General features: G+C 57.3%; 71 protein-coding genes and 6 tRNA genes (1 of these 77 cut by a window edge). 28 read left to right on the forward strand and 49 right to left on the reverse strand.

The genetic code is table 11. From position 1 onward, the window contains the following. From DW123_RS06870 to DW123_RS06925, 12 genes are all read right to left on the reverse strand, one after another. Positions 1-47: the 5' end (the start) of a TIGR03960 family B12-binding radical SAM protein gene (locus tag DW123_RS06870; protein ID WP_117794417.1), read on the reverse strand. The gene continues 1,831 nt to the left of window position 1, outside the view; only the first 47 of its 1,878 coding nucleotides appear in the window; its start codon is at positions 45-47; its stop codon lies beyond the left edge, outside the window. A gap of 10 nt (positions 48-57) precedes the next feature. Continuing rightward, positions 58-987: a YcjF family protein gene (locus DW123_RS06875; RefSeq protein WP_118273325.1), complete on the reverse strand. Its 930-nt coding sequence runs from the start codon at positions 985-987 to the stop codon at positions 58-60. A gap of 18 nt (positions 988-1,005) precedes the next feature. Continuing rightward, the gene (locus tag DW123_RS06880; protein ID WP_117799077.1) at positions 1,006-2,232 is read right to left on the reverse strand and encodes an FtsW/RodA/SpoVE family cell cycle protein; all 1,227 of its coding nucleotides are present in this window, start codon (positions 2,230-2,232) and stop codon (positions 1,006-1,008) included. Positions 2,233-2,241: 9 nt separating this feature from the next. Continuing rightward, entirely contained in the window at positions 2,242-4,311 is a 2,070-nt protein-coding gene (gene mrdA / locus DW123_RS06885) for a penicillin-binding protein 2 (protein WP_117763032.1), read from the reverse strand. A 13-nt stretch (positions 4,312-4,324) separates the two neighbouring features. Next, positions 4,325-4,891, reverse strand: a complete 567-nt coding sequence (locus DW123_RS06890) for a hypothetical protein (RefSeq protein ID WP_117763033.1) — start codon at positions 4,889-4,891, stop codon at positions 4,325-4,327. Between the two features lie 11 nt (positions 4,892-4,902). After that, a complete protein-coding gene (gene mreC, locus DW123_RS06895) occupies positions 4,903-5,844 on the reverse strand; it encodes a rod shape-determining protein MreC (protein ID WP_117763034.1) in 942 nt (313 codons plus the stop codon). Between the two features lie 78 nt (positions 5,845-5,922). Next, positions 5,923-6,954: a rod shape-determining protein gene (locus tag DW123_RS06900; protein ID WP_006236061.1), complete on the reverse strand. Its 1,032-nt coding sequence runs from the start codon at positions 6,952-6,954 to the stop codon at positions 5,923-5,925. 127 nt (positions 6,955-7,081) lie between these two features. Then, on the reverse strand, positions 7,082-8,386 hold the full coding sequence (locus DW123_RS06905; protein ID WP_233540146.1) for a tetratricopeptide repeat protein: 1,305 nt from the start codon (positions 8,384-8,386) through the stop codon (positions 7,082-7,084). An 11-nt stretch (positions 8,387-8,397) separates the two neighbouring features. Beyond that, positions 8,398-8,940 (reverse strand): peptidylprolyl isomerase, encoded by a 543-nt coding sequence (locus tag DW123_RS06910; RefSeq protein WP_055249980.1) that lies wholly within the window; start codon positions 8,938-8,940, stop codon positions 8,398-8,400. Between the two features lie 107 nt (positions 8,941-9,047). Next, entirely contained in the window at positions 9,048-10,190 is a 1,143-nt protein-coding gene (locus tag DW123_RS06915; protein ID WP_158570727.1) for a zinc ribbon domain-containing protein, read from the reverse strand. Positions 10,191-10,422: 232 nt separating this feature from the next. Then, complete coding sequence (locus DW123_RS06920; RefSeq protein WP_118273323.1) at positions 10,423-13,146, reverse strand: HAD-IC family P-type ATPase; 2,724 nt, start codon at positions 13,144-13,146, stop codon at positions 10,423-10,425. A 76-nt stretch (positions 13,147-13,222) separates the two neighbouring features. Then, positions 13,223-13,299: transfer RNA gene (locus tag DW123_RS06925), tRNA-Arg, on the reverse strand. Between the two features lie 204 nt (positions 13,300-13,503). On the opposite strand from DW123_RS06925, the gene aroF reads away from it, so the two are divergent. The 9 genes from aroF (at position 13,504) to glf (ending at position 23,254) form a co-directional block, all read left to right on the forward strand. Then, the gene (aroF, locus tag DW123_RS06930; RefSeq protein ID WP_118273322.1) at positions 13,504-14,526 is read left to right on the forward strand and encodes a 3-deoxy-7-phosphoheptulonate synthase; all 1,023 of its coding nucleotides are present in this window, start codon (positions 13,504-13,506) and stop codon (positions 14,524-14,526) included. Positions 14,527-14,529: 3 nt separating this feature from the next. Continuing rightward, a complete protein-coding gene (locus DW123_RS06935) occupies positions 14,530-15,444 on the forward strand; it encodes a prephenate dehydrogenase/arogenate dehydrogenase family protein (RefSeq protein WP_118273321.1) in 915 nt (304 codons plus the stop codon). A 36-nt stretch (positions 15,445-15,480) separates the two neighbouring features. Beyond that, positions 15,481-16,587 carry a 3-dehydroquinate synthase gene (gene aroB / locus DW123_RS06940; protein WP_118273320.1) on the forward strand — a complete coding sequence of 369 codons (1,107 nt, stop codon included), beginning with the start codon at positions 15,481-15,483 and terminating at the stop codon, positions 16,585-16,587. Further along, positions 16,581-17,900 carry a 3-phosphoshikimate 1-carboxyvinyltransferase gene (gene aroA / locus DW123_RS06945; protein WP_118273319.1) on the forward strand — a complete coding sequence of 440 codons (1,320 nt, stop codon included), beginning with the start codon at positions 16,581-16,583 and terminating at the stop codon, positions 17,898-17,900. The genes aroB and aroA overlap by 7 nt, the downstream gene beginning before the upstream one ends. A gap of 1 nt (position 17,901) precedes the next feature. Continuing rightward, a complete protein-coding gene (gene aroC, locus DW123_RS06950) occupies positions 17,902-18,999 on the forward strand; it encodes a chorismate synthase (protein WP_118273318.1) in 1,098 nt (365 codons plus the stop codon). Positions 19,000-19,152: 153 nt separating this feature from the next. Then, the gene (pheA, locus tag DW123_RS06955) at positions 19,153-20,298 is read left to right on the forward strand and encodes a prephenate dehydratase (protein WP_118273317.1); all 1,146 of its coding nucleotides are present in this window, start codon (positions 19,153-19,155) and stop codon (positions 20,296-20,298) included. Next, the gene (locus DW123_RS06960; protein ID WP_118273316.1) at positions 20,299-21,549 is read left to right on the forward strand and encodes a shikimate kinase; all 1,251 of its coding nucleotides are present in this window, start codon (positions 20,299-20,301) and stop codon (positions 21,547-21,549) included. Between the two features lie 64 nt (positions 21,550-21,613). Then, positions 21,614-22,051 (forward strand): type II 3-dehydroquinate dehydratase, encoded by a 438-nt coding sequence (gene aroQ / locus DW123_RS06965; RefSeq protein ID WP_118273315.1) that lies wholly within the window; start codon positions 21,614-21,616, stop codon positions 22,049-22,051. 78 nt (positions 22,052-22,129) lie between these two features. After that, a complete protein-coding gene (gene glf / locus DW123_RS06970; protein ID WP_118273314.1) occupies positions 22,130-23,254 on the forward strand; it encodes a UDP-galactopyranose mutase in 1,125 nt (374 codons plus the stop codon). A gap of 152 nt (positions 23,255-23,406) precedes the next feature. On the opposite strand, the gene DW123_RS06975 is transcribed toward glf, so the two are convergent. The 3 genes from DW123_RS06975 to DW123_RS06985 form a co-directional block, all read right to left on the reverse strand. Further along, positions 23,407-23,483 (reverse strand) — tRNA-Arg (locus tag DW123_RS06975). A 53-nt stretch (positions 23,484-23,536) separates the two neighbouring features. Then, positions 23,537-24,316: an ABC transporter ATP-binding protein gene (locus tag DW123_RS06980; protein ID WP_118273313.1), complete on the reverse strand. Its 780-nt coding sequence runs from the start codon at positions 24,314-24,316 to the stop codon at positions 23,537-23,539. A gap of 9 nt (positions 24,317-24,325) precedes the next feature. Then, a complete protein-coding gene (locus DW123_RS06985; protein WP_118273382.1) occupies positions 24,326-25,135 on the reverse strand; it encodes an ABC transporter permease in 810 nt (269 codons plus the stop codon). Positions 25,136-25,327: 192 nt separating this feature from the next. Here DW123_RS06985 and DW123_RS06990 point away from each other — a divergent pair, with 192 nt between their 5' ends. Next, positions 25,328-26,272 carry a glycosyltransferase family 2 protein gene (locus DW123_RS06990; RefSeq protein ID WP_118273312.1) on the forward strand — a complete coding sequence of 315 codons (945 nt, stop codon included), beginning with the start codon at positions 25,328-25,330 and terminating at the stop codon, positions 26,270-26,272. Positions 26,273-26,409: 137 nt separating this feature from the next. Here the strand turns inward: DW123_RS06990 and DW123_RS06995 are convergent, their stop codons facing one another. From DW123_RS06995 to DW123_RS07035, 9 genes are read right to left on the reverse strand one after another with little or no spacing between them, the layout of a single operon-like run. Continuing rightward, positions 26,410-28,251, reverse strand: coding sequence for a glycosyltransferase (locus DW123_RS06995; protein WP_158570726.1), 1,842 nt, complete (start codon positions 28,249-28,251; stop codon positions 26,410-26,412). Between the two features lie 26 nt (positions 28,252-28,277). Beyond that, entirely contained in the window at positions 28,278-30,242 is a 1,965-nt protein-coding gene (locus DW123_RS07000) for a DUF4422 domain-containing protein (RefSeq protein ID WP_118273310.1), read from the reverse strand. A gap of 18 nt (positions 30,243-30,260) precedes the next feature. Further along, positions 30,261-32,297, reverse strand: coding sequence for a DUF6541 family protein (locus DW123_RS09490; RefSeq protein ID WP_147351598.1), 2,037 nt, complete (start codon positions 32,295-32,297; stop codon positions 30,261-30,263). A 24-nt stretch (positions 32,298-32,321) separates the two neighbouring features. Then, a complete protein-coding gene (locus DW123_RS07010; RefSeq protein ID WP_118273308.1) occupies positions 32,322-33,776 on the reverse strand; it encodes a sugar nucleotide-binding protein in 1,455 nt (484 codons plus the stop codon). Positions 33,777-33,791: 15 nt separating this feature from the next. Beyond that, entirely contained in the window at positions 33,792-34,814 is a 1,023-nt protein-coding gene (gene rfbB / locus DW123_RS07015; RefSeq protein WP_118297910.1) for a dTDP-glucose 4,6-dehydratase, read from the reverse strand. Positions 34,815-34,832: 18 nt separating this feature from the next. After that, positions 34,833-35,732 carry a glucose-1-phosphate thymidylyltransferase RfbA gene (gene rfbA, locus DW123_RS07020; protein ID WP_118291501.1) on the reverse strand — a complete coding sequence of 300 codons (900 nt, stop codon included), beginning with the start codon at positions 35,730-35,732 and terminating at the stop codon, positions 34,833-34,835. Positions 35,733-35,735: 3 nt separating this feature from the next. Then, the gene (locus tag DW123_RS07025) at positions 35,736-36,101 is read right to left on the reverse strand and encodes a DUF2304 domain-containing protein (RefSeq protein ID WP_118273658.1); all 366 of its coding nucleotides are present in this window, start codon (positions 36,099-36,101) and stop codon (positions 35,736-35,738) included. Further along, complete coding sequence (locus DW123_RS07030) at positions 36,098-36,799, reverse strand: glycosyltransferase family 2 protein (RefSeq protein WP_118273659.1); 702 nt, start codon at positions 36,797-36,799, stop codon at positions 36,098-36,100. The genes DW123_RS07025 and DW123_RS07030 overlap by 4 nt, the downstream gene beginning before the upstream one ends. Before the next feature lie 51 nt (positions 36,800-36,850). Beyond that, the gene (locus DW123_RS07035; protein WP_118273660.1) at positions 36,851-37,870 is read right to left on the reverse strand and encodes an acyltransferase family protein; all 1,020 of its coding nucleotides are present in this window, start codon (positions 37,868-37,870) and stop codon (positions 36,851-36,853) included. A gap of 158 nt (positions 37,871-38,028) precedes the next feature. On the opposite strand from DW123_RS07035, the gene DW123_RS07040 reads away from it, so the two are divergent. After that, positions 38,029-38,943 (forward strand): glycosyltransferase, encoded by a 915-nt coding sequence (locus DW123_RS07040; protein ID WP_118273661.1) that lies wholly within the window; start codon positions 38,029-38,031, stop codon positions 38,941-38,943. Positions 38,944-38,997: 54 nt separating this feature from the next. Then, positions 38,998-39,834 (forward strand): phosphorylcholine transferase LicD, encoded by an 837-nt coding sequence (locus DW123_RS07045; RefSeq protein WP_118273662.1) that lies wholly within the window; start codon positions 38,998-39,000, stop codon positions 39,832-39,834. Here the strand turns inward: DW123_RS07045 and DW123_RS07050 are convergent. Genes DW123_RS07050 through DW123_RS07060 form a run of 3 tightly spaced genes read right to left on the reverse strand, consistent with a single transcriptional unit; the run spans position 39,831 to position 42,548 of the window. After that, on the reverse strand, positions 39,831-40,784 hold the full coding sequence (locus DW123_RS07050) for a glycosyltransferase (RefSeq protein WP_118273663.1): 954 nt from the start codon (positions 40,782-40,784) through the stop codon (positions 39,831-39,833). The genes DW123_RS07045 and DW123_RS07050 overlap by 4 nt on opposite strands. Next, the gene (locus DW123_RS07055; RefSeq protein WP_118273664.1) at positions 40,777-41,820 is read right to left on the reverse strand and encodes an NAD(P)-dependent oxidoreductase; all 1,044 of its coding nucleotides are present in this window, start codon (positions 41,818-41,820) and stop codon (positions 40,777-40,779) included. The genes DW123_RS07050 and DW123_RS07055 overlap by 8 nt, the downstream gene beginning before the upstream one ends. Then, positions 41,808-42,548, reverse strand: coding sequence for a 2-C-methyl-D-erythritol 4-phosphate cytidylyltransferase (locus DW123_RS07060; RefSeq protein ID WP_118273665.1), 741 nt, complete (start codon positions 42,546-42,548; stop codon positions 41,808-41,810). The genes DW123_RS07055 and DW123_RS07060 overlap by 13 nt, the downstream gene beginning before the upstream one ends. 408 nt (positions 42,549-42,956) lie before the next feature. Here DW123_RS07060 and DW123_RS07065 point away from each other — a divergent pair, with 408 nt between their 5' ends. Both DW123_RS07065 and wecB read left to right on the forward strand, forming a co-directional pair. Beyond that, entirely contained in the window at positions 42,957-44,069 is a 1,113-nt protein-coding gene (locus DW123_RS07065; protein WP_118273666.1) for a glycosyltransferase family 4 protein, read from the forward strand. A 201-nt stretch (positions 44,070-44,270) separates the two neighbouring features. After that, positions 44,271-45,374, forward strand: a complete 1,104-nt coding sequence (gene wecB, locus DW123_RS07070) for a non-hydrolyzing UDP-N-acetylglucosamine 2-epimerase (RefSeq protein WP_199570201.1) — start codon at positions 44,271-44,273, stop codon at positions 45,372-45,374. A gap of 528 nt (positions 45,375-45,902) precedes the next feature. Here the strand turns inward: wecB and DW123_RS07075 are convergent. From DW123_RS07075 to DW123_RS07110, 8 genes are all read right to left on the reverse strand, one after another. Beyond that, positions 45,903-47,447, reverse strand: a complete 1,545-nt coding sequence (locus DW123_RS07075; protein ID WP_118273667.1) for a lipopolysaccharide biosynthesis protein — start codon at positions 47,445-47,447, stop codon at positions 45,903-45,905. Between the two features lie 10 nt (positions 47,448-47,457). Next, entirely contained in the window at positions 47,458-49,047 is a 1,590-nt protein-coding gene (locus DW123_RS09495; RefSeq protein ID WP_147351599.1) for a glycosyltransferase, read from the reverse strand. A gap of 22 nt (positions 49,048-49,069) precedes the next feature. Next, positions 49,070-51,937 carry an N-acetylmuramoyl-L-alanine amidase gene (locus DW123_RS07085; protein WP_118291503.1) on the reverse strand — a complete coding sequence of 956 codons (2,868 nt, stop codon included), beginning with the start codon at positions 51,935-51,937 and terminating at the stop codon, positions 49,070-49,072. 226 nt (positions 51,938-52,163) lie between these two features. Further along, entirely contained in the window at positions 52,164-53,387 is a 1,224-nt protein-coding gene (locus DW123_RS07090) for a glycosyltransferase family 4 protein (RefSeq protein WP_199570200.1), read from the reverse strand. A gap of 22 nt (positions 53,388-53,409) precedes the next feature. After that, positions 53,410-54,489, reverse strand: coding sequence for a glycosyltransferase (locus DW123_RS07095; RefSeq protein ID WP_118273669.1), 1,080 nt, complete (start codon positions 54,487-54,489; stop codon positions 53,410-53,412). Between the two features lie 151 nt (positions 54,490-54,640). Then, on the reverse strand, positions 54,641-56,437 hold the full coding sequence (locus DW123_RS07100; protein WP_118273670.1) for an AAA family ATPase: 1,797 nt from the start codon (positions 56,435-56,437) through the stop codon (positions 54,641-54,643). Positions 56,438-56,640: 203 nt separating this feature from the next. Beyond that, positions 56,641-58,404: a hypothetical protein gene (locus DW123_RS07105; protein ID WP_118273671.1), complete on the reverse strand. Its 1,764-nt coding sequence runs from the start codon at positions 58,402-58,404 to the stop codon at positions 56,641-56,643. A gap of 139 nt (positions 58,405-58,543) precedes the next feature. Then, the gene (locus DW123_RS07110; RefSeq protein WP_055310594.1) at positions 58,544-58,975 is read right to left on the reverse strand and encodes an Rrf2 family transcriptional regulator; all 432 of its coding nucleotides are present in this window, start codon (positions 58,973-58,975) and stop codon (positions 58,544-58,546) included. Between the two features lie 224 nt (positions 58,976-59,199). Between DW123_RS07110 and sufC the strand changes: the two genes are divergently transcribed. From sufC to sufU, 5 genes are read left to right on the forward strand one after another with little or no spacing between them, the layout of a single operon-like run. Further along, complete coding sequence (sufC, locus tag DW123_RS07115) at positions 59,200-60,000, forward strand: Fe-S cluster assembly ATPase SufC (RefSeq protein ID WP_118273672.1); 801 nt, start codon at positions 59,200-59,202, stop codon at positions 59,998-60,000. 12 nt (positions 60,001-60,012) lie between these two features. Continuing rightward, complete coding sequence (gene sufB, locus DW123_RS07120) at positions 60,013-61,425, forward strand: Fe-S cluster assembly protein SufB (protein WP_117794639.1); 1,413 nt, start codon at positions 60,013-60,015, stop codon at positions 61,423-61,425. Next, positions 61,425-62,696 carry a SufD family Fe-S cluster assembly protein gene (locus DW123_RS07125; RefSeq protein WP_118273673.1) on the forward strand — a complete coding sequence of 424 codons (1,272 nt, stop codon included), beginning with the start codon at positions 61,425-61,427 and terminating at the stop codon, positions 62,694-62,696. The genes sufB and DW123_RS07125 overlap by 1 nt, the downstream gene beginning before the upstream one ends. Next, complete coding sequence (locus DW123_RS07130) at positions 62,693-64,018, forward strand: aminotransferase class V-fold PLP-dependent enzyme (RefSeq protein WP_199570199.1); 1,326 nt, start codon at positions 62,693-62,695, stop codon at positions 64,016-64,018. Before DW123_RS07125 ends, DW123_RS07130 begins: the two co-directional genes overlap by 4 nt. Next, entirely contained in the window at positions 64,011-64,445 is a 435-nt protein-coding gene (gene sufU / locus DW123_RS07135; protein ID WP_117736728.1) for a Fe-S cluster assembly sulfur transfer protein SufU, read from the forward strand. The genes DW123_RS07130 and sufU overlap by 8 nt, the downstream gene beginning before the upstream one ends. Positions 64,446-64,510: 65 nt before the next feature. Here sufU and DW123_RS07140 read toward each other — a convergent pair whose 3' ends face one another. Beyond that, positions 64,511-65,311, reverse strand: coding sequence for a transposase (locus DW123_RS07140; protein WP_117743578.1), 801 nt, complete (start codon positions 65,309-65,311; stop codon positions 64,511-64,513). Between the two features lie 403 nt (positions 65,312-65,714). On the opposite strand from DW123_RS07140, the gene DW123_RS07145 reads away from it, so the two are divergent. From DW123_RS07145 to DW123_RS07160, 4 genes are all read left to right on the forward strand, one after another. Further along, complete coding sequence (locus DW123_RS07145; protein WP_006235554.1) at positions 65,715-66,449, forward strand: iron-sulfur cluster assembly scaffold protein; 735 nt, start codon at positions 65,715-65,717, stop codon at positions 66,447-66,449. 18 nt (positions 66,450-66,467) lie between these two features. Further along, positions 66,468-67,472, forward strand: coding sequence for a GGGtGRT protein (locus tag DW123_RS07150; RefSeq protein ID WP_117640944.1), 1,005 nt, complete (start codon positions 66,468-66,470; stop codon positions 67,470-67,472). 296 nt (positions 67,473-67,768) lie between these two features. After that, positions 67,769-69,295 (forward strand): FAD-dependent oxidoreductase, encoded by a 1,527-nt coding sequence (locus DW123_RS07155; RefSeq protein WP_118273674.1) that lies wholly within the window; start codon positions 67,769-67,771, stop codon positions 69,293-69,295. 160 nt (positions 69,296-69,455) lie between these two features. After that, entirely contained in the window at positions 69,456-69,830 is a 375-nt protein-coding gene (locus DW123_RS07160) for a BRO family protein (protein WP_117743576.1), read from the forward strand. Between the two features lie 97 nt (positions 69,831-69,927). Here the strand turns inward: DW123_RS07160 and DW123_RS07165 are convergent. The 3 genes from DW123_RS07165 to DW123_RS07175 all read right to left on the reverse strand — a co-directional run bounded on the left by DW123_RS07165 (position 69,928) and on the right by DW123_RS07175 (position 70,220). Further along, positions 69,928-70,003: transfer RNA gene (locus DW123_RS07165), tRNA-Lys, on the reverse strand. Between the two features lie 42 nt (positions 70,004-70,045). Further along, positions 70,046-70,121, reverse strand: a tRNA-Lys gene (locus DW123_RS07170). Positions 70,122-70,143: 22 nt separating this feature from the next. After that, positions 70,144-70,220 (reverse strand) — tRNA-His (locus DW123_RS07175). Positions 70,221-70,385: 165 nt separating this feature from the next. Here DW123_RS07175 and DW123_RS07180 point away from each other — a divergent pair. Both DW123_RS07180 and DW123_RS07185 read left to right on the forward strand, forming a co-directional pair. Further along, the gene (locus DW123_RS07180; protein ID WP_118273675.1) at positions 70,386-71,567 is read left to right on the forward strand and encodes a pyridoxal phosphate-dependent aminotransferase; all 1,182 of its coding nucleotides are present in this window, start codon (positions 70,386-70,388) and stop codon (positions 71,565-71,567) included. A 141-nt stretch (positions 71,568-71,708) separates the two neighbouring features. Next, entirely contained in the window at positions 71,709-72,599 is an 891-nt protein-coding gene (locus tag DW123_RS07185; RefSeq protein ID WP_118273676.1) for an ROK family protein, read from the forward strand. Positions 72,600-72,713: 114 nt separating this feature from the next. Here DW123_RS07185 and DW123_RS07190 read toward each other — a convergent pair whose 3' ends face one another. From DW123_RS07190 to argS, 4 genes are all read right to left on the reverse strand, one after another. Continuing rightward, a complete protein-coding gene (locus DW123_RS07190) occupies positions 72,714-73,163 on the reverse strand; it encodes a VanZ family protein (protein ID WP_117735610.1) in 450 nt (149 codons plus the stop codon). Between the two features lie 7 nt (positions 73,164-73,170). Beyond that, positions 73,171-74,571 (reverse strand): hypothetical protein, encoded by a 1,401-nt coding sequence (locus DW123_RS07195; protein WP_118273677.1) that lies wholly within the window; start codon positions 74,569-74,571, stop codon positions 73,171-73,173. A 313-nt stretch (positions 74,572-74,884) separates the two neighbouring features. After that, the gene (rho, locus tag DW123_RS07200; RefSeq protein WP_118273685.1) at positions 74,885-77,305 is read right to left on the reverse strand and encodes a transcription termination factor Rho; all 2,421 of its coding nucleotides are present in this window, start codon (positions 77,303-77,305) and stop codon (positions 74,885-74,887) included. Between the two features lie 1,069 nt (positions 77,306-78,374). Next, the gene (argS, locus tag DW123_RS07205) at positions 78,375-80,228 is read right to left on the reverse strand and encodes an arginine--tRNA ligase (protein ID WP_117655689.1); all 1,854 of its coding nucleotides are present in this window, start codon (positions 80,226-80,228) and stop codon (positions 78,375-78,377) included. 342 nt (positions 80,229-80,570) lie between these two features. On the opposite strand from argS, the gene DW123_RS07210 reads away from it, so the two are divergent. Continuing rightward, positions 80,571-81,056, forward strand: coding sequence for a CarD family transcriptional regulator (locus DW123_RS07210; protein ID WP_118273678.1), 486 nt, complete (start codon positions 80,571-80,573; stop codon positions 81,054-81,056). A gap of 107 nt (positions 81,057-81,163) precedes the next feature. After that, positions 81,164-81,763 (forward strand): HD domain-containing protein, encoded by a 600-nt coding sequence (locus DW123_RS07215; protein WP_117743969.1) that lies wholly within the window; start codon positions 81,164-81,166, stop codon positions 81,761-81,763. A 63-nt stretch (positions 81,764-81,826) separates the two neighbouring features. Here DW123_RS07215 and DW123_RS07220 read toward each other — a convergent pair whose 3' ends face one another. Together DW123_RS07220 and DW123_RS07225 are read right to left on the reverse strand one after the other, a co-directional pair. After that, positions 81,827-82,585: a transposase gene (locus DW123_RS07220; protein WP_158570746.1), complete on the reverse strand. Its 759-nt coding sequence runs from the start codon at positions 82,583-82,585 to the stop codon at positions 81,827-81,829. A gap of 216 nt (positions 82,586-82,801) precedes the next feature. Further along, positions 82,802-84,088 (reverse strand): glutamate-5-semialdehyde dehydrogenase, encoded by a 1,287-nt coding sequence (locus DW123_RS07225; protein ID WP_117798748.1) that lies wholly within the window; start codon positions 84,086-84,088, stop codon positions 82,802-82,804. A 113-nt stretch (positions 84,089-84,201) separates the two neighbouring features. Here DW123_RS07225 and DW123_RS07230 point away from each other — a divergent pair, with 113 nt between their 5' ends. Continuing rightward, complete coding sequence (locus DW123_RS07230; protein WP_118291505.1) at positions 84,202-85,620, forward strand: alpha/beta fold hydrolase; 1,419 nt, start codon at positions 84,202-84,204, stop codon at positions 85,618-85,620. A 99-nt stretch (positions 85,621-85,719) separates the two neighbouring features. Here DW123_RS07230 and proB read toward each other — a convergent pair whose 3' ends face one another. From proB to DW123_RS07250, 4 genes are all read right to left on the reverse strand, one after another. Beyond that, positions 85,720-86,847 carry a glutamate 5-kinase gene (gene proB, locus DW123_RS07235; RefSeq protein ID WP_117743972.1) on the reverse strand — a complete coding sequence of 376 codons (1,128 nt, stop codon included), beginning with the start codon at positions 86,845-86,847 and terminating at the stop codon, positions 85,720-85,722. An 80-nt stretch (positions 86,848-86,927) separates the two neighbouring features. After that, on the reverse strand, positions 86,928-88,433 hold the full coding sequence (locus DW123_RS07240) for a nicotinate phosphoribosyltransferase (RefSeq protein ID WP_118273681.1): 1,506 nt from the start codon (positions 88,431-88,433) through the stop codon (positions 86,928-86,930). Positions 88,434-88,517: 84 nt separating this feature from the next. Beyond that, positions 88,518-88,976: a hypothetical protein gene (locus DW123_RS07245; protein ID WP_117763105.1), complete on the reverse strand. Its 459-nt coding sequence runs from the start codon at positions 88,974-88,976 to the stop codon at positions 88,518-88,520. Positions 88,977-89,040: 64 nt separating this feature from the next. Beyond that, a tRNA-Ala gene (locus DW123_RS07250) sits at positions 89,041-89,113 on the reverse strand. Between the last annotated feature and the right edge of the window lie 170 nt (positions 89,114-89,283).

Consider the following 89,283-nt stretch of genomic DNA (forward strand, 5'->3'; position numbering starts at 1 on the left):
AGCAGCGGCTCAATTAAATGAAAACAATCTTGGTATGCAACGCGCAACGGAAAACCCCTAAGCAGCGAGATCGGATGCGTCCTGGTAGGACGCCATAGGACGGGTAGCGCCCGCGACCGTGGTCACCAGATCGCGAACGCGGGAGAACGTGGCAGTGACCACCTCGTTGGCACGGCTGTAGTCGACATCGCGCTCGTAAAGCGAAGCGAGCGCACGGCCCATACCATAGGTGCCCGCGGCGGCAGTGAGCGCCTTGACGGCAAACCCAATATGCGGCGTCTGCTTGACGAGCACGCGGGTGACCGCGCGGATCACAAGACCGCCGGCAAGCACGCCCGCGACCTCGTAGCCGCGCTCAGGCTTAATGCCGCGCCCAAAGACGGCAGCGAGCTCAAAGAGCATACCCACCTGCGCCAGCGCCATAACGGGATAATCGGCGCCCGGCAAAAACACCAACGCACCGGTCGCCATATTGGTAAGCGCGCACGAGGTGATAATACGATTGGCCGCCGCGATGCGCATGAAGGCAAAGTTCGCCGCAAAAGCCGTTTCCTTGTCGGTGCGATCGAGAATCCAGCGGGCAAGCGTCTCGAGCAGATACGTCTTATCGGTTGCCGCTACCACGCCGAGCATGGGCGTGGACTCCTCGATAAACGGCGCCTCCACAGCAGACTCGGCAAGCACGCATACGGGCGCGCCGGCGATCACGAGCTCCTGCACGGCACTCTCCAAGCGGTCAGAACCACACGAGAGCACCAGTGCCACATCAGTATCGGTCTTTGGAGCAATTCGCTCCTCCCCCAGACGCTCGACGCGCACAATGCCCGAGGTCGTCTGCGGCACAAAGGCGTCACGCACCGTCTCGGCCAGAAAGCGCGAGGCGGACGAATCCAGATAGACCGAGACGCGCACCGGCGTATCGGAATCCTTCTTAACGGACGCGCCCATCTTAAAAGCGCGGGTCAGCTTATCTACGGGAATTTTCATAGCAAACTCCTCCAGCGGTTACGCGGCGCCCGAACGATGCCGCCATATGGATTGTACGATACCCACCGTCAGCAGCTGAATCATCATCGAAGACGAACCAAAGCTAATAAACGGTAGCGGAATACCGGTAATCGGCATCATGCCGATGCACATGCCGATGTTTTCGAAGGTCTGGAACGCCCACATGCCAACGATGCCCACACACGAAAGACGCAAAAACAGCGACTCACACTTAAAGGCGACGCGAATCGTCGAAAAGATCAACAGCACGTAGAGGCACAGGAGCAAAAAGGAACCGCAAAAGCCAAAGGTCTCGGACAGGAAGGCGAAGACGAAGTCGGTGTGGAACTCAGGCAGAAAGCCGCCGGCCGACTGCGTCGCATGGCCCAAGCCCTTACCAAAGAAGCCGCCCGAGCCAACGGCGATAAGCGACTGCTGCAGGTTGTAGGCATCGTCCGAATCGGCATTATCGGGGTCGATAAAGACCGTCAGACGGTTCATCTGATACTGCTTGATGAGCACATCGTGGCCGAGCAACGAATCAAAGACCGAATCGAGCGCCAGGACGAGGGCCACCAGGCCCACGAGCAGGGCTAGGGTCGACAGCACCCATTCGCGGCGCGCACCGCTCATACAAATGACGATGGCGCCCGAAACCAGCACGACCAGGCCCGAGCCCAGGTCGCCCATGGCAACGACGGCCAAAAACGGAATGGACAGCATGCCGCAGAGCTTGACGTAGTCGCGAGCGGTATCGATACGACCGTTATACTGCGAGCCAAGCGTAGCAATAAAGAAGATGGTGATGAGCTTGGCAAGCTCAACCGGCTGGAATGTCAAGCCGATACCGGGAATCTTGATCCAGCCCGTCATGCCCAGACCGCCCGTATAGGACAGACCCGGAATCTTGGGCGAAAAGATCACGATCAGGTCGATGACGAGCAACGCCGTCGAGAAATTGGAAATACCGCGCAGGTCGATACGCCAGACCAGCACCGCCAGCACCGCACCGATGCCAATTCCCAGCAGATGGCGTGAGAACGAGGCATCGGCCTTAAACTGCGAAGCCGACCAGATAATGATGGCACCGTAGGCGACAAGCGCCACAGTAGCCACGAGCACACCGATATGCACCTTTTGGCGAAACGTGCCGCGCGAGGCCGAAAGTTGCTTGTTGACGCGGTCCAGGCTGCTGCGAGAGCCGGTCTTGGTTGAACGGAACAGATCCGCCGGAGAAAAATCCATCGCAACCTCCTATCGAACCGAAGAATCGCCCGAGGCCGAAGAGGTATCGGGCTCGTCATAAATCACGCCGAGCACGTCGCGCACGACATGCATCGCGGTATCTGAGCCACCGCCGCCCTGCTCCAGGACAGTAGCGATGACATACTTGGGATCATCGGCCGGTGCATAGGCGCAGAACCACGCGTATTCGTCCTCGCCGCTTTTCTCGCCCGTGCCCGACTTGCCGTATACCTGCGGCGTCAGGGTGCCAAAGTGAGCCGCCAGGGACGTCGATGCCGTGTAAATCACGTCGTGCATGCCGTTGCGAACAAGAGCCAAATCCGAATCGCTGTTGATCTTGGCCTCCAGACGCTTCTTCTTGCCCTTGCCGTTGTACTTATAGGCATCGCCGTCGCCATCGCGCGACACGGCAGACAAAAACACGTGAGGCACGTACTGTTTGCCGCCGTTGGCAAGACCCATATAGGCGCACGCCATCTGCAGGGGCGTCACCAGGATGTCGCCCTGGCCGATGGCAATGTTGGTCATATCGCCGGCATTCCACTTACGATCCTCGGCAGAGGCATCGGTGAAGTACGACTCTTTCCACTCGGCATCGGGAATACGGCCCGCGCCCTCACTCGGCAGATCGATACCACAGGTCTTGCCTAGGCCCCAGCGACGAAAGACCTCCTGCAGGCCCTCGGGATGTTGCTCGTCATAGAAGAACGCCTTGCCCATGTCGTAGAAGACGGGGTCGCACGAGTTGGCGATACCCGACTGCAGCGTCATGGTGCCGTGGCCGGAATGCAGCCAGCAGCGCTTGCCCCAAGCCTTACCCAGGCCCGTCCAATAGCCCGTGCAGTTGGTTGTCTGCGTTGAGGTGTAGGTTCCAAACTCAAGACCGGCCAGTGCCGAGAGTGGCTTGATGGTCGAGGCCGACATGTACTGTCCGCTAATGGCGCGGTTGAGCAGCGGGTGTGAACCCTCGTCATCATTGAGCTCGGTCCACACGTCATTTGAGACGCCGCCGATAAAGACGGAGGGATCGAACTTGGGCTCGCTGGCCATGCCCAGGATCTCGCCATTGTTGGGATCGAGACACACCACGGCGCCGTTGCCGGCATTGCTGTAGCCAGTGGTCTTGGCAAGCTCGATAGCGCTCGCCAGCGCCGTCTCACAGGCCTGTTGGATCTTAAGGTCGAGCGTGAGCTTAATGTCGGAGCCGGCCTTCGCGGGCACGGCGCCGGCCTGACCGGTCACATTGCCCGAGGCATCGACCTTGACGGTCTGCTCGCCACGAATACCCTGCAGCAGGTTTTCGTAGTAGCTCTCAACGCCCGCTTGGCCCACGATATCGCCCGACTGGTACGTAATCCGGCCAGCAGAAGCATCATCAACGCCAGAGGTTTTCTTATTCTGGGCCTCGAGCTGCTCTGAGGTAATGGTGCCTGTATAGCCCAAAATGTGACAGGCCGTCTCGCCGTACGGGTACTGGCGCTCGGTACGCTCGGCAATCTTGACGCCCGGGAACTCGCCGGCATGCTCCTGAATATAGGCAACCGTGGAGCGACGGACATCCGTCGCGATGGTATGCAGGCTCTGGGCGCCCTCGGAATTGTCCTGGATATTGCGCAGAACCGCCACGTAGGGCATACCGAGCACGTTGGCAAGATGGCGAACCAGAACCTCATCCTCGGCAAGATCGCGGTAGGCCACGACAGCAAGTGAGGGACGGTTCTGGACAAGCGCCACGCCATTGCGGTCGAGGATGCGGCCGCGCACAGCGGGTGTGGTAACGGTGCGAGTCTGATTGCTATTAGCCTGCTTCTCGTAATAGTCCGACGAGACCATCTGCATGCCCCACAGCTTGACGGCAAGCGCCGCAAACATCGCGCCCACACCCGCGGTGAGGATGGAAAAGCGGCCCTTAAAGGCGGTCGCCGCGGTATTGCCCTCGCCCTCGGTGGCGCGCGGGGCCGTTCCATGCTGCGTATCGTAGGTAAAACGGGAATCGCCACGACGCATGATGACCAGCGCGACCACGATGGCCACAACCAGCACGATACCGGCGATAATAACCGTCAACTGGGAAGACATCTACGGGCCTCCCCTATTTGAGCTTGCGGGTCTTGGGCTTAAAGCGCATACCCGTCTGGCGTCCGCCACGTGCGGAGAATCCATAGCCGGACTGTGGCACGACGCCGGACATCAAAAACGGAATGGCAACCAGACCCGTCAGGATCGAGGACGGCAGCGCATGGCCGAAGATCGCCACGACAAAGCTCGTCTCCAAACCCATAAACAGCAAGATAATGCTGTAGATCACATTAATGACGAGCGCGAAGGCGCCCACAGTGACGCCGCGCGCACTCGAGGTACCGCCCGTCTGACCGACGGCGCTGTGCACCAGGGCAAAAGAACCCACGGTCAGCAGGAGCGACATAACGCCCACCGGCACGGCAGCGGACAGGTCATAGAACAAGCCGCTGCAAAAACCGCACACGACGGCACGGGTCGGGTCGCCCGAGAACACGCTTAGGCACACCAGGATAATCATGAAGTTGACGCGACCGCCCGCAATGGAGATCTGCGGTGCCAGGCCTGCCTGCAGCAGCACGCACACGATGGCGGCGATTACAAACGTGCGGGAGCTCATCCCCTGCTCGTGTAGATCCATGGACATGCCCCCTATTCGCTCGAGCCGGAATCGGTCGTCTCGGACGTGTCGGAACTGTCATCCGAGCTCTCGTCCTTCGTCTTGGTCGCAGCATCGCGCGACGTTCCCTGCGGCGTGCTGTTGGCCGTGCTCACGTCCTCATCCGAGGCCGACTGTTCGTCGGTCAGCGAGGTGATGACCAGCACTTCCTCGTTGTTCTCGGCCGTGGTCTGAGCGCGCACCACAATGGTGTAGTACACGTCGTTTGCCGATTTCTCAACCGACGAGACGGTGCCGAGCGGTAGACCCTTGGGGAACACGCCACCGATGCCCGAGGTCACGATGATGTCGCCAACCTTAACATCGGAGTCGACGCTCACGTACTCAAGACGCAGCGTGCCGTCAGCCTGACCCTGCAGCATGCCCTGGGCGCGCGTGTCCTGCACCATGGCGGATACGCCGGAGTTCTCGTCGCCAATCAGGCGCACGGTGGACGTTTTGGCCGAGACTTCGATGATCTGGCCGATAACACCGGCCGAACTCGTCACAGGCATGTTGATGGTAAGCCCGTCGGCAGAACCCTTATCAATCGTGACGGTCGAGGTCCAGGCATCGCCCGAGGCACCAACGATACGAGCTGCGGTCGATTTGAGGTTGTAGGTCGACTGCAGGCCGACCAGCCCCTCCAGACGCTCAGCAGTCTTTTGGGCCTCGGAGAGCTCGGCGACCTTAGAGGTCAGCTCCTCATTTTGCTTCTTAAGCTCGTCAAGCGTGTCCTGCGACGCCGTAAGGTTAGAGAACACGTTGCCGATCGCATTGAAGGGAGCCGCCACAGCCGAGCCCACAAAGCGTATCGGCGAGGTAATCGTCGTCACGCCCGAACGCACGGCATGAATCGGCCCTGCCTCGCCCTCGCGGATGTAAAACGTGAGCAGCAACACCGAAATCAGGCTGAAAACAATCAACGGGCGCATACCCGTTGATTGTCGCTTGGTATTCAGATTTATGGAGAAACCCGAAGATCGTGCCAAATGGAATCCACCTTTTGGAAATTAAGCATTGGTCTGGACGAAGCCGCCATCAAACGCATTGGCCTCGAGCACGCGGGCACAGCCATTAACGACGTTATCGAGCGCCGTGGGGCTAACGTTGACCGAAACACCGGTCTCATCGCGCAGGCGCACGTCGAGACCGCGCAGCAGCGCGCCGCCGCCGGTCAGCAAAATGCCGTAGTACATAAGGTCCGAGGCAAGATCGGGAGGCGTAGCGTCGAGTGCGTCCTTGACGGCCTTGGCCATCTCGTCGAGCGGCTTGTTGAGTGCGCGACGAATCTCCTCGCTCTCGATGCGCACGGTCTTGGGCAGACCGGTGATCACGTCGCGGCCGTTGACCTCGACGTCGAGCTCGTCCTTGAGCGGCACGGCGGAGCCGACCTTGATCTTGATGTCCTCTGCCGTACGCTCGCCGATGGCCAGGTTGTAGGCATCGCGAACGTGCGTGAGGATAGCCTGGTCGAACTCGTCGCCGGCAATACGGATGGACTGCGAAACGACGATGCCGCCCATAGCGATAACGGCAACCTCGGTAGTACCGCCACCGATGTCGATAACCATGGAGCCGGTGGGCTCCTCGACGGGCAGGTCGGCGCCGATGGCGGCAGCCATAGGCTCTTCGATCAGATAGGCCTGGCGGGCACCGGCCTGGATCGTGGCCTCAAAGACAGCGCGCTTCTCGACCGACGTGACGCCGGAGGGAACGCAGACGACAACACGCGGACGCGGAGTCCACGGATAGCGCTTCTCGGACGCCTTGTCGATAAAGTAGCGAAGCATGGCCTCGGTAACGTCGAAGTCGGCGATGACGCCGTCCTTCAGGGGACGAACGGCCACGATGTTGCCGGGCGTACGGCCGAGCATGCGCTTTGCCTCGATACCGACCGCCAGGATGCGCTCGTCGTTCTTGTCGATGGCGACTACAGAGGGCTCGCGAATGACGATGCCCTTGCCGCGCACTGAGACAAGTGTATTGGCGGTGCCGAGGTCGATGGCAAGATCGCCCGCATAGCTACCGAAGAACATATCCATCAAAGAAAACAACGCAACTCCTGATGTGTTGGATGATTGCTGGAAAACTACTAGCTCATCATACTAGCGCAAGCCCGGCACCTCACTTGCGGTGAAGCGCCGGGCAAAGCTAAATCCCATAAGGTCACTACTGGTTGTCAACAGCCGAGAAATCCATATCGAGCGAGGAAACGGCCCAGCCGATATGGTTGTCGGAGCGCACGAATTTAACGGTGTACTCCTGCTCGCCTCCCTTGGACAGCGATGCCTTCACCTTGGCGGTCGTCTCGGTCATGGACTGATCCATGCCCTCGACGGACACGGTGGCACCCTGCGGAATCGAGGAGATGATCATCGACTTGGCGTCCTCGGACAGGCTCGAGGCCAGGCAAGACTCGGCCTTTGCGGTGTCACCGTCGCCGGCAGCCTGGAACAGATCGGTAACGACCGACTCCTGAGACGGGAAGCCAAAGCCGCGCGTGTAGGCAAAGCCCAGACCGCCCGCGGCGATCAAAATGAGCAGAAGCAGCACGATGAAGACTTTGAGACCCGTGTGGCGATGGCGGCGACGGACCTTGGCCTGTTTGCGGTCCTGACGGTCCTGCTGGACCATCTCGGACTCGGACAGCGTAAAGAAGCCGGTGTCCGAGGGATCGGGCATAAACTGACCGGTCGCGCCCGTAGGATCGAGCGGATCGACGGCAGGAGCGTCCATCGCGGGCGCCGGAGCCGTGGCCATAGCCGTCTGGGCAGACAGCGCGGCAAGCGAATCGTGCACGCGGGCAAGCTCGTCGGCCTGCTCGGAGGTGAGCTGGTAGATGCCATCGGCAGTAGCGGCGTTAAAGGCGTCGAGTGCGTCGGAGGGACGGCCAGCGGCAGAAAGCGCCTGACCCATGCCGGCATTGAGCGCACGCGTGTCGTCGCGGGGGCCGGCAAAGTCGATAGCCGTGCGGTAGGTCTCCACGGCATCCGCCGGACGGCCGAGCTTAATGAAGCAACGACCGAGCTCGCCGAGTGCGGCGGCAGGAGCCGGATTGGCGCCGTCGATGGCAGCCTGACGGAAGGCGGTTCCTGCGTTGGCATAGTCGCCCGACTGGAACAGCGCATTGCCCAGGCCCAGATAGGCCTTGAACGGCGTGGCATAGGAAGCATCCTGCGTAGCAGCAGAGAACGCCTGAGCGGCCGTCGTGTAGTCGCCCACGGCGGCGAGCGCCTTGCCGCGGTTGGTGAGCAGCGCGCCGCGCTTGCCGTAGGTGCCGTCGTTGAGGGCGGCGGCATAGGCCTCGGCGGCCTCGGCATACATGCCCAGGTGCATCAAGGCGTTGCCACGAAGGTGATCGGCCTCGCCCATAATCTCATCGGGAGTCTTTGCCGCCCCAAGCATCTGGGCTGCAGCGGAAAAATCACCCGCGCGGTAAGCGGCGCGGCCCTGTTGGATCAGCTGGCTATTCAAGGAAGTCCCCTTTACTCGTGAACGATCTCGACATGGACGATCTCGTCGCCGGCACGCAGCTGCGAAATCACGTCGAGACCCTCGACCGTGGTACCAAAGACGGTGTAACCGGAATCGAGGTTATGCTGGGCACCCAGGCAGAAGTAGAACTGCGAACCCGCGGAATCGGGATCCATGGAGCGTGCCATGGCAAGGGCGCCATCGACATGGCTGTTGCGCGGATTGGTGGCAAACTCGCCCTTGATGCAGTAGCCGGGGCCACCGGTACCGGGCATGCCGTCGGGGCCCTCAAGACCGGCAGCGACGTCGGCGCCGGACATGTCACGGGTATTGGGGTCGCCGCCCTGGATGACAAAACCGGGCACATAGCGATGGAACTTAAGGCCATCATAGAAGCCCATCGTGGAAAGCTCGCAGAAGTTCGCGACATGAATGGGAGCGCCCTCGCCGTCAAACTTGACCTTGATGGTACCCTTCGACGTCTCGATTACAGCGCACTCGTCGCCGACAAGCTGATACTCGGGCGTGTAGAGCTCTTTCTTAAAACCAAACATGTGGTTCCTTCCTCGTGCGTTTAAAGCATATTTGTACGAATTGTAGCAATAAGCACGGGCTTACATCAATTGCGCACGTAGGTTATGCCGACTATGGCGAACTAATTTTAGGAACGCTGCTGCGGCTTCCAGGAGCCCACGTTGGCGTCGTACTGGTTCAGCGCGCTGTTGCCGCCCTGCGCGATGGGCGCCAGGATCTCGCTTTGGTGGGAGCTCATCGACTCGCCATCGGGAATGGCCAGCGAAATGTCCCAGCTCTGGCAGATCACGTCGACACGCTCGTACATCCACTCGGCAAGCTGCTTTAGGTGGGCGATGTCGTCCGCATAGACCGTATCGTCCTGATACTTAAGGTTGTTGAGCTCATCTTGCGTCTTTTTGATCTGGTCGCGCAGGGCGTAGGCACTCTGCGACAGCTCCTGACGGGTGGACAGCGGCGTTCGGAGATAGCCGTTGTTGAAGGAATCGATGACCTCGCCGATCTGATCCTCGTCACCGTAGGACACGATGGTCTGATACAGACCGTCGAGCCTGGTATAGAGCTGATCATCGGTCAGCACGGTTTCTTCCTGGACCACCTCGGCAGAATCGTCCTGCTTGGTATCGTCCTCAGTCGCCTCGCCCTTTTGGCGCGTAGGGAAGGTCGTCTGCGCGGCCTGGCCAAACTGGTCATAGAAGCCGGGCATAACACCCATGGGATCGGCCGTCACGAACCAATAGGCCCCACCGCACACGACGGCAAGAACCGCGATGACGATAAGCGGCTTGGGAATATGACGCTTGTGCTTGTGATAAGCGTCCTCATCGGGATGCACCTTGCGCTTGGATTTCTGAGTGTCTTCATGCAGGGAAACCGGCATCGGGATATCGACCTTGGGGATACCGAAGTCCTTATCGAAAGCCGGCAGCACGCAGGTCTCATTGGGGTCGGCGGCATCCGAAAGCACGGCGGCAGCCGAAGCGGGCGCATGGGGCACCTCGGTATCGATCTGCTCCTGCGTCAAGCGCGGAAAACCGGCGGTACGGCCCGCCGCCAGGTCGGATGCGGCAGCGTCCTCGGAAAGGATGCCCGGAGCAGGGCGTCCACATTTGGGACACGTGCGATCATGCGGGGAAAGACGCGCGCCACAGCCCTCGCAGAACACGAACTCGGTGTGCTCGGGACCATCGCCCGGGCCGACATAGGCGTTGCAGTAGGGGCAGAACGAGGCGCCGTCCTCGATAGTCTTAAGGCAATGCGGGCAGATCACGGCATCCTCTTTTCGAAGCAATTCAAACAATCGAGGTTAGAGCATAACATCGCCACGGCCCCACAGGAACAAGGCACCAATTCAACATCGGAGGGTAGCTAATTTGGGACGGGGCTTTTTTAGCTGCCCTGGCCGCCAATTGGCCAAATCGATCGCGCCATCAGCCTGGGGGCCATCAGCCGGGGTAGCTAAAAAAGCCCCGTCCCAAATTTAGCTACCCTGTAAGGTGCGGTTACAACTTCTTTTTCTTGGGCATCGAGACTTTGATGCCTTGGGCGGACTTGGTTACGCGGGAGCGCTTGGCGCCCGTGGGCTTCCTTTTCTTGGGCTGGGCCTGGGCCACGCCCTCGAGTGCGCGGGCCTCGGCCTCGCGAGCGGTGCGATCTTCGCGGCGCTGCGCCATGTCGGCGGCGACGCGCTTGGCAAAACGCTCCGCCGTCGAACCCGTCGAGCTCACCTTGCCGCCACCGCGACCCAGGCGGACGCGCACACCGCGGCCAAAACCAGTTGCGGCATGACGACGACGCGGCTTGAGCGAATCCATCATCGTGGCGAGCTTAAAGAACACCGAGCAGGTAAAGACCACGATGACAGCCAAGATAACCATCTGGCCCATCGACAGGTTGGCAATAGACAGCAGCTCCGGGAATCCGATAACGCCCACCAGGATGCCGGCGACTACAAACACAAAGAGCACCACACGTAAGGGCGTGAGAGGCTGCGAGATGCGCCAGATCAGGCTTACGCTCGCCGCGCACGACGTAAGCAGGCACATCGTAGACAGCATGAGCTGGCTAAAGCCAAACACGCGCGCCACAAAGATATCGAGCACCGCAGCCAAAATGACCGCAATCGAAGCCGGCAGTGCCCGCTTGAGCACGTTCGTCAGGAACGACCCCTTCACGCGAGCATTGTTGGGCTCCAGGCCCAACACAAAGCCCGGCGCGCCAATACAGAAGAAGTTAATGAGCGTCATCTGGATGGGCTCGAAGGGGTACGGCGGCAGCGCGATGCACAGCGCCGCCAGGCCCATCGAGAACAGCGTCTTGGTCAGGAATAGCGAGGCCGAACGCTGCAGATTGTTGATGGAGCGACGGCCCTCGGCCACCACGGCGGGCATCGAGGCAAAGTCGTTGTCGACGAGTACGATCTCGGCCACGTTACGCGCGGCATCGGAGCCGGCCGCCATGGCCACGGAGCAGTCGGCCTCCTTGAGCGCCAGCACGTCGTTGACGCCGTCGCCCGTCATGGCCACGGTGTGCTCGCGGCGCTTGAGCGCCTGCACGAGCTCGCGCTTCTGCTGCGGGGTCACACGACCAAAGACATGGTAGCGGTCCACTGCGGCATCAAGCTTGGCCGGTGTATCGAGCGTCGTGGCGTCCACATAAGCGTCCGCCCCCGGCACGCCCACCACGCGCGCGATCGACGACACCGTACGCGGGTCGTCGCCACTGATCACGTTGAGGGTCACGCCCTGCTCGTTAAAGTAGCCGATGGTCTCGGCCGCCGAGGTACGAATCTCGTCGCGGATGGTCACAAAGCCCACGGGCTCGGCCTCGCCCACCATATCCCCATCGGGCGTAAAGCCGTCCACGCGCGCCACCACGAGCACGCGGCAGGTATCGGCAAGCTCGGCGACACGGTTCTCGACCTGAGAAAACACACGATCAGAGAGCACAAACTGCGCGGCACCCATCACATAGGAGCCCTGCGCAAAAGAAGCGCCACTCCATTTTTTAGACGACGAGAACGGAATGACCGACAGCGGCTCAGACACCTCGACCGGGCGATCGGCGTAATAGTTGAGCAGCGCCTGGCAGGTCTCGTTGGCATCGGCCGAAGTCGCACGCGCGACGTTAGCCAGCGCAAAATCGAGCACTGTGGTATCGACGGGAACAGCCGCCTCCTCCGAGTCCACGCCAAAGCCAACACCCTCAACAGGCAGCGGGTAGGTGCCCTCGACCTCCATACGACCCGACGTGATGGTGCCCGTCTTGTCCAGGCACAGCACGTCGACGCGCGCGAGCGTCTCGATGCAGTAGAGCTGCTGCGCCAGCACCTTGCGGCGGGCCAGGCGCACCGTGGCGATGGCGAGCACCGACGAGGTCAGCAGCACCAGGCCTTGCGGGATCATGCCCAGCAGGGCGCCCACCGTGGACAGCAGCGCCGACGAAGGCACATGACCAGCCAACAGCTCGGAGAAGCACCACGAAAGCGCGCTATCGCCCGGGGTTCCCGCGGCATCCCACAGCCCACTTACACTCGAGGCGAACAGAGCCAGGCCAAGCGGAATCATGATGATGCTCGCAAAGCGCACGATGGCGTTAAGCGCGTTCATGATCTCGGAATTGACCTTTTTGACGTACTTGGCCTCGTTATTAATTTTGGCCACGTAGTTGTCGGCGCCGACATGGATCACGCGGGCGCGCAGCAGGCCCGAGTCGATAAAGCTGCCGCTCATGAGCTCGGAACCGGGCTGTTTCTTAATAAGGTCGCTCTCGCCCGTCAGCAGGCTCTCGTTCACGAGTGCCTCACCCGAAACCACCACGGCGTCGGCGGGAATCTGGTCGCCGCGCCCCAAGCGAATGATGTCGTCGAGCACGATCTGGTCCAAGTCGAGCTCCACCTCGGCGCCGTCGCGCACCGCGATGGCCTTCTTCGAGGTCAGCAGCGTGAGCTTATCGACCATCTTCTTGGAACGCATGGACTGGATGACGCCAATAGCGGTATTGAGGAACACCACGAACAGGAACGTCAGATTCTTAAACGAACCGGTCAAAATGACCAGGAACGCCAAGATCACGTTGATCAAATTGAACAGCGTGCAGAGGTTCTCGATGATGAGCTCTTTGACCGACTTGGTCTTGAGCTCCATGTTGCGGTTGATCTTACCGGCGGCGATGCGCTCCTCGACCTCGGCGGTCGAGAGTCCGCGCTCGATATCCGTTGCTGCCATACCACGTCCCATCACGTCGCGTCGGTATAAGAAAAACCGCCCGGACCATGCGAGGTTCGGACGGTCTTACGTTCGATGGTGCCCCATGTTGGATTCGAACCAACGGCCTTCTGCTCCGGAGGCAGACGCTCTAATCCCCTGAGCTAATAGGGCCAACGTGTGGCATTATACCCAAGTGCGCCACGGGCTATCAAAATAAAAGAAAAAGCTTTGCAATTCCGAGGAAGACGCGGCGCAACGGCCCACTTTAGAAGGCAAAAGCGAGTCGGATAGTATAAACTCTCATGCACCATATATACACGGCTCGCAATGCGGGCCGTTTTTGCAAAAGTTATCCATCGAGGTGAGAGGCACACCATGATTGCAATTCTAAAGCAGAGCGCTAGCGACGAGGCCGTAAGCCATATCGTCAGCTGGATTGAGAAAAAAGGCCTGAAGACCGACGTCTCGCGCGGCGAGAACGAGACGATCATCGGCCTGGTGGGCGATACGACCAAGATCGACCCGTTCCTGCTCGAGTCCATGGACGTCGTCGAGCGCGTGCAGCGCGTCTCCGAGCCGTTCAAGCGCGCAAACCGCAAGTTCCACCCCGAGGACTCCGTCATCGACTGCGGCCACGGCGTCAAGATCGGTGGCGACCAGTTCCAGGTCATCGCCGGCCCCTGCTCCGTCGAGGGCGAGAACCTCATTCGCATCGCACGCCGCGTAAAGGCCGCCGGCGCCACGATGCTGCGCGGCGGTGCTTACAAGCCCCGCACCTCCCCCTACGCCTACCAGGGCATGGGCCCCGCCGGCCTCGACCTGCTGTGCGAGGCGTCTGCCGAGCTCGACATGCCGATCGTTACCGAGATCATGGACCCGCGCGACGTGCAGGTCTTCTTGGACAAGAAGATTGACGTCATGCAGATCGGCGCCCGCAACGCCCAGAACTTCCCCCTGCTCAAGGAGGTCGGCAAGACCCAGACTCCGATCTTGCTTAAGCGCGGCATGTCCGGCACGATCGATGAGCTGCTTATGGCAGCCGAGTACATCATGAGCGAGGGCAACGACGACGTCATCCTGTGCGAGCGCGGCATCCGCACCTTCGAGACCCGCACCCGCAACACCTTCGACCTCAACGCCGTGCCGGTGCTGCACCACCTGTCGCACCTGCCCGTCGTCGCCGACCCCAGCCACGCCACCGGCTACACCCGCTACGTTGAGCCCATGGCGCTCGCCGCGACCGCCTGCGGTGCCAACGGCCTGGAGATCGAGGTCCACGACGAGCCGAGCCGAGCCTGGTCCGACGGCGCCCAGGCCCTCACCCCCGATCAGTTCGACGACACCATGCGCCGCATCCGAGCCATCCGCGAAGTTGTCTGCCAAGAGACCATGGAGTAGCCCATGGGCACGGTGAGAAACGCGCGTGTTAACCAGGGCGGCCCCAAGTGCGCCGGTATCGTCGGCCTGGGCCTCATCGGCGGTAGCTTTGCCCGCGGCTATGCACAGGCGGGCGTCCGCGTGCTGGCCTGGGACCCCGATGACGATGTCATGACGGCCGCCAGCATGGGCACTGTCGTCGGAGAGCTCAACGACAAGACACTCGGCGAATGCGACATCATCGTCCTGGCCTGCTACCCCGAGGCCTGCATCGAGTGGCTCGAGGAGCATGCCCAGGCACTCGCCGACGCCACCGACACCGAGGCCATTATGGGCCCCGTGGTGATCGACACGGTGGGCGTCAAGGGCATCGTGTGCGAGCGCGCCTTTGAGCTTGCCCGCGAGCACGGCTTTTACTTTGTGGGCGCGCACCCCATGGCGGGCACGCAGTACTCGGGCTATGCGCACTCCCGCGCCGACCTGTTCCAGGGCGCGCCGCTCGTGCTCGTGCCGCCTGCGGTGGACGATGCACTCAAACTGGAGCTTTTGGGCCAGGTGCGCGAGATGGTGCGCCCCTTGGGCTTTGGCAAGTTCAGCGTGACCAGCGCCGCCGAGCACGACCGCGTCATCGCCTTCACGAGCCAGCTTGCGCACGTGGTATCCAACGCCTACGTCAAGAGCCCGACCGCTCAGGTCCACCACGGCTTTTCGGCCGGCAGCTACCGCGACCTCACCCGCGTGGCGCACCTCAATCCGCAGATGTGGTCCGAGCTCATGATCGACGACGCCGATGCTCTCGCCTTCGAGATCGACCACCTGATCGACTCGCTCGGCGCCTACAGCCGTGCGCTCAAGGACCGCGACCAGCGCTATCTGGAGAATCTCCTTGCCGAGGGCGACCGCATCAAGCGTGCACTCGACGACGAGGCCTCCCACTAGACCACCTATCACGCCAGGTCGAAAGGACCGAAGCTTATGGCGATTACCATCGATATCGACACTGCACGCCCCTACCAGGTGCATGTTGGCACGTTTTTGCTGGAGCAGGCGGGGCCGCTCGTGCGCGCCACTGCCGGCGGCACCAAGGCCGTCATCGTGACGGACACCAACGTGGGCCCGCTCTACCAGATGCCCGTTAAGCAGAGCCTGGAGGCGTCAGGCTACGAGGTGAGCATCTGCACCTTCGAGGCCGGCGAGGCCCATAAGCGCGCCGAAACCTATGTTGCCATTTTGGAGTTTGTGGCCGAGCACGAGCTTTCGCGCTCCGACGTTATCGTGGCGCTCGGCGGCGGCGTCGTGGGCGACGTGACGGGCTTTGTGGCCGCCACCTACATGCGCGGCTGCAAGTTTGTGCAGATCCCGACGAGTCTGCTCGCCATGGTGGATTCGTCGGTGGGTGGCAAGACCGCCATCGACCTGGCTGCCGGCAAGAACTTGGCCGGCGCCTTTTGGCAGCCGAGCGTGGTTATCGCCGACGTGGGGTGCCTGGCCACCCTCACGCCCGAGCAGTTCGCCGACGGCTGCGGCGAGGTCGTCAAGCATGCCGTGATCGCCGACCCGGAGCTTTTCGCCGAACTGGAGAAGACCCCGCTTACGCTTGAGCTACTCAACCGCGATGTGGCCCGCGTAGCGCTCATCATCGCCCGCAATATCGACATCAAGCGCGCCGTGGTCGTCGCCGACGAGCGCGAAACCAACCAGCGCAAGCTGCTCAACTTTGGACACAGCGCCGGACACGCCGTCGAGGCCTGCGAGCACTTTGAGCTCGGACACGGCAACTGCGTGTCGATCGGCATGGGCATCATCACGCGCGCCGCAGCCCTACACGGCGTCTGCGATGCCGAGCTGCCCGGTCGTATTGAGGAACTCTGCGCCCGCCATGGCCTCAAGACCCACTGCGACCTAGATGCCGATGCCATCTTTGCCGAGGCGCTCCACGACAAGAAGCGCGCGGGCGACACCATCGACCTGGTGATTCCGCACGACATTGGCCACTGCAGCATCGACCGCACGCCGCTTTCCACTTTCCACGAACTCATTGCCGAAGGCCTCGGCCAGAAGGGAAACGCATCCGCATGCTAGCCCGCATCACCCCGTCCCCGCTCAAGGGCACCGTTCCCGCCATCGCATCTAAGTCGATGGCGCATCGCCTGATCATCTGCGCCGCGCTTGCCAACGGCGAGACGCACGTTACCTGCAACACTACCTGCGCCGACATCGAGGCCACGGTGCGTTGCCTCACGGCGCTCGGCGCCCGCATCGAGACCGTCGAGGACGGCTTCCAGGTCCACCCCACCATGAAGAGTGTTGAGTTTGGCCTGCTCAAGGCCCTTGCCGGCGGCACGCTCGACTGCGGCGAGAGCGGCTCCACGCTCCGCTTTATGCTGCCCGTCGCCTGCGCGCTGGGTGCGAATGCCACCTTCGTGGGCCAGGGCCGCCTGGGCGCCCGCCCGCTCTCCCCGCTCTCGGACGAGATCATCGCCGCCGGTTGCGACCTGCAGGGCCTGGGCGGTTTTCCGCTCAAGACGAGCGGACGCATGCGCCCGGGCACCTTTGTGCTGCCGGGCAACGTGAGCTCGCAGTATATCTCCGGCCTGCTGCTGGCAGCCCCGCTGCTGGCCCAGCCCTCCTGCGTGCAGGTGACCGGCCTCATCGAGAGCCGCCCTTACATCAACCTGACAATCCAGGCCATGAAGGCCTTTGGCGTCGAGGTCAACGTCGAGCGCATTCCGGCCAAGGACGGCCAGCCCGAGGTCACGAACTTCCGTGTGAGCAGCGGCTCGTACCGCACGCCCGGCAGCGTAGCCGTCGAGGGCGACTGGTCCAACGCCGCCTTTTGGCTGTGCGCCGGTGCCATCGGCACCGACCCCATCACCGTCGAGGGCGTGTCGCTGAGCTCCGCACAGGGCGACCGCAACGTGCTCGCCGCGCTTTCGCGCTTTGGTGCCCGCATCGTGCGCTCCACCAACGCCGCCACCGTGCAGTCCGACAAGCTCGCCGGCTTTGAGATGAGTGCCCACGACATTCCAGACCTGGTGCCCGTCATCTCGGCCGTGGCATCGCTGGCGCAAGGCCGCACGTTCATCCGCGATTGCGCCCGTCTACGCATCAAGGAATCCGACCGTCTGGCCACCACCACCCGCGAGCTCACCGCGCTGGGCGCGCAGGTGCGCATTGCCGGTGACGACCTCATCATCAAGGGTGTCGATGCCTTTACCGGCGGCGAGGTCGATTCGCACAACGACCACCGCATCGCCATGATGGCTGCCATCGCTGCGAGCCGCGCCACTGGCGAAGTTGTGATCCACGGCGCCGAGGCCGTCAACAAGTCCTATCCCGATTTCTTCGACCACTACCGCCTGCTGGGCGGCAAGGTCACGCTCGAGGAGGAATAGCATGTCCTCGACCTTTGGCAACGTCTTGCACTTAAGTATCTTCGGCCAGTCGCACTCTCCCGCTATCGGCTGCTCGCTCGATGGCATCCCGGCGGGCATCGCCGTGGACCAGGAGAAGCTGCAGGCCTTCCTCGACCGTCGCGCCCCCGGTCGCAACGAGACCGCGACCAAACGCCGCGAGGCCGACGCCGCCCACATCATCGCCGGTGTTGTCGATGGACATACCACCGGAGCGCCCATTGCAGCGATTATCGAGAACACCAACACGCGCTCCAAGGATTACTCCGAGCTGCGCCGCAAGCCCCGCCCCGGGCACGCAGACTTTCCGGCGCGTGTGAAGTACCACAACATGCACGACGTCGCCGGCGGCGGGCACTTCTCCGGCCGTCTGACGGCCCCTCTATGCATCGCCGGCGGGATTGCGCTGCAGGCACTCGAGGCCCGCGGCATTAAGGTCATGGCGCATGTGGCACAGATCGGCGGCATCTCCGACCTGCCCATGGACGACATGGTCTATCGCGAGGCCGACCGCAAGGCAATACTTACGAACGATCTGCCGTGCATTGACGCCGCCGCAGCCGGCCGCATGCGCGAGGAGATCCTAGCCGCGCGCGACGAACTCGACAGCATCGGCGGCATCGTGGAGTGCGGCATCTACGGCCTACCTGCGGGCATCGGCGACCCCATGTTCGACGGCATCGAGAACCGCATCGCACAGATCGCGTTTGGCATTCCCGCCGTAAAGGGCGTGGAGTTTGGCATGGGCTTTGCCGTGGCCGCCTTGCGCGGCAGCGAGAACAACGATCCGTATCGCATCGATGCCGAGACCGGTGAGATCGAGGTCGAATCCAACAACGCCGGCGGCATCCTGGGCGGTATTTCGACCGGCGCGCCCGTCATGTGGCGTATGGCCGTAAAGCCGACGCCCTCCATTAGCCGCGAGCAGCAGACGGTCGACATGGACGCTATGGAAAATGTCGGACTCTCGGTCCACGGCCGCCACGATCCCTGCATCGTCCCGCGCGCCGTCCCCGTAGCCGAAGCAGCCGCCGCCCTCGCAATTTGGGATGCCCTCCTCGAGGACGCAGGCCAGCGCTAACCCGCCCACCCCAAGGGTAGTTAATTTGGGACGGGGCTTTTTTAGCTACCCCGGCAGTTAACGCGACGTTTTGGCCGATTTGCTGCCGGGGTAGCTAAAATAGCCCCGTCCCAAATTAACTACCCCAGGCAACGATTTACGAAAGGGGCCTCCATGGACCTTGCCGACATCCGCCAGGCCATCGATGGCATCGACACTACGCTTCTCAGCAGCTTTGTCGAACGCATGGACATTGCCACCGAAGTCGCCAAATCAAAAATCGAGATGGGCAAGGCCGTCTTCGACCCCGCCCGCGAGCGCTCCAAGCTCAACAACCTCGCCAGCCGCGCACCCGAGCGCTACGAGGCGCAGACCATCACGCTGTTCCGCCTCCTCATGAGCATGAGCAAGGCCGAGCAGCAGCGCTACATCAACGAGCTCAAGGGCATCACGGTGTCGCAAAAGGCCCATGCCACGGCTGCAGCCTCCGACACGCCCTTCCCTCAAACGGCCACCGTCGCCTGCCAGGGCGTCGAGGGCGCTTACAGTCAAATCGCCGCGTGCAAACTCTTCGACGTGCCCGACATCGCGTTTTTCGAGACCTTCGAGGGCGTTATGCGCGCCGTGCGCGACGGCTTCTGCGAGTTTGGCGTGCTGCCCATCGAGAACTCCACCGCCGGCTCAGTCAACGCCGTCTACGACCTGCTCGCCCAGTTCGACTTCCACATCGTGCGCTCGCTGCGCCTCAAGATCGACCACAACTTGCTCGTCAAGCCCGGCACCAAGCTCGCGGGCATACGCGAGGTCTACAGCCACGGTCAGGCCATCGCGCAGTGCGCTAGCTTTATCAAGGCGCACGGCCTGCACGCCACCAAGTACCCCAACACCGCCATGTCGGCCGAGATGGTCGCCAGCTCCGAGCGCACCGATGTTGCCGCCATCGCATCGCGCAGCTGCGCCGCACTCTACGGTCTGGAGGTGCTGGAGCCCAACATCCAGGACTCGGACAACAACTACACGCGCTTTGTCGTCATCAGCCGCGAGCCACGCGTCTACCCCGGTGCCAACCGCACCTCGCTTATGATTACCACGGCCAACGAGCCGGGCGCGCTCTATCGCGTACTCGAGCGTTTCTACGCGCTCAATATCAACCTCATCAAGCTCGAGAGCCGTCCCATCCCCGGGCATGACTTTGAGTTTATGTTCTACTTTGACCTGGACTGCCCCTTTGGTAGCAAGGCCCTCGACGACTTGCTCGACTCCATCGATGACGTGTGCGAGAGCTTCACCTACTTTGGCAGCTACACGGAGGTGCTCTAGATGACCGATACCGCCGCAACCCGTCCCTACGGCGTACTGGGCCGTGTGCTGGGCCACAGCTACACCCCGACCATCTACAAGGAGCTCGCGGGGCTTGAGTACGTGCGCTTTGAGCGCGAGCCCGAGGACCTCCAGGCCTTTATGACCGGCGACGAATGGGAGGGCACCAACGTGACCATCCCCTACAAGCGCGCCGTCATGGACTACCTGGACGAGTTGAGTCCCCTGGCCGAGCGCATGGGCAACGTCAACACCATCACACGCCTACCTGACGGTCGCCTGCGCGGCGACAACACCGACTACTTTGGTTTTCGGTGCCTGGTCGAGGAGTTGGGCGTTGAGGTTGCCGGCAAGAAGGCCCTCGTGCTCGGTGCCACCGGCGGCGCCGGCACCACGGCAAGTATGGTGCTGGGAGACATGGGCGCCATCGTCGTACCCGTGGGTCGCACGAGCGAAGTCAACTACAGCAACATCGCGCAGCAGTCCGACGCCGCCCTGCTCGTCAACTGCACGCCTGCCGGCATGTTCCCCCACTGCCCCGACGCGCCTTGCACACTCGAAGGGCTCGATGCGCTCGAGGGCGTTATCGACATTGTCTACAACCCCGCTCGCACGGGACTCATGCTCGAGGCCGAGCGCCGCGGCATCCCCTGCATCGGTGGCCTGCTCATGCTTGTTGCCCAGGCGGCACAAGCTGTCGAGCGCTACACCGGCCAAGTCACCCCGCGCGAGCGCATCCTGGACGTAACGGAGCGCCTGTCACGCCGCGAACAGAACATCGCGCTGATCGGCATGCCGGGCTCGGGCAAGACCCGCGTGGGCGAGCAGATCGCCCTGCTCACGGGTCGCGAGCACATCGACCTGGATCGCGCCCTCGAGGAGCGTCTGGGCATGCCCTGTGCCGACTTTATCGTCAAGCGCGGCGAGGCCGCCTTCCGCGAGCAGGAGACGGCGGCGCTGGCCGACATCTCCAAGCGCAGCGGCCTGGTGCTCTCCACCGGCGGCGGCGTGGTAACGCGCGACGAGAACTACCCGCTGCTGCACCAGAACAGCCAGATCGTGATGCTCAACCGCAAGCTCGACGAACTCGCTCATAAGGGACGCCCCATCACCGCCCGCGACGGCGTCGACAAGCTCGCCGAGCAGCGCATGCCGCGCTACCGCGCTTGGGCCGACTACATCATCGACTCACGCGACTGCGCCGCCAACACCGCGGCCGCCGTCCTCGACACCCTCCCACCAGCCATGTAGCAAAAACCACCACAAAGGGGACAGGCACCTTTGTGGTGGTTTTCCAACCGCAAAGGAAGCAACCATGAAAGCACTCGTCATTAACGGCCCCAACCTCAACATGCTCGGCATTCGCGAGCCGGGCATCTACGGCAGCGACAACTACGACCGCTTAGTGCAGATCTGCCAGGAAGCGGGCGCCTCACAGGGCTTCGACGAGGTCGAGGTTTTCCAGTCCAACCACGAGGGCAGCATCGTCGACAAGATCCAAGAGGCCTACGGCAAGGTCGACGGCATCGTCATCAACCCGGCGGCCTACACGCACACGAGCGTGGCGATCCTCGACGCCCTCAAGGCCGTCGCCATCCCTGCCATCGAGGTCCACATCAGCGCCGTCGAAACGCGTGAGGACTTCCGCCAGATAAGCTACGCCCGCCTGGCCTGCTTTGCCACCATCACCGGCGAAGGCCTCCAAGGTTACGCTCACGCGCTGGAGCTGCTGAAAGTGCATCTGCTACACTAATCTCATGGGCAAATGAGTCAGTAGCGTTTGTCCCAAAACTAAAGTAACTGTCCAATCGACATACAAAGGAGCATATCCATGTCCCAATACGATTACCTCGTTGTCGGCGCCGGCCTTTCGGGCGCTGTCTTTGCCAATGCCGCCAAGCGCGCCGGCAAGTCGGTCCTGGTCATCGATCGCCGCGACCACATCGCCGGCAACATCTACACCGAGGACGTCGAGGGCATCCAGGTCCACCGCTACGGCGCGCACATCTTCCACACCTCCATGAAGGACGTCTGGGACTACGTCAACCGCTTCGCCGAGTTCAACAACTACGTCAACTCGCCGGTCGCCAACTTCCACGGCAACATGTACAACATGCCCTTCAACATGAACACCTTCGCCAAGATGTGGCCGGGCGTCGTCACGCCGGCAGACGCCAAGACCAAGATCGCCGAGCAGGTGGCCGCCGAGAACATCGGCGAGCCGCAGAACCTCGAGGAGCAGGCGCTGTCGCTCGTCGGCCGCGACATCTTTGAGACACTCGTAAAGGGCTACACCGAGAAGCAGTGGGGCCGTGATTGCCGCGACCTGCCCGCGAGCATCATCAAGCGCCTCCCCTGCCGCTTTACCTACGACAACAACTACTTCAACGACCGCTACCAGGGCATCCCCATGGGCGGCTACACCAGGATGGTCGCCAACATGCTCGAGGGCGTCGAGGTGCGCTGCGGCGTGGAGTACAAGGAGCTGATCGCCGCCGAGCCCGATATCGCCGCCAAGACGATCTACTGCGGCCCCATCGACGCGTTCTACGACTTTAAGCTGGGCACGCTCGAGTACCGTAGTCTGCGCTTCGAGACCGAGACGCTCGATGAGCAGGACCACCAGGGCGTGGCCGTGGTCAACTACACCGAGCGCGAGATCCCCTACACGCGCATCATCGAGCACAAGCACTTTGAGTTCGGCACGCAGGACAAGACCGTCATCACGCGCGAGTACCCGGCCGACTGGAAGCCCGGCGACGAGCCCTACTACCCCATCAACGATGCCAAAAACGAGGCCCTGTACAAACAGTACGAGGAGCTGGCAGCACAGGAGGGCGACGTGATCTTTGCCGGTCGCCTGGGCGGCTACAAGTACTACGACATGGACAAGGCCATCGCCGCCGCCTTCGAGCTCGTCCGCAACGAGCTGGGCGTGGAGCCGACCGAGGCGTAAGAGCCCAACAGCCAAAGGCTGATAGCCATTCTGAGATGTAGAAAGTCCGGTGCAGCATCGCTGCATCGGACTTATTGTTGAGGGAGCACTGCGTGCGCACGCGCACCAAATAGCAAAGACCCGGCGTAATAACCGGGTCTTCAAAAACTCTCTGGTGCTCCATGGCGGATTCGAACCGTCGACCTTGGGATTAGAAGTCCCCTGCTCTATCCAACTGAGCTAATGGAGCATAAAGCCGCGCGTCCAAGCAGGTACAAGTTCACACGGCCAATAAATTATAACCTACTTGAACTGGTCGTGGTATGCCTTGCAGACCTCATCCACGGGGCCATCCATACGCAGGTCGCCCTTCTCGATCCAAACAGCACGCTGGCAAATGCGCTCAACCTGCTCCATGGAGTGAGAAACGAACAAGACCGTGACGTCACCGCTCTCAATAAAATGCTGAATGCGGCGCTCGCACTTCTGCTGGAAAAAGACATCGCCAACAGAAAGCGTCTCATCGACGATGAGAATATCGGGCTCGGTAATCGTGGCGATAGCGAAGGCAATGCGCGCGACCATACCCGAAGAGAAGTTCTTCAGCGGCATGTCAACGAAGTCTTTGAGCTCAGCGAACTCAATGATGCCATCGAAGTTTGCATCAATAAACTCCTTGGTATAACCAAGGAGAGCGCCGTTGAGGTAGATGTTCTCGCGAGCGGAAAGCTCAGGATCAAAACCGGCGCCAAGCTCAATCAACGGCGCAATATTGCCATGAACCTTAACCTCGCCCTCAGAGGGCTCAAGGACACCGGCGATGATTTTGAGCATCGTAGACTTGCCAGAACCATTGGTGCCAACCAGACCAACAACCTCGCCGCGATGAACGTCAAACGAGATGTTCTTAAGCGCACGGAACTCCTCAAAAAAGAGCTTATGGCGCGCCAAGGAAATGAAGTACTCCTTGAGGCTGCCCAGAGACTCAGAGGCCATATTGAAGATCATCGTTACATCTTTGACCTCGACGGCCATGGGCTGCTTGCTGTAATCGACAGGAGCAGCGGTATTAGTTTCAGACATGCAAGCTCCTTAGATATACAGGATGAATTTATGCTCAGTCTTGTGGAAAATCGTATAGCCAATGGCAAGCGAAATCAAAGCCCAGGCAACGCAAAGACCAAATACCAGAGGGGTCGGACTTTGCTGAAATAGAAAGATGTCGCGCATAAACGTAAGATAGTTATACATAGGATTGGCGTACATAATCACGCGAAGAATATGCGGCATCTGCGCAATAAAATCCGTGGTCCAGAAAATGGGAGTAAAGTACGTCCAAGCGGTGATAACGACGCTCCAAAGATGCATGACATCGCGGAAGAACACAGATAGTGCCGAAAGCATAAGGCCAAGACCCATACAGAACAGCATAAGAAAGAACAAGCAGACCGGCAAAAGAATCAGATGCCAGCTGGGAACGACGCGAAACCAAATCATAACAAGGGCAACGGCGACCAGCGAAAGTGCAAAGTTCACAAGGGAGAACAGGACTTTCTGAACCGGGAACACCCAGCGGTGAACCTTAACCTTTTTAAGCAGCGAAGAAGCGCCCAGGATAGAAGACATGGCCTGCGTCGTAGAGTCGGACATCACAGAAAAGGTGACGTTACCGACGATAAGGTACAACGGGTACATATCTGGAGTGATGGAACCGTTACGACCTTGTGCAAAGATGGTCGAAAAGACGATAGCCATGACAACCATCATCAGCAACGGATTAAGCACCGACCATGCGATACCGAGAACGCTGCGGCGATACTTAAGTTTGAAATCCTTGGTTACCAGCTGCTCAAGAATGAACTTATCCTTTTGGAAATCATTTTTGGCGTGCGATGGAGGCATCGAGGCCTTGGGCGCAACCTGAGTCTGCTCTGTCACGAACGCAACTCCTTACATCGTTTCGTTAGCAAATCGAAAGTATAGCCCCCGCGCACATGGAAAATGCGGCGATACGCTGACGATAAAAGGAACCCACAAACTCGGCCGCCCCAGCACTCTATACTATTGGAGTTTTGAGCCCAACCGAGGAGCACCATGGATTACCGCAACGTTGCCGTGCTTATCCCCTGCTACAACGAGGCAGTCACAATCAAAAAGGTCGTCGAGGACTTTAAGCGCGAACTCCCTGGAGCAGCTATCTATGTCTACGACAACAACTCCACAGACGGAACGGCTCGAGTTGCCCGCGACGCCGGGGCAATCGTGCGCCATGAGAGCCGTCAAGGCAAGGGCAATGTCTGCCGCCAGATGTTCCGTGACATCGAGGCAGACTGCTACTTGATGGTCGACGGCGACGATACCTACCCCGCAGAGTCGGCAGCGGCGCTTTGCTTCCCCGTCCTCAATGGCGAAGCCGACATGACGGTAGGCGACCGTCTCTCAAACGGCACGTACGCTGAGGAGAACAATCGCGCCTTTCACGGATTTGGCAACAACCTTGTTCGCGCCATGATCAAGTGGATTTACGGCTACAGCTTTGACGACGTGATGACCGGATATCGAGCCATGAGCAAACCTTTCGTCAAGACCTTCCCCGTTTTGAGCGAGGGCTTCCAGATTGAAACCGAGCTCTCCATCCATGCCGTCGACCACCGCTGGCGTATCAAAGACGTGCCCATCGTCTACCGCGACCGCCCCGAAGGATCCGTGTCGAAGCTCAACACAGTCAGTGACGGCATCAAGGTCACCAGCATGATCGGCACGCTCTTTAAGGACTACAGGCCGCTTAAGTTTTTTGGACTCACGGCGGCGATCTTCGCAATCATTGGGCTAATACTGGGCATTCCCGTTATAGCTGAATACGCGCAGACCGGTTTGGTACCGCGCCTCCCCACCGCCATCCTTGCTGCAGCCTTTATGTTCCTATGCGGCCTCTCGCTTGCCACAGGTTTTGTGCTGGACTCAGTAGCCAAAGTCGAACGCAAACAATGGGAGCTTAAGGTCTATGAGGAATATGAACGTGCAGAAAATCGTAAATAGCGTGATCAGACCGCTTAAGAAGTTCAACAGCGCCATACCGGCTACATTCACCGTACCGCAAGTACTCGCTCTACCCTATCTTCTAAAGAAACAGGACTAAATAGGGGTCTGTCGGCATTTCGACAGACCCCTTTACGTTAAAGTCCCAAATATTCAGTCCAAAACTCACGCGAAGTGAGATATGGCCGTGCATCTTTCCAAGCTTTACGAACAGCCCTGCCTTCTTTTCGATAGCGAGCCATAAGTTGTCGCTCGCGCTTTCGAATCGCATGGAATCGGTCCATGTCAAGATGACGCACAGCACCTTTCGTGCGAGTGGGATCAAGGAACACAACGGTCTTATGTCCCATTGAACTACCCTCAATAACGGCAGAGCCATGCTTAACAACATAGCCTGGCTTTTCGGAAAGCAAGAACGGAGCATAGTGCTTGTCATAAGGAAGGGTACGGAAGTACTTCATGAAGAGCGCCCTGCGACCATCGTCAGGAAGTATCTGCTTACCACAAAGGACTTCGTCGTTAATACCGGCACGAGAAAGCAGGTCACTACCAAGTTCCTCAACAGGAACAAGCTTCTCATTGCGCTTGCCATTAGACATCATCAAAGCCGAACCGTCAAGGTTCTCCAGATACTCGGGGCCCTTAAGATAATCATCAATACCATCAAGCGTAAGTTCTGCGGCCGCATAATCGTAGTCACGAAGATTCATGCGAACATTTCGTTTGGCACGCATGATTGCCCAGCCCTCTTTAGCACAATCATCCATAGCAATCATGGCAAGAAAATTGCGCGTGTACTGATAACAATCTACAGAAGCCCTAAAACGGCCCTCAAAACTGGCGTGCCATACACAGATGCCATCCATGGTCATGTAAACGGGGTTGTTGCGCATGCCAAACTCAACATCATCGCAACGGATAAAGAACGGAACAGGCAAGCCGTTCTTCAAGATCGCCTCAACGGGAATACAGCTATACCACCATGCGCCATAAGCCTTAGAGACCTCGATATCCTGACGCTCATTTAAAAGGATATCTGAAAGCTTGGATACATCAAGGTCCTGTTTAAGGCGAGCATAAACAGCTGTATCAACAACATGCGAAACATCTTCAAACTGCCTTATAGGGTCCTCAAGTGAAAGCATGGCACCATTGATGAAGGCATCCTTATACTTTCCCCGAGCAAGCGATAGCAGGTTGAATGTACGAATAAGGCTCTCAGGCATGATGGACACGTCGTCATCCATAACAATGACATGCGTAAACTCACCGGAATGCTCGGTCGCAGCCATCATGCCACGGGCGAAACCTCCGGAACCGCCCGTGTTGGGGTTAGGGAGCACGGTCACGACATCATCAGAAAGAGCGTCAACGTCGAGCGAACGCCCATTGTCGACGACAAACATGTGAAAATTATCGGCAAACGGAGCACCCTCAGCAGCAATGCCGTTTTTAACCAGGGAAATGTTGGGGATGATGTACTTCTCATTTTTGAATGTAGTAGTGCAAAGGGCAATGCGAACGTCATTGACAGCCGAAGCATCAACGCAGGTCGAGAAAGAACCCGCAAAGACATCAACAGTCGAAGCCCCCTCAGAAATAATTGAGAATCCGACTAGGTCGAACTTATCCACCTCAACGGGAACGGATAATTCAGAGATATCCTCAAAATCAAACGAATGATACGAAAGAATTTTAGGCTCATTAGAGTCAAGAGGAACACCGCGAAGAACAACGCGACCAGAACCCTTGAGAGTAAGCGATAACTTTAAATTATCAATCTGAGCATATTGACGCCATTTGCATACAGAGCAGGCGTTTACATATGTGAGAAAGTCCACGTCCCCTTTAATTCGCAGAGCAGATGAACTCTCAGAATAAACAGCCTCACCAGAAATAACGCGATAGTAAATCTCGGGATGATTAGCCGCATGCATATCGACGTGCAAAACGATATTAGATAGCTTAAAGCCAGACATTAGTTGCTCCATTAAGGCACCTATTACTATTTGAGATGTTTAAGAAGACGGGATTTATACTCGTCCTCCGTCCAAGTTTGCTCTATCCTCTCACGACGCTTGGAACCTGAAGGATAAAGGATAGATAAAGCAGAACCAGCGATATTTGCAGCGACTTGCCTCTTATCAGACCCAACGGGGAGCTTTTCCGCAATCGCCTTCCTCAGACCAGACTTCTCCTCAGCATCTTTGTGAATTCGATATGAGACCATATTGCTAAGGAGAACTTCATAAAAGGAACCCTCTCTAGCGATACGCCAAAAATCAGTAGTAACAGAACTCGGCTCGGGATTTGAAAAAACTAGTGGGTCATATTGCACAATGGATGGATTCGCAACCTCTTTAAACTTACGAAATAGGCTCAGAGGAGCCGCAGGCGCTAAACCCTTTCTCCAATAATCGGCATCGACGGGATATGCCCAAGATAGGTCAAGCGATTCGCAACGACCCTCATAGATAACATTAAACGCTTCACTGGCCCTAAGCTGATAATTGTGCTTAAGATATAGGTTCTTAATAGATTCGAAATCAGCCTCATTTCGAAGTTGATCAAGATCGAGAACCATCACAGACGTATCGAAATAACCGTAGGGATCCTGAATACCTAGCTCATGACGACATCTCTTGTAGAGACGATCAAGCGGCTCATTAATTCTTGCGCGGTCAATAACGCTCTCGGCCGCAACGATGGGCTTCTCAGAGGAACGGAAGCGCTGCCACAACTCTGAAGTAAGGCCATAAAACAACGTATGCCACTCAAAAGAAATAACTCGATGATAGTCAGGCAAAAGCCAGGGAAGCAGAATCTCGGGGTCGATCGACTGACGGAATTTCACGTCATTTAACTTTGCCTTAACATATCCGACTCGATCGAAAAGGCCGTAATCGATCTGATCCAAGTCGATAAAACGAACACTAAAATTATCAGCGGCTTCACAGCTACGATTAATTTCAGCTTTAACGAAAGCAGAAAGTTCACGACCCAAAACAATTAAGTCATACAGAACAGCAGAGCCCGAGTTGGCCTTTATGAATGACCTAAGCGTAACATCGATTATCGATGCATCAAAATCACGTTCAACAGCGTTAAAAACAATTGGGATTGCGTTTTCGACAGGCTTCAGGCGAAGACTATCAAGCGGTTCAGTAACATTGAAGTAAACAAGTGGAACATGCTTAACATGTGCACCGTTCTTTTCAATATGAAAAATGAACACACTGTAGAGAATCTCGGCCATAAAGCCAAAGATCCTCGAACGCATCTGGTTGTAATGAGACAAATCGACAAGTGCCTCAAGCCTCGAAAGAACATCGAACTCAAAATGGCACATCTTATTGAATAGGTCCTTCTTCATAACAAAACAGTTATAACCAAGGAACCACTTATCTTCGAGGTACAAATGAAGGTCGTCTGAATACTCGGGATAAAACTCGTCAACGATCTTGATCATCTGGTCAAGATCGTTGACGTTAATCAAGTCTCGATCATGGGCAGCCCAGTGCTTATAAACCGTTTTCTGTTTTCCTTTAGGAGTTGAAAGACCGCTAACATCTTCAAGCAGACCAACCACGCAGTCATACCGCTCGATCACCGAGGCCATTTCGCTCGCATCTTCAAGGCCAAAGCGATCCATGTTGAATGAATCGAGAAAACCCGCTTCAACTTGATTGCGCTTAGTGAACTCGAAATCACCATCAGAAAAAGTTAGGAAACGACGGTAGTGGCAAAGACCAAGATAGTCGGCGTCAAGATTTTTCCAGGCCCAATACTGAGCAGTTAACTCACAGTACGAGCCATTCTTAGCGGAAATATTATCGCCCTCATCATCATGAGCAATGCCCTCCATACGCCGGGGCGCGATAGCAGACCCAACCTGAACGGGAACATAAAGGGGGTTATGCGGGAGCTCGGAAGGTTTATGACAAGCTACGGCAATTTTAATATCAGTCATTCAGCACTCCAGAACGGGTCATGAAACCAAGTCATTGACGTCTATCTTATACAAACACATGTCCCCTTGGCTAAGAACGAGTTCAAAACCGGGAGTGTTCTCGGTAATATCAAAAATACCGGACCAATCTTTTCTCTCATGAGGCACATACGGAATGATGGAGCCCGAAGGAGAATTACTATCAAGTATTAGAACGTACTTAGCGTTCAGATTTCGGACACAGTCCGAAACACGCTTGTCTGCCGCGAAATTGCACAAACCCATGCGGATAGGCTTATCAGATTGGTTGCTAGGATTAGCTTTTATGTTTCTATAAACCACATTCATGCCAGCTGATCCGTACAACATGCCGCTCCCATCAAAAGGCAAATTAATAACTACATCGTCTTTAACGATGGGAATGCATTTGCCAATAAAATCCCACTCTTCAGCATCAATTCCCTCAAGGTTGTTCATTGAATAGGTTCGCTCTACGTTGCTCTTAATAGAGCCGAAAGGCGTATCAAACCAAGAACCGTCTGCCAGCTGGAAACTAGGCAACAAAAGAAAATAAAGAAAAACAAGCGATCCGGCAAAACAAAACGAGACACGAAGGACGCGCGCATAACGTTGGACTAGACGAATGAAAGCACGCGCGATGGAAGAATAAGCAACACAGAGAAGCGGCGTTGAACACATCGCTGCCATAGCACCCACTCGATAATAATCCGTGTACCAAAAACCGGAAAAATAGCTTTGAAGCGGGAAGTCCTTAGTATACGAAGCAATAAAAAGGAACGTACAAATAAGATAGAGCCAGCTGACGTATTTAACCGAAGAACGCATAAAGGAAAGAAAGAATCCCAGGAGCAGAAGCGGAGCGACTAGATACTGAATTTCAAACATTCCACCATATTTGAGTTCAAGAGCGGAAGCGAAGGCTTGAGCCAGAGATGCATCATTGGACCAATTGAAATGAACTATGCCGCTCAAGAAAGGAGATAGATACAGAAGCGTCCAGATAGCAAGAACAAAACTAACTACTAGCAGAAAAGATAAGAAAGATCTAGAGAAATGCGATTTGCGAAGGCTCGGATTCATAACTAAAATCCGGTCACGAACAAAACAAAAAATGATTGGAATACAGAAAATTCCGCCCGTAAATACAGCATTTGGTTGAGCAATCGCCATAGCAAAAAACACAACAGATAATGAGACGAATACCTTGACAAAGGACCGATTCTCGAGAGGGAAAAGAAGTTCCCAAAATAGAAAAACAAATGCAGGAACCAAAGCAAAAGCCAGCAAGTTTGAAGCGAGCTGGCCCCAAACCAAAAAGGCCCACGGAAAACCAACGTTTCCGACACAAGCAAGGGCCCCCACACGTGTCTCAAGGGCTCTAGAACCAAAAAGACGCGAACAGACTAGAAGTGATCCAAGGGGATAAACCGCTCCACAAATTACAACAACAGCAATGTTAGATGCCATAGTAACCGTGCAACCAGGTAACGCGGTAAGAGCTGCGCAAAAGACATGGTAAGCCGCAGGATAAAATCCGGAAAGCGGTACAAGATTTACATCTTGTGACACATGCAGAGTCGAATAGGTACCAGATTCGACAAATACCCTAATAAAATCTAGATGAGCGCTCGAATCATTTGACGTTGAAAAAGAGTAAGGACCATCGATCGGAAGTATGAAGAGCACCGTGACAAATATTGCTGCGATGAGCAAATAAAGCGCAATAAGAGAGAAAGTTGGCCCGTTTTGAGAGTCATGCTGCACATGTGGCAGTCGATTTCTTTCGCAAAGTCGCGAGAATACACCGGAAACAATAAGTAAAACCAGGGTAACGAGTAGACATATCAGAAGGAACTTAACGTTGCTAACATTAATACCGGCAAGCCCAAGCAAAATGCCAACAACAACAAACACCGAAAGTGAGAAACTCGGAGCAAGACAAATTGATGCTTCCAGCCTAAATCCGGCAAAACGGAAAGCAACAGAACCGGGCCCATAAAGAAGCGCGGCAGCAATACAAAGGTCTAGAAAATAATAAAGCCAAGATGGATTCATAACGCTAAACACCGTAAATAACGATTACAAAGACTTCAAATACAAAGAAAGAGAGTTGTCCCAATCCGGCATATGGAAGCCAGATGCCTCGAGCTTGGACAGGTCGAGAGCGGAGTGGGTCGGGCGCGAGGCAACGGGACCGGCGGCGGTCGCGTAGTAGTCGGCGGTGCTGACCGGGACCACCTTGTCGCCGTTGCCGTTGGCGGCCTCGAAGACGGCGCGGGCGATGTCGGCCCAGGACCTGACCGCGCCGGAGCCGGTGCAGTTGTAGGTGCCGTAGGGGGCCTGCGTCCCCAGCACGTGGAAGATGGCCTCCGCCATGTCGCGCGTGAAGGTCAGGCGGCCCAGCTGGTCGTCGACCACGGTGACCCGCTCGAGCTTGTCCTCGGGGTCGGCGACGCGGTCGGACAGGCCCTTCATCGTCTTGACGAAGTTGCGGCCCTCGCCGATGACCCAGGAGCTGCGCATGATGTAGTGGCGCGGGCACCCGGCCACGGCGATGTCGCCGGCGGCCTTGGTCTGGCCGTAGACGGACAGCGGGCTGAGGGGCTCGTCCTCTGTGTGCACCTCCGCGGTGCCGTCGAAGACGTAGTCGGAGGACACGTGGACCAGGGTGATCCCGTGCCCGGCGCAGGTGCGGGCGAGCAGCGCCGGGCCGGTGGCGTTGGCCTTCCAGGCGGCGACGCGCCCCTCGGGGGTCTCCGCCCTGTCCACGGCCGTGTAGGCGCCGCAGTTGATCACGGTGCCGTAGAGCGACCAGTCGTACTGTGCGTAGGCGTCCGGGTCGGACATGTCGAAGGTGTCGATGTCGCAGAAGTCGAAGTCCTTGGCGACGCCGCGCTCCTCGGCGAGCTCGCGCACCGCATGTCCCAGCTGCCCGTTGCAGCCGGTGACGAGGGTGCGCCTGGGCGCCATGGGGACGACGTCCTTGAGCATCGGGTGGTTTTTGTCCGCCTCGGAGACGGTGGCCTGGTCGAGCGGGATCGGCCACTCGATGGCGAGCTCGGGGTCGGCGAGGTTCACGAAGGTGTAGGTCCTCTTGAGCTCCAGCGACCAGTGGGCGTCCACCAGGTAGGTGTAGGCGGTGCCGTCCTCCAGGGCCTGGAAGGAGTTGCCCACGCCGCGCGGGACGTAGATGGCCCTGGACGGGTCGAGCGTGCAGGTGAACACCTTCCCGTAGGTCTCGCTGCCCTCGCGCAGGTCCACCCAGGCGCCGAATACGCTGCCGCGGGCCACGGAGATGAACTTGTCCCAGGGCTCGGCGTGGATGCCGCGGGTGACGCCGCGGCTGTCGTTGTAGGAGACGTTGTTCTGGACGACGCGGAGGTCCGGGATGCCCAGGGCGGTCATCTTGGCGCGCTGCCAGTTCTCCTTGAACCAGCCGCGCGAGTCGCCGTGGACGGCGAGGTCGACGACCTTCAGGCCCCCGATGCCGGTCTCGGTGACGGAGAGGTCCTTCCCGAATGCGATGTCTGCCATAGATCTACCCCCTCCTTACTGGCCCTGGGCGCGGTAGCGGGCCTCGGTGGCCTCCTTGGCCGGGCGCCACCAGGACTCGTTGGCCACGTACCAGTCGATCGTCTGCTTGAGCCCCTCCGCGAAGTCGGTGTGGGCAGGCCTCCAGCCCAGCTCGCGCTGGAGCTTCGTGCTGTCGATGGCGTAGCGGCGGTCGTGGCCGGGGCGGTCGGCGACCCAGTCGAAGTCCTCGGGGTCGCGGCCCATGGCCTCCAGGATCATGCGCAGGACCGTGATGTTGTTCTTCTCGCCATTTGCACCGATGAGGTAGGTCTCCCCCATGCGGCCCTTGGTCAGGATGTCCCAGACGGCGCTGGAGTGGTCCTCGGTGTGGATCCAGTCGCGGACGTTCTCGCCGCGGCCGTAGAGCTTGGGGCGCACGCCGTCGATGATGTTGGTGATCTGCCTGGGGATGAACTTCTCCACGTGCTGGTAGGGGCCGTAGTTGTTGGAGCAGTTGGAGATCGTGGCGCGCAGGCCGTAGGTGCGGGTCCAGGCGCGCACGAGCATGTCGGAGGACGCCTTGGTCGAGCTGTACGGGGAGGACGGGCGGTACGGCGTCTCCTCGGTGAACTTCGCCGGGTCGTCGAGTGCGAGGTCGCCGTAGACCTCGTCGGTGGAGACGTGGTGGTAGCGGACGCCGTGCTTGCGGACGGCCTCCAGCAGGCGGAAGGTGCCCTCGACGTTGGTGCGCAGGAAGGGCTCCGGGTCGGCGATGGAGTTGTCGTTGTGGCTCTCGGCGGCGTAGTGGACGATGGCGTCGTGGCCCGGGACGATGCGGTCCAGCAGCGCGGCGTCGCAGATGTCGCCCACGACGAGCTCCACGCGGTCGGCGGGCAGCCCGGCGATGTTCTCGGGGTTGCCGGCGTAGGTCAGCTTGTCCAGGACGGTCACGTGCACCCCGGGGTGGTTGTCCACCACGTAGTGCACGAAGTTGCTGCCGATGAAGCCGCAGCCGCCCGTGACGATGATGTTCCTGGGGGAGAAGGTCTCCTCTGCCATGTTCGAATCTCCTTGTTCCTAGTACTCGCGCGGGCTGTTGACAATCTCGCCGGCGGCGACCTTCTTGAGGTGCCGCCCGTAGACCGACTTGCCGTAGGCCTTCGCGGCCTCCTCGAGCTCGGCGGTCGTGATCCAGCCGTTCTCCCAGGCGATCTCCTCGGGCACGGACACGGGCAGGTCCTGGGAGTGCTCCACGGCGCGGACGAACTCCGCGGCCTCGTGCAGGCTCTCCATGGTGCCGGTGTCCAGCCACGCGTACCCGCGGCCGAGCGTCACCACGGACAGCGTCCCCTCCCCCAGGTACATCCGGTTGAGGTCGGTGATCTCCAGCTCGCCGCGGGCGGACGGCTTGACCTCATGTGCCTTGGCGGCGACGTCGCCCGGGTAGAAGTACAGGCCGGTGACGGCGTAGGAGCTCTTGGGCTCGGCGGGCTTCTCCTCGATGGAGACGGCCCTCCCCTCGCGGTCGAACTCCACGACGCCGAAGCGCTCGGGGTCGTCCACGTGGTAGCCGAAGACCGTGGCGCGGCCCGACTCGGCGTTCTGCACGGCGCGCGTCAGGTGGCGCGACAGGCCGTTGCCGTAGAAGATGTTGTCGCCGAGAACCAGGGCGCACGGCTCGCCGTCGATGAAGCCCTCGCCGATGGTGAAGGCCTGGGCCAGGCCGTCGGGGCTCGGCTGCTCGGCGTAGGAGAGGTTCACGCCGTAGCGCGAGCCGTCCCCGAGCAGGCGCTCGAAGTTGGGGAGGTCGGTCGGCGTGGAGATGACCAGGATGTCCCGGATTCCCGCCAGCATGAGGGTGGACAGCGGGTAGTAGATCATGGGCTTGTCGTAGACCGGCAGCAGCTGCTTGGAGGTCACGAGCGTGAGCGGGTACAGGCGGGTGCCGGACCCGCCTGCGAGGATAATGCCTTTCATGAATTAGCCTCTTTTCGCATGGCTCTCGTCATTATGACGACGTTCAAACTTTTCGATCGCCAACTGCTGGGTAAGCTCGCGAAGCTTTGTATCGAGCTGAGAAAGACGAACGCTCAGCCTAAAGCAGACAATGAGCAAGACGAAGATGAAGAATAGGAAAACGAAGTTCGAAGGCGCCATGGTGCCGACAAGATTGGAAAGCCAGAAAAACACCTGGGGGAAAATGCTGACAAGCAGCAACAAAGCAGAAAAGCAGAACCAGAACAGAGAATCCTCAAGACGCATCTTGGAATCACGAATCTTAACGGTCATATAACCAAACGTGAGCAAGGATGCTGCAAACAGCGTAATACGAAGCGGCAGCGTCATGCAGCATCGCCCTCCAAGCTTTTACGGAAGAACTGGATAAACAGAATAGATAAAGTCATGCGAAGCATATACTTGGCGGACGACTTCCAGTTAAAGTAGCTCTCCCCCGCCTCGCGCTCGGCCATCTGAACCGGCACCTCGACAACCTTGGCATGAGCGGCACGGATGAGGTACGAAACGGTGTCGGGCTCTGGACCCATATTGAGACCAAGGGCGAGCAGTTTGATCATGCGTTTATTAAAAGCACGCATTCCCGACGTGGGGTCATGAATATCTTGACCGGTCGTGAGCTTAATGGCTCCTTGAATGATATTACTGCCAAACATGCGCAGCGAGTTATCCTTGGGCTGATCAATAAATCGCGAACCAATTACAATATCGCTCGTCTGTAACGCCTGTTCCAAGTCGTGGATATACTGAGGCAAATGCTGGCCATCAGCATCAAACTGAATAGCGCAGTCGTACCCATGCCGATAAGCATATTTAATACCCGCTTGGAACGCACCCGCAAGGCCAAGATTGCAGGGCAGGTCCAAAAACGGATATCCATTGTCTCGGCAAATTTGGACAGTCCCATCAATGGAACCGTCGTTAACGACAAGGTAGTCAACATCGGGAACAGTTGCGGTCAGCCTAGTGACCGTAGACTCGAGAGACTCCTCTTCGTTATAAGCAGGAATAATAATCAGTGTCTTCAAAACGGGCTCTCATAACGTTTGATTGATATCCAAATCATAATAACGAAAATATTAGTGACTATACCTAAGCCACCGCAAATGCGGCAATTTCTCAAGTTTAAGAATTGAAAACGTTAAGGCCCACGATGCAATTAGCACGATAGCAAACATAGCGTTTTGGCTAACGTTAACATGGCAATAATCATTCAGAATGAACTGAAGATTTGCGTGCAAACAAAAGGTCACAGTGCTCGCACAACGTAAGAAACGGACATGTCCAATCCGAACATCAAAGCGAAGCAACAAGAGAAACAGCGGGACGCAGAGCAGTGGAAGCGAGAAATAGCAGTCGTCCGCAACCGCCCAGCCATGCGAAACTATCAATATTTGCTCAGCATAAAGCGAAATAATGCCGACAAGGCCCAGAAGTGACAGCGTCTTTGCGCTCAATGCCTTGTCTTGCGACCGCTCCGCAAGCATCTTCCCAACAACAACCCAAAAGAGGGCAACCCAGTAACTGTTGTAGCTAAATCCAGCAGATTGGACAAAAACACTCATATGGGCCTGCACATACGCAGTGTTTCCATAGTTGCTCATCAAACAGCAAACGCAAAAAGACATTAACGAGAAAAGCAGTTGGCTTCTGTTAGAAAGATATCGCGAAAGCACGGCAACCAAAACAGTTGCAATAACGGCAGCCATAATAAACCAAGAAGCAATAAAGGTGCTGCCCGTAAAGAAAGACCGAGCCCACAAGACAAATCCGTTGAGAATGCCGCTCGAAAACCACTGACGATACCTAATGGTCGGTATCAAAAAGATCAACATCCAAAACAGATAGAGACGAAGATTTCGGGAAACATATTTTTCAATATGTAGAACGCGCTCCTCAAGACCGCTTAAGTTCTTATGATGATTAAAGAAAAAATAAGATGTCATTAAGAAGAATAGAGGAACGGCGGCTCTGAGTATTGGGCGAAAATAAACCGCATAAGCATCAAAGGGGCGCACGTGAATCGCAACCACAAAAATGCTTAATACAAATTTGGCAGCATCAACTGAATCGTAATTATGGCGGGTCGTCGTCGCCATTCCCGCATCACCCCATCTATTCACCGGACAGCCCCAAGCAAAGAGGAGCGACAGCCGGCCCTCATAGCATTCGATTTGCAATAATCCTATAATAACCAACGTTTGGACGTCTGCTCAAACGTTCATCATTGCATGTCCCGCCGGTCGAGAGAACCCGTATGCCAAACGTCTCTGTCATCATGTCCACCTATAAAGAAGATCCTGCTCTGGTCGAATCTTCTCTCGATTCGATACTCAATCAAACCTATCGCGATTTTGAACTTCTGGTTGTTATTGATTGCCCGGAAAATCATGCAGTACGGGCACTTCTAAACAAAAAACAACAGGAGGACTCGAGGATTACGGTGATTCAAAACCAGGAAAATCTTGGTCTCGTTGCTTCTCTCAATCGAGCACTCGACATGGCAAAAGGGCAGTATATTTGTCGCATGGACGCAGACGATATTTCCATGCCAAACCGCATCAAAACGCAACTTACCTTTCTAACAGAACACGATCTTGACCTCATTGGTGGGCGCATGACCGTTGTCGACGAGGACGGCAACGACTTATACGACATTCCTCAGCCACCCGTGAATCCCGAATCAGTAGCTCGCGCATTGCGTTGGAACAATTGCGTCCCGCATCCAACTTGGTTTGGCAAAAAAACGCTGTTCCAACAATCTTATCGAACGATTCCACTTTGCGAGGACTATGACTTTTTACTGCGGGCCTCTCTATCAGGAGCAAGGATAGCGAACTGCGACAGCATCGTCCTTAAATACCGCATGACTGCCGGCAGTATTTCTCGCACATCGCTTTATAGACAGTTTCTCTACCAGCGATATATCACCAAAGCTTATAGGCGCCACGAAGTCGCCAACCCTCGAGAAGCTAAGCAATACGTGAATTCGAGCTATTCAGAAAGCAAAGCGACACGTTACGAACAAGCCAATAACACTTTTAATGGTTTGCTGAACTCTCTAAGCGAACGAAACATTTTGCGGTCGATTGCATATTCGTTTAGGCTTCTCTTTTGCTCAGCAAGTTATCTAAATAAGATCGTGAGATTAGCTCTCGTATCAATGAATTAACAAGGCCAATTCTCGCCATACGGTAATTATTGGCCCCAACATTAGAAGGAACGTATGGACATCACGAACGACCAGTTGCAGCAGCTCAAGAGAATCGAACTCGCGATGCTCGATGAATTTGTCCGCATTTGCGATGCAAATGGAATCGACTATTTTCTCTCGGGCGGAACTTGTTTGGGCGCCGCACGCCATAAGGGATTTATTCCATGGGACGACGACATTGATGTTGGCATGCTCCGCGAAGACTACGACCGCTTTGCACAAGCCTGTAAAACCGAACTGAGCGATGGCTTTATATTCCAAGACATGAACACCGAGCCTAATTGCGGCCTTGTTTTTGGCAAGATCCGCAAAAAAGGAACGGTGTATTCAGAAACCTACTCTTCTCATATCGCCATGTCACAGGGCGTATGGATTGATATTTTCCCCTATGATCGAGTTTCGAACGATTCGACCGAACGCATTAAACAATATCGTAAGGTTTCGTTCCTCAAGAACCTATATATCGTCAAATGTGGATATAAGTTTCCTCAAAATAAGGGCGGAATACAAAAGGCTGCCTATTATGTGGCAAAGGCCTTGTGTCTCCTCATTCCCCAACACTGGATTATCAGTAAAATTGACAAAGCAATGCGTACTTACGATCAAGACGACTCGTGCCACTATGCTATGCCATTTGGCGGAGCTTACAGTATTGAAGTTGAGACCGAGGAACTCGCAAGACTGCATGACCTTGCCCTCATTGAGTTTGCTGGCAAGCAATACAAAACGTTTGCCGACTGGGATGGCTATCTAACAAAGCATTACGGCAACTATATGCAGCTCCCGCCCAAAGAAAAGCGTCGAGCGGGAGTGCACTACGTAAAAGAGCTCAAATTGTCACAGGATTAATAGACGTTTAGAAGCATCTTGCCTTTAAACATAATGTTTTCAAGCGGAAACGGTTGCGCAAAAGCTGGATTAAACATCATACCTAAACGCTTCACAATGCTATGACGTCCATCAACGAAGCAAGATACGAGTTCTTTGTCCTCAGAACTCATGCTGTCGGCATAGCCATCAAGCAAAAGCGACGCTGCTTCAGTAAGGCCATGCTCGGAGGGCGACAGAAGCGAGCTAGCAATAATCTTTATACGCTTGCCGCTCAAACTGTTTAGCCCACGCTCGCCAACCTGATTTTGGCCCGAGATGCGGCGCTTAATGTAAGCATGCTCAAGATCGGGAACTTGAGCATTAAGCACTCTAGCGACTAAGTGAACCCAGCCATCATGAATACGAGGCCAATCCGGCGGCACATAACGTTGAAGGACAGACGCAAAAGCCGAATTGAACACCATCGTGCATCCGGACGCCCAATTTACAGTCAGTAACAACCCTAAAGAGTTTGCATGCGAAGCAAAGGCGCCGTATTCTCTAGACCCGCCATTTAGGTGCTCATCAACATTGCACACGTCACTGTAATACAGGCGAGGGCCCTCGCCAGCTGAACTAATTGCCTCAATTGCCTTTCCAAGCTTATTGGGCATCCAATAGTCATCTTGATCTGAGAACGCAAAAAAGTCGAAGGACGTTGCATCAGCACAGTAAAGCATGTCCATAAAGTTTCGAGCGAGACCCTTGTTTTTCTCATTGACGCCAAATTGAACATTAGGCATATCTTGGGCATAACGGCTGCAAATCGACGGCGTACTATCACTCGAGCCGTCATCCGATATCAAGAGCGTGACATTCACGCCTTCTTGAGCAAGGATGCTATCAATTTGTTCAGCAACATACTTCTCACCGTTATAAGTGGCCATCATCACAAGGACGGACGGCTTTCGCGCTATCTCGTTAGTCATGAACGCTCCAGCAATCAATCATGGCACGGTACATATCAGAAAGCGAATCGTTGGGCTCCCAGCCCAACGCCTTGAGCTTAGATGAATCGAGCATGAGGTCAGAGGCCTTCCTGAACGTCGCCTCGCGCTCGGGGTCAAACTCTCTGCGGACCTGCGTACCCTCAGCGCCAAACTGGTCAAGAACCAGCTGTGCCATTTCCCTAATGCTGCAATACGCATCCTCGTTAACAGCGTTATACGCTTCACCCGATTGACCATTAACCAATGCAATCAAAATAGCGCGCACAGAGTCATCGACCGAAAGGTAACCGTTGCGCTTAAGGCCATCACTTAACAAGACGATGTCCTTGCCGTCAATGGCATGACGACCGAAATCGGCAAACACTCGCATGTCGTCGTGATGGACACCCTCGCCAAACGTCTGAGCCAAACGCATAACAACCGAAGGGACACCGTGCTCAGTGGCATACGAAGCACACAGGCACTCGACAAGACGTTTGGCCTCGGGATAGCTGTTGCGAACGACCATGGGGTCCAGTTTACCAAGGTTATCCTCAGTAGCCACACCTTCGACCTCGCCGTAAACCTCCATAGTAGAGAGGAACAGCACCTTCTTCGCATCTACAGAGCAAGCGTACCTCAGTACAGCCTCCCCACCATGAACAATCTGCATAATCGTCGTGGCGGGAGTCTCGAGGAAGCTCTTGCTTGATGTTCCGCAGGCAGCATGGACTACATAATCCACGTGCTCGGAACCCATAAGCTCATCGCCAAGCGACCATTCCAGAACAGAAACGTCACTTCGGTCGCCAAACAGAGCCTGCGCTTTTTTATTATTTCGAACGGGCAGAACCACGTTGATGCCGGCATCAACGTGATCGTTTCTAGAGAGCAGAGTCCTCACAACCTGCGAACCAATTAACCCCGTTGATCCTGTCACCAAAACGGTCTTACCGTCCAGCTCAGCCCAGGGAAGATCGACCTCGGCGGCAATCTTCGCAGCTCGATCAAACAAATACTCATCTACAGCGGCCATAGCTGCTCCATTTCCTTGTAGTCAACAAACCCCTTAAACGCAAAGAAATCGCGCTGCGTGGTCACCTTAATATTGTCCGCAGGTCCCTCAACCGTATGGGCCTTGTGGCCATAATGAGCCATAAGCGAGATTGAATCGATGAAATCATGTCTGCCCTCCTTGCGTGCGCGGAGGTGCTCGGCATAAATATCATTAAACTTGAAGCCCTGGGGAGCACGCGCGAGCTTGCAACGCGAACGGTCGACGACGCGTTCTACCACGCCATTCTCCTCCTCGATAATCGTTTCAGGCGAAGAGGCGACCGTTGCGGTAGAACCATACTGGGAAACGGAATCGATGCACGCAGAGATAGTCTGCTCATCAATAAGTGGCCGAACGCCGTCGTGAATCAAAACAATAGAATCCTTATCCGTTACGCCAAGCCGTTTAAGCTCAGAAAGACCATTAAAGATGGAATCCTGACCCGTCTTGCCACCTGGAACAATCGACAAGACCTTGGAGTAATGAGCGTCCTCGACAATTTCGCGCATATGGTCCATACCCGAGGCAACACAAACGACAACGACACCTGCAACCATAGGATGCTTTTCAAAATGGTCGATGGTATGAGCGATAATAGACTTTCCGCCCAACTCCAAAAACTGCTTGGGAACTTTAGCGCCACGCATACGTGACCCAACGCCACCAGCAAAAATTACCGCATAGCACTTTAAATCATTGCATGCCATTAGTTATAGCCTTTCAAATATCATCGGGAAAATAAGTAGCACAGACCGACAGCGGTCGTATTTACATAATTTTAGTCTCCAGACAGGAGATTGGTCACATAAGCAAAAGAAGCGCATTCTTTGCAAGAAGTGATTCGACCCATATTCAAACCCATAAACCCCAACATGCAACGCGAGAGGACAGAAGCCTCACTCCTCAAATAAATCCATACGCAATTGAATCACAATGACACTATATAAGGCATCAGTGACGCAATTATGATGCTGGTAGAATTAAAGGTACTGCCTGTAATTAGCTCTTCTTATTATGTAAATCGACCTTACAAGAACTCATCACAACTAGAATCGAATCAAATAAGTATTATTTAATTTATAAACAGTTCGCATGACCTAAGCAGAGAGACGATAATGAAAGTTGTGCATATTTCTTCTTCTGGAAAACTCGATGGGGGAGCTGAACTATGCCTTGTCGACCTTATTAAGTATGAAATTGAGAACGGAATCAACCCTTACGTTCTCCTTCCCTATAAGGGCGAATTACAGGAAAAGCTAAATTCAATGGGAGTCGAGACCGACATCATTCATTATTTACCTTGGCGGCATCATCGCTCAGAACCAAAACTAAAATCCTCAGCTATTTTCCTGATTAAGATCGTCATTAATTTAATTCAAGAAGTACATATCTATCATTTTCTCCGGAAGCATAAAGTTGATTTAGTCCACATAAATACAACTGCCGTATATGCAGGGTCCATTTCTGCTCACATTCTCAATATTCCACTTATATGGCACTTGCGCGAATTCAACGGCCAACCAACCTCTTATGACTTCTATTGCAAGAGTTTTTCTTATTGGCTGCTTTCTAACGCAAGCAAGTGCATAGCAGTCTCTAAAGTAATAGATAACTTTTATTCAGAGCATCTGAACAACTCAATTGTTATTTACGATTCAATGGAGGAACCTAGGCACGAGCGACAAAGCGACTTGTTTTCTACAGATATAACAAGAATAATCCTTATCGGAAACAAAAAGCCCGACAAGGGACAAATGGACGCAATAAAGGCCTTGTCTCAATTAAGAGATCTTCCAATTCATTTAACATTAATTGGCAAAGACCTGGACGAAGCCTATGTTGCCGAAATGCACGACTATACTCAGAAACATTCCCTAGCTAATCTACTTACAGACAATTCATTTGACTCGGAAGCCAAATATAAACTACTCGAATCTGATATTGCATTAAACTGTTCTCGATCAGAGTCATTTGGAAGAACCACCGTTGAGGCACTGATGTCAGGCTGTTTAGTAATTGGGAATAACAACAGCTGCACCGCAGAGCTTCTCGCCAACGGAAGGGGACTTCTCTACGAAGGTTCCGAAGACCTTTCGGTCAAAATTCGCTGGGCAATAAATCATCCGGCAGAATCAAAAGATATAGCAAAAAAAGGTGCAGAGTTTGGAGTCGGCTCCTTTCAGACCGGTAATAAAAATATCGTCAATCTGTTTAAGTCAATGCTTTAGCTCAAACGTGGACGCAATAATTGGTTGCATTGAGCGGCCATTATTTATAATGCAGCATTTAGGCGTAGACTAGGGCATTGTGGCGCCGCTCACAACCCTTGTGCGCCATTCAGCAATTCGATGGTTACCCATCCATCAAAACCAAGAAAGAAATGAGCAATTCTTAACATGCCAATTAGAGAATTACCCAAAGGAGTGAAAATGACCCGAAATAAGATAATGCTCGTCTTCGGCACCCGCCCGGAGGCCATCAAGATGTGCCCGCTTGTCAACGAGCTTAGGGCGCGCAGAGATGAGTTCGAGACCGTCGTGACAGTGACAGGCCAGCACCGCGAGATGCTCGACCAGGTCCTTCGAGTTTTCGACGTGACTCCCGACCACGACCTTGCGATCATGAAGCCGGGCCAGACGCTGTTCGACGTTACGTGCGACGTGCTGGTCAAGCTCAAGGCCGTTCTCGAGGACGAGAGGCCCGACGTCGTTCTGGTTCACGGCGACACCACGACCAGCTTCGCCGCTGCGCTCGCATGCTTCTACCTGCAGATCCCCGTGGGGCATGTCGAGGCCGGCCTGCGCACGCACGACATCTACAGCCCCTGGCCGGAGGAGTTCAACCGCCAGGCGGTCGACATCGTGAGCGAGTACTATTTCGCCCCCACGGAGGCGAGCAAGCAGAACCTGCTCGGTGAGGGCAAGCCTGAGTCCAGGATCTGGGTCACCGGCAACACCGGAATCGACGCGCTTCGCACCACCGTGCGCGAGGGCTATACTCATCCCGAGCTCGAGTGGGCTGAGGGCTCCCGCCTCATCCTCATCACGGCCCACCGCCGCGAGAACCTTGGCGAGCCCATGCACCGCATGTTCCGCGCCATCCGCCGCGTGATGGAGGAGCACCCCGACACCAAGGCGATCTACCCCATCCACATGAACCCGCTCGTCCGCAAGGCGGCGCACGAGGAGCTCGACGGCTTCGACCGTCTGCACATCATCGACCCGCTCGAGGTGCTCGACTTCCATAACTTCATGGCCGCGAGCCACCTCATCCTCACCGACTCGGGCGGCATCCAGGAGGAGGCGCCTAGCCTGGGCAAGCCGGTGCTCGTCATGCGCGACACCACCGAGCGCCCAGAGGGCGTGGCCGCCGGCACACTGAAGCTCGTCGGCACCGAAGAGGATGTTATCTACCGTGAGTTCAGCCGCCTACTCTCCGATCAGGCCGAGTACGAGGCCATGAGTCATGCGTCGAATCCCTACGGCGACGGGCATGCGAGCGAGCGCATCGCGGGCGTTCTAGGACTTCAATAGCGGTCGGACGTAAATATGATTGGTCAATTAGTGCGATCCACATGCTTGCATACGCTCTATTGTGGCATCCCATCTCTGCCAGCTTTATGAACTGCCCACTGCATGGATTTTAAATATCGGCGTTCAAGTTTTTCTCATGATATCGGGAGGGCTTTATAGATTGGCGCCCTGATTTCGGCGACATCCGAAACTGGGACTCCAAATCGAGTAAGGCGAGCATATTGAGCAGAGAATCCGCGTCCTTAACACTGCTGAATGGGTGTTTGCACTTGAGAACTTCAGATCGCTGGGCAGGTCGCCCGCAAATACAGCGCACACGACCTGCCCATGGTCAACGATTAGCTACTCGACAAACTTCATTCGAAGTTCAGACCGATACTAATGGAGCAGACGAATGCAAAAAACACTACGGCCCATATCGGCGCTGGTGCTCAGGCGCAATAACGGCAGTGTCATATCGCATATTCAACAGTGCTCAAGCGAGCAAATACCCAGCCTCGCGATTTGTGGACGCCACAATCAAGATGCCTATCTAGTAAAAGCACGCTTAGTCATAGAACTTAAGAGTTGTTTCATATATAAATATGATTCTGTTTTCCTGAACACAATCCAAAAATAAAAATTTATCGCCGCGACAGCAATTACCAATCTAATTACAAAACCCAACAGCGAATCTGGAATATATGAAAACAAGATATGAAGCCCGATTGCGGGCATAAGCGAAACAAAAAACCAACCTAAATAGCATTTAAAATAATCAACACAACTACAGTGGAATAAATATTTGTACAAAACAACGCCCTCACGCCAAGCACTTGTAAAGAGCGTGCTAAGAAAAGTGCCGATGAAAACGCCAGCAATACCAACATGAATGACGGCATAGACGGAAATAACTAGATTCAAAACAGCCTGAATTAAAGGTCTGATTTTATCTTTAACAAACAAGCCAGAAGCATTTACGAACCCAACGTTAATAATTCTTGAAGAATTCCAGAAAAAATGCAGGGAAAGAATCGTAACGACAGCCTGATCCAATAAGTATTTATCCCCGATCCAAATCTTAATAAAAGGATTAATCAACAGATAAAAACACAAAGCGCAAAATGACGCAGCCCAGATATTAATAAATCGAAGACGTTGATACAACTTAAGTTTTTCAGAATCCCCCGCATCTATCAAGGCATTTCCAATTGTCGGAACAAAGCTACCGAAAACCTTATTTAAAAACAAATCTAATGCAGATGAAATCAGCTGATAATTTGAATATAAACCGACTGTCCCCACGCCAATAAAAGAAGAGAGAATAATGCTGTCAGTGCTGTTTAGAACAACTCCTCCGATTTTGTGACACATTAATGCGCCAGTCTCTTTAAAAATGCGAATCTTATTAGCGTTGCTAAGCCTTGCATCCCTGAACGCAATAATGTCTGGATATTGCCTAGCGCTATAGCAAGACAGGCCAAAGTTGTAAACAAGGGAAATTAAAATTCCAGCAGTAAGAACAAAAGTGTAATTTGCAGTAGCTATCAGTAATAAAATTTTAATTACATTTAAACATATATTATAGATAGAGTTAGCGGCGGAAATTACATAACCCTTTTGATCGGCATTGAGTAGCGATTGCCTGTAGACGCACAGGTAACTCGTTACACTTTGAAATACGAAAAGCCAATAGATTACGCTAAGATTTACATCATCCGGAATATTACCGGGATCAGCGATAACAGAATCGATAAACGGAAAAAAACAAGCTCCAAGAAGCAGAGTAATTAAAGCAATTGCTCGGTAGACACTTTTATAGAAATTGAGCAGCTTTGCGCATTCCTCATCATCGCATTCTTTAATTGGCTTATACATATTAAATGCAATAACCGAGCCGATACCAAGCTCGGTCAGGGAAAACACCTGCAATATGTTTGTAAATAGCGCCGATATTCCCAAATAGTTGGCATTCAGTACATACAAAAATACTGTTCGAAATATAAACGCACCAACATAAGATGCGAGTTGTTCACCCACCCCAGTCAATGAGGCGAGGAGAGCATTTTTGATTCTAGAATTTTTGTTTGCCATCTATATAAACTCATCCTTTATTTCTTCTGAAAACCTTGCGATGGATGACCTTTAAATAATGCTTCATCAGTTCCACATTGTGATACCTATTCAGAAACCTTTTTTGCATCTTAACGAGGCCTGGATTACGCTGAAAGAGAAAGGATGCACCGGTCTTGGTTAACTCAACGATAGCGGATTCCATTTTCCTTAAATTGCCGACATTCATTGAGAGAGATCCGCTAGCCTGCCCAAAATGCATAGCAAGAGAGCTATCCGAACCCCAAACTCTTTTATTGTCATATGGATGGGGTGGGACAAAAGTTGACAACCCGTATTGCAAGGCCTTAGCAGAAAGAGTCATGTCTTCCGCTGCAACTTTATACTGTTGCAATTGCTCGGTATTTTCGAACATATAATCAAGGGCTCTTCTTGGAAGGAACCAAGAGTGACCAACGAAATCAACTTCCATTAGCTGCTCGTTGGGTTCAGCCCAACCGACTCGATAGTATGAACGCTTGTCAATCGGATAACCACTTGAATTCTCGAGCACTATTCCAATCGTGCCGTAAATTCCCTCGTGTTGCATCATTTCAAAATGACAGCTTTCCAGCCAACAATCCCCTGGAATAGTATCATCGTCAAAGAGGCATACATATTTTGATTTGCATTCTCTTGCATAATCAAATCGGCCCCAAACTCCCCTATTGCATTTCGCAATGCAGCAATCATCAAATGACGACAAAAACTCATCATTCAAATCAATGGAGTAGAAACCGTCAATGGCGTCCTTGAAAAGCCTGATCTCACGTGGCCTTAATGTCTGCTTATCAATTGCCGCTAATTGTTCAGTCAGCGATTCTGGTTTCTTATATGTAGTCAAAACAACGGACACATCAAAATCCGCTGTATTCGGGTCAAACATCCAACAGTTTCGTTTTGAATAAACAGTGCCCGGCTTTGAATATGGCCTAGTGTCCGATCCATGAATATAAATATCAATTGAAGAACCAAAATCAATGTAACAGTTATTAGGATTGTGTTTGTAAAGCTCCGCAATTATCGGTTCAGCCATAGGACCCGCCGAAACAACATAAAGCAAATTGTCTCGGCTTCCATATTCAGAAATAATTCTAGATACTATCGATCCACATTCCTCTTCCCAGCAGGAAATACAGTCATCCCCCACCGCGTAATACTTCAGAACATTCAAATTACCAATTCGATTATTTTTTCCAGCATGATTTGCAATCACAATTGCATCTCGAGTTAATGTCAGAAAATCAGACTTGAATGTCTGGTAATTCGAATTCACAAACAAGTTAGCAAAGGTAATTTGCTTACTGGCAATTCGAGTTGAATACCAGTAATATGCAGGTCTATCACAGCACGGACATGATATCCCGTAATACACGTTGTCGTCAGTGAAATTAAGACTCTCTCGGAGCGCAACAGCCAAAGGAGACTCTCCCTCGGAAGACCAGCCTTCCTGCGCTACAACCTTTTCGCCGGTCATAATGGCACGTTCGCCATCCCCATAGCGCAATACCGTTATGTTGTCTCCATTAACAATTCTGGAAAATATCTTTTTATACTCGTTTTGAAGAAAAATCTTATCCATGACGAAACCAATTCACTATCAATTAGTCACCTATAACGGCTTTGACGATTGCATTTAAACTCTCGCCGTATCCAGTTCCAGGAACAGCCCATCGCCCGTTAAGGTCAGTTGTCTTCGGGGCACAACCCCTAGAGACAAAACGAAAACGAGGGTCAACACACGGATTATTCAACGGTTCAGTCGAAGCATACGCCTTCAAATGCTGGACTTGGGCTCTAAGACCTTCCTTAACGTTTGCGAAAGTATAGCCAGGATGTCCGTGACCAGTTGCTCCAATACCACCGAAATTGCATTGGTCTGCTTTTACCAAATTGCCAAATTTGAGATACCCAGTCTCTTTCATCACCTGAGCATATAAGACCTCGGGACAAACCCCTTCAGACACAGCTTCTTCATAGAGGATCTTGCAGAACTCTTTAACCGTAGCAGCCCCTTTATTTTTATAAACAGAGACCGGGTAAGCCTGCTCCCCTACAGTTCTTGCATAATGAGCCGAAGCATCTTCATATGAAGAAAAAGCGGGGGACATGATATAGCCTTCAAAGCTCGTCATGCTTGACCCATCCCGTCCTTCTTTTAATCCATACTTTAGGAAATGAGTATAGTAAGCCTTCAAATCATTACCGAAAGCCTTGCGAAGATCAATATAGCGAGTTTTATAGCCATAAACATCGAACGCCTCGTTGCCGCGGCGGCCCTCGGCCATGCCACACCTGACGAAGTGGCGAAGGATCGCCGCGTCGTCAACAAGAGCGCCGCACTCGCTCTTCTTCGTATATGCGGAGAGCACATCCGGGCTGCTGGCGATATAGTAGCTGAAATCGTAGACCGGGGCGTAGTTCACGCCGTCGAGGGACGTGCGGGCGGCCTCCAGCGAGTCGCAGCCGTTGGCACGGCGTCCCTCGGCCCTGCCGTAACGCAGGTAGTGCCCGTAGAGCTTGGCGGTGTCGGTGCCATAGGCGGAGCGGAGGTCGGGGTACTCGTTGTAGTAGCTGCGGACGTCGAACGCCTCGTTGCCGCGGCGGCCCTCGGCCATGCCATACCTGACGAAGTGGCGCAAGGCCGCATTGTCGTCAACCATGATTACGCCCGCGCCAGTCGTTTTAATAAAGGCCTTCTTAAGATCGCTGTTGTGATCAAGATAGAACTTGAAATCATAAACAGGAGAATAATCGATACCAGCAATAGTGACGACAGCCTCTTTTAGCGAAGAAGTTCCCGTACCATGTCTTCCCTCGCTTTTACCCCACTTCATATAGTGAATATAGTATTTAGAAATATTAGTCCCGTACGCGGCCCTCAGGTCGGGATACTCGTTGTAGTAGCTCTGGACGTCGAACGCCTCGTTGCCTCGGCGGCCCTCCGCCATGCCATAGTTAATAAAATGCTGGAGGGCCTTGTCCTTATCGTTGTTGGCCCATTTAGCGACATCAGGATTATTCTTTAGGTAATAGTCAGCATCAAATACAGCGGAGTAATCCATCCAACTAGAACGCGGGAACTGAGCAATAATCGCATCGGCGTCAGCTTCCCCCAGACGCTTGCAGCCAGCATCGCTAAAGTATTTCCAAACGTCACCCGAGTTAGAAATAAAGCCATGCTCGATCAAGATGCCAGGAATCCCCTGCTCGCGAGCACAGCGAACAACGGCAAATTCGTCACCAACCGTCATCTGAAACACGCCACGATAGGTCAAGCCAAGCGCAGACAAATTATTCATCACTTTTTGGGCAAGCTCGACGGAGGCTTTCGTATAGCTCGTGCCATTGGCCGTAGGCGCGTAAACCTCAGCACCATGCGCCGCAGAACTACCAGAGTTAATATGAAAACTCACAAAAGCTTGTGCACCTTGCTTTACGCATCGCTGAACGCGATACAGAAAATCGTTGCTGCCATAAGAACCACTTTGCCCTCGAGACATCACGACCTTAAAACCATATCGCTCCAGCTTGGCCTTACAGGCAACAGCAATCTTCCAAGTAAGATCCGCCTCGCTCTTCCCATTACCTTGGGCGCCGGGATCAACGCCGCCATGACCAGGATCAAGAGCAATAACATACGAACCGTTCACAGCAGTATCGGCAAGAGAGAGAGATTGCTCCCCATTTGAGGCGGTAAGTGCGTCGCCAATCGTGGCAGCCTGAATCGCATTGCCAGAATCATCTGAATAATAAACAGACGAATTAGCACTGCCTTCGGCTAGGCCATCGTCCACAGCGGCATTCGCATCAATGTCGAACGCATATCCACATTGCATCAAATCGACACTGTGCTCCGTGGCATCGCCCTGCAGATGATAGGAGATCGAAATCAAATCATATCCGCACTCGGCATAATCCTTACCGAACTGAAATGCAGCAGCATTGCCACTGACGGCCGTCGCACTAACAGAAAGGGAGTGCCCAGTTGTGGATTCCAATTTAAGAGTCGCATCTGTGAGTGCATCAGAATCGTTAGGGGTGGCAAATGCAATCACCTGGTCCACACCGACTGGAAGCTGCGGATAGGCGATATAGAGATACTGATACGAATCGGTTAAAACGTCGCCGCTCCCATCCGCTACAACGGAAGGGTCATTTTCTTCTGCGACAAGATTGTCAGAGTCGTCCTGATTCTTATTGGAGGGCGAGGAGGCGGGGTCGTTAGTCGAGTTTGAATTGCTCTCAGAATCCGCGACTTCAGCAGTTGAATCCTGCTGTACAGGTTCACCATTGATTGCATAAGCAGTAGCAACCGGCCCAATCAATGGATTAAGTCCAATAACTAACGCTGCAACGGATACAACAAGCAGTTGCAGGTGACGTTTCATGCCAACCCCCATTAAATACAAGTTCAAATGATGCGCATAAATTATATTACAGGCGAAACCCAAGAAAGCTGTTTGCGCCAAGTCCCCATTCCATTCTGGCCAGCGAAGAACCTAAAGGCGCTAAATGTATCGACCCAGAAATCGAAGTCAGCGTCATAGGGACAAAATTCAGCCTAATAATTCATCGCGAGCCAAATCGCAAAATCTACGATAGCGGTCTCTAGAAAATCGCCCAACAACCGCTTTTTTAACATGGCATTAGAATTGAATACAGGATATTCCCCGTTAGCGTGAACTCTTAAAAGGGCTACCTTATCAAGCTTTCAATCAGTTTTACAGTCTTCATATACGAATGCGGGCGATCAAACTGCTCCTCTGCGATTTTACGAGCGGCCTCCCCCATCTGCTTGCGGTGCCATTCGTCTTCGACAAGGGCGGTAACCGCAGCGGCAAGCTTGTCGGGGCTTCCGGGTCGCACGTTAACGCCAAACCCGTCTGACTCGACCTTTGCGCGGAACTCAGCACTCATGCTGGTGTTGACCATGGGTTTGCCCGCCGCCAGATAGTCGCCGATCTTGGTGACGATACTCTGGGCGGCTTTTTCGACCAGCGAGTTTACCGTGATATCAGACCTGCTGAGCCATGCAGCCATCTTGTCATAGGGCAGGTACCCATGAAAGGTCACACCAGCGCCCGTCGATTGAACGACGGCCTTAAGGTTGTCACGTTCGGCTCCATCACCCAGAATCTGAAGCTTGACCTCGGGATGGGTCTTCTGAACCATCCCGATTGCTTTAACAAGAGTCTCCAGGTCGTAGCAAGCGCTCAAGGTGCCGGCATAAGAGACCCAGATCTCTCCCGCCGGTTTATCAATCAAAACGGCGTTCTTGGCCACACCGGCATCAAACTCGGCAAGCTGATTGCCGACGTACACGACTTCATTGGGAATACCCGAACGTGCATCGCGCACACCACGGTCGCGGTACTCCTGCGACGTACCCACAATGGCATCGGCCAGCTGATACGTCGCCTTAGCCTGCTTGTAAAACGGAGCAAAGAAGATGTCCGAAAGGACCGGAACATCCAGAGCAACGCGGAAAGCCTCGGGCCACAGGTCATTAACATCGACAACAAATGGAATGCCGTACTTATGGGCACATTTGCCGATCTCACGCGCAACATCGTTAGGCGGAATCTGGCAGTAGACCAAATCGTACGCATGGTGTTCATCAAAAAACTTAACAACACGTTTTGAAACCACATGGTGGGCCCAAATACGCTGGGGACACATGTTCTTAGGGTAGACAGGCTCTTCAATAAAATGCACAGTAAAGGGATGCATGCTCAGATCGAGGTGCATAATATCTCGCTGCTGCTTATCCCAATGTTGAAAGCCACTGGTAATAAAATCAACGTCGTAGCCCTGCTCACACAGTAGCGTGGCAAGGTAGACGTAACGCGTTGCGCCTTTGACCTCGTGCCCCAGCTTAGCATCTTGCGTATAGATAGCAATGTGTCCCTTAGAAGGCATGCAGCTCCTTTGCATGTAAATTCTACGAACGCTCAGCAGAGCGACGTTTTAAGGATAGCCCAACGCGAGAAAGCGCAAAACCCAAGCCGGCGGTCTTTAGGGTATATCCAAATTCCCTGATTTGCGATATACGGTAAGCCAGAACGCCAGACCCGCCTACGGATTCACCAGTCAGCTGCGAAAACGCCTGCTTAAGATGCGGGCTCACAGTATCCATAGCACGCACTATTGCCGGATCCATACGGCGGAATGTCTTCTTAAGAAGCACGCAGGCATCTCGCTGCTCGAGGCCACCGTTCGCAAGGGCAAGACCAGCATGACGGAATCCCACCGTGTAAAGGGCGCGCCATATTCCCCTATCCGTAACGCCAAGTCGTTCGAGCACGTCGACCATGTCGTTCCAACGCGTTAAGGCAAGGGCGCTATTAACGCTGGCAGACGATGCCGTGGGCAAATCTTCACGATAACAATACCAAGCCTCATCGGTGTAAGCGATGGTCTTTGCCTGGGCAAGCGTCTCGATAAGAAAGGGATTGTCAACCCAGCCAGCACCTGGGACTTCTTTAAAGCAGATGCCATGCCCAACAAGGAAACTCTTCTTATAGAGTGCGCTCCAAATAGAAGGATGCTTTTGAATCAAGATGGGAGCATCGGCAAGAACAAAAGGCTGGCGCCCCGGCTTAACCCGATGGTAGTAATGGCAGTGGTAAAGATGTTCCCTTGGAGTGTCCGCCATATAGACACGCCAGTATGAGGATTTAACCACGTCGGGATAATCCTGCTTGCAAGCCAGCTGATACAAAGCGGAAAACATGCCGGGTTTAAGGTAATCATCGGGCTCGACAACGGCAACGTATTCGCCCCGCGCCTCGTCAAAACCCCTGTTAACGGTTGCGCCATAGCCTTGGTTTGCTTTATCAATCACCCGAACGCGAGCGTCCCCTGTCGCATGGGCCTCCATAATGGCAAGCGAGCCATCCGTCGAGCCATCGTTGAGCACGATGATCTCGAGCTCCTTCATCGGATCGGCTTCAATAGAGCTGAGGCACTGATCGAGAAACTTCTCGGCGTTGTAGCATGGAACCACAACGCTAACGCTCATATCGCTCGTAGACAATCGACACCCCCATAGAACGTTGGATATACCAGTATTTATCCCAGTCGCCAGCACGACCAGACCGTTAGCGATCCGTTCTATAGTAGCGAGAAGCACACAGAATGGGAAACAGATACAGCCCGGTTATCGACCGCCCCTATAGACGCTGGCACACCGCCGCCACATGTCGCCCGTCAAACCCAAACCCCCAGCGCATGCGGCCAACGCCGGGTCGCGGCACACGGATTTCGTCGATGCCGTCGCGCTCTATGTCGAGCAGCGCCTGCACGGCCAGCAATTCCAGGCCCAGCGCATCCACACCGGGGTCATACATCATGTTGATCGTTATCAGCGGACGTTCATCGAGCATACCGATCGTATCGGCTATGTCGAACGCGGCGCCCGTAGGAAAAACCTGGATGTCCCAGCGATCCGCGCCACACTTTCGCCTCGAAGCAGGATTGGCATAGCCCGGCAATCCAAAGCAGAGTCCTTGCAAGAGTAGGTGATATGGCAGCGGTGTATCTGGGTCGGTCGCACCGATTCCCGCATCTCCCAAGATGCGGCTTAGCGCCCGCCTCACGGTATCCTCGTTCCCATGGCACAGCCCGTCGCGAAACGCATCGACGTCTCGAATGTCTTCTGCAGCGCACTCAAACCACTCAATAATCACTAGACGCAAGGCCTGGCGAAGCTCGTTATTGGGCAATCGCAAAGCACGGAAGCGATCGCCATGCTCTGGCTCCTCAGTCATATCCGTCGTGAGAAAACCGGACAGATACAGCGCTGTCCACATGCCATCGTCAGGCGAGACATCTGGCTCTGCAGTGCCCAAACAAAGCGGGGCCTCAGCGCACCCATGGGCCTCGAGCAAATCAAACAAGACCGAAAGGCGGTCGAGATTCCACCCGGCAACTACCCTACTCAGGCAATCGGCATATCCATACAGATCGGCACGCACAGGCGCCGTGCAGCCTCGGCCCAGAAAACCGATCACACGCTCTGGACTCGAGCAATAGGCCCTGCCAAACCGATACCCCTCGAGCCATTCACGCGCATCATTCAGGTATTCCTCGCGCCCAGCATGATTCAAAAGAGCCTCGACCTCGGCATCCGAAAAACCGAACCAACGGTCACACCACGCCGACAGCGGCGTCGTCAGACAATACGAGCAGCCGCGCGAAGAAAGCGCCGCTTCGGCAGGACCGGGACACTCCCCCATCAGACACGTCAGCCGCAACGAATCGCGCGCAGTGGCAATGGCGTCAAACAGCGCACGGTCAAGTAGTTCTGCCGGATCGGCGTCGGAAGCGTCCCTCGCGCTCGCACGGCGAGACCACGCCGCATCGTACCCATCAACGAGCAATACAACCTGCTCATCGCAGGCAATCTCCAGCAGCTCTATGAGCACACCGAGCACCGAGTCAACCTCGTCCGCGCTCGCCACGCCACGCGCGACACGTTCGATGTGACGCACCTTATCTCGAGCTAAATCCGGAGCCTCCAAGAGCGCCAACAAGCGAGCGCACTCGCCCGAAAGGGCATCGCGCACGACGCCGGCAACAGCGGGGCCACGCCTCCCAGCGCCAGAAAAGTCCAGCGATATCACCGGATAGCAAGCATACTCATCCCGATAGCGCCCGCCGTTCGCATCCCAAATCTGAGCATCGGCAAACAAACGCTGACCAGAGCGACCGACCGCTGGACGCTCCAGAAAAGCCCTGAGCATCGACAAGTTCATGCTCTTGCCAAAACCCTCGGGTCGACAGCACACCACAACGGACGCGTCGCAGTCCAACACATCGGCAATAAACATGGTCTTGTCAACCAGCATGCAACGACCAATGGCATCGGCAAAATCATGCACACCGACCGGCAAAACCGCATCATCGACATGGTTGACAAGCCGTACGCCAAAAGTATCGTCACTGTTGCAATACTCCTGTTCAGACACCGTAACTTCTCCCTAAAACGCAGCACGAAGCCCATTGTAGCGAGCAGTTCAAGTGCAACGCTGGATCCGTGCAAAGGCATCGGGCAACGGTAGGAACAAAGGCCTTGAGGGGGCATAACAAATCGTTGTGCAACAAAATGGGGCCCGATGCAACTGCACCGGCCCCCATTGCGAATCTTTAGTTGTCGGGCAACCGAAAGGGACTACTCCTCGGAGTCGTTCTGCCCAGCAGCCTTCTTTTGCTGATCGAGCTTATGCTTGCCACTCACAATAGACGTAGCGCCCAGTGTGGCCAAGCTCGCGCTGGCAAGGCTCGCCATCACAATCAGATCGCCCGTCTTGGGCATGCTGCCGCCCGAGGACTTGGTAGTTGTAGTCGTCGTGGTCGTGGTGGTCACCGTTTTGGAGTCATTTTGCTCCTGGACCTGGTTGTCAGCACCGCTCTTGTCATCGTCTTCGGACTGGGTCTTATCCTCGTCCTTCTTCTGTTCGGACTTGTCGCTCTGCTCCTCAGAGCTAGAACCCTTATCAGATTCGGTCTTCTCGGAAGCCTCGTCCTTGGAGTCGCCCTTTGCGGCCTCGGTCTTTTCCGTGGAAACCTGATCAGAGTTGTCCTTGTTCTGGGTCGAGCCGTTATTGACACCAGCCATCAGCGAAGAGCCCAGCGTAGAACCAAGCTGCACGGAGAAAGAAGGCTTCTTGTCCGGCGAAGCAACGGGGGTGTCCGGCGCCTTATTCGAGTCGTCCTTGGAAGCATCGGAATCAGGGGTTGCGGCAGAGCCAGAGCCGTTGTTAGAGCCGGTGTCAGCGGACGAATCACTCGAGCCGGTGGATGAGTCAGAGGTGTCAGCGTCGGTCGAACCAGAAGCGTCGCTGTCCGTATTGCCGGCAGAGCTTGAAGACGAATCGCCCGCAGCAGAGCCGTTCGAATCGGAGCCGTTCGAGGTAGAGCCGTCGTCGGTAGTACCACCAGCAGAACCATCACCGTCAGTATCGGTCGAGGGCGCGTCCATCCTGTCATCGTTGGCATCGTCACTCGAGTCGTCATTCGAATCAGGTGTCGGCGAGGGCGCCGGCGTAGGCTCGGGCCGCACGGGCGTCGCAGCGGCAGCCTCGTCCTCAGCGATATAAACCAAGCAGTCCTTCAGCTCGTTGCGGTAGCGGTTCTTCCAGCCCTCATGATACTGGGGCTGGCTCGAATACTTGGTGGCGACATTGTTGACCACGCTGTTGGAAAGCGCCGTCACAAACTCGCGATCGGTCATACTGTTAGAAAGGTTTGCCCAGCGGAAGAAGTCCCTGCAACCACCGGTGCCGCACATGTTGGTGATACTCCACACCATGCCCTTAACGCAATCGGCGCGGCCCGAAACATCAATGCCCAAGCCGCTCTTGAGCCACGCCTCGGTCACCGCATAGTACGAGTTGTACGCATAGGCATCTTGAAGTGCTGAGAACTCAACAGGATCGGTGTTGTACGCACCTTGGAAGGCATCTTGCGCGATATGGCCCAGCTCGGTGAGCTGGCCGTTCTCGTACATGGCATTGTTCGCGTTGGAAATCTCGCTGCCGCGATCAATCGCATCCTTGAGCATGCTGTATTTTTCGGGGCTGTAGTTGTAGACCTGCTTCATAAACGGAATGAGCGACCAACGACGGTCGAACTGGTAATAGCCCAGCGCGTTGTAGCCGTCACCATACGAAAAGCCCTGGTTATAGTTGCCGTGGCTCTCGTACTTGGTAAAGTACTTCATCTCGGCGGTCACGTTGACAAACGAAACGCCCTGAACCGACCTCAGCACGCCCGAGAAGGACTGCTGGGTGTAAAGGCCCTTATCGATATCGGTGGCATCCGAGGCAACGCCCGGCGTGGGCTCCTCGGCAGCGGCGGGTGCCGGCGCGGAAACGGCGCCAAACGAAAGCGCCAGCGTCAGGCCCGCGACAATAGCAGAATGCTTAGGCTGCATAAGATCCTCCCTGCATTGGTGTAGTTAAAGTGCGGTTTGCAAAGATAGAGTTAAGTATTGCAGCTCACCCGTTGTTGCACAACAACCCCTCGGTAAACGGCAACAACCCTCCGCAAAATCTTAAGGAATTGCGTTCAACCTACAGCTTAATATCGAAGTTAATTTCTGGAACGGCAGCCAAGTCGGCCAACGTCACGCCGTCGACGTACTTTTCGATCACGTCGTCCAGACCGCGCCAGAATTTGACGGTCGAGCACAGGTCGCTGCGGGTGCAGCTGTTGTCGATGCCGTCGCACGCCACGGGCGCCGTGCTGCCCTCGACAGCGCGCAGGATGTCACCAGCACGCACCTCGGCCGGGTCCTTGGCCATCATGTAGCCGCCACCCTTGCCGCGCACGCTCTTAAGCAGGCCCGCCTTCATAAGCGGACGGACCAGCTGCTCCAAGTACTTTTGCGAGATATGCTCGCGGTCGGCAACCTCACGAAGGGCAATCTTGCCCTCGGCGTCGCCCAGCGCCGCGATATAGATCATCAGCCGGAGGGCATAGCGGCCCTTGGAAGAAATGAGCATACCTACCCTCCCATCGCATCTGGGACAACATAACCAGGTTTGTTTGTCCCAAATCTTAAGTAAGTGGGACAAACACAACAGGTTATTTTGTCCCAGAATTTGAAAAGTCGAGTGGATTAGTCGGGTTTTCCCTTGACTAACTCCGAACCCATAGTAACTTTATTCCGAGAAGATTCCTAGGGTTTAGTGCACCTATGAGTACACCATACACAGAGAGGTACAGCATGAGCGCAAATCCGCTGCTTTCTATCGAGGGTCTGACCGCCTCCGTGGACGAGAAGACGATCCTCCACAACGTCAACCTCAACGTCGCCGCCGGCGAGACCCACGTGCTGATGGGCCCCAACGGCGCCGGCAAGTCCACCCTCGGCCACCTGGTCATGGGCGACCCCGTCTACACGGTCAACGACGGCCGTATCGTCTTTGACGGCAAGGACATAACCGAGCTCACCACCGACAAGCGCTCGCGCGCCGGCCTGTTCCTGAGCTTCCAGGCCCCGGTCGAGATCCCTGGCGTGCCGCTGTCGAGCTTCCTGCGCGCCAGCATCGCCGGCCGCCCCGGCCTGGAGATGAAGGGCAAGGAGTTCCGCCGCCGCGTGAAGGAGCTCGCGGCCGAGCTCAACATGGATACCGCCTATCTCAACCGCGAGCTGGGCGTGGGCTTCTCGGGCGGCGAGAAGAAGAAGGTCGAGATGCTCCAGCTCCTGCTGCTGCAGCCCAAGCTCGCCATCCTGGACGAGACCGACTCGGGCTTGGACGTCGACGCGCTTTCCACCGTCAGCCACGGCATGGACGCCTACCGCAAGAGCTGTGACGGCTCCATGCTCATCATCACGCACAACACGCGCATCCTGGAGCACCTGGATGTCGACCGCGTCCACGTTATGGTCAAGGGCCACATCGTGCGCGAGGACGACGCCTCGCTCATCCCCTGGATCGACAAGAACGGCTTTGAAACCTTCGAGCGCGAGGCCGCCGAGCAGCGCGCCCAGGCCGAGGCCGCCGCTGCCGAGCAGCAGGCGTAAAGGGGCGACGCAATGACCAAGAACCGCACCGAGGTCGCGGACATCGACCGCAGCCTCTACGACTTCACCTATGGCGAGGAGGGATTCGAGCGCCTCGACGCCGGCATCACACCCGACATCGTGCGCGAGATCAGCGCCAAGAAGGACGAGCCGCAGTGGATGCTCGACCTGCGCTTAAAGTCCCTCGAGATCTTCAACCGCTTCCCCAACCCGACGTGGGGCCCCTCCATCGAGGGCCTGGACATGGACAACATCGTCACCTACGTCAAGCCCAACACCGACCAAAAGCACGACTGGGAGTCGGTGCCCGACGACATCAAGAACACCTTTGAGCGCCTGGGCATCCCCGAGGCCGAGCGCAGCTATCTGGCGGGCGTCGGCGCGCAGTACGACTCCGAGCTGGTCTACCACAACATGCAGGACACGGCGTCCAAGATGGGCATCGTCTACTCCGGCATCGAGGAGGCCCTGCACGATCCGCAGTGGGAGCCGCTCATCCACGAGAAGTTCATGACGCTCATCCCGCCCACCGACCACAAGTTTGCGGCCCTGCACGGCGCCGTGTGGTCGGGCGGCTCGTTTGTCTACGTGCCCAAGGGCACCAAGCTCGACTTTCCGCTTCAGAGCTACTTCCGCCTCAACGCCAAGGGCGCCGGCCAGTTTGAGCACACGCTCATCATCGTCGAGGACGACGCCGACCTACACTTTATCGAGGGCTGCTCCGCACCCAAGTACAACGTGGCCAACCTCCACGCCGGCGCCGTCGAACTCTTTGTGGGCAAGCGTGCGCACCTGCGCTACTCGACCATCGAGAACTGGTCCAAGAACATGTACAACCTCAATACCAAGCGTGCGCGCGTGGACGAGGACGGCGACATCGAGTGGATCAGCGGCTCTTTCGGCAGCCACGTGGGCTACCTCTACCCCATGAGCGTGCTCAACGGCCGCCGCGCCCGCTCGAGCTTTACCGGCATCACCTTTGCCGGCGCCGGGCAGAACCTCGACACCGGCTGCAAGGTCGTGCTCAACGCCCCCGAGACCTCGGCGACCGTCGAGACCAAGGGCATCTCCAAGAGCGGCGGCATCCAGACGTTCCGCAGCTCTATTGTGGCGACACCCAAGGCCGAGGGTTCCAAGGCAACCGTGAGCTGCCAGTCGCTGATGCTCGACGACCAGAGCCGCTCCGATACTATTCCGGCCATGGACATCCGCGCCAAGAACGTCGACATCGGCCACGAGGCCACCATCGGCCGCATCGGCGACGACAAGGTGTTCTACCTGATGAGCCGCGGTATCTCGGAGGAAGAGGCCCGCACCATGATCGTCAACGGCTTTGCCAACCCGGTCTCCAAGGAGCTGCCGCTTGAGTACGCCGTCGAGATGAACAACCTGATCAAGCTCGAGATGGAAGGAGCGATCGGATAATGGAACAGACCACGAACACCGCTGCTACCACCCTTGAGCAGGTCAATGCGATGCCGGCTGCCACTTGGGGTTGGCTCAAGATGAACCAGACCAAGCTCGAGCTCTCTGACGAGCTTGCCGCCGCTCCCGCCGAGACCATTGAGGTTGAGGGCTTGGAAGAGCAGTTTGCTGGCGTGGCAGACGCGTTCGACGCCGCCATGGACGCCATGGCCGAGCGCTTCCCCGAGCGCCGCGCCTCCGCCCCTGGCGATGCCGCCGACCGCGCCCGCATCACGCCCGAGACCGAGCTTGACGTGCCCGCCACCTCCATCTACCAGGCCGGTGCCATCAAGCTCGAGGAGGAGCTCTCCCCTGCTGAAGCCTTCGAGACCGGCATGGGCGAGGCTGCCTACACCTACTTGGCCGACCACGCCACCAAGCGCATCGTCATCGATGTGCCCGCATACCAGCACGCCACGGTTACCGTGCACGTGAGTGGCGTCGACACTGCCGCGGCCATCGCCGCCATCGATGTCGTCGCCCGTCCGCAGGCAACGCTCGACCTGCGCATAGCCCTGGACTCCCCCGTTGCCGGCCAAGGCGTCGTGGGCTCCGTGCTACGCGTGTGTGCCCACGAGTACGCCACCGTCAACGTGACCTGCACGCAGACGCTCGACGATAGCTGGATCGCGCTCGACGACACCGGCCTGTTCCTGGACGAGGGCGCGCGCGTCAACGTGCAGCACACCGTCCTGGGTGCCGGCGCCAGCGCCACCGGCCTTGCCGGCGACCTGCTGGGCGATACCGCCAAGGTCACCATCGATACTGACTACCTGGGCGCCCGCGAGCAGGTGCGCGACTTTAACTACGAGCTGCGCCACCGCGGTCGCAAGACCGAGTGCGAGATCGACGCCAACGGCGTGCTGACCGGCACGTCCAAGAAGGTCTACCGCGGCACCATCGACCTCGTGCACGGCTGCAAGGGTGCAACCGGCACCGAGCGCGAGACGGTGCTTTTGGCCAACAAGGGGGTCGACAACAAGACCGTCCCCGTCATCCTGTGCGACGAGGACGACGTCGCCGGCAACCACGGAGCCACCATCGGCCACGTCCGCGACGAGCAGCTGTTCTACCTCGCCTGCCGCGGCCTTGACCAAAACGCCGCCGAGGACCTGTTCGTCCGTGCCAAGCTGGAGGACGCCGCGCTTTCCGCCACCGACGAGCGCACCCGCGCCGCCGTCGTCCGCCTGGGCAACAACCTGATCGACAACTTTGAAGAGGAGCTCGCATGATCGACACCGAGCACGTTAAATGCGATACCTGTACCGCACCGGAGCCTATGGAGCTCGACGCCAGCGACGAGGCCTCGCGCGGCTGGCCTACCGTCGACATCGAGACCAATCCCTACAAGGCACAGTTCCCGCTGTTCCAGCAACACCCCGAGATCGCCTTCCTCGATAGTGCCGCCACCGCGCAGCGCCCTGCCTGCGTGCTCGACGCCGAGCGCGACTTCTATCAGCGCATGAACGCCAACCCCCTGCGTGGCCTGTACTCGCTGTCCGTCGAGGCCACCGACGCCATCGCGAAAGTCCGCCAGCAGATCGCCGACCTCATCGGTGCCTCACAGGCCAACGAGGTCGTCTTCACCCGCAACACGAGCGAGTCGCTCAACCTGGTCGCCAAGAGCTTTGCACCCACGGTGCTCGAGCCCGGTGACGAGGTCGTCATCACCATCATGGAGCACCACTCCAACCTGATTCCGTGGCAGCAGGTCTGCCGTGAGACCGGCGCCAAGCTCGTCTACCTCTATCCCACCAAGACCGGCCAGCTCACCACCGAGGAGGTTCTGGCCAAGGTGGGACCCAAGACCAAGATCCTGGCCGTGGGTCAGGTCTCCAACGTGCTAGGAGTCGAGAACCCGGTCAAGAACCTCGGCAAGCTCGTGCACAAGTACGGCGGCTATCTGGTCGTCGACGGCGCGCAGTCGCTGCCGCACATGCCGGTCGATGTGGCCGACCTGGGCGCCGACTTCTTTGCCTTTAGCGCGCACAAGGCCATGGGCCCCATGGGCATCGGCGTGCTGTGGGGCAAGATGGACCTGCTCAACGCCATGCCGCCAGTGCTTACCGGCGGTGAGATGATCGATTCGGTCACCGAGCAGGACGCCGTCTGGGCGCCCGTTCCCGAGAAATTCGAGGCCGGCACGCAGGACGCCGCCGGCATCTTCGCCACGGGTGCGGCACTCGACTACCTGGTCAACACGGTGGGTTACGAGAACATCCAGGCCCGCGAGCAGGCACTCGTCCACTATCTGATGGGCGAGCTCATGCAGCTCGACTTTGTCCAGATCATCGGCTCCATCTATTGGGACAACCACCACGGCGTTGTGAGCTTTAACGTCAAGGGCATCCACCCGCACGACGTCGCGAGCATCATGGACATGGACGGCGTCTGCATACGCGCCGGCCACCACTGCGCGCAGCCGCTGCTCACCTGGCTGGGCGTCGAGAACCTTGCCTGCTGCCGCGCCAGCGTGGCCTTCTACAACGACAAGGCCGACATCGACAAGTTCATCGCCGGCCTGCATCACGTTTGGAGCACGTTCAATGGGTAATCTGTACACCTCCACCACATTTATGGAGCACAACTCGCACCCCGACTATAAGTATGAGATGGATGCTCCCACGCACGAGCACGACGGCATCAACCCCAGCTGCGGCGACGAGCTCACCTTGCAGCTGCGCGTCGAGAACGACGTGATCGAGGAGGCCTCCTTTACCGGCCACGGCTGCGCCATCAGTCAGGCCAGCGCCGACATCATGGCCGACCTCATCACCGGCGAGACCGTCGAGGAAGCTCGCCGCCTAGCAGAGCTCTTCCTTGCCATGATCCGCGGCGAGCAGCTCTCCGAGGAGGACCTGGAAGACCTGGACGAAGCCGCCCAGCTCCAGGACATCTCGCACATGCCCGCCCGCGTCAAATGCGCCGAGCTCGCCTGGCGCACCCTCGACGGCATGCTCACGGGACAAAATAATCAGTAGTATTTGTCCCAAATCTTAAGAATTATGTTGGCCGAATCGCTTGACAAGAGTGATTCGGCCATTGTCTATTCCGAGCCCTCAGCCTGAGCCTTCACCCGAGCATAAGCGCGCACGATACGAGAGACGGTACTCTTGCTGATTCCCGTATAGCGTTCAATCTCGCGCACCGTGTAGCCGCCATCGTGCAGGACGAAAATGATTCCGTCTCGACGCGACGGTGCTACGGTCTTGAGTTCGTTGAGCGGCACGCCCAGGCGCTTCGCCATCTTGTCGGCAAACGCACGCCGCTCCCACTCCGTCTCATCCATATCGTGAATCACCGGATCGGAACCATCGGGCGTCGACAGAGAATAATCAAGAAACCCCTTGGCAGACTCAAAGAGCTCGAGCACACAAGAAGGGTCGGAAAATCCTCTCGTCATATCGTTGTCATACGCTCGCAGATACTCGGCAAAGCTGCTCCACGGATAGCGCTCGATCAGGGCGATACCCGCCTCCTGCGGATTAGCGTGAACATAGCGAATGGCAGCCATTAGATAACGGTCGGTATCGAGCGAGCGCCGGTCAAAACGGTTCTGGAACAGATGGCCCGTGCGCCCCGTGCGTTTATTGAACCGCCGCGCGTACGTCAAAAGCAGCCGGTGCATCGCCGCGCTCATCGCGTCCTCGTAATCTGCAAGCACAAGATGCACGTGATTGCCCATAAGGCACCAGGCGATAACCGTCACACCCGCCTCGCGGCAGCAGTCGCGCATCAGTTCCAAAAACTCCCACCGGTCTTCGTCGCCCTCAAAGATGAGCTGCTTGCCCGTACCGCGGGCACAGACATGGTAAAAGCCGGTAACCGTTCTCCAAACGCGCTGCATGGCGCTCCCTTCGCCGGGATCTGCTTGCCATCTAATACAGCACGATTGAAGCGTGCCATCAAAACATCCACGCAAAACAATGGACTCGCGCGGCCAAAGGCGGTAAATAGGCGGCGAACGGCACCGTTGCAACAGGTCAGCCCCCGCAACGCATACAAGAGCTGACCAAAAGCTTGCCCAAGACGAACCCCCTCTACGGAAGTTCGCGACCACAGAACATAGAGTTAAACCGTTTCAATTTAAACTTCCGGACTTCTCGCTACGAAAACTGAGCCGTTCGCCGAATATTCCGTGCATTTCGCGGTATTATAGGGGCTGCATGTCATGTCCCTTTCGAAGGGTCGCCCGGCAATCGCCAGCCACGACCCCCAGACGGGACGCCAACACGATAGAGAGGAGAGGCATGCAGTACTCACAGGAAGTGGAGAACATGTGCCCCGTTGCCAAGGGTGCATACCACGGCCCCGCACCCATCCCCGAGGAGGGCAAGTGGGTCCAGGCTAAGGAGATTTCCGACATCTCCGGTCTTACGCACGGTGTGGGTTGGTGCGCACCTCAGCAGGGCGCCTGCAAGCTCACGCTGAACGTCAAGGACGGCATCATCGAGGAGGCCCTCGTTGAGACCATCGGCTGCTCGGGCATGACCCACTCTGCCGCCATGGCTTCCGAGATCCTTCCCGGTAAGACCATCCTCGAGGCCCTCAACACCGACCTCGTCTGCGACGCCATCAACGTTGCTATGCGCGAGATCTTCCTGCAGATCGTTTACGGCCGCAGCCAGACCGCGTTCTCCGAGGGCGGCCTGCCCGTGGGCGCCTCCCTCGACGACCTCGGCAAGGGCCTTCGCTCTCAGGTCGGCACCATGTTCGGCACCAAGGCCAAGGGCGCTCGTTACCTCGAGCTCGCTCAGGGCTACGTCACCCGCATGGCTCTCAACGACAAGAACGAGATCATCGCATTCGAGTTCCTGAACCTCGGCAAGTTCACCGACGCCGTCAAGGCCGGCAAGACCCCCGAGGAGGCCATCGCTGGCGCTATGGGCCACTATGGTCAGTGGGAGAACGCTGCCAAGTACATCGACCCGCGCACCGACGAGGAGACTCACTCCGTCGCCAGCGTGTTCCCGGTTCACGAGTAGAAAGGGAGGGAAATAACTATGACTGTTACGTTCGAAGGTTACGAGCGCCGCGCTGACAAGATCAACAAGTGCCTCGCCGACAACGGCATCGCCTCCCTCGAGGAAGCTCTGCAGATCTGCACCGACAAGGGCTTCAACCCGCGTGAGATCGTCAACAACACCCAGTCCATCGCCTTCCAGAACGCCGAGTGGGCTTACACCCTCGGTTGCGCTCTCGCTGTCAAGCGTGGCGCCAAGTCCGCTTCTGAGGCTGCCGCCATCATCGGCGAGGGCATCCAGGCCTTCACCGTTCCCGGCTCCGTCGCCGAGGACCGCAAGGTCGGTCTGGGCCACGGCAACCTGGGCGCTATGCTGCTCTCCGACGACACCGAGTGCTTCGCCTTCCTGGCTGGCCACGAGTCCTTCGCTGCCGCTGAGGGCGCCATCGGCCTGGCTCTGAACGCCAACAAGGCTCGTAAGAAGCCGCTGCGCGTTATCCTGAACGGTCTGGGCAAGGACGCCGCCCAGATCATCGCCCGCATCAACGGCTTCACCTATGTGAAGACCCAGTTCGACTACTACACGGGCGAGCTCAAGGTCGTCGAGACCATCCCCTACTCCGATGGTCCCCGCGCTGCCGTTAACTGCTACGGCTCCGACGACGTCCGTGAGGGCGTTGCCATCATGTGGCACGAGAACGTCGATATCTCGATCACCGGTAACTCCACCAACCCCACGCGCTTCCAGCACCCCGTCGCTGGCACCTACAAGAAGGAGCGCATCGAGGCTGGCAAGAAGTACTTCTCCGTCGCTTCTGGTGGCGGCACTGGCCGTACCCTGCACCCGGACAATATGGGCGCCGGCCCTGCCTCTTACGGCATGACCGACACCATGGGCCGTATGCACTCCGACGCCCAGTTCGCCGGTTCTTCCTCCGTGCCTGCGCACGTTGACATGATGGGTCTCATCGGCATGGGCAACAACCCCATGGTCGGTGCCACCGTCGCCTGCGCTGTCGCCGTCGAGGAGGCCCTCAAGGCCTAATCGCGCCCGCGCGATGCTCATATAGTTGAGCTTTGGAGCCGCTACCCACCCGGGTAGCGGCTCTTTTTTCTTCCAGAGGGGTAGCTAATTTGGGACGGGGCTATTTTAGCTACCCCGTCGCAAGACCATCTACTACCGATATATCAGCTGGAGGAGAATATGAGTTGCAGCGAGACAGAACCGTCACGCGCCCATGACGCCCACCTGCCATATTTGCCCTTTACCGATTTGCCAAGTCTTTGCGGCCCCATTGCCGATCACCCATGCGACAATGCGCCGGACGAGAAAGGAATCCGATGGAATCGACTGATGTACTGGTAATTGGATCTGGCATTGCGGGCCTTTGTGCCGCCATCGAAGCGGCGAGCGCGGGCGCGACCGTTGCCGTCGCAAGCGCCGGCAAGACCATGAGCGGATCGAGCTTCTTCCCGGGCACCTGGGGCCTTGGTCTTATTGGCCCCGTCGACGAAGACGACGAACAGGACCTCATCAACACCATCCAGACCGTGGGCGGCGGCGTCGCCGACCCTACGCTCGTCCAAACGTTCGTCCACTGCATTCCTAAGGCAATTGAATGGCTCGAGCAAGACCTGGGCGTTGAGCTTCAGCGTCCGCAAAGCGCTAAGAGCGCTCAGCAAAAGCAGTTTATCCCCTGCTTTGACCACAAGACGCGCATGTGGCGCGGCCTCACCCGCAAGCCCCTTGAGAACGCTCTGACGAACCGGATCGAGTCGCTCGGCATTCGCCTGCTCCCCCGCCATGAGCTTATCGACCTTGTTGAGGACACAACCGGGAAGATTACCGGCGCCGTGCTCTACGACCGCGCAAGCGAGCATCTCGTGCCTATCGCAGCCAAGGCCATTATCATCGCTGCGGGCGGCACGGGCGGCCTATTCGAACGCAGCCTCACTTCCGCCGACGTGCTCAGCTCATCACAGGGAATCGCGCTGGCGCACGGTGCGTCCCTTACTAATATAGAGTTCATGCAGATGATGCCCGGCTTCATTGAACCTAAGCGCAACCTTGTCTTTAACGAGAAAACTTGGCGTTACGTACATGTAGACCAGCCGGTCGATATTGCCGACGGCAAGCTGGACGGTCTGCTTGAGCAGCGCTCCGGATATGGCCCTTTCACCTCGCGCTTAGCCTCCCGCGCCATCGACCTCGTCATAGATCAGGCAGGTGCAGGGGGCTTGGCGCTCCACTACGACTTCCCCCGCGAGGACGTCCCCGAGTTTGTGCAGACCTTTGCCACCTGGCTACAAGACGAGCACGGTATCGCGCCGAGCGACGAGATGCGCGTGGCGATGTATGCCCACGCCGCCAACGGCGGCATCAGGATCAACAAAACCGCGTACACGGGCGTTGAGGGCCTCTACGCCTGTGGCGAGGCAACAGGCGGCATGCACGGCGCCGATCGTATTGGTGGCCTGTCAAGCGCCAACGGCATCGTGTTTGGGCGGATCGCGGGCGCATCGGCAGCCCAAGCAGCACAGAATGCACTTGAGGAGGCCCCTAAGGCGGATATCGCCCTCCCCCAGTACGGCATTGCCACAACAGACGCCGAGCACCTGACCCGCAGCCTCAAACACACAATGAGCACCTACTGCATGATCAACCGCACCGAAAGGGGCCTCTCCACAGCACTACAGGAGATTGAGAGCCTAGAGACGGAAGCAACGACTCTGAGCATGCAAAACGCTCATGACAGCCAAGTCGCAGCCCTTGCCCGCCTGGACTCGCAGATTCAGCTAGCAAAAGAAATGGTCAAAGCCATGCGCAACCGAACCGAAAGTCTCGGTTCCCATTATCGAGCGGACTAAGTCGAACACCAATCTAAAACAGAGCACAGTTAATCGATATCTATAGGCCCCGTGAGCTCAAAGTGTCACGGGGCCCATTCGTGTCCGCACGGCAGCGTATCTTATTCTGAATACAGAGCGGACAAAGCCCGCATAGACAATAGACCAGCGAGGAGGAGATATGGACAGTAGAGATATCGAGAAGTGGCGTGTCGAACTTGATAGCTACGCCAATGTGGAAGACGACGTTGAGTATTGGCTCGCACGCGATTTAATGGAACCCATGGGGTACACTCGATGGGAGAACTTTGCCTTAGTTGTTAAGAGGGCAAAAGTCTCGTGCGAAACAAACAAAACTCCAGTTGATTCCCATTTTCGTGACACCACGAAAATGGTAACTGCCGGTGTCGCCGCTCGCGCGGTTAAAGACTACAAACTTACGCGCTATGCATGCTATTTAATCGCCCAGAACGGAGATTCAAACAAGCAAGAAATCGCGCTCGCACAGGCGTACTTCGCCGTGCAGACGCGCCGGTTTTACCGATCCCCAGGGTAGACTCGATCTGTGAAAGGGGCTGTGTCCTTTCGGGTTCGACCCCATGCGAGGTCAACAAAAAAGACGGCCAACCGAAGTTGACCGTCTTAACTTGCTTTGGTGGGCCGTCAGGGGGTCGAACCCTGGACCTTGGGATTAAGAGTCCCCTGCTCTACCAACTGAGCTAACGACCCAAAGATAAGTCCGTTGTGGCGGACTTTAGAGGAGATATCGTGTGGTGGGCCGTCAGGGGGTCGAACCCTGGACCTTGGGATTAAGAGTCCCCTGCTCTACCAACTGAGCTAACGACCCGATATCAACACGAAGCAAGAACTGGGGTGGGTAAAGGGACTCGAACCCTCGACCTACGGGACCACAACCCGTCGCTCTAGCCAACTGAGCTACACCCACCGTGTCCTGTGCGCTTCGCGCTCGACTATTATTGCAAGGAACGCCACGCGATGCAAGCCCCAATTTTCAAGAATTTTGAAAAGAGTATTTCGAGACCATTTCAAGCAAATCCCACCGGTTTCATAGGAGTAAACTTGCCCCACCCTGAAGTTCGAAAGGACCGGCATGAAAGAACTCTCCAACCGCACGGCAACGTTTACCGATTCCGTCATCCGCCGCATGACGCGCATCTCCAATAAGTACGGCGCCGTCAATCTCTCGCAGGGCTTCCCCGACTTTGATCCCCCGGCGCAGCTGCTCGATAGCCTTAGCACCATCGCCACCGACCCCAAGCCGCTTTACCACCAGTACTCCATCACCTGGGGCTCTCAGGCCATGCGCGAGGCGCTTGCCGCCAAGCAGGAGCACTTTATGGGCATGCCGATCAACCCCAACGAGAATATCGTGGTCACCTGCGGCTCCACCGAGGCCATGATGGCCACCATGATGACGGTCACGAACCCCAGCGACAAGGTCGTAATCTTCTCGCCGTTCTACGAGAACTACAGCGCTGACACCATTCTCTCGGGGGCTGAGCCCATCTATGTGCCGCTCAACCCGCCCACCTTTGACTTCGACCGTGAGGTCCTCGAGGCGGCCTTCCGCGACAACGATCCCAAAGCAATCGTCCTGTGCAACCCGTCCAACCCCTGCGGCAAGGTCTTTACCCGCGAGGAGCTCACCTTTATCGCCGAACTCTGCAAAAAGTACGACGCCTACTGCATCACCGACGAAGTCTACGAGCACATCGTCTACGCGCCCCACGAGCACGTGTACATGGCCACGCTGCCCGGCATGTTTGAGCGCACCATCAGCTGCAGCTCACTGTCTAAGACGTACTCCATCACCGGCTGGCGTCTGGGCTACACCATTGCCCCAGCCCAGATCACCGAGCGCATCAAGAAGGTCCACGACTTCCTCACCGTGGGTGCCGCCGCTCCCCTGCAGGAAGCCGTCGTCACCGCCCTCAACTTCGACGACAGCTATTACGATGAGGTCCTTGACCTCTATACCGCCAAGCGCGACCTGTTCTGCCGGGGACTCGACAGCATCGGTCTTGAGCATAACGTGCCGCAGGGCGCCTACTACGTGATGATGGATATCTCGGAGTTTGGCTATGACAGCGACCTCGACTTCTGCGAGGACCTCGCGTCTAAGGTGGGTGTGGGCGCTGTTCCCGGATCGAGCTTCTTCCGCGAGCCCGTCAACCATCTAATTCGCCTCCACTTTGCCAAGCGCGACGAAACGCTTATCGCCGCACTCGAAAACCTCAAGTCCCTGCGTGATAAAATCGAGCCACGCGGGTAAGGACGGACGGGCGGCTACAGTAACCAAAGAAGCGCCGCACCGCCTGCCGCGTTGCGAAGCTTCTTTTTATAGCGCTTTCTTAAATGGTTTAGAGCGTTATACTTTAGAGAAGGAGCAACTCGTCCCAGAAAGAGGAACATTATGGCAGAGCAGCAGCTTATCGGAGCGCTCGAGGCCGGTGGCACCAAGATGGTCTGCGCCACGGGCTATGCGGACGGTACGGTCCTAGAGCGCGAGCGGATCGCGACCACGACTCCACAGGAGACCGTCGAGGCCGTCAACGCGTGGTTTGCGAACAAGGGCATCGCCGCGTTGGGCATCGGCGCGTTTGGCCCCACCGCGGTCAACCCCGCTTCGCCGCAGTACGGCAAGATCCTAGAGACCCCAAAGACGGCATGGCGCTACTTTGACCTGCTGGGCAGCATCCAAAACGAGCTCAATATCCCCTGCGGCTACGATACCGACGTCAACGTCGCCTGCCTGGGCGAGGTCACTTTTGGTTGCGCTCAGGGCTTCACCGATGTGGTCTACCTGACCATCGGCACCGGCGTGGGCGCCGGTGTGCTCTCGGGCGGCCAGCTTGTGCACGGCATGATGCACCCCGAGGCCGGTCACATCCTGGTCACGCGCGACCCGCGCGACACCATTGGCGAGCACAGCGCCTGCCCCTTCCATGACAGCTGCCTCGAGGGCCTCATCGCCGGCCCCGGTGTTAAAAAGCGCTGGAATGGCAAGAGCGCCGGAGAGATGGCCGATGACCCGGAGGCCATGGACCTGCTCGCCGGCTATCTGGCGCAGGCACTCATGACCTACATCCTGTGCTATGCGCCGCAGAAGATCGTCATCGGTGGCGGCGTGGCCGACCACACCCCCATCGTGCCGCTCGCGCGCAAGAAGTGCGCCGAGATGCTCAACGGCTACATCGTCACGCACGAGATGGCCGACATCGATAACTACATCGTCAACAACAGCCTCGAGGGCAAGCAGGGCATTATGGGCTGCCTGGCCCTGGGCGCACAGGCGCTTCAGTAGCAGACGCACCCACGGGGCGTGGCACGCCCGGCAAATCCGACCTACGGAACAACGCCACCACGCCTCATATAAACCCCCAAATAAAAAAGGCCGCCTAGGACCAAACAATACGTCCTAGGCGGCCTTTTTGGCGCACATCAGCGACCGTAAGAGATATCGGAGCACAACGCCCGTTGCCGCTCCACAGCAGTCGATCATCACATCGGTGATCATGCCGGCGCGTCCCGGCACAAAGAGTTGAATCGTCTCGTCGATCGAGGGAATCAGCAGCAGGAACACCGCCGTGGGCAGCAGCACGTCAAAGGTGCGCCGGCCCTCAAAATCAAACGCATGCGTTGCCAGGATGCCGAGCACCATATACTCGGTAAAATGCGCGCACTTGCGAACAACAAAGTTGGTCACCCATGCATATGGAAGTCCCACGCCGTGCAGGAAACCGCGGATAGCTTCCATGACCGTCAGGCTCAGCGAGCCCGACCCCGAGCCGGGAACCAGCGAATTGCCCCAGATCAAGAGTGCCATCAGGCAGGTCACGACCGCCCATTTTCGATTGATCTTAACCATGCAGAAGTTATGCCTCCGCGCGGAGCGGCGCGAAGCTGGCGGTACCGCCCTCGATAACGCTCAGATAGGCACGGCCCGTACGCTTGGCAGTAGAGGACTGCAGGCGCTCGATCTCTTCTTCTAGGATCTGATTGACGCGCTCGTGACGACGATTTTCCATAATGCCGGCGGCAATAGCCTCGGCCCGCTCGATGCTCTCGCGCGAGATACGGGCGGTATCCTCGGGGAACACAGCGCTGTGACGGCCGACATAGGCGGGGGCAGCAAGCTGAGGGGCAGCGACGGGAGCGGGGGCCGCAACAGGAGCAGGCTCGTCGATCTCATCCAGAATCGCGGTGGCGGCGGCCCACATGTTCTCGTGGCCCGAGTAGTCGGCCATAGGGACATCAACCTCGAGCGAGGCGTCCGGAAGGTCGCCGGTGTCGATGCGATCTTGGGCATCAATCGATGCGGTGATGGCTGCAGGCTCATCGAGGTCATCGAGATCGATGCCCGCAGCACCGGAGATGATAGGCATGCTGGCGAGGTTTGCGTTGTACGGCGCAGCCTCAGCCGCGTGCTGCTGGGCAGGAGCGCCCCAAAGCGAGCTTTCGGCGGCACGGCGGGCGGCAACGGCCTCCTCATCCGCGGCCATGGCTTCATCAACGTACGAATTATCGGCAGAAGCGTTCACGTCCGCCGAGGTGGCGCTGCAGGCGTTATTTGCTGCGGCGTTGGCAACGAGTGCCACGAAAGCCGCCGTGCTGCCCGCAGGGGCGGCCTGGGAGCCAGACACGGCACGTGCCGCGGCGGCGATGTCATCGCGATTGAAGGAGCCAGTCTGCCCGCCATTGGTGAGCTCGTCGATGGCGACTTGATAGACGTCGCGCGAGCGTGCAGGGTCGCAGCTCACCGGCGAATCGTCGTCGAGTATACTGTCGATCATGGACCAAGCCTCCGCCTCGTCCATAGCATCTGCGGCTCGAGCGATGGTAGGGACACCATCATCGGCATGACGGCGCTGGAACGCACCGGTCAGGCCGGAAAGGAATGCCGAGGTAGACTGCTCCGACTGAGTCTGAGAAGCAGAAGCGGCAGCATAAGGAGTCGCATTCTGCTGCTGGGCTGGAATCGAGGCGGTCTTGAACTCGCTTTGATGCTGATTGAGATTGGCGGCACCGCCCATGGCATCGGGCTGGAACAGACGCTCTTCACGCTGCGTACGGTACTCGGAGATACCCAGCGAGGCGGCATAGATACCCACGCCCGCCACCGCGCCCACGGCAAAGGGAACCGCACCCGCCACGACCGTCTCGTTCACCGACGAAAACGGCAGCGTCGCGGCATACATAACCACGGGAGCGGCAAGGCCGATCCCGCACGAAAGTCCGGCAAGGACTGCTCGTTGTGTTGCATCAGAAGAAGCCATGAGCTCTCCCCATCTTCCAGCACCCAAATCGCATCATTCAGTTGGCTGCGCGAGAGAAGATGAAGCGGGGCTATGCCCCAAAGCAACGGTATATGGTTCGTTTCATCTGCGTTTTCCGTCGCGAAGCTTAAAAGCTATTATGCGAAACCGCCCTGTCGATTGCAAGCGACAATGTCGGATTGAAACGGGAAACCTGCTGCTTGCCTGTCTTATGGTTAAAAATAAGCGCGGAGCGGCGATATGGAAAAGGGCCGAGGCTCAAAGCCCCGACCCTTTATCGCATTGATGACTATCGCTGCGCGTGGATGACAACCTAGAACGTCTGCTCGTAGTCACTGTGCTTTTTGGCCGAACGCACCAGGAACTCCTGGTTGGTGTTGGTGCCCTTAAGACCCTTGATGAACGACGCGGCTGCGCGTTCGGTGTTGTTCATGCCGGCAAGAATGCGACGCAGGCCAAAGACAAACGGACGCATCTGCTCGTCGACCAACAGGTCCTCGTTACGCGTACCGGAGGCAACGGGGTCGATAGCCGGGAAGATGCGGCGGTCGGCCAGGTCGCGGTCGAGCTTAAGCTCCATGTTGCCGGTGCCCTTGAACTCCTCAAAGATGACCTCGTCCATCTTGGAACCGGTGTCGATGAGGGCAGAGGCCAGGATGGTGAGCGAACCACCGTTCTCGATATTACGGGCTGCACCCAGGAAGCGCTTGGGCGGATACAGTGCCGCCGAATCGACGCCGCCCGAAAGGATGCGGCCTGAGGCGGGCGCCGCCAAGTTGTAGGCGCGGGCAAGACGCGTGATGGAGTCGAGCACCACCACAACATCGCCGCCCAGCTCAACAATGCGCTTGGCACGCTCGATGACGAGCTCGGCCACGCGGGTGTGGTTGTCGGCGGGCATATCGAAGGTCGACGCCACAACCTCGCCCTTGATAGAACGCTGCATATCGGTGACCTCTTCGGGGCGCTCGTCGACGAGCAGGCAGATGAGGTGCACCTCGGGGTTGTTAATCGAGATAGACTGGCAGATCTTCTTGAGGATCGTGGTCTTGCCGGCCTTGGGCGGGGACACGATCAGGCCACGCTGACCCTTGCCGATCGGCGACACGATGTCGATGGCGCGACCGGTAATGGAGTCCTTGCCGTGCTCCATGCGCAGCGGCTCGTTGGGATAGACCGGGGTGAGGTCGCCGAACTTGGGACGGTTGCGAATCTGCTCGGGGTCCAGACCGTTGACGGTCGTGATCTTGGCGAGGCCGGCGCGCTTGTCGCCGCCGCGCGAAGGACGCAGCGAGCCCTCGATGACATCGCCCGTGCGCAGACGCGCGGAGCGGATGAGGTAGGCGGGCACGAAGGCGTCGTCGTTGGACTTCATGTAGCCATGGGCGTGGATGATGCCGGAACTGTCCGGGCGAATCTGCAGAATGCCCTTGATGTCGCGGAAGCCCTCGGCCTTCGCGGCAGTGGTGTAGATCTCCTCGACAAGCTCGGCCTTCTTCTTGCCAGTCGTCTCGATCTCGAACTCCTTGGCCTTTTCGCGCAGCTCGGCGACCTTCATGGCCGCGAGTTCCTCGCGCGAAAGCGTGGGCTCGGTGGGAGCGGCATTACGCTCCTTGTTGCGCTGCTTGCGATCTCGCTGGCGGTTGCGGCGGTCGTTGTTGCGGTCATCCTTGCGCTCGTTGCGCTCGTCGTTGCGCTTGTGCTGGCGACGGTTGGGGCGAGCGCCGTCTTCGCCCTCGGCGGGCGCGGCGCCATCGGTTGCGGCGGTGTCAACATTGGCCGCGGCGGCGTCATTGGCCTCGGCGCCGGTATCGACCTGCGCTTCGACATCAGCCTGCTGCTCGGCGGCCTTGGCCCTGGCGGACTTCTTACGGCCGCGCTTGGGTTTCTCGGACGCAGGCTGTTCGACGTCCTGAGGCTCGGCGACATCAGTCGATGCATCGGCGGTCGTCTCGGCGGAATCCTCGGACGCGCCCTTCTTAGCGGCTTTAGCCTTGGACGTGCGCTTAGCAGCGGTGCGACGGCTGCGACCGGGACGGACGTCGGCGGGCTCGGCATCGGCGGGAGCGGCCTCGGAAGTCGTAGCATCCTGGACGGGCGCGTCGGCAGCGGTTGCAGACTCGGCGGTCGCCGCAGCATCCCGAGCGGCGGCGGCGGCTGCGGCTGCGGCCTTCTCGGCCTCGACGAAGGCCTTGGGCTTGCGACCGCGACGGTGCGGGCGCAAAGCCGGATCGACAACGGGAACTTCGCCGGCCTCGACAGGCGCAGCAGGCTCAGCAGGCGATGTGCCCTCCCCTGCCGCGGAACGGACCGAAGCCTCAGTGAGCTCGGGGGTTACCTGTTCGGCAACCTGCTCGACCTTAGCAGCCGTGCGACGGCGTGTGCGCGGTGCCGGCTTCTCGGTCGGCTGGTCGGAGGCAGGGGTCTCGGTGGCGGCAGGCGTCTCGGGCACAGACGGAGCTGCAAGCTCGGTCAGAGCCGCGGCCTCGCGCTCGGCAGCACGACGGCGGGCACGCACCACCTGAGCCTCGCTAATCTGCGCCAACGCACGTGCTTGCGCGACCTCATCGGAAATCGGCGCCGAGGAGTCTGTTGCAACGGTGCGCTTGACGCGCGTCGTGCGCGTGGTACGGCGCTTGGGCTTGGTGACCTCCTCGCCGTCAGCGGCAGGCTTGGCCGTGCGGCGCGTGCGCTTGGTCTTTGCCGGAGCAGCCTCCTCACCAGTTGCAGGCATGGCCTTCTCAGCCGCTGCAGGCGTAGGCGTCGAAGCAGCCTTAGGCGTCTCAGGAGCCGAGGCTTGCGCGGGCGCCGCGACCTGGCCCGACGCAACCGGTGCAGCGGGAGCGGCCTGCGTCGTCGTTATTTCGTTTTCTTGCTGTTGATCAGACACAGTGTTTGCTCAACTTTCTTTTCAAGCCCTGTGATCACATGCTCCCTGCATAAACCTTCAGGGCGGCTAAACAGTCTAGTTCCGTTCAAAACGACGGACATCATTGATCTGTATCGAGATGATTGCGTCAACTACGCAGTGTTAGTGTAACACAACCGCCGCCACCTGCAACTTAGTCATTGGGGACGTTCTTAAACGACTAGTCAAAAGGGGCACTCTTTACAAAGCCGCGGGCGGCGAAATCCAGCTCTCTTAAGTTGCGGTGAAAGCGCTCCTGAAAAATCCGGCAGCCGCCCCAAACAGGAACTATTCCACTGCAACTTATATGGAGAGGCCAGCCGAGCCCCCAAAGATCGTGGTGACCACGAGACACGGGAGCAGAATCGTCAGTCCCAGGATCGACTCGCTACGAATCACGCCTATCTACTACGTTTGGCCCGCGACCCCTGACCATTCCCTCGGTCTTCCTAAAATCGCAATCCCGCTACCTGCGGTTTTAAATATCGCGCCTTTCGACATGGTTCGGGGTATGCGACTAAACGTAGTAGATAAGCCCGATTCGTGGCGGACGGTTTCGTACCGCTCTCCACCGGGACATAAATGATCCGTTTTCCTCCGTCCCCAAGGGGTCGTTTTCAAAACTATGGCGGATTACGGTGTAAGAACGGCGCAAGCCAACCATACCCTGCATTTTTAATATTCGGCAAGCCGTCTACCTGCGGTTTTATTTTCACTGCTGTCGCTATGGTCGCCAGGCAGCGATTCAGCCCCGTAAAGCGGTATAGCTGCTTTTTTGTAGCATTTTCCAACACGCCAAAAAGCCCCGCCAAACGCAAAAAGCCCGACCTCCGCATGGAGATCGGGCTTATAGGGCTCAGCAAAGCCGAACCTACACGGTCAAATGAACCGCAGATTACATCTGCTCGGGCGCGGAGACGCCAACGAGGGTGAGCACCAGGGCGAGCGTCACGCGAACGGCGTCGCAAGCGGCCAGACGGGCACGCGAAAGCTCGGGGTCGACGGGACGGCCCTCGCTCGGCAGCACCTGGCAAGCAGCGTAGAAGCTGTGGAAGTCGCCGGCGAGCTCCTCGGCAAAATGCGTCAGACGGAACGGGGCGCGATCACGAGCGCAGCTGGCAATCAGGTCGGTGAGCTCGTTGAGCTTACGCGAAAGGGCGAGCTCGGTCGGATCAGTCAGCAGCGAGTAATCGACGTTCTCACCGATGGCCTTGGCGGCGACGGCCTTCATGCCCATCTCGTCAGCCTGCTCGGGCGTAACGTCAGCGGCACGGCGCAGGATGGAGCACACGCGGGCGTGAGCATACTGCACGTAATAGACCGGGTTGGAGTTATCGCGCTTCTTAACGGCCTCGATGTCGAAGTCGACCATCTGATTGGAGCTCTTGGAGATGAGCGTGTAGCGAGCGGCATCGGAACCGACCTCATCGACGAGCTCCTGCAGGGTCACCATGGTACCCTTACGCTTAGACATACGGACGGGCTTGCCGTTGCGCAGCAGGTTGACGAGCTGGCCCAGCAGAACCTCGAACTTACCGGGGTAACCGAGAGCGTCGCAGACGCAGCGGACGCGCTCGATGTAACCGTGGTGGTCGGCGCCCCAGATGTCGATGACGTGATCGACGCGCTGGAACTTATCCCAGTGATAGGCGACGTCGGAGGCGAAGTAGGTGTACTCGCCGTCGGACTTGATTAGGACGCGGTCTTTGTCGTCGCCCAGATCGGTGGAACGGAACCACAGGGCGCCGTCCTTGGTGTAGAGGTAGCCCATCTTGTCGAGCTTCTCAAAAGCGCGATCGACGGCAGAGGTGCCGGCGGTCTCGCCCTCGGTGTCCTTCACATACAGCGAGCGCTCGGAGTACCAACGATCGAAGTCGCAGTTGACGGCGTGGCAGAGGTCGCGCATGTTGTCGACCATCTTCACATAGCCGCGCTCACGGAAGCTCTCCATGCGCTCCTGCGGATCGGCGTCGACCCACTTGTCGCCGTCGGTACGCCAGAACTCGGCAGCCTCATCGATGATGTAGTCGCCGCCGTAGGAGTCCTTGCCCAGGGTCTCGGCAAAGTTGTCCTGATACGGATGGGTCTCGGGATGCTCGTCGTTCTCGTCGGCAACGAAGGCGTCACGGTCGGCGATCAGCAGTTTGTGAGCCTCGTCGATATCAACGCCCTGCTTGGCGATGATGTCGGCAAGCTGCATGTAGCGCGTGCTGATGGAGTTGCCGAAGGTGTTCATCTGAGAACCGTGGTCGTTGATGTAGAACTCACGCTGGATGTCGTAACCGGCGTGGTCCATAACGCGGCAAAGGGAGTCGCCCAGAGCGGCCCAGCGGCCGTGGCCGATGTGCATGGGGCCGACAGGGTTGGCGGAGACGAACTCGACCTGGGTCTTCAGGCCACCACCGACGTTAGACTTAGCGAAGTCCATGCCCTTCTCGCGGGCCTCGCCAAAAATGGCGTTCTTGACGGCAACGGAGAGGTAGAAGTTAATGAAGCCGGGGCCTGCGATCTCGACCTTCTCAATCGCGGGGTCCTCGGGCATATGGGCAACGATGGCCTCGGCAATCTTGCGCGGGGCGCAGTGAGCCAGCTTGGCGGACTTCAGGGCCATGGTGGAGGTCCACTCGCCATGAGAAGTGTCGGCCGGTCGCTCGATAGCGCAATCGTCAAGTTCAAATGCGGAAAGGTCGCCGGCCTCCTGGGCCGCAGCAAGCGCAGCGCGTACCAGCTCTTCAATCTTCTCGGGCATAGATCCTCCTTGTGTTAAAGCCCCCGAGCTCTTGGTCACTCGTAGGGCAAAAGCCAGAGTTTGTAGCACTCTATCACAAGCGGTAGCTACTGTCGCAGGGTAAAGTTAATCGATATTGCATATGCACAAAAATGACTACGGCTCGCACAGGGCCACTCAAAGATGGCGGTTTGCCTGCTGATTGTGCACCTGCCGAAAATGCATAAACACGTGCATGAGCTGCTCGGAATATCGAATACTCTTACCTATCGGAATTGTGTGCTTTTCCTGCATAAAGCGATGGTTTGCGCACGTCAGCGTGGTATTCTAGACATACGCAAATTCGTATAAGCTGGAGGTAGCATGTTCTCAATCGGTCAACACGTCATTCATCCGGGCCAGGGAGTCTGCACCGTCGTCGGTTTTAGGGACGACACGCCGCAGCCCATGTTGCTGCTCGAGACCAAGCAGGGACATGCGCAGACGATCCTCATGTACCCCGTGGCGCAAGCCGACCGTCTGCATGCCGCCATCTCTCATCAGGATGCCGAGCACCTGCTGAGCCACTACGACGAGCTGGAGTGCGACACTTTTACCGAGCGCAACAGCTCGCTTGAGGAGACGCACTTTAAGCAGCAGCTCAAGCTGGGCGCGCCCGAGACGGTCCGCGTGGCAAAAACCATGATGCACCGCATTCGCCAGGCCGAGGAAGCTGATAAAAAGCCCAGTTCCTACTACATGCGTGTGCTCAAGGAGGCCAAGCGCCGCTCTATAGAGGAGTTCGCCGTGGCCCTGGGCGTCACCGAAGAGGCCGCCGAAGCCCGCCTAGCCCAAGCCGCCCTCAACTAACCTGCCCACGCCAAAACCACCACAAAGGGGACAGGCACCTTTGTGGTGGTTTTCTTGTTCTAGTAGTATTCAATCTTATCGATACCCACGAGCACAAGGAGTCTGTTATGGCAGAGTCGCTTACCGCCGGAATCACCCGCGACCGCGCATTCGAACTGCTCAACGAGCACAACAAGGATCCGTTCCACATCACCCATGGCGAAACCGTCGAGGGCACCATGCGCTACTTTGCGCGCGAGTTCGACCCCGAGAACGAGGAGTTCTGGGGCATCGTCGGCCTGCTCCACGACCTGGATTGGGAGGAGCATGAGGACGACCCCATGAACCACACCATCTACGCTGCCGAGATCCTCGAAGGCGAAGGTGCCTCTCCTGAGCTCATCCGTGCCATTCAGTCGCACACGTCCGATTTCAACACTTCGCTGCCCAAGCCCGAGCTGCAGATGGAGAAGATCCTGTTTGCCTGCGACGAACTTACCGGCCTGATCGGAGCTGCCGTCATCATGCGACCGAGCAAGAGCGTCATGGACTTTACGACCAAGTCGCTCAAGAAGAAGTTCAAGGACAAGCGCTTCGCCGCCGGCTGCTCGCGCGACGTGATTTCGCAGGGCGCCGAGATGCTGGGCTGGGAGCTCCCCGAGCTCTTTGACCGCACCATCGCAGCCATGCAGTCCTTCGCTCCCGATCGCGACACCTTCCAGGCCTAACACTAAAACCACCACAAAGGGGACAGGCACCTTTGTGGTGGTTTTTGTTTGCATCAGAACGAGCTAACCTGCCTTGCGAATCGACCACTCCCCTACACCCGTCAGGCGCTGAATCTGACGGATCGAAAGGCCGGCGCTCCGCATCGCAGCCAAAATCTCATTTCGTTTGGCCTTATCGAGGGCTTTAACATCGGAAAGCTCACTCAGCCCAAACGAGCGAATCAGCGATATTCCCACATCTAAAGCTTCATCTTCATCGATGCGCCCACCCGCTGACGGACGAACAACCACGACATCGGATGCGTCCATAAAGGCCCGATAGTCGCAAGCGCGCGGAAACGCAAGGCGAACAAACGCCAAATCGACCGTCGCAATAGCTGGGTCGCGTTCAACATAATCCAGATGGCTGCTCCATCGATACTCGCCATACGGACAAATACCGGCTTTTTGCGGATTGAAATGCACGTATCGAATAGCATCGAGAAGATGTTCCTCGCTCGAAATGGGAGTGCTCGAAAATCTATCCTGAAAAACGTGGCCGACATGCCCATGCCGGCGGTTATACCATGTTGCGTAGCAAGACATGACAAGGTGCATGGACTCACTTACGTTATCATCGGGATCGCTCGCGACAAGATGCACGTGATTGCCCATCAGGCACCAAGCAATAAGTTTGACGTTGAACCTCGATAACGACGACCGGACAAGCGACAACAGCCGCCTCCTGTCTGCATCATCCTCAAATAGAAGCTGTTTGCCGTTGCCCCTCATCGTAATGTGATATAGGCCAATCTGCGATTTCTGCCGAGGTTTTCTTGACATGGGCATCTCCTTGCTCTCATGTCAAAAATAACCCCGCGACGCACGCAAAGCGGCGAGAATCTATTCACCGATTATGCCGCCCACCTGCCGAAATGCCATCTATTGCTTAACGAAAATATGCTTAGATACACTTGAGCAACGAACGAATGCGCGAGGAAGCAAAAACCACCACAAAGGTGCCTGTCCCCTTCGTGGTGGTTTTTGCTTACGAGAGGTTTAGGGGCGGACCTGGCCGGTGCCGCGGAGCTTGTATTTGTAGGTGGTGAGGGCCTCGGCGGCAAAGGGGCCGCGGGCGTGGAGCTTTTGGGTCGAGATGCCGATCTCGGCGCCCAGTCCAAACTCGCCGCCGTCGGTGAAGCGCGTACTGGCATTGGCATACACGGCCGAGGCATCGATCTCATCCAAAAAGCGCTCGCAAGCGTCCGCGTCCTCGGCGATGATGGCCTCGGAATGCATGGTGCCGTAGCGGTTGATGTGCGCGATGGCCTCATCCTCGTCCGCCACGACCTTCACGCTCATCTCGAGCGCCAGATACTCGTGGCCCCAATCCTCCTCGGTCGCGGCCACGTAGTCGTCGCCCTCGGCAAGACCGGCGTCGGCGCATGCGGCGCACGTGGCCTCGTCGCCGTGAATGAGCACGCCGTGGTCGTGCAGCACAGCCACAGCCGCGGGCAAAAACGTGTCTGCCACGGCGCGGTCGACCAGCAGCGACTCGGCGGCATTGCACACGCCCACGCGCTGCGTCTTAGCGTTGACGATAATGTTGAGCGCCTTATCAAAGTCGGCGGATTCATGCACGTAGATGTGACAGTTACCCGTGCCCGTCTCGATCACCGGTACGAGCGACTCGCGTACACAACGCTGAATCAGGCCCGCACCGCCACGCGGAATGAGCACATCGACGATGCCGCGGAGCTTCATGAGCTCGCCGGTGGCCTCGCGGTCGGTAGACTCGATCATCGACACTGCTTCGCGCGGGAAACCCTGGGCCTCAAGCGCATCGGCCAGCAGCTCGGCAATCATGGCGCACGAGTGATACGCCAGCGAACCGCCGCGCAGGATGCAGGCGTTGCCGGTGCGGATGCAGATGCCCGCGGCGTCGGCCGTCACGTTGGGACGTGCCTCGTAGACCATGGCAACCAGACCCAGCGGCACAGTCACACGCGTAAGGTCCACACCACTTGCAAGCACGCGATGGTCGAGCACGCGGCCCACGGGATCGGGCAGCTCAGCGAGCTTCTCCAGGCCGGCGGCCATGCCGTCAACGCGCTCGCGCGTCAACAGCAGGCGGTCGAGCAGTCCGGCCGAGGTGCCCGCATCGCGCGCGACAGACATATCGAGCTCGTTGGCGGCAATGATGCAATCGACACCGTCGCGCAGCGCCGCGGCCATGGCGCGCACGGCCTCCTGGCGCTGGGCATCGCTCGCCGTGGCAAGCGCGGCAGAAGCGGCCTTGGCCTCGACGGCAAGATCGTGGACATACGTGGCTATATCGACCGACATGGACGGCCCTTTCTCTTAGATGTTTGCCAACCATGGTAGCCGATTTATGCGCATCCTCGCCGACGGCGGTAGAATTGGTCAACCCGAAACACCGCAACGAATGGAAGCATTACATGGCGCTCATCACTTCGTACCACGTCCCCGGCCTGTATGTCGAGGACCACAGCATCGATGTCCCTCTCGACTGGCGCGGCCTTGAGCCAATGCTTTTGGCCGTCGGCAGCACTATGCGCCGCGGCGCCATGCCGGCGCCCATCGCCGGCGCGCCCGAGAGCATCAAGCTTTTCTACCGCGTGGTTTGCGCACCCGACCGCATCAACGACGATCTGCCGCTGCTCCTGTTTTTGCAGGGCGGCCCCGGCGGCGAGAGCCCGCGTCCGCTGTCGCCCACCAGCGACGGCTGGATCGAGGAGGCCGTCAAGCATTTCCGTGTCGTGCTGCCCGACCAGCGCGGTACCGGACGCAGCAGCTGTGTAGACGGGCGCACGATTGCCGCGCTGGGCGAGCGCGCGGAGGCAACCGGTGCCGATGCGGCCCGCTCGCAGGCAGACTTTCTCAAGCGTCACCTCGCCAGCTCCATCGTGCGCGATTTTGAGTACCTGCGTCTGGTGGGCTTTGGCGGCAAGCCCTGGGTCACGATCGGCCAGAGCTACGGCGGATTTTTGACGCTGAGTTATTTGCCCCTCTTCCCGGAGGGCGTGACGGCAAGCTTTACCTGCGGCGGCATTCCGCACGTGCCGGCGAGCGCCAGCGAGGTCTACGCGCACACTTTCCCGCGCATGGCGGCCAAGACCCAGCAGTATTACGACCGCTACCCCGCCGATGTCGAGCGCGTGGCGGCGCTGGCCGATGCGATCGAGGTGCAAAAGCCCGCACTGCCCGACGGTTCGCCGATGACGGTCGAGCGCCTGCAGCTCATGGGCAGCGACTTTGGCATGAAGCCGAGCTTTGAGCGCATGCACTGGATTATCGACCACGCGTTTGTTGATGGTGACGGCACGCTGAGCTGCGGCGCCTCGGTATCCGACAGCTTTTTGATGCGCGCTTTCGAGCGCACCAATACGCGCACGAACCCGCCGTACTGGACACTGCAGGAGTTCATCTACGCCGACGGCGACACCATGCCCATTCGCTGGGCCGCAGCAGAAGAGAAAGCCCATCGTGCCGAGTTCGACACCCTCGCACGCCCGCTCATGTTTACCGGCGAGGCCATGTTCCCGTGGATGTTTGAGCAGATGCCCGAACTTAAGCCCTTCAAGCCGGCGATGGACCTGCTGATGGAGGACACCAGCTGGGACAAGATCTACGACCCGCAGCGCCTGGCCTGTAACGAGGTACCGCTCCAGGCCGCGGTATACTTCGATGACATGTACGTGGACTCGGGCATGCAGCTCGACACGCTCAGCCGCGTGGGCAACTCGCACGCCTGGGTGACCAACGAGTTCGAGCACGACGGCCTGCACGGCAGCGTGGTATTCAAGCACCTCTTCGACGAAGCCCTCAACCGCGGAGACCTGCGTCGAATCTTCTAGCAAAGGAGCGTCCCAAAGTGCCGGCACAAAAGGAACGTCCCCAAGTGCCGGCACGAAAAAGACAGCCCTGCGGGAAACGATCCACAGCACTGTCTTTCTTTATGCAAATACGATCAAGTTATCCCTGTGTATCGCCGGCTTTTCGGCCAGGTCTGCGAGCAGGCGGTTGCTGACAATCTGATCCTGGCGGCGGCCGGCTGCAAGCTCCAGCACGTCCGAATCGGCCTCGGCGATACCGCGGGCGACGACCATGCCGCTCGGGTCGCACACGTCGAGCACATCGCCCTCGGCAAACGCGCCATCGACCTCGCGAATACCCACCGCAAGCAGGGAAGAGCCACGGCTGACCAGCGCCTTCGCAGCACCATCATCGACCGTCACCGAGCCATGTGCCTTGTCACCCAGTGCGATCCACAGCTTGCGGGGTGCGATGTCCAGACGCTCCGCCGGCGGATCGAACAGCGTGCCCACGCTCTCGCCGCGGGCGAGACGCACGAGCGCATCGGGCTCCTCTCCCGAGCAAATCACGCTCTGAATGCCCGCCGTCATCAGAATGCGGCTCGCGCGGATCTTGGTAATCATGCCGCCCGTGCCCACCGATGTGGAAGAATCGCCCGCCGAGGCGATAATCTTGGCATCGATCTTATGCACGACCGGGACAAACTCGGCCGTCGGGTCCTCATGCGGATTGGCGGTGTAGAGGCCGTCGATGTCGGACAGCGTCACGCACAGATCGGCAGAAACCAGGCAGCTCACAAGCGCCGCCAGCGTGTCATTGTCGCCAAACTTGATCTCATCGACGGTGACGGTATCGTTCTCGTTGACGACCGGCACCACGCCAAGCTCCACTAGGCGCAGCAGGGCATCGCGCGCGTGCAGGTAGGACGTACGGCGCGCCGTGTCGTGGCGCGTGAGCAGCACGAGCGAGGTGAGCAGGTCGCGCGCATGAAACTCCTCGTCGTAGGCCGACGAGATGATGCACTGACCAGCCGAGGCGCAGGCCTGCAGGCTCGGCAGGTCGCCGACCGGCTTGCGGTCGAAGCCCAACACGGGATAGCCACAGGCGATAGCGCCCGAGCTCACCACGACCAGACGCCAGCCGAGCTTGCGCAGCGCTGCGGCCTGATCGGCAAGTCCACCGATAAAGGCACGGTTGACCTTTCCGTCGGCCCCCACCACCGTGGACGAACCGATCTTTACCACCATCGTTTTATAAGAAGTCGTCATACGTTAAACCAATCGAATGTTCAGCGAACGGACGAACCAGCAAGCGGGAAAATAGTCCGTTTTCCTCCGTCCCCTTCGAATCATTTTGCCCAGGGAAAGGCAGAAGCCGCGGCCATGTTCTTGCGCACGAGCTCGTCGCGCACCTGGGCCAGGCCCTGTTCCATACCCACCACGTAGGTCTGCGGATACAGGAAGCGCTTGTAGACCGGATCCAGATGATCGAGCGCCCAAGCACAGCGCTCGCGCGCGTCCTGGATGCTCTCACGCGGAGCCACCGCACTGCCATCGCGCACGATCGGCACCAGCAGTTCGCGATACTCAAGTTCGGACACGTCAGTCACCAGGGCGGCATCGTTCACGGCCACGAGGGTATTGCCGCGCGCGGCGCCCTCCCCTGCCAGATGGTCCTCGTCATAAATCATGTCGCAGACCGGGCCACCAAAGCCGTCGTAATAGCGGCGCACGCGTTGCACACCCGGGATCGTGCGCTTGTAGGGCTGCTCGGAGAGCTTGACCACCGGCGTCCACGGATCTGCCTCGCTCGCACGGCGGGCGGAAAGCTTGTACACGCCACCCAGCGCCGGCTGGTCATAGCAGGTCGCAAGCTTGGTACCCACGCCAAAGCTGTCGATGGGCGCGCCCTGGTCGAGCAGCGACTGAATCGTGTACTCATCCAGATCGTTAGAAACCGAGATCCCCACATAGGGCAGGCCCTCGGCATCAAAACGGCCGCGAACATACTTGGAGAGCTTGGCAAGGTCACCCGAATCAATGCGAATAGCCGACAGGCGCTCGCCCACCGCCTCCATCTCCTTGGCAACCGTAATGGCATGCTCGCAGCCCTCGCGCACGTCATAGGTGTCGATAAGCAGCGTACAGTTCTTGGGGCTCGACTTGGCAAAGGCACGGAAGGCCTCGAGCTCGGAATCGAAGCTCATCACCCAGCTGTGCGCATGCGTGCCAAAGACGGGAATACCGTAGCGGCGGCCGGCGAGCACATTGGACGTAGAGGAGCAGCCGGCAACGTAGCTCGCACGCGCGACGGCAAGGCCGCCATCGGGACCCTGGGCGCGGCGCAGGCCAAACTCCGCCACGGAGCGACCGTCGGCGGCGAGCACCACGCGCGCCGTCTTGGTGGCGACAAGCGTCTGAAATCCGACGATGTTGAGCAGCGCCGTCTCGAGCAGCTGGCACTCCAGCGCGGGGCCAGTGACGCGCACCATGGGCTCGCGCGGAAAGACGAGCTCGCCCTCGGGCACGGCGTCGATGTTTACATGTGCACGAAAATCGCGCAGGTAGTCGAGGAATCCAGGCTTGAACATCGCGCCGCCGGCAGGGGCCTGGAGCGAGGCGAGGTAGTCGATGTCCTCGGGCGTAAAGCGCAGATTCTCGACCAGCTCGGGCAGTTCGGCGGTGCCGCACATGACGGCATAGGCGCTGCCAAAGGGATGATCGCGGTAAAACGCGGTAAAACAACCCTGCTCATTGGCCTTGCCGCTCTCCCACAGGCCCTGGGCCATAGTGAGTTCGTACAGATCGGTGAGCATTGCGATGTCGGTGGGATGAGAGATATCGGTCAAAGCCATGGGGCGACCTTTCGGATGTGTGGTGCAGAATTTGAGGGTTGGACGAGAGCAGAGCATGCGGACATGACGCCCGATGCAAATCGGTTAGAGCAGGCCCATGCTGGTCAGGATCGTGTAGCCCATAAAGATGACAAACGCGATGAGGGCAAGGACAATGATGATTTTTTGAGCCGGCGCCATGCCAGGGATCTCGTTCTCGCCCGTAGGTTCCTTGGAGGTAACCATGCGCTGGGCAAAGGTCATCTCGTCACGGCTCGGCTTGGGCTCGACGGACTTGGAACGAACGACCTTATTAGGCTGAGGTTTGGGCGCGGCAGGTGCAGGCTTCGCAGCAGCGGGCTTGAGTGCGGGCGCGGGCGCCGGCGCGGATGCGGCGCTCGCGGCGACCTCCTCGGCCTTCGCACGCTCGGCACGCAGGGCGGCCAGCTCCTCACGCTCGCGGCGTGCCTCTTCCTGGGCCTCGCGACGAGCCTTCTCGGCGCGGAGCTCTTCCAACTCGGCGCGCTCCTCGGAAGACAGTGGTTGGGACTCAAGCTCGGCCATGGTGCAGCCCTTTCTTTCAAAAAAAGCCGCCGACACAATGTCGACGGCTTATCAAATCCAAGGGTGGAGACGAAGGGAGTCGAACCCTCGGCCTCTGCCATGCGACGGCAGCGCTCTCCCAACTGAGCTACGTCCCCAGGACAAGTCGATATTTTACCTACGGCTCGCCAACTGTCAACGCCCAATAACCAGTCTTTTTGGGACGGGGCTTTTTTGACTACTTTTCGAGCGAGCGAACCAACCGATGATTTTTTAAGGCTCTGTTAGACCAGGATTGACATACATGTGTCCCCACGGTGCCATATCG

The sequence above is a fragment of the Collinsella sp. AM10-26 genome (assembly GCF_003472525.1).
Taxonomy (GTDB): domain Bacteria; phylum Actinomycetota; class Coriobacteriia; order Coriobacteriales; family Coriobacteriaceae; genus Collinsella.

Bases quoted from the DNA above. Each gene is read 5' to 3' on its own strand.
- DW123_RS06875 (WP_118273325.1), bottom strand. From the start codon at position 987: ATGAAAATTCCCGTAGATAAGCTGACCCGCGCTTTTAAGATGGGCGCG.
- DW123_RS06880 (WP_117799077.1), bottom strand. From the start codon at position 2,232: ATGGATTTTTCTCCGGCGGATCTGTTCCGTTCAACCAAGACCGGCTCT.
- mrdA (WP_117763032.1), bottom strand. From the start codon at position 4,311: ATGTCTTCCCAGTTGACGGTTATTATCGCCGGTATCGTGCTGGTTGTG.
- DW123_RS06890 (WP_117763033.1), bottom strand. From the start codon at position 4,891: ATGGATCTACACGAGCAGGGGATGAGCTCCCGCACGTTTGTAATCGCC.
- mreC (WP_117763034.1), bottom strand. From the start codon at position 5,844: ATGCGCCCGTTGATTGTTTTCAGCCTGATTTCGGTGTTGCTGCTCACG.
- DW123_RS06900 (WP_006236061.1), bottom strand. From the start codon at position 6,954: ATGGATATGTTCTTCGGTAGCTATGCGGGCGATCTTGCCATCGACCTC.
- DW123_RS06910 (WP_055249980.1), bottom strand. From the start codon at position 8,940: ATGTTTGGTTTTAAGAAAGAGCTCTACACGCCCGAGTATCAGCTTGTC.
- DW123_RS06920 (WP_118273323.1), bottom strand. From the start codon at position 13,146: ATGGCAGCAACGGATATCGAGCGCGGACTCTCGACCGCCGAGGTCGAG.
- aroF (WP_118273322.1), top strand. From the start codon at position 13,504: ATGATTGCAATTCTAAAGCAGAGCGCTAGCGACGAGGCCGTAAGCCAT.
- DW123_RS06935 (WP_118273321.1), top strand. From the start codon at position 14,530: ATGGGCACGGTGAGAAACGCGCGTGTTAACCAGGGCGGCCCCAAGTGC.
- aroB (WP_118273320.1), top strand. From the start codon at position 15,481: ATGGCGATTACCATCGATATCGACACTGCACGCCCCTACCAGGTGCAT.
- aroA (WP_118273319.1), top strand. From the start codon at position 16,581: ATGCTAGCCCGCATCACCCCGTCCCCGCTCAAGGGCACCGTTCCCGCC.
- aroC (WP_118273318.1), top strand. From the start codon at position 17,902: ATGTCCTCGACCTTTGGCAACGTCTTGCACTTAAGTATCTTCGGCCAG.
- pheA (WP_118273317.1), top strand. From the start codon at position 19,153: ATGGACCTTGCCGACATCCGCCAGGCCATCGATGGCATCGACACTACG.
- DW123_RS06960 (WP_118273316.1), top strand. From the start codon at position 20,299: ATGACCGATACCGCCGCAACCCGTCCCTACGGCGTACTGGGCCGTGTG.
- aroQ (WP_118273315.1), top strand. From the start codon at position 21,614: ATGAAAGCACTCGTCATTAACGGCCCCAACCTCAACATGCTCGGCATT.
- glf (WP_118273314.1), top strand. From the start codon at position 22,130: ATGTCCCAATACGATTACCTCGTTGTCGGCGCCGGCCTTTCGGGCGCT.
- DW123_RS06980 (WP_118273313.1), bottom strand. From the start codon at position 24,316: ATGTCTGAAACTAATACCGCTGCTCCTGTCGATTACAGCAAGCAGCCC.
- DW123_RS06985 (WP_118273382.1), bottom strand. From the start codon at position 25,135: ATGCCTCCATCGCACGCCAAAAATGATTTCCAAAAGGATAAGTTCATT.
- DW123_RS06990 (WP_118273312.1), top strand. From the start codon at position 25,328: ATGGATTACCGCAACGTTGCCGTGCTTATCCCCTGCTACAACGAGGCA.
- DW123_RS06995 (WP_158570726.1), bottom strand. From the start codon at position 28,251: ATGTCTGGCTTTAAGCTATCTAATATCGTTTTGCACGTCGATATGCAT.
- DW123_RS07000 (WP_118273310.1), bottom strand. From the start codon at position 30,242: ATGACTGATATTAAAATTGCCGTAGCTTGTCATAAACCTTCCGAGCTC.
- DW123_RS09490 (WP_147351598.1), bottom strand. From the start codon at position 32,297: ATGAATCCATCTTGGCTTTATTATTTTCTAGACCTTTGTATTGCTGCC.
- DW123_RS07010 (WP_118273308.1), bottom strand. From the start codon at position 33,776: ATGGCAGACATCGCATTCGGGAAGGACCTCTCCGTCACCGAGACCGGC.
- rfbB (WP_118297910.1), bottom strand. From the start codon at position 34,814: ATGGCAGAGGAGACCTTCTCCCCCAGGAACATCATCGTCACGGGCGGC.
- rfbA (WP_118291501.1), bottom strand. From the start codon at position 35,732: ATGAAAGGCATTATCCTCGCAGGCGGGTCCGGCACCCGCCTGTACCCG.
- DW123_RS07025 (WP_118273658.1), bottom strand. From the start codon at position 36,101: ATGACGCTGCCGCTTCGTATTACGCTGTTTGCAGCATCCTTGCTCACG.
- DW123_RS07035 (WP_118273660.1), bottom strand. From the start codon at position 37,870: ATGGCGACGACGACCCGCCATAATTACGATTCAGTTGATGCTGCCAAA.
- DW123_RS07040 (WP_118273661.1), top strand. From the start codon at position 38,029: ATGCCAAACGTCTCTGTCATCATGTCCACCTATAAAGAAGATCCTGCT.
- DW123_RS07045 (WP_118273662.1), top strand. From the start codon at position 38,998: ATGGACATCACGAACGACCAGTTGCAGCAGCTCAAGAGAATCGAACTC.
- DW123_RS07050 (WP_118273663.1), bottom strand. From the start codon at position 40,784: ATGACTAACGAGATAGCGCGAAAGCCGTCCGTCCTTGTGATGATGGCC.
- DW123_RS07055 (WP_118273664.1), bottom strand. From the start codon at position 41,820: ATGGCCGCTGTAGATGAGTATTTGTTTGATCGAGCTGCGAAGATTGCC.
- DW123_RS07060 (WP_118273665.1), bottom strand. From the start codon at position 42,548: ATGGCATGCAATGATTTAAAGTGCTATGCGGTAATTTTTGCTGGTGGC.
- DW123_RS07065 (WP_118273666.1), top strand. From the start codon at position 42,957: ATGAAAGTTGTGCATATTTCTTCTTCTGGAAAACTCGATGGGGGAGCT.
- wecB (WP_199570201.1), top strand. From the start codon at position 44,271: ATGACCCGAAATAAGATAATGCTCGTCTTCGGCACCCGCCCGGAGGCC.
- DW123_RS07075 (WP_118273667.1), bottom strand. From the start codon at position 47,447: ATGGCAAACAAAAATTCTAGAATCAAAAATGCTCTCCTCGCCTCATTG.
- DW123_RS09495 (WP_147351599.1), bottom strand. From the start codon at position 49,047: ATGGATAAGATTTTTCTTCAAAACGAGTATAAAAAGATATTTTCCAGA.
- DW123_RS07090 (WP_199570200.1), bottom strand. From the start codon at position 53,387: ATGCCTTCTAAGGGACACATTGCTATCTATACGCAAGATGCTAAGCTG.
- DW123_RS07095 (WP_118273669.1), bottom strand. From the start codon at position 54,489: ATGAGCGTTAGCGTTGTGGTTCCATGCTACAACGCCGAGAAGTTTCTC.
- DW123_RS07105 (WP_118273671.1), bottom strand. From the start codon at position 58,404: ATGCAGCCTAAGCATTCTGCTATTGTCGCGGGCCTGACGCTGGCGCTT.
- DW123_RS07110 (WP_055310594.1), bottom strand. From the start codon at position 58,975: ATGCTCATTTCTTCCAAGGGCCGCTATGCCCTCCGGCTGATGATCTAT.
- sufC (WP_118273672.1), top strand. From the start codon at position 59,200: ATGAGCGCAAATCCGCTGCTTTCTATCGAGGGTCTGACCGCCTCCGTG.
- sufB (WP_117794639.1), top strand. From the start codon at position 60,013: ATGACCAAGAACCGCACCGAGGTCGCGGACATCGACCGCAGCCTCTAC.
- DW123_RS07125 (WP_118273673.1), top strand. From the start codon at position 61,425: ATGGAACAGACCACGAACACCGCTGCTACCACCCTTGAGCAGGTCAAT.
- DW123_RS07130 (WP_199570199.1), top strand. From the start codon at position 62,693: ATGATCGACACCGAGCACGTTAAATGCGATACCTGTACCGCACCGGAG.
- sufU (WP_117736728.1), top strand. From the start codon at position 64,011: ATGGGTAATCTGTACACCTCCACCACATTTATGGAGCACAACTCGCAC.
- DW123_RS07140 (WP_117743578.1), bottom strand. From the start codon at position 65,311: ATGCAGCGCGTTTGGAGAACGGTTACCGGCTTTTACCATGTCTGTGCC.
- DW123_RS07145 (WP_006235554.1), top strand. From the start codon at position 65,715: ATGCAGTACTCACAGGAAGTGGAGAACATGTGCCCCGTTGCCAAGGGT.
- DW123_RS07150 (WP_117640944.1), top strand. From the start codon at position 66,468: ATGACTGTTACGTTCGAAGGTTACGAGCGCCGCGCTGACAAGATCAAC.
- DW123_RS07155 (WP_118273674.1), top strand. From the start codon at position 67,769: ATGGAATCGACTGATGTACTGGTAATTGGATCTGGCATTGCGGGCCTT.
- DW123_RS07160 (WP_117743576.1), top strand. From the start codon at position 69,456: ATGGACAGTAGAGATATCGAGAAGTGGCGTGTCGAACTTGATAGCTAC.
- DW123_RS07180 (WP_118273675.1), top strand. From the start codon at position 70,386: ATGAAAGAACTCTCCAACCGCACGGCAACGTTTACCGATTCCGTCATC.
- DW123_RS07185 (WP_118273676.1), top strand. From the start codon at position 71,709: ATGGCAGAGCAGCAGCTTATCGGAGCGCTCGAGGCCGGTGGCACCAAG.
- DW123_RS07190 (WP_117735610.1), bottom strand. From the start codon at position 73,163: ATGGTTAAGATCAATCGAAAATGGGCGGTCGTGACCTGCCTGATGGCA.
- DW123_RS07195 (WP_118273677.1), bottom strand. From the start codon at position 74,571: ATGGCTTCTTCTGATGCAACACAACGAGCAGTCCTTGCCGGACTTTCG.
- rho (WP_118273685.1), bottom strand. From the start codon at position 77,305: ATGCCTGCAACTGGTGAGGAGGCTGCTCCGGCAAAGACCAAGCGCACG.
- argS (WP_117655689.1), bottom strand. From the start codon at position 80,228: ATGCCCGAGAAGATTGAAGAGCTGGTACGCGCTGCGCTTGCTGCGGCC.
- DW123_RS07210 (WP_118273678.1), top strand. From the start codon at position 80,571: ATGTTCTCAATCGGTCAACACGTCATTCATCCGGGCCAGGGAGTCTGC.
- DW123_RS07215 (WP_117743969.1), top strand. From the start codon at position 81,164: ATGGCAGAGTCGCTTACCGCCGGAATCACCCGCGACCGCGCATTCGAA.
- DW123_RS07220 (WP_158570746.1), bottom strand. From the start codon at position 82,585: ATGTCAAGAAAACCTCGGCAGAAATCGCAGATTGGCCTATATCACATT.
- DW123_RS07225 (WP_117798748.1), bottom strand. From the start codon at position 84,088: ATGTCGGTCGATATAGCCACGTATGTCCACGATCTTGCCGTCGAGGCC.
- DW123_RS07230 (WP_118291505.1), top strand. From the start codon at position 84,202: ATGGCGCTCATCACTTCGTACCACGTCCCCGGCCTGTATGTCGAGGAC.
- proB (WP_117743972.1), bottom strand. From the start codon at position 86,847: ATGACGACTTCTTATAAAACGATGGTGGTAAAGATCGGTTCGTCCACG.
- DW123_RS07240 (WP_118273681.1), bottom strand. From the start codon at position 88,433: ATGGCTTTGACCGATATCTCTCATCCCACCGACATCGCAATGCTCACC.
- DW123_RS07245 (WP_117763105.1), bottom strand. From the start codon at position 88,976: ATGGCCGAGCTTGAGTCCCAACCACTGTCTTCCGAGGAGCGCGCCGAG.